The organism is Sorangium sp. So ce185 (assembly GCF_051526825.1).
In the GTDB taxonomy this organism is placed as follows: Bacteria; Myxococcota_A; Polyangia; order Polyangiales; family Polyangiaceae; genus Sorangium; species Sorangium cellulosum_D.
This window is the reverse complement of record NZ_CP150316.1, coordinates 6,337,557-6,422,500: the sequence shown is the minus strand read 5'-3', so window position 1 is coordinate 6,422,500 and position 84,944 is coordinate 6,337,557. Positions and strand designations below refer to the sequence as shown.

The window sequence follows — 84,944 nt, the reverse complement described above, 5'->3', positions numbered from 1 at the left end:
TTGCATCGCCCGCAGCCGCCCGCTCAACACGGGGCCGCATGAAGTCAGGCGCGACGATGCGCCGCGCCCAGCTGCCAGCTGGCTTCACGCGCCGCGCAACGCCGCCGATGGCCAAGAAACGCTCCTCCACGCCCGATCCGCTCGCCCGCTTCCACCCCGCCACCCAGGCGTGGTTCCGCGGAGCGTTCTCCGCGCCCACCCCCGCCCAGGCCCTGGGCTTCCCTCCCATCCTCGACGGCGCCTCCACCCTGCTGCTCGCCCCGACCGGCTCCGGCAAGACGCTCGCCGCCTTCCTCGCCGCCATCGACCGCCTCATGGCCTCGCCCGAGCCGGATGCCGCCGAGCGCTGCCGCGTCGTCTACGTATCGCCCCTCAAGGCGCTCGCCATCGACGTCGAACGCAACCTGCGCGCGCCGCTCGCCGGCATCGCCGCCGCGGCCGAGCGCCTCGGCCTGCCGTACCGGGTCCCCCAGGTCGGCGTGCGCTCCGGCGACACCGCGCCCGAGGACCGCGCCCGGCTCGCCAAGAAGCCGCCGGACATCCTCATCACCACCCCGGAGTCGCTCTACCTCCTCCTCACCGCCAACGCGCGCGACCGGCTGCGCGCCGTCGAGACCGTCATCATCGACGAGATCCACGCGCTCGTCGCGACCAAGCGCGGCGCGCACCTGGCCCTGTCCCTCGAGCGCCTCGAGGCGCTCCGATCGGCGCCCGCGCCCATGCAGCGCATCGGACTGTCCGCCACCCAGCGGCCGCTCGACGAGGTCGCGCGGCTGCTCGGCGGCGGCGAGATCGACGGCGCCGGCGCGGGCGCCCGCTTCGCGCCGCGGCCGGTGACCATCGTCGACGCGAGCGCCCCCAAGGCGCTGGAGCTCCGCATCGAGGTGCCCGTCGAGGACATGACCAAGCTCGCCGAGGCCGCGCGCGCCGGCGAGGGCCCGCTCAAGGGGCCGGCCGAGCCGGCGCAGCGCTCGATCTGGCCGAGCATCCACCCGCGCCTCGTCGAGCTCGTCCGCGCCCACCGCACCACGATGATCTTCGTGAACAGCCGGCGCCTCGCCGAGCGCCTCGCCGCGGCCCTCAACGACACCGCGGGCGCCGAGATCGCGCTCGCCCACCACGGCTCGATCGCCCGCGAGCAGCGCCAGCAGATCGAGGAGCGGCTCAAGGCCGGCCTCCTGCCGTGCATCGTCGCGACCTCGTCGCTCGAGCTCGGCCTCGACCTCGGCGCCGTCGACCTCGTCATCCAGCTCGAGGCGCCGCCCTCGGTCGCCGCCGGGCTCCAGCGCGTCGGCCGCGCCGGGCACGAGGTCGGCGGCACGTCGCGCGGCGTCGTCTTCCCCAAGCACCGCGGCGACCTGCTCGCGTGCGCCGCGGCCGCGTCCCGCATGCGCGAAGGCAAGGTCGAGGCGACCCTCTACCCGCGGAACCCGCTCGACGTCCTCGCCCAGCAGATCGTCGCCATCGCCTCGATGGACACCCTCCACGTCGACGCGCTCTTCGCGCTCGTGCGCAAGGCCGCGCCCTTCGCCGACCTGCCCCGCGCGAGCTTCGAGGGCGTGCTCGACATGCTCTCCGGCCGCTACCCGTCCGACGAGTTCGCCGAGCTCCGCCCCCGCATCGTCTGGGACCGCGTGGGCGGCGCCGTGCGCGCCCGCAAGGGCGCGAAGCGCCTCGCCGTCGTCAACGCCGGCACCATCCCCGACCGCGGCCTCTACGGCGTCTTCCTCGATTCCGGCGGCGACGCGGCGCGGCCCGGCCGGCGCGTCGGCGAGCTCGACGAGGAGATGGTCTTCGAGGCCCGCGAAGGCGAGGTCTTCCTCCTCGGCGCCTCCTCGTGGCGCATCACCGACATCACCCACGACCGCGTCCTCGTCGTCCCCGCGCCGGGCGAGCCGGGCAAGATGCCGTTCTGGCGCGGCGACCAGGCCGGGCGCAACGCGGAGCTCGGCGCCTCCATCGGCGCCCTCGCGCGCCGCCTCGCCTCGCTGCCCGACGGCGACGCCGAGCGCGCGCTCGAAGGCGAGCACGGCCTCGACGAGCGCGCGGCGCGGAACCTCGTCCGGTACGTGCGCGACCAGGCTGCGGCCACGGGCGAGGTCCCGAGCGACCGCGCCGTCGTCCTGGAGCGGTTCGTCGACGAGGTCGGCGACTACCGCATCTGCCTCCTCTCGCCGTTCGGCGGCCGCGTGCACGCCCCGCTGTCGACCTGCATCGCCGAGAAATGCCGCCTCGAGCTCGGCCTCGCCGTCGACACCGTGTGGACCGACGACGGCATCGTCCTCCGGCTGCCCGAGTCCGAGTCGCCCCCCGACGCGAAGCAGCTCCTGCCGCAGGCCGACGAGGTCGAGGATCTGCTCGTCCGCGGCCTCGGCGACACCGCCCTCTTCGCCTCGCGCTTCCGCGAGTGCGCCGGCAGGGCGCTGCTCCTGCCGCGCAAGTTCCCCGGCAAGCGCTCGCCGCTCTGGGCCCAGCGCAAGCGCGCCGCGGACCTGCTCGCCGTCGCGTCGCGCTACGGCTCGTTCCCGATCCTGCTCGAGACCTACCGGGAGTGCCTGCGCGACGTCTTCGACCTCACGGCGCTCGAGGACCTCCTGCGCCAGATCGCCGCGCGCAAGGTCCGCGTCCTCACGGTCGACGTCCGCGCGCCCTCGCCGTTCGCGGCCACGCTGCTCTTCGCGTACGCCGGCAACTTCATCTACGAGGGCGACCTGCCGCTCGCCGAGCGGCGGGCGCAGGTGCTCGCCATCGACCACGCCCGCCTGCGCGAGCTGCTCGGCGAGGCCGAGCTGCGCGAGCTGTTCGACGCGGACGCCGTGCTGGCCCTCGAGGCGTCGCTCCAGCGCCTCGACGGCCGCGCGCCGCTCAAGCACGAGGACCAGGCGCACGATCTCCTGCTCTCGCTCGGCGACCTCACGCGCGACGAGATCGCCCGGCGCGCGGCGGGCCCCGACGAGCCGCCCGAGGCGGCCGGCGAGCGCGCCGCCGCCTGGATCGACGAGCTCCTCCGCGACCGGCGCGCCATCGAGGTCCAGCTCGGCGGCGAGCGCCGCATCGCCGCCGCCGAGGACGCGGGCCGGCTGCGCGACGCGCTCGGCGTGGTGCCGCCGCCGGGCCTCCCGATCGCGTTCCTCGAGCCGGCCGCCGACCCGCTCGGCGAGCTCGTTGCCCGCTACGCGCGCACGCACGGCCCCTTCCGCGCCGACGACGTGGCCCGGCGCTTCGGCCTCGGGCCCGCGCCGGTCCTGGCCGCGCTCGCGCGGCTCGCGGACCGGGGCCGCGTGGTCGAGGGCGAGTTCCTCCCCGGCGGCCGCGGCCGGGAGTTCTGCGACGCCGAGGTGCTGCGCTCGCTGAAGCGCCGCTCGCTCGCGCGGCTGCGCGCCGAGGTCGAGCCGGTCCCGCCCGAGGCCTACGCGCGCTTCCTCGCCGACTGGCACAACCTGCACCGCCGCCGCCGTGGCCTCGACGGCCTGCTCGCGGCGCTCGAGCAGCTCCAGGGCGCGCCGCTCTCGGCCTCCGCCCTCGAGGCCGAGATCCTGCCCGCCCGCGTCGAGGGCTACCGCCCCGGCGATCTCGACGCGCTCTGCGCGGCCGGCGAGGTGCTCTGGCGCGGCGTCGAGCCGGTCGGCGACGGCGACGGCCGCGTCGCGCTCTACCTCGCCGAGGCCTATCCGTACCTCGCCCCGCCGCCCGGCCGCGCCGAGGGCCCGCTGGCCGAGGGCATCCGCGCCGCGCTCGCCCGCCGCGGCGCGCTCTTCTTCTCCGATCTCTCCCGCGAGACGGGCGCCTTCGGCGCCGATCTGCTCGCGGCGCTCTGGGATCTCGTGTGGGCCGGCGAGGTCACGAACGACACGCTCGCCCCGCTGCGCGCCCTCGGCCGCGAGTCGCGCTCGAGCGGCCGGCGCCGCGACCGCGACCGCCCCGCGCCGGGCCGCGGCCTCTCCGGCCTGCGGGCGCGCCGGATCGGCCCGCCGGGCAGCGAAGGTCGCTGGTCGCTGCTGTCGTTCCCCGGCGCGTCCGTCGGCTCCGGCGCGCCTGCCGGCGCCCCCGGCGCGCCGGCAGGCCCGCCCGGCGCGCCCGCTGCCCCCGGCGAGACCGAGCGCCGCGCGGCGCTCGCCCGCGCGCTGCTCGAGCGCCACGGGGTGCTCACGCGCGAGGCGGCGGCGGTCGAGGGGCTCGCGGGCGGCTTCTCGGCCGTGTACGACGTGCTGCGCGCGATGGAGGAGGCCGGTCAGGCGCGGCGCGGCTACTTCGTGGCCGGGCTCGGCGCCGCGCAGTTCGCGGTGCCCGGGGCCGACGATCGGCTCCGGGCCTGCCGCGAGCCGTCCGACGATCCGCGCACGCTCGTCCTCGCGGCCACGGATCCGGCGAGCCCCTGGGGCGCCGCCGTCCGCTGGCCCGAGCTGGCCGCGCGCGAAGGTGGCGCGCCCGAAGTCGCGGTCCGCGGCCCGGTCCGCCCGCAGCGGGCCGCCGGCGCCCTCGTGATCCTCCACGACGGCCGGCTGCTCGCGTGGATGGGCCGCACCGAGCGGAGCCTCACCACGTTCCTGCCCGAGGCCGAGCCGGAGCGCGGCGCGGCGATCCACGCCATCGCGTCGGCGCTCGCGGGGCTCGTCGCCGAGGGGCGGCGGCGCGCGGTGCTCGTGGCCACGATCGACGGCGAGCCGGCGCACAGCTCCCCGCTTTCGCGCGCGCTGGCCGAGGTGGGCTTCACCTCCGGGTCGCACGGGTACCTCAAGCGCGCGCCCACGGCCGAGCGAGGGCCGTGGCGGCCGCGGCAGGCGCCCTCGAACGCGCCCGACTGGGCCCGCCGCGCGGCGGCGGCGGGGCTCGACGCGCCCGAGGACGAGGTCGACGGCTTCAAGCCGCCGCCCGGGCTGCGCTCGTGGCCGGCCGGGCCTCAGGCCGGCGGATGGCGGATGGCGCCCGCCAGCGCGGCCGAGGCCGGCGCGCGCGCGGCCGACGGCGGCGCGCTGGACGACGGCGACCTCGATCTCGACGACTTCGACGACGGTGCGGGGATGGACGACGGCCCCGAGTGACGGTCGCGCGCATCACCGCGCGCGCTGTCCGCCGGGCGTGATTGCCAAAAAGGACCGCCGAGCAACCGGGAAGGGACGGACCCTTCGTGGTTCCTCGGCGGCTCTTCGTGGTCCTTGCGGCGCTGGAGGGATCTCGAGCGGCGCGCTGGGACGGCTCAGCCCTGCTGCGGCTGCTCGTCGGCCTTCATCTGCTGGCTCGCGACGCGGTTCCTTCGGTTCCCGTTCCCCTGGCTGCGCGCCTCGGCGCCCTTGCGCCCGATCTCGGCCATGTGCTCGCGGTTCTGGCTGACGGCCTCGCCGCCCTTGCGGCCCGCTGCGCGCGCCTCCTCGGACGTGAACTCGTGCGCGGTGCCCTTCTCGTGCGCCGCCTTGCCGCCCTGGCTCGCGATCAGGCGCTGTTGCTCCGCGTTCATCGCCGCGAAGCCACGCTTGGTCTCGGTGCTCTGTCCCATGATCACTCCTCGCATTGATTGCAACGTGAACGTCACTCGACGACCGTGACTACCTGCTGCGTAGCCACATCGCACCGGCGTTGCCGGCCACGCTGGACGGTGCTGCAACGCGGGTGCCATGCGCGAGCGCTCGGACGAAACCGACGAAGCGTCGAGGCCGGACAACCGGTGACCACCCGGGCAACACGCGCATCCACCGACGGGGCGATGCGGCAAACTGCCTCACTGTGCGTGCGGACGTGCGTAGGCGCCCCAACTGGCGCGGGCTCAGCCGCCGCGCCCCTCGGAATGACGCATCGCGCATTCTGATTTTCTCATTGCAATTCTCCGATGGTCTGTCTCGGCTCATCGGCACGAGCCGGCGAGAGGACCTATCACCCACATGAGATCTCCAGGGAGCTCCGTGCCCGCTTAGGGCATCTCCCGAGCACGGCGGCGACGAGAGCGAGAAATCCAGCGTGTTCGCGCGCCTCACCGGCGCGCGCGCTTCCGTCGAATGGTTCTTGTGATGCTGTTTATTTTTATCGATATGGTTCTGTCTCGCTCGGCCACGAAGGTCCTTGACACGTGTGTGTCGCGGGAGGGGAGGCGGCGCTGGTGCGTCGCGTCTTGACATCGCGAGGCCGCTGCCGCTTTTGTTGCGCTGCATCATCATTTCGGCGCCTGCGGCCCGCGGAGGGTCGTCGCGGGCAGCCGGGGTGGCGTGCAGGAGATCCTCACGATGGCGCTTTCGATCCCGGGGGCTCGGCTCGACGACGGCCGGCTCATCTCACCGATGACGACATCCTCGCCCCGCGGCGCGCGCGGCCGTGCTCCGGGCGCTGTGCGCGGCGCGGGCCTCCTCGCGCTGCCCCTCTCGCTCCTCGCCGGGTGCGGCGGGTCCACCGGCGCGGCGCCCGCGGAGGCGCCTGCGCCGGGCCCCGAGCCCGCGGCGCAGGCGCCTTTCGATCTCGAGAAGGCGCTCGCCCGCGAGGCCGGCGACCTCCCTGTCCGCGAGGTCCGCGCCGCGGACTGGTCGGCGCGCGCGTTCGGGGCAGGGGAGCCGAAGATCGAGCCGAAGGAGAAGCTCGTCGCCATCACCATCCCCCTCGGCACGGACAGCGCCGTCGAGTGCTTCGTCTACAACACGATGCTCGACTCGGGAGAGGTGATAAGGAACTTCATCGAGCTCCTCGATCCCGCCAAGGTGGAGGTCTCCCGCGTCGTGCCCTGGGAGGTCAGCGTGCACCGGGAGAGCCCCGCGGTGTTCGTGCAGGCCCTCTATCTCGCCCCCACCGCCGCCGGGAAGGCGGCCGGCCTGCTCAAGATCGCGCTGCACGCGGACCGGGCGCACCCCATCGCCTGCCTGCACGACGAGGTCGGGTATGTCCGCACGTTCGAGCGGCTCGCCAAGGGGATCTTCGACTCCTTCGACGCGAAGAGCGCTGCGCCGAAGTCCGAGTACACGGACACGTTGATCCTGCGCATCGACAAGGCCCCTGTCGGCTTCGAGACCAGCGATCTGTTCAAGGACGAGGGCGGCCAGCGCCGATGGCTCTCGCGCTCGGCCACCCTCCTGCCGCGAGACCCGAAGTCCCTGGAGATCGAGGACGACGCCTCGAACGTGCTCATCGACGCCCAGGGCCGGATCAAGGGAGGCGTCTGGATCGAATCGTCGGCGGGCAAGGTGAACCACCGGATCGAGCTGTCGCAGAAGGCGAACCATCAATACGAGTACTCGGGAGAGGTCGAGGGCAAGAAGGTCCAGGGGACGTTCACCCCCTCGGCCAAGGCGTGGCTCGCCTCGCCGGTCGCCACCGCCTCCGAGCTCTCCCGGCTCCTCAAGAAGAAGGGCTCGTTCGACTTCAAGCAGCAGGAGTATGCGCCCTCCGTCGATCCGACCAAGCCCGTCGACGTCCAGTACGCCCGCGACGCGTCGGGCTCGGTCACGGTCTCGCTCGGGCCCATGCGCCTCGTGGGCAGCCTCGCGCCGGACGGCCGTCCGGAGGCGTTCGAGCTCTCGTCCGGTCCCCCCAGGCTGACGCTCCAGCGCGCCTACACGCGGGGCAAGCTGTAACCGTCCTCCGCCGCGCCGCGGCGGCTCGCTGGCCCGCCGCCCGGCGAGCGCGCTCGTCCGCGCGCGTCGAGAGCGTCTTTCCTGCGAGGCCCGCCTGCGGATGGCGGCCGCCTGAACACATCGTGGCCTGGCGTTCCCTGAGGGCACGTACGTGGGTATCGGGCGCAGGATGAGCAGAGTCCGGAGGGCCCGTCCTCCAACGGGCGAGCGGTATTTCAGCATCAAAAATCGTCACCGAAAATTGGGCACTCCATGGGGACGCTTCTTAGGGTGCTCTCATGGACAAGAAAATTTTAGCCGCAACTCTCCTGCAGGCGCTTGCCGTTGCCCAGCGCGAAGGACGCGTCGAGACCCTCGAGACGCTCGTCGAGAAGCTGCGCGTTCGCCGCCGGGACATCCGCGGCACGCTGACGGTCCTCCATCGCCAGGGCATGGTCGACGTGCTCCGCATGCGGCTCACGCTCTCGGGATTCGCCATCGGCTCGGCGCTGATCGGAAAGACGCTGCCGGCGCTCAGGGCCGCTCCGCGGGCCGCCACCGCGGCGGCGTAGCCGCGGCGGCGTAGCCGCGGCGGCGTAGCCGCGGCCCAGGTCGCCGCCGCGGCGCGTCGCGCGGGCCGCGAGCGAGCGTCCGGCGCTCGCCGGGAGCTCGCCCTCGATGGGGGCTACGCCTCGACGAGGCCCGATCGCACCGCGAGGCGGGTCAGGTCGGCCACGCTGTGGGTCGCCACCTTCGCGCAGAGGCGTGCCCGGTGGGTCTCGACCGTCTTCACGCTGATCGAGAGCTGCGCGGCGACCTCCTTGGCCGAGCGGCCCATCGCGAGCAGGCGGAGCACCTGCCGTTCGCGGTCGCTCAGCGCGGCCACCATGTCTCCCTGGGCGGCGGCGTCGCGGCGCTGGAGCGCGCGCACCATCGCCGCGCTCACGTCGGGCGACACGACCGTGCGTCCCCGGGCCACGGTGCGCAGCGCCTCCGTGAGATCGGCGAGCCGGCTCTGCTTGGACAGGTACCCGTCCGCGCCGGCCCGCATGGCCTCGGCCACCCGGAACTCGTCCCGGTGCATCGAGAGCACGATGACGCGGAGCTCCGCGATGTTCTTGAGCTCCCGGATGAGCTCGACGCCGCTGCGGTCGGCGAGGCCGAGCTCGACGATCGCCACCTGACAGCGGCGGCTCTGCTGCGCCCGGAGCGCCTCCTGCCCGCTTCCGGCTTGAACGACCTCGCTCACCCCTGGCTGCGATGCGAGCGCGTGCGCGAGCGCCTCCCGAACGACGTTCTGGTCATCGACGAGCAGGATATTCATATCGAATCCCCCCTTGCCAAAGGGCCTTGTAACAGAATGCTTTGTGCTCCATGAACCTGTTTTCTACGTAAGGGAGCGCCTGGAGAGCGCGATGTCATGTCTGAGAGCCGCGCGCGGCTCCTCGCGCAATCGCCTTGGACGAGCGAGGAGGTCAATCGGGCGCGGCGGTCGATGTCGCCTGGAACGTCGTCGCTCGGGCGTGGGCGCACCGGCCCTCGCAACCTCGTCCGGGAGCGCGGCGTCGCGCGAGCCCCGGGCGGCCTTGTCGGCCGCGGCGCCGGCTGCTCCGGTCGAGTCATGGCGGTGCGGCTCTGGGTCGATGCCTCTCCCTCGCCCGTTATGTTTGCGGTAGATAGGCGGCCCCATGCCTGGTCTGCGCGGCGCGCTCCTCTCCCGTTTACGACCTGATTCGGCCTTCTGGCGTCGCGCCCTCACCGCGGGCGTCACGCGCGGGCCGGAGCCCTGGGTGCGCCACAGCCCTCCGGTCTTCGGGGTGCTCTTCGCGGCCGCGCTCCCCGAGCTGCGCCGCCGCGTCGAGGAGAACCTGCGCCGGGTGCGCGGGCCGAGGTCGCGCGTCGCCGACGTGCTCGACAGCGCCGCGGTGTTCGCCACCTACGGCAGCTGCATCACCGAGGCGCTGCTGCTCGCGAGCGGCCGCGGTTACACGGTCGAGCGGCGATCCCGGGGTGTCGAGCATTACCACGCGTGTGCTGCGGCTGGCCGGGGTGTCCTCATCGTCACGGCGCACACGGGTGGCTGGGACATCGCCGGCCAGATCCTGGGCGTGGTGCACCCTGGGGGTGTCATGCTGGCGATGCAGCGCGAACGGGACGCCGAGGCGCGCGCCATCCAGGACGCGGCGCGGCAGCGCGATGGCGTCCAGGTGGTGCACATCGGCGACGGGCCGCTGGACGCGCTGCCGCTGCTCAAGCACCTGCAGCGCGGCGGCGTCGTCGCGATGCAGCTCGATCGCGTGCCGCCCGGGATGCGCAGCCGGGAGGTCACCTTCCTCGGCGCCCGCTGGCGCGCGCCGGAGGGGCCGATCGCGCTGGCCGCGCTGAGCGGCGCGCCGATCCTGCCGGTGTTCACGCATCGCCTGGGGTTCCTCGAGTACGAGGCGGTCGTGGCGCCGCCGATCTGGCTCCCCCGCCGTCCGACCGAGGAGGAGCGGGACCGCGCGGCGGCCGAGATGATGGCCGCGATGGAGCGCTTCATCCGGGCCCACCCCACGCAGTGGTTCCACTTCACCGGCGAAGGCCCCGTCGCCCCGGCGGAGAGCGGCTAGCCGCGTGATGGGGGGTGAAGCCCCCGAGGCGCGATGTGCGAAGCCCCGTCCCCGCTCATCCGTCTTCAAACCAGCGTCGATGACCCGTTTCAATCATCGTAAAAGCCACGCTGGCAGGCCTCGCGATCTGGAACCTCGTTCAGACGATCATAGGTGAATGGCCAAGAGACACCATTAGAGCGGCCCCTCGGTCAGCCCGTGGACGAACTGCCGCACGCGCGGATCGTCGCTCGCCTTCGCCTCCTCGGTGGTGCCGTCGAAGATGAGCCTCCCGCGGTACAGCATCCCCACCCGGTCCGTGACCGTGAGCAGCCGATCGAGGTCGCTCGAGACCATCACCACGGTCGCGTTCATCGCCCGCTGCTCCGCGCGCAGCAGATCGAAGATCCGCTGCGACGTCACCGGATCCAGCCCCGCCGCCGGCTCGTCGTAGAGGACGATCTCCCCCCGCGCGATCGTCGCCCGGGCCACGCCGACGCGCTTCTTCTGGCCGCCCGACAGCCCCGCCGGCGTCCGCTCCTCGAACCCCGCGAGCGACACCGCCCGGAGCCGCTCCGCGACGCGCTCCTCGATCTCCTCCTCGCTCAGGTCGTAGAGCCGGCGCAGCGGGAACGCGATGTTCTCCCCCACGGTCATGTAGTCGAACAGCGCGTTGTTCTGGAACAGCATCCCGAACTTGAGCCGGAATGTCTGCAGCTCCAGCTCGCTCAGCGCGTGCACGTCCTTGCCGTCGACGATCACGCGCCCCCGATCCGGCCGCAGGAGCCCGGTGATCATCTTGAGCAGCACGCTCTTGCCCGACGCGCCCGGGCCGATGAGGCCGTACAGGCAGCCGGCGGGCACGTCGAGGTCGACGCCCCGGAGGACGGGCATGCCCCCGAAGCTCTTCGTCAGCTGCTCGATCTGGATCATCGGTCGCGTGGACACGGCCGCCGCGGAGGGGGGCGTGCGCCCCCGCATCCTACCCCGGTTACTTCGAGGAGAACGTCGTCCGGGCCACATCGAGCCGCGGATGGGACGGGAACGACATCCCGCGGATCTGCCCGGCGATGCACGACGCGATGCCCGGGTTCGACGGGCTGGTCGTGACGGTGACGCCCACCGCGCGGCCGTTCTGCACGGCGGCGCAGACGTTCACGTCCATGGTCGACGGCACGCCGCACGCGTTCAGGTACGTGCCGCGGTTGAGCACGTTGCCGTAGGCGCCCGCCGTGAGATCGGCCGGACCGTTGTTGCCCAGCTTGTACTCCTCGACGTAGCGCGCCTGCGCCGCCTCACAGCTCATGCCGCCGCCGAGCGTCGGGTAGCTGCCGCCGCCGCTCGGCCGCGCCCCGCCGCCGGCGCGCGCCGCCTTCGTGCTGCCGAGGCCCGCGTCGACCTCGATCGCGACGCGGTCGGTCGCGCCCTGGACGGCGAGCTCGTGCTCCTTGTGGCTGCGCTCGCGGTACCACCAGCCCGCGCCCGCGGCGAGGATCACGCCCATCAGCGCCATCCCGAGCAGCGCCTTGTACTGCGTGCCCTGCTTCTCGGCCGTCACCACGGCGTCGAGCGCGCGCTTCTCCTGCACGATGTCCCGGTTCAGCTTCGCCTGCTCGGCGAACGGCGCGAACTCCTCCCAGTCCTGGATCGCGCGCTCGTCCCCGGAGAACGTGTCGCGCAGGACCTGGTCGCCCGTGAAGGAGCCGGACGCGATCTGCTGGAGCAGCTCCACGGACGAGAACGGCCCGTGGTCCATGCCGTCCTTGATGACGACGTACCGCGGCCGCGGATCGGACTCGAGCGCGGCCTTGAGATCCGCGAGCTTGCGCGTCGGATCGTCGCCGCGCAGGCGCGGCGGCTGGTGGACCGGGATCGCGACCGCGAACGGCCCATCCCCGGTCACCGCCTGGATCTTCGGCAGGGATGGCGCGGACGGGACGCGCGGCTCCTCGGGGTGGCCGTTCGGCGGCATCATGGAGAGGTTGATGTCGACCTCGAAGTCGCCGTCGCCGTCGAGGTGCGACGTATCGGCGCTCGGCGGCTGCTCCGAGGCGGCCGGGGCGATCTGGTAGAGCGCCTGCGCGAGGGCGGCGAGGTCCGCCGGGCGGTGGCTCGGATCGGCCACGAGCGACTTGCCGAGCACGGTTTCCAGCGCGGGCGGCAGGTCGGGGACCACGTCGGCCGGGCGCCGCATCCCTGGGCCCACGCTGCTGTTCGTGAGCAGCTCGTAGAGGATGGCCCCGATCGCGAAGACGCTCGCGCGCGCGTCGCCTTCGCTGCCCTTGCGCTCCTCGGGCGCGAGGCACGCGCGGTCGCGCGGCAGGAGGGGCGCGGTGTGCGCGAGCTCCTCGATGAGCTGGAGCGCGCCGCCCGCGCCGTAGCCGAGGGACGAGGGGTGAACGAACATGGTCCGCCCCTGCGCGTGCAGCTCGTGGAGCTGCGTGCAGAGCGGCACGACGAGGCCGATGGCCTCGCGGACGTCGAAGCGGCGACCGGTCGCGCGGCGCGACTCCATCTCGGCGCGGAGCGTGCCGGGGGGGACGGACATCCCGACCGGCAAGGGGGTGAGGATGGACTGGACCTGAGCAGACATCGGGGAGCAACACTACGACAACACGCCGGCTCCGCTCAACGCCGCACCGCAACGTTGCAGTGTCGACGTGCAGAAGAGCCCGGCGCGCACGTGGGATGAGCAGTGAGAGCGTGCGCTTACGGCGTCAGCGTTCGAGTGTGCGGATTCGGCGCCGATCAGCGTCCTTGAGCGCGCGTTTGCATGCGTTGAGCGCGCGGCGGCGCCAGTCAGCGAGCCTTTGCGTCGAGCGGCGTGCGGGTGCGCTGGCCAGCGCGCGTTGGCGTCCGCCGGTCAGCGTCCGGCGGCGCCCGTCTGTGTCGCGGGGCGCTCGGCGGTCGGGGTGTCCGCGCCGATCGCCAGGACGTGGCCCGCGAAGAAGCGGAGCAGATCGGCCTCGCGCGATTTCGGCCAGCGCGCGTGGTTGATGGCGCCCTTCTTGGCGGAGCAGCGGTTCCTGAGCGCGCAGTGGGGCTCGTCCCTGCTGGCCTCGTCGAGGCGCAGGAACGCGGTCTGCGCGGAGGCCGCGTCGCGCGCGCGCAGCCACCTTTCGACCGACTCGCACGAGAACATGTCGTCGCAGGCGCGGTAGATCGCCATCGCGGGCGGCGGGGGCCCGGGGCACGCCCACTCGGCGGGCGGGGCGTCGCTGCCGAAGGTGGCGAACGCCGCGACGCGGTCCGCGCGCATCATGGCGTACGTCGCCGCCATGTGGCCGCCGTAGGAGGCGCCGAGCGCGTAGATGCGCCGCCGGTCCACGAGCTTCTTCTCGAGCAGCTGGTCGACGAAGGCGTCGACGGTCGCGACGTCGACGTTGTCCTCGCCGGTGAACTCGACGTCGAACGGCGCGATCGGCGTGTACGTCTTCGTGCCGCGCTCGCGCTCGGCCTGGCTCGGCGTCTTGAAGGCGCGGCCCTGGGGGGCGAGCACGATGAAGCCCGTGTGGGCGGGGTCGCCGGTCAGGTTCCACGTGGCGCCGAGCTTGCGGAGGCCGGTCTCCTTGTCGACGCTCGTCGGGTTGTCGCCGTCGGCGTGGAAGAAGACGATGAGCGGCAGCGGCGCGCGCGTCTCCACGCCGCTCGGCGCGATCACGCAGGCGTAGCGGGGCGATCCCTCGGCGTCGCGCGTCTCCAGCACCTGGGCGCCGCGGCAGGGCGGCCTGCCGAGGGTCTTGCGGAGCTCGCGCCCCGGGCGCCCCTGCTCGGCGACGCAGCTCCCTTCGCTGGGCGGCCTCGCCGCGGGCGGCTTCTGCGGCGTCGCGGCCGCGCTCGCCGGACCGGCGCCGCGGGCGCCGGCGTCCTGTCGCGCCGTCGGCTGCGGCTGCCCGCCGTCGGCCGCGGCTGCGCCGGCGTCCCGCTCGAAGACGCCGAGCAGGTCGCCGCCGTCGACGCTGGAGGAGGGCGTGGAGCACGCCGAGCACGCCGCCGCGAGACACGCCGCGGCGCTGGCGAGCGCGGCGGCGAGCGCGGCGCCGAGGCGCCGGGGAGGGGCCGGCGCCGAGGTGCGCCGGGCGCGGGGGCCAGGTCGAGGTCGAGGCACGGGCGCACTGTAGTACTGCTGCCGTGCTGATCTAGCCCGGCGTGGCTCGACAGGTCGATCCGGGGCGCAAGCCGAGCTACGCTGGACATGGCCATGGCTCATCCGACCCAGGACATCCTCGCTGCCGCGCTGTCCCTTCCCGAAGGAGAGCGCCTCAGGCTCGCGTCCGAGCTGCTCGCCAGCGTCGAGGAGCCGTACGACGACGCCTGGAGCGCCGCGTGGCTCGAGGAGCTCGAGCGCAGGGAGCAGGCGGTGCGCGATGGCGAGAGCGGGGGGGAGGCGTGGGACGCGGTTCGGGCGCGGGTGCTCGCGCGACTGGGTGCTCGTTGACCCGACCGATCATCGTTCGCGTCGATGCGCAGGCTGAGCTGGACGAGGCTGCGGGCTGGTATGAGCGGCGCCGTCCTGGGCTCGGGATCGAGTTCGTGATGGGCATCGACGCGGCCGTCGCCGCCATCGCCGAGGCGCCCGAGTCATGGCCTCAATGGCAGGCTGGTTATCCCTATCGAAAGTATGTCCTGCGCCGTTTCCCTTTCGTCGTGTTCTTCACGGCAGAAGGCGCTGGTATCCAGATCGTCGCCTTCGCTCACGCGAAGCGGCGGCCGGGGTACTGGATGCGACGCTCGAACCAGTGAGCGGTCCTCGGTCACCACCCGCCCGCAATCTGATCGGCGGTTGTCCGGCTGGGACGAGGCGGCCATCCGAGAGCTGCGCGAGAGCTCCCCAGAAACCGACAAAAGTCGCGTGCGGACGCCCCGGAGGCGTTCCGGCCTGGCAGCGGGCTCAGCGCGGAAGACCGTGGCGTTGCTGGATCCAGCGGATCTGGTCGGCCTCCGGGATGCGTAGGCCGACTGCGGCGGCGTAGGCACGCCTTAGGAGGTCGGCGGCATCGCCTCGGTCGCCCGGGGCGTTGCGGGCGAGGAGGTTGAGCGCAACGTTGACGCGCGCGATGAGGATGTCCCGAGTGGCGCCGAGCCGCTCAACGACAGGAAGCTGTTCTTCTCGTCGTATGCGGAGCGCCTCGTCGAGCTGGCCTCGCGCCTGGAAGATGTCGGCGATCCTGCCCATGGTCACGGAGCGCTCGCGCATGTCTCCGAGTTGCTCGAAGATGGGAAGCTGTTCTTGTCGTACGCGGAGCGCCTCGTCGAGCTGACCTCGCGCCTGGAAGATGTCGGCGATCTGGCTCATGGTCACGGCGCGCAGGCGCACGTCTCCGAGCCGTTCGTAAACAGGAAGCTGTTCTTGTCGTATGCGGAGCGCCTCGTCGAGCTGGCCTTGCGTCTGGAAGATGTCGGCGATGCTGCCCATGGTTACGGCACGCTCGCGCACGTCTCCGAGCCGTTCGTAAACAGGAAGCTGCTCTTCCTGCCGTATACGCAGCGCCTCGTCGAGCTGACCTCGCGCCTCGAAGAGGTCGGCGAGCTTGCCCAAGGTCACGGCCCATGAGCGCATGTCGCCGAGCTGCTCGAAGATGGGAAGCTGTTCTTGTCGTATGCGGAGCGCATCATCGAGCTGGCCTCGCGCCTCGAAGACGTCGGCGAGCTTGCTCACGGTCATGGCGCGCGAGCGCACGTCGCCGAGCCGTTCGTAGACGGGAAGCTCTTCTTCTTGTCGTATGCGGAGCGCCTCGTCGAGCTGGCCTCGGGCCTGGAAGATGTCGGCGAGCTTGCCCACGGTCACGGCGCGCGCGTGCACGTCGCCGAGTCGTTCATAGACGGGAAGCTCTTCTTCTTGTCGTATGCGGAGCGCCTCGTCGAGCTGGCCTCGCGTCTGGAGGACGTCGGCGATCCTGCCCACGGTCACGGCGCGTAGGCGCACGTCGCCGAGCCGTTCGTAAACAGGAAGCTGTTCTTGTCGTACCGGTTATGAACGTGGTGTGACCGCCGCCCTGCATTCGCTCTCGATACGTCGGTGTGCAGCAGCGGCTGTGCCGGCAACGAGCGTCGCGCGAGTGGAATCGCAGCGGCTCCGGTGGTCGCGAAGACGGAAGAGCGCGAGCGCGCGGCAAGCAGGCTGCGCCGGCTGGAGGCAGCGTCTGCCGCGCGCCGGCGTCCGTCGGCCGAGGCGCGCCGGTGAGCTGAGTGATGAGCAAGCGCTCGGAGCGGCGCGCCTCGGCCGCCGGACGCCCCGATCAAGAGGTGAGGCGAGCAGGGATTGGCAGGAAGCGAGCGCGTTGCGGGACGCACGCCAGTGCCCAGCTCATGCATCAAGGAGGTTGCAAAAATTTCGTCCCATGCTGGCCTTCCTCGCACCGGGCATGGGACGGGGTGAGACGCTGTCTCCCCAGAAAGTGCGGTGCGAGGGGGTCGTTCACCCCGGGGTCGGTCGCTTTCGCATATGGGCCATGAGCCCGCTGTCGTATGTGACCGCCCCACCGGCCCACCCGGTTGAGCCTCGAGCTCGGATAGGTAGGTGCCGTACGACCCGTTTTTCCGTCGGCGTGGTGGCCAGTCGACCGCGAAGGTCAACCACCTCGCCGGGTCCTCATCGAAGGACTCGCTCGCCTGGGCACCCGGGCAGCACGACCCTCCTCGCACCGCTGGAGAGAGCGTATGGACTATGTCGGCCTGGATGTCCACAAGGATGCGGTCGAAGCGGCCGTGATCGACGAGGCAGGCAAGCTGCGCCGTCGCGTCCGCTTCCCTTGCACCCGCGAGGAGCTCGTGCGGTTCGCCAAGCGCTACCTGGGCCCGAACGCCCGTGCGGCGCTGGAGGCGACGAGCCACACCTGGAGCATCGTGGAGGTGCTCCGCCCGCTCGCGGCCGAGATCGTCGTCTCCAATCCGCTGCGCACGCGGGCGATTGCCGACGCGAAGGTCAAGACCGACAAGGTCGACGCGCTGGTGCTGGCGCAGCTGCTGCGCGCCGACTACCTGCCGCGGGTGTGGCAGCCCGATCAGGCGACGCAAGGACGGCGCCGGCTGACCAACCGTCGAGCGTCGCTCGTGGCCGACAGGACGCGGGTGAAGAATCGCATTCACGCCGTCTTGCACCAGCGTCTGATCCGCCCGATGGTCAACGAGCTGTTCGGAACGAAGGGACGCGCCTGGCTGGAGACGCTGGAGCTGGATGGCGCAGGTCGCGCCGCGCTCGACAGCGAGCTGCGGCTGCTCGGGCAGCTGGAGTCGGAGCTTTCGCGGCTCGACGAGGAGCTGGCCGTCGACGGGTACGACGAGCCGCGCGTGCGGCTCTTGATGACGCTGCCGGGCGTGGACGTGGCGGTGGCGCAAACGCTCTTGGCGGCGCTCGGAGACATCCAGCGCTTTCGCTCGCCCGACCACGCCGCGAGCTACCTCGGGCTGGTGCCCTCGACCTATCAGTCGGGCGATCCCGAACACGTCTACCACGGGCGCATCACCAAGCAGGGCAAGGGGCAGGCGCGCTGGATGCTGGTGCAAGCCGCGCAGCACGTCGGCAACCACCCAGGACCGCTCGGCAACTTCTTTCGACGGCTCGCCAAGCGCAAGAACCGCAACGTGGCTGTGGTGGCCACCGCGCGCAAGCTGGTGACCATCGCCTACCACATGCTCAAGAACAACGAGCCGTATCGCTATGCGGTGCCGCGCTCGACCGACACCAAGCTGGCCCGGATGCGCGTGAAGGCGACCGGCGAGCGGCGCCGGACCGGGCTGCCGAAGGGGCAGCCGCGCCCCAAGGCGTACGGCTCGGGCGTGCGCACCCGCACCGTGCCCGCGCTCGATACGATCTACGAGCGCGAGGGGCTGCCGCCGATCGCGCCGCTGGCCGACGGCGAGCTGCGGATGCTGCGCCAGCAGAAGGTGCTCAAGCACGTCGCGCAGACCAGCCGCCCTCAGCGGCTGCCTCGTCGCGCAGCGGCCCCCGCGCGGCCCGAAGCTGCTGGGGCGTCCGCCTCGTCTCTGCGGTCCGCCCGGCCGGCATCCGCCCGGCAAGCGCCAGCGACGACGCGACGGGCCAAGTCCACGCAGGCCCCTTCTCCCGGCCGGAGATCGACGTGAATCGTTGTCCCGAGCTTGACACGTTCATAGGTATGCGGAGCGCCTCGTCGAGCTGGCCTCGCACCTCGAAGATGTCGGCGATCCTGTCCATGGTTACGGCGCGCGAGTGCACGTCGCCGAGCCGTTCGTAGACGGGAAGCTCTTCTTCTTGTCGTATGCGGAGCGCCTCGTCGAGCTGGCCTCGCACCTCGAAGATGTCGGCGATCCTGCCCATGGTTACGGCGCGCGAGTGCACGTCGCCGAGCCGTTCGTAGACGGGAAGCTGTTCTTCCTGACGTATGCGGAGCGCCTCGTCGAGCTGGCCTCGCGCTTGGAAGATGTCGGCGATCTGGCCCATGGTTACGGCGCGCGAGTGCACGTCGCCGAGCCGTTCGTAGACGGGAAGCTGTTCTTCCTGACGTATGCGGAGCGCCTCGTCGAGCTGGCCTCGCGCCTGGAGGATATTGGCGATTTGGCCCATGGTCACGGCGCGAAGGCGCACGTCGCCGAGCCGTTCGTAGACAGGAAGCTCTTCTTCTTGTCGTATGCGGAGCGCCTCGTCGAGTTGGCCTCGCACCTCGAAGATGTCGGCGATCTTGCCCACGGTCAAGGCGCGCTCGCGCACGTCGCCAAGCCGCTTGTAGACGGGAAGCTGTTCTTGTCGTATGCGGAGCGCCTCGTCGAGTTGGCCTCGCGCCTGGAAGATGTCGGCGATCTGGCCCATGGTCACGGCGTGCGAGCGCACGTCGCCAAGCCGCTCGAAGACTGCAAGTTGTTCTACTTGTCGTATGCGGAGCGCCTCGTCGAGCCGGCCTCGCGCCTGGAGGATATTGGCGATTTGGCCCATGGTCACGGCACGCTCGCGCACGTCGCCGAGCCGCTCGAAGACGGGAAGCTGTTCTTCCTGACGTATGCGCAGCGCCTCGTGGAGCTGACCTCGCGCCTGGAAGATGTCGGCGATCCTGCCAATGATCACGGCGCGCGAGCGCACGTCGCCGAGCTGCTCGAAGACGGGAAGCTGTTCTTCCTGACGTATGCGGAGCGCCTCGTCGAGCTGGCCTCGCGCCTCGAAAATGTCGGCACGACAGCCCACGGCGAGCGCGGCTTCCCGCTCGTCCCCCCTGGCTCGGTCCACAGCCAGTTTCTGCTCTGCAGCATCTAAAGCGCTGTCCATGGCGCCCATGTTTCGAGCCACGTTTGCCAGCGTCCAGAGCAGGCCGGACCGTTCCTTCGGGTCAGTCCTCTCTCCGAGCCCCCGCGCGCAGAACTCCATCCACACGTGGAACGGGCCATTCAGCATTGCATACAGCGACCCTGCACGCTCGACCCGCGCCACATCCTCCCCGCTCACCCGTTCGAGCCATGCCGAAAGCGTCCCCGCTTCGCGTGTCACCTCCTTCCATGGCTGTTCCGCCTTCGCCCGCAACCGTTCCACGAACCATTCCGTCATTCGAGCCAGCACCGCGGCCTCATCCGCGCCCCATCGTAGCCACTCCGCGAGCAACGGGTGGATGCGCCAGGCATCGTCCTCCCGCTCCTCCGCTGGCATCACGAGGGACAGCTTTCCCGCGGTGTTCATCAACCGGGCGAAACCCACTGCGGAGAGCCCGGCGAGCGCCTCACCGAGGCTTCGCCCGAACCCGCCGAGCGGCGCGTGCCCGAGCGCGCGCAGCCCCGCGAGGAGCGCGTCCGCGTCAGCCCCGAGCTGTCTGCCGAGCAACACCAGCGAGAGCGAGAACGTCCGGTGGAGGTTCGCCCGCTGTGACTCTTTCTGGAGCAGCCTGTCGTCCGGGTGGTTTGGGTCGAGATCGAACCCGCTACGCCGCAGCTCCTCAAGGAACGTCCCCGCATCATATCCGCCCTCGCGCAGGTACCCGGCGGCGAGGTGCAGCGCCAGCGGCAAGCGTCCAAGCTCCCGCACGAGACGCCGGAGCTCTTCCCTCTTCCCCCGCACCCGCTCGGGCGGAAGCTCGGCCTCGAGCTGCTCCAGCGCCGTCGGCTCGTCGAACTCCGCTACCGGGACGCGCACCCAGCCGGCACCGTTTCCGAGCCCCTTGTAGCGGCCTGTCACGATCATCGGGCAATCCCGCAACCACCTCGCGAGCCACACGACCGCGCCCGCCGCAGCCTCGCTGTCGACGTTCTCCACGCGGAGGAGCGTCAGCGGCACACGCAGCCGGTCGCGCACGCGCGCAGCCATCTCCTCCGGCGGCGCGCGCAGGGACAGCTGATCCGCGATGTCCCCGAGCAACGCGGTCGAGAGTGGCTCTGCCGCACGGCCCTCTTCCGGCTGGAGCGCGACGAGAACCGCCCCGCCCGGGAAACCGCTGGCCCGCTCGAACCGGAACTGCTCCGCGAGGTACGACTTGCCCACGCCCGGCATCCCCTGTACCGCGCAAATGGCTGCGGGCTTGCGCTCGCCCGCGCTGGGCAGGAGCGCCTCGGCGATGCGCTGCAACTCCTCTCTCCGCCCGACGAAGACGCGGCCACGCGTGGAAGGAGGGGGTGGAGGCTCGGACGGTGGGCGCACCATCCAGGTGAGGCGGCCGATAGGCGCCTCTGCGTACAAGCTTCCATCATCGAACCAGAAGCCCGCCTGGCGATCGGAGAACCCACGCAGCCGCACGTCGTAGCGCTTCGGCCTTCCCGCTGCGTCCAGCGTCACGTCGAAGAGGTGGCAGGCGTTCCGCCAGGTATTTCCGAGGCTCCCCTCGTAGAGGCACCCGGCCGCGACCTGCCGCAATATCTGCCCGGGGCCCACCCACGCGGCGAGCTCTTCGCGATGCAGGTGCCCGCGCAGGACCAGATCCACGTGCTCGGCGAGCAGGTCGCGGCAACTGTCGGCGTCGCCGAGATCCGTGAGCGGATGGTGCATGAGCGCTAGGCGGAAGCCCGGCAGGGGCTTGCCGTGCTCGTCCGTGGCGAGGCGCGCCACCTGACCCTCGGTGAGCAGGAGGTTGCCGCTGTCCGCGTTGTCGCCGCAGAGCCACGCCGAGTCGAGACCGATGACCTGCACGTCGAACGGTAAGCCAGGCACGCGCACGCGGTAGCCGAGGCGTCCGTGCGGCGAGCGATCCGGCAAGAGGGCCTCGCGCCCGATGGACGACAACCACGTACGGAAGGCGGCTCCTCGCTCGAGTACCTGCTCGCGCCACTTGTCCCGCAGGCCCCGGGGCGCCTTGCCGCCCTGGAGCCAGCGCGACCTCTCGATCGCAGGTACGTCGAACAGCAGGGAGCGCAGCTTCTTCCACGCAGCCCGGTTCGTCCTGCGATGGATGTCGTGGTTCCCTGGTACCACGAAGAACCGCTCTTTCGGCACGTGGAGCCGCCCGAGCGTCGCCTCCACGAACTCCGTCGCTGGCCCGTACTCCTCCGAGGTTCCGTGGTCGGCGACATCTCCGGTGAAGCAGACGAGATCGATCGGGATCCCATCCTTCACGAGGTCGTCGAGATTTCTCTCCCACGCCTCGCCGAGCACGCGCCGCCTGCGCCATGCCTCCGTTTCGCGCGGTCCGCGCACGTGGAGATCCGAGATGTGCAGGACTCGCAACCTGTGCTCGCGCTCTTTGGCCATGCTCCCTCTGCCGAGGGTATCAGGCCGCGGCGTCGCCTTCAGGGAAATCCCTCAGCGATGCCGCCTCCGCACTGCCCAGTGCGTCGACTATCGGGCTCGGCGCAGGACTGCGAAGCAACGCCAGCTGCAGGCAGCGGTCTTCGCCGACTCGCCCCCATCGAACTTAGATTGAACGTCCTCAGGGAGCAGCTGCTGCCCTTCTCAGGCAAAGGGGGTTGAGGTCCCGGGTCTGCCAGGAAAACGAGCCGTAGCCGCGCTCGGCGCGAGTTGGAATGTGGCAGGCGCCCCCTGGCGGCGTATCGACGTAAGTTGTCTTACTCGAAGGTGCCACCGGGAGGCGTTCGGCGCGAGTTGGAATGCGGCAGGCGCCCCCTGGCGGCGTATCGACGTAAGTTGTCTTACTTGAAAGTGCCACCGGTAGGCGATCGACGCGAGTTGGAATGCGGCGAAGCGCCGCCGGGTGGCAATTCGAGTAAGATGCCTTACCCAAAGGTGCCACCGGTAGGCGCTCGGCGCGAGTTGGAATGCGGCGAAGCGCCGCCGGGTGGCGATTCGAGTAATATGCCTTACATCAAGGTGCTACCGGGCGGCGATCTGAGTAAGATGCCTTACTTCGCGTCGCCGCCGGGCGGCGATCCTGACAGCTCGACGACGAGGCCTGCGCCCGCCCGCAGCCTTCCGGCGCTCGGGCACCACGCGTCCCGCAACCCGGGTGGGCCGGCCTGCCCGGAGATCAGACGAGCGGGCGTCGCCGGTGCGCTCGTCCTCGAGACAACGGCGCCGAGGATCCTCTCTACCTCACCCACGGCACCCACGGCGGCCCACGGCCACCCGTCAGACCCATCCGCGCCCGCGACCCGCGTCGGCATCGTGCCCGCCGGGGACGAAATCGCCCCCGCGGGCGCCGCCGGGTTGCGGGGGGGCGCTTCATGGCTAGGCTGGTCCGCGGTCCACCCATGACGCCCTTCGATATCCTCGTCGGCACCGCGCTCGCGGCGCTCCTCGCTTTCCAGATCTACGTCACCGTGCGCGTCTTCCGAAGCCGCGTCTACGAGACCAAGCAGAAGGTCTGGCAAGCGCAGCTCGTCTGGCTGCTGCCGATCATCGGCGCCGGCCTCGTCTTCTCGATCCTCCAGGAAGAGGACAAGGCCCACCGCGACGCCTCCTCGCACCTCCGGAGCTGACCCAGCGCCTCCGGCCGCGCCGGCGGCGACGCCAGCCGTCACGCGGAACACGCGGAACACGCAGAACAACCGGCCGCGCTCCCTTCTCCGTCCTCCGCGCCCATCTGGCCACCTCGGCGCATCCCGATGACCGGCTGCGGCATCGGCACGCGGGATCGGCACGCGGGATCGGCACGCGGGATCGGCACAATCGAACAGCAAAATTCGGTTTCGCCCTTCGGTCCAGCGGCGCCGTGCGCTATGGCTCAGGGGAGCATGGCGGACGACGTCTTCGGCATCGTCGGGACCACGCAGGCGGGTAATTTCCACGTCGAGCAGGTGGTCGCGGAGGGGGGATTCGGCGTGGTGTACCGCGCGATCCATGGCGGCTTTCGCGCGCCGGTCGCCCTGAAATGCCTGAAGGTCTCCGAGGCGAAGACCCCGCGCGAACGCCAGCTCTTCCTCGAAAAATTCCGCGAGGAAGCCCAGCTGCTCTTCCGGCTCTCCGCCTCCATCCCGGAGGTCGTCCGCCCGCTCCACGTCGACGTGCTGCACCTCAAGCGCGGGGAGTTCGTCCCCTTCCTCGCCCTCGAGTGGCTGGAGGGCGAGTCGCTCGACAAGGTCATCGATCGGCGCAGGCTCAAGGGGGAGCCGCCGATCCCGCTCCACCGGCTGATGAAGATGATGCGCCCCATCGCGCAGGCGATCTCGCGCGCGCATCGCTTCCCGAGCCCGAACGGCACGGTGTCGATCATCCACCGCGACCTCAAGCCCGAGAACATCTTCATCACGACCCAGGAGGGGACCGAGCGCCTCAAGATCCTCGACTACGGCATCGCCCAGGCGAAGACGCTGGCCGAGCAGGCCGTCGGCCGGGTCACGAACGGCGACCCGCTGAACGCCTTCTCGCCGGCGTACGGCGCGCCGGAGCAGTGGGCGCCGAAGCGGTTCGGGCAGACGGGAACCTGGACCGACGTCTGGGGTCTAGCGCTCACCATGGCGGAGGCGCTCGTCGGGCGGCAGGTGATCGATGGCGAGGCGCAAGCCATGATGGGCACGGCGCTCGACGTGAAGCGCCGGCCCACGCCCCGGACCGAGGGCGCGAACATCCCGCCGGAGGTCGACGCGGTGTTCGAGCGCGCGCTCGCCGTGAGCCCGCGCGACCGCACGAGGGACATCGAGACCTTCTGGACCGAGCTGGAGGCGGCCATGGGGCTCGCGCCCACCTTCGGGCGCGCCGCCGCGCTCGAGGACGCGTACTCCACCCCGCCGCCGCCCTCGTCGTCGATGCGCGCGGCCGCCCCGCAGGTCAAGCGCGCCGGGCACGTCTGGCTCGACACGCCCAGGGACACAGGGTCGCTCGAGCTCGATCTCGACGTGGCCCCCGCCTCGATGCGCTCGCCCCGGGGCGGCCGCCGGGACGGGCCCGCGAGCAGCGTGCGCCCGGCGCCGCCCTCGGACTCGGCCGGGCTCGAGATGGATCTGCCCGAGGCGCCGCAGAGCGCGCGGGGCCGGGGGGTGGGCGCGCTCGCCGCCGACGTGGTGCCCGGGAGCGCGCGAGGCCGCGGCCTCTGGGACGAGCGCGCCGGCTTCGCGGAGGCGACGCCCGTGGGCGCGCTCCCGCGCGGCGGCGGGATGGAGAGCGCCCCGCCGGGCCTGCACGCGCGCGGCGGCGGGATGATGGAGAGCTCGCCGCCGCTGGAGGTGGCGCTCGGCGCGACGCCGCGCGCGACGTCGCTGGCGCCGGCCGCGGTGCGCCCGTTGTCGGACCTGCCGTCGATGAGGTACCGGCCGTCGGCGCGCCCGCCGGCGCCGGACGCGCGGCCGCGCCCGCCGGAGCCGAGGCCGATCGCCGCCGGGCCGAGCCTCCTCCAGCAGCTCGCGCTGCCCGTGGCCTGCATCGTGTTCGCCTGCGTGGTCACGGTCGCCGACCTCATCATGAAACGATCGGGCGAGGTGCTGAGCTTCGGCCCGGTGCGCTCGTTCTGGGTCGCCGGCGTGCTGCTCCTCTTCGGCGTCGGCCTGTTCTTCTGGCGCATGCTCGGAGACGCCGGCGATGCCTGACCAGGCCCACGGGAGCGCCGCGGAGCGGCGCGCCGAAGAGAGCGTGTCGGCCCGCTTCACGCGGATCATGAACGCGTCGACCTCGCGGTGGGGCGTGCTCACCGATCCGCCGCTCGTGGCGCTCGCCTCGGGCGCGCTCCTGCTCGCGTTCCTCGCGGCGCTCGGCCGCGACGCGGGCCCCTCGGTGGCGCGCGCGCTCGGCGCCCTCGCGCTCGCGCCGATCGCGGTCGCGCTCGCCGTCAGCGTGGCGCTGCGCGGCGCGCGGCGCGCGGTCGTCGCGTGGCTCGCGCGCCAGCCGTTCCCGGTGGAGAACCTCAACGCCGTGCTGAACGGCCTGGGCGAGGCGCTGGAGGTCACCTTCACGGGCGCCGTCCCGGACGCCGCGGAGCTCAACGTCGAGCTCGACAAGGTGCACCCGGACGCGTTCGTGACCGGGGGCGTCGAGGACGCCCGCACGCTGGACATCCGCATCGGCGTCGTCGACTCGAAGCGCAACCCGGCCGCGACGAACCACCAGCGCTACGCGCGCGTCCGCGAGCTCGTCGAGCGCGTGCTCGTGCCGCTCGCGGAGCGCTACCCGATCCAGAGCGTCCGGGTGAAGTGAGCGCGCGCGCGGGCAGACCGCGCGCGCGTCCGGCGCATGTCCGGGAGATGGCGCGGGGACGTCGCCCGGGGCCGGCGCGCGCGCTTGCCCTGCGGCCCCGTACCCCTGCTATCGTCGCGGCCCATGACCGCCTCGACCTCCGAGAAGCTCCTCTCCGATCTGGAAGCGCGGGGCATCACCCGCGCCAAGATCGGCGGCTTTGACATCGACGGCCTCCTCCGCGGAAAGTACGTCTCCCTCGAGAAGCTGAAGAGCGCCCTCGGGAGCGGCTTCGGCTTCTGCGACGTCATCTTCGGCTGGGACATCGCCGACGTCCTCTACGACAACACCAAGGTCACCGGCTGGCACACCGGCTACCCGGACGCGCACGCGGTCCTCGACCCGAGCACGCTCCGCGACCTGCCGTGGGAGCCGAACACCGTCGCGATGCTCGCCGACTTCCGCGACGAGCGCGGCGCCCCGCACCCCGCGTGCCCGCGCTCGCTCCTCAGGAGCGTCATCGCGAAGGGCGAGCGGATGGGGATCTCGGCGAAGTTCTCGTGCGAGTTCGAGTTCTTCCTCTTCGAGGAGACGCCGCGCTCGCTGCACGACAAGCGCTTCGCCGGCCTCACGCCGCTCAGCCCCGGCATGTTCGGCTACTCGTGGGTCCGCGAGGGCCAGAACAAGAAGCTCATGGCCGCCATCCTCGACCAGATGCGCGCCTTCGACGTCGAGATCGAGGGCCTGCACACCGAGACCGGCCCCGGCGTGTACGAGGCGGCGATCCGCTACGACGACGTGCTCCGCGCCGCGGACAAGGCCGCGCTCTTCAAGGTCGCCATGAAGCAGATCGCCCACGAGCACGGCCTCTCGGTCACGTTCATGGCGAAGTGGAACGCGGACCTGCCCGGCTCGAGCGGCCACCTGCACCAGAGCCTCTGGCGGGACGGCAAGAACATCTTCGACGACGCGTCGTCGCCCGACCGGCTCCCGCCCGCGCTGCGCCACTACGTCGGCGGCCAGATCGCGCTCATGCCCGAGCTCACGGCGCTCTACTCGCCCACGATCAACGCGTACAAGCGGTACGTGCCCGGCGTCTGGGCGCCGCTCACCGCCAGCTGGGGCGTCGAGAACCGCACGGCGGCGATCCGCCTCATCGGCCTCGGCACGCCCGGCGCGCGCGTCGAGTACCGCCAGACCGCCGCGGACATCAACCCCTACGTCGCCATGGCCGCGTGCCTCGGCGCGGGGCTCTACGGCATCGAGCACCGCGTCGAGCCGCCCGCGCAGGCCTCGGGGGACGCGTCGAGCGCCGAGTCGTCGCGCCTCGCGCTGCCGCGCTCGCTCGCGGAGGCGACGCGGCTGCTCGCGGGCAGCCAGAGGGCGCGCGAGATCCTCGGCGAGAGGTTCGTCGACCACTATGTCCTGACGCGCGACTGGGAGGTACGGCAGTACGAGCGCGCGGTCACGGATTGGGAGCTGAAGCGCTACTTCGAGGCGGTGTGATCATGAGCCAGTTCACGGTTTGGAGCTTTCCTACACGCATCCTCTTCGGCGCCGGCGTCGTCGAGCAGACGGGCGCCGAGGCGCGCCGGCTCGGGGCGGCGAGGGCCCTCATCGTCACGGACAAGGGCGTCGTCCGCTCGGGTCTGCTCGAGCCCGTCGCGGCCTCGCTGCGGAAGGAGGGGCTCGAGGTGGCCGTCTTCGACGACGTGCTCGGCAACCCGGTCGAGAAGAACGTGCACGACGGCGTCGCCGCGTTCCGCGACGCCCGCGCCGATCTCGTCGTGGCGCTCGGGGGCGGCTCGCCGCTCGACGTCGGCAAGCTCGTCCGCCTCGGCGTGAACCACGATCGGCCGCTCGTCGACTACGACGACGCCACCGGCGGCGATCGCTTCATCACGCCGAGCGTCCCGCCGATGCTCGCGATCCCCACGACGGCCGGGACCGGCAGCGAGGTCGGCCGCTCGGGCGTGGTGACGCTGGACGTGAACCACCGGAAGACGGTGATCTTCTCGCCGTACCTGCTCGCCAACGCCGCGCTGCTCGACCCGGTGATGACGCGGTCGATGCCGGCGTTCCTGACGGCGGCCACGGGCTTCGACGCGCTCACGCACTGCATCGAGGCGTACGTCGCGAAGGGCGATCACCCGATGGCCGACGGCATCGCGCTCGAGGGCATCCGCCTCGCCGCCGCGAACCTGGAGCGCGCGGTGACGCACGGCGACGACCTCGAGGCGCGCGGCGCCATGATGAAGGCGGCGATGATGGGCGCCGTCGCGTTCCAGAAGGGGCTCGGCGCGTGCCACTCGCTCGCGCACCCGCTCTCGAGCGAGTGCGGGCTGCACCACGGCCTCGCCAACGCGCTCTGCCTCCCGCCGGTGGTCGAGTTCAACGTCGCCGCGGCGGCGCCGCGCCTCGCGCGCGTCGCGGCGCTCCTCGGCGCCGCCGAGGACGCGGCCGCGTGCGCCGACGCCATCCGCGCGCTGCGCGCCCGCATCGGGCTCGCGGCCGGCCTCGAGAAGGCGGGGGTCTCGCGCGACAAGCTCGACGCGCTGGCCGATCTCGCCGCGCAGGACGCTTGCCACACGAGCAACCCGCGCCCGTGCTCGCGGAACGATCTCCGCCACCTCTACGAGGCGTCCTTCGCGGGCTGACGCGCGCGGCGCGCGGCTGTCCTGACGCGCGCCGCGCGTCGCTCGGCCGTCGGGCGCGCGACGCGCGCGCGTCGCCGCCTGGAGGGGACGCCCTGACCCGCATCGAGCGCGGCGGGGAGCACGGCCATTTCCCGGCATCCGCCGATCCGCTGGGCGCCGGCCTACCTCTGGCCGACAATGGATAAATGAGGTAGCAGGGGTGCACGATGACGGGCACCACCACCGAGCGCACCGCGCGTCCTGCGACCTGCCAGATGTTCGAGACGCCGCTCATCGAGCGATTTTCGCGGATCCACCCGATCACGCCGTTCGCCTTCTGGCTCCCGGTCCTCGGCTACCTGGGCGTCCGCGCCGCCGGGTTTGGTGTCGGCCTCTGGTCCGGGCTCGGCCTCGTGCTCGCCGGTCTGTTCCTGTGGACGTTCGCCGAGTACGTCCTGCACCGCTACGTGTTCCACTACGTCGGTCCGCGCCTGTGGCAGCGTCGGATGCACTTCGTTCTCCACGGGGTGCACCACGACTTCCCGCAGGACGCCGACCGGCTCGTGATGCCGCTCGGCGCCAGCATTCCCCTCGGCGCCGTTTTTTACATGCTGTTCCGCGCCGTCTTCGGCCCTGTCCCCGCGGATCCGCTGTTCATCGGCTTCAGCCTCGGGTACCTCGTGTACGACGGCACCCACTACGCCATTCACCACTTCCGCATGAGCTCGCGCTGGGGGAAGTGGATCAAGCGGCATCACATGGTCCATCACCACACGGGAGAACGCGCGCGGTGGGGCGTGTCGTCGCCGCTCTGGGACTGGGTCTTCGGGACGATGGGCACCTCGCAGCCGGGAAAAGGCAGCTGAGCGGGCGGGCGGCGCGCGCGCCGATGCGCGCCGCGGAGGCGCCGATGCGCGCCGCGGAGGATCGTGAGCGGATGGGAATGGCCCCGGCGCGCGGCGGGTTGAGGGGCCATGATTCGGTCGCGTTTGCACGCTTCCGCCTCCGCGAAGGACGCGGCGCAGCAGCCCGGCGCTGAGCTGCGGGCGCGTCGGCGAGGGGAGGGGGACGCGGGGTCGCGTCGACGTCGTTCGCCGGCTGCGCGCGCGGGCGGCGAGCGGCGCCGGCGCGGCGCCGCAGGGGCGCGGCGCATCGGTGGGCGGGATGAACGGATCGAGGGGATCGGGTCGAGGAGAGCGCGGCGCCGCGGGCCGTCAGGGCGCGGGCGTCGTGCCGGAGGGGGCGGGCCCTGCTGCAGGCGGCGCGTCGGGCAGCCGCCTCATCGCGCCTGCATAGAAGGTGCGGAGCGTGTTGCGCCCGCAGTAGGGGCACAACCACGCCACGTCGAACCGGTCGAGGTGGGCATTGATGCTGTGCGCAGGAGCGAGCTCCTTGTCGGCTTCACCGCCGGCCGACCGGCCGCGGGGAGCCCGGGTGGCCCACCCGGCGGTGACGTGCCGGTGCTCGTCCAGGGTGGCTGAGAGGCTTGCCTGGCACTCGCAAGGTGTGGAGATGAGAAACCGACTCATGCATGACCGTCCTTCGTAGATGTTTCCGTAGTCGATGCCAGCATGCCGCGGCGCGGCGAGGCGAGCTAGAGAGAGAGCCGCAGCGCGGCGTGCCGAGAAAGAGCGCGTCCTCATATAAAGGTTGGTCAGTTTGAGCTCAAGGGGTGTTAGCCTGGGGCACGGTTGCCCTGGTGTGACTGAGGAAGGGGAGTCCATGACCGTTCGACGTGCACCTCGTGAGCGCGCGACGCCGGCTTCGGGGAGGTTGCAGGTCGTCGAGGCGTGCAGGCCCGGGCCGCGCTCGGTGCGCAGCTTCCGGATCCTGCTCGCGCACGACGCCCGCGCTGCGACCTGCGACGCGCTGGCGCGCGCGATCGAGGCGACCCTGGCAAACGTCGAGATCGTGGACGCGTCGTCGATCGACGACGCCCTGCTCGCGTCGGCGACCGAGCGGTTCGATGCGTGCCTGATCTGCCTCGATCTGCCGCCGGCGCCGCTCGGCGGCGCGCGGCTCGCGAGCGAGCTCGTGGACAGCGACCACCCGGTCGTGCTCGTGACGAGGAGCCTGCGGTGGCTGCCGCCGGACAGGCCCACGCTGCAGCAGCTGCCCTGGATCCCGCCGGACGCGGGCGCGGACGAGATCACGAACGCGATCGCGGCGGCGACCAGCGACTGCAACAGCGCCGTGCGGCGGCGCTCGCCGCTGCCGGGCGATGTGCTCGGCGTGCCCGCGCTCCGCGCGCGCGCGCGCCGCTAGCGCCCCGCCGACCGAGCGCCGGGCGCGGCGTCGGTCGGAATCCGCCGGAACGCGGGGCCGGGAACCGGGGGAGGAATCCGGGACCGGAACCGGGGGAGGAATCCGGGGACGGAAACGGGGACGGAAATAGGGACGGAAAAGAGATGAAGGGGGTTGCTCTGCGGCTCGGGATTGGGTAGAAGCTTCCTCCACCTCAAGCGGGACTAGCTCAGTTGGTAGAGCATCAGCTTCCCAAGCTGAGGGTCGCGGGTTCGAATCCCGTGTCCCGCTCCGAGGATTGCCGGCCCCCTCCTGCGCTGGCGGTCCTCCTGCTGTTGGTGCCTCGGGCCCGATGAGCGCCTCTTCGATCGGCGCTGCCCGAGACGGCTCCTCGAGCTGAGCTCAGAGCAGCGGCGCGCCGCGGGCGCTCCAGCGCCGAGCGCGCCGCGCGAGACGGATGCGCTCTGGGAGCGCACGATGCTCGAATCGGGCCCACTCCCGCTGCGTGGACGGCGGTGCCCCACCCCAGGGGGACACCTGGAGGTGTTCATGCAGGATGGCCGGCGCATCGCGCTCAACGCGGCGCTGATGCTCCTCAAGCAGGCGATCATGGCCGTCCTCGGCGTCGTGTTCGTCGGCTACCTCGCGCGGAAGGTGGGCGTCGCCGCGTGGGGGGAGTTCCAGGCGTCGCTCGCGATCGCAGGGATCGTCACGATCGCCGCCGGCATCGGGGTGCGGGGGTACCTCGCCCGGGAGATCGCCGTGAAGCCGGAGCTCGGGCCGCGTCACCTCGGCGCGGCGCTCACCATCCGGGGCGTGACCGGGACGCTGGTGCTCGGCGCGACCGTGGCCGTCGCGCTCGCGACGCGCTCGGGCCTCGGCGCGCAGCTCGTCGTGCTCGCCGCGGCGTCCCAGCTCGCGACGCTGCTCTACTCGACGATGTGGCTCTCGTTCGAGGCCCACGAGCGCTTCCAGTACATCCTCTACGCGGAGCTCGGCGCGCGGCTGTTCGTCATCGCGCTCTCCGCGGCCCTGCTCGCGCTCGGCTTCGGCGTCGTCGCCGCGGCCGCGGCGTTCCTGCTCGGCAACGTGCTGGAGCTCGGGATCACCGCGCACTACCTGCGCTCCCGGCTCTACCGGCCCGAGCTCACCACGCCCCCCGCCGAGCTCTGGCAGATCGTGAAGCGCAGCCTGCCCATCGGCGCGCTCGGGGCGCTCGCGAGCGCGCTGCTCCAGACCGATCGCGTGATGCTCCGCGCCCTCTGCGACGAGGAGGCCGTGGGCGTCTACAGCGCGGCCTGGGTGCTGAGCGAGAACTTCAGGATGCTACCCGACGTGCTGCTCGGCGCCGCCTTCGCGGCCGGCATGCGCCTCTACGCCCAAGACAGCGACGCGTTCGGCCGCCTCTACGGCGGCTGCATGCTCGTCGCCGCGCTGTTCGGGCTGCCGGTCGCCGCCGGCGTCTTCCTGCTCGCGCCGGACATCGTCCAGCTCGTCTACGGATCGGCGGGCGACTACGCGCCGGCGGCGGACGTCCTCCGGATCCTCGCCTGCGGCGTCCCCGTGACGTTCGCGTTCCAGGTCGTGACGCTGCCGCTTCTCGCCGCGAAGCGCGAGGTCGCGATGGTGAAGCTGCTCGCGGTGGCGCTCGTCGCCGACGTCGCGCTGAACCTGCTCCTCCTGCCGCGCTACCGCGCCGTGGGCGCCGCGGGCGCGACGCTCGTCGTCAGCGCCGGGTCGCTGATCGCGTCGTGGGGCCTGAGCGCGCGCTGGGCCCAGTGCGTCGAGCTCGGCCGCATCGCCGCGGTCCTCGCCGCGACGGCGGCGATGACCACCGCGGCCTACGCCGCGCGCGCGCTCGCGGGGATGTGGGCGTCGATCGCGGTGGGCGTCGCCGTCTACGTCGCCCTCCTCCTCGCCCTGCGCGCCGTCTCCTTCCGCGAGCTGCGCGCGCTGCTCGCGCGCCGCGTCCGCGCCTCGCCCGCCACCGCGGCCTGATCCGCGTTCCGCCGCGGGCGGGGCCCGGCGCTGCGCGCGCCGTCCTCTGCGCGCGCGGCCCTCCACGCGCCTGTGCGGAACAGGAGGCCATCGAATTTTCGGCTTTTCCGCCGGAAGCGGCGCTCGCCTCGGGTCTCCGCAGCTGCCGACATGCGCTCTCATCCGGCGGGATTCACGCAGCGGCGCGGGGCGCCCGTGGCTCGGAGGTGACGGTGACGCGGCCCTCTCCGTGGCATGCAGCGTGAATAGCGGAGGGGCGATGTGGCGGCGCGGGCAGGTCCGGGGGGTGGCCGGGGTGGGGCGACTCCGGCAGTGGATGGCGCGGCGGCCGTCCTCGCTCCGCGCCTTCGGCATGCCGGGGCGCGACGAGCTGGGCGCGCCCGCGCAGCCGTGGAGGCCTCGCGAGATGGACCTGCCCATGGGCGACGGCGGCTACGCGCTGCTCGCGCGCCTTTCGGCCGGCGGCATGGCCGAGCTGTTCCTCGCGTGCCGGCGCGGGTCGGCAGGGATCGCGCACCCCGTCGTCGTGAAGCGCCTTCGCCCCGAGGCGCGGCGGGATCCGTCGATCGTGCGGATGTTCCTCCGGGAGGCGTGGATCAGCGCCCGGCTCCAGCACCCGAACGTGATCCGGTTCCACGACTTCGTGTTTCACGAGGGGCGCCATCACCTCGTGGTCGAGTACGTCCCGGGCTGCGATCTGGCGGCGGCCGCGCGCGCGCTCTTCGCCGAGGGGCGGCCGTTCCCGATCGAGGCGGCCCTCGAGATCGGCGTGGGCGTGCTGCGGGCGCTCGGGCACGCGCACGGGCTCCGCGACGACGGCGGGCAGCTCGTCGGGCTCGTGCACCGCGACGTGAGCCCGCAGAACGTGCTCCTCTCGCTCGAGGGCGAGATCAAGCTCATCGACTTCGGCGTCGCGGAGATGACGGCGATGCGCGGCATCCTGGACGACGCCTTCCCGCTCGGCTCGCCGGGCCAGGCGGGCGGTCCGGCGCCGTCGAGCGACGCCCCCACGGTGAAGGGCAAGCTCGGCTACGTGGCGCCCGAGCAGCTGCGCGGGCAGCGGATCGACGCGCGGGCCGATCTCTTCGCGGTCGGGGTGATCCTGTTCGAGCTCCTGACGGGGCGCCGCCTGTTCCACCGGAAGGAAGACGGCGCCACGATGCGCGCGGTGCTCTCGGGCGAGGTGCCGGCGATCGCGCCGCTCCGCCCGGCGTGCCCTGCGCTGCTCGAGGAGGCGGTGCGGCGCGCGCTCGCGCGCGATCCCGACGATCGCTTCGAGGCCGCGGCGCAGATGGAAGAGGCGCTCGCCGAGGTGCTCGCCTCGGTGCGCAGGGCGCCGGGCGGGGGCGACGAGCCGAGCTCGAGCGAGCGCGGGCTCCTCGCCGGCCAGGAGATCGCCGCGCTCGTGCGCGAGGTCGCGAGCGGGCGCGATCGCCACCGATCGCTGCTCGTGCGGGGCTGCCGGCGATCCGCCGGGGTCCGCGGGCGCCCGGGCGCGCGGCGCACCCTGACGAGCCGCTCCGGGGACGATCGCGACGAGGCGGCGCCCGCGGCGCGCGGCGTCGACGCGGGCGCGGGCGCGGAGGAGGCGGCGATCGAGATCGAGCGCAGCGAGGGTAGAGACGCGGTGACGCCGCACTGGAGGGAGGCGCGCCCGCCACGGCGCGCCCGGCTCCTGCAGTGGCTCGTGATCGCGGCGGTCACGTTCGCCGCCGGCGCGCTCGCGGGCAGGGCGATCGGCGCGCTCGACGGCGGCGCCGCGCCGGCGAGCCGCGGCGCGCCCCGGTAGCGCCGCGGGTCAGAGGTCCGGCAGGGAGCTGCCTCGCGAGCGACTCGCGAGCGAGGAGAATTTTCAACGCAAAGGCGCCAAGAGCGCAAAGACGCAAAAATGCATAATTTAATCTCTTTTTTGCGCCTTTGCGTTGAACTCTCTCTCCGGCGCCTCGCGATCCTCGAAAGCGCGGAGCTCGCGCGATCTCCGGGAGACCACCCATTCGGCGACGCCGCCGTGATGGGCCGAACGCGAACGGCCCTTTGCGGTGGCGCGCCCAGCGACGGGCTCGCTAGCCTAGCCCGCCCTGATGCCCCTCCGGAATCCCCTGAACCGCGGCGTCGCGTTCGCCGCAGTGGCCGTACCCCTCCTCGCGAGCGCCACGGGCGGGGGCGCGCTGCCGCGCCCGGCCGCCGACGCGCCTTTCGCGCCGGCGGAGCCGAGCGCGATCGACGCGGCGATCGAGCAGCAGCCCATCTGCGTCGGCTCGACGGTCGCGAGCGCGGGGGAGCTCGGCGACGTCCTGTTCTACCGCAGCGCGCCGGGAGAGCGCGGTACGGTCTCCGTCGGCTACTACGCGTTCTTCTCGGAGGAGCGGCCCTGGGGCAACAACTGGCTCACCTGGACCGTGCTGCCAGCGCTCGCCGTGGACCTCGTCTACACGCACGGGCTGCTCTTCGGCCCGGGAGTTCAGCGCGTCGCCTACGGCAAGGGCGACGTCGAGGGGTTCAGGATCGTCTACAGCGTGGGCGACGACGGGCGGCTCACCGCCGAGCACGGCGCCGCCGACCGCGGCGATCACAGCGATGTGCGGCTCGAGCGGGCCGATCTGCTCGCGGTCGATCCCGCGCGGCCGACGGTCTACTCGCGGTGGTGGAGCCATCAGCTCGGCGGGCAGGGCGCGGGGCCGGGCGATCTCGTTTATCGCCGCTGCTACGGCGCGGGCGCGATCCGGCCGCTGCCGCCGGACGTCGCGCTCGAGTTTCGCCTGGACCGGCGCGCCGGGCCGGCCCGCGTGGTGTCCGCCGCGGCGCTGCTCGAACCGCCCGCCTCGCCGCTGCGGCGCGAGCCCGCGAAGGGGGCGAGCCCTCAGGGCCTCGTCGCCCTCCGGCCGAGCGTCGCGTTGTAGATGGCGAGGAGGATGACGGCGCCCAGGATCGACATGAAGAAGCCCCCGCTCGACTGGTACGACGGGTAGAGCCCGAGGGCCCGGCCGATGAAGCCGCCGAGCAGGGCGCCCGCGATGCCGAGCAGCGCGGTCACCACGAAGCCGCCGGGATCGCGCCCGGGGGTGAGCAGCTTGGCGATGACGCCGACGATGAGCCCAAACAGGATCCACAACAGCACGGACATGGTTCGCTCCTCTCGACACCGGGCGACGCCGAGGGGCGTCTTCCCGCGTCAACGCGGAGGCCAGCGTTTGCAGACGACGTGCCGTTCGCGGTGAGCTCCGTTCGCACCGGGCTGAAGCGGAGGCTCGGCAGCCAGCGTGAACGGCGTCGCCATCCGGCCCGCGGCGCTGGGCACCGGCTGTACATCGTCGACCCGCCCGGCGCGCCGATCTCGAGGCCGGTCTCCCGCTCCCGCGGCGCTCACGGCGGCTCCAGGGGACAGGCGCGCTCCGGCTCGTCCGCGCGCGGCGGCGTCGGCCGCGCGTCGTCGGTCGGGGGCGCGTCGCCGTCGCGCCCCGGCGAGGGCGAGGCGAGCGGGGCGAGCGCCGCGCCGGCAGCGCTGAAGAGCAGGCACAGCGATCCGCCGAGCACCGTGGCCGCGACGGTGCCGACCACGACCGGAGCGAGCCGCCGGCGACGCCGTCGGCGCAGCCGCGCCTGGCTCCGCAGCCCGCCGGGCAGGCGCGCCCGCAGCAGGAGGACGGGCGCGAGCGCGGCGTCGAGCTCCGGGCTGGGATGCGCGCAGACAAGAGCGGGCGACGGAGCCGCGGCGCTGGGAGGCGCCGCGTCCGCCGGCGGCGCGCCGGCCGCGGCGGCGTCCGCGGCGGGCTCGACGAGCGCCGCGGGCGGGCAGGGCGCGGCGCCGTGGCCGACCCAGGTGGACGCGGACGAGGGATCGCGCCGCGCGTCCGGCGGGGAGCAGGGCAGATCCAGGAGCGCGCTCCCCGGCAGCGAGGACGGGGAACGGTACCCGACCCACGTCGAGGTGCACGCGGAGCGCGCCGAGGCGTCGTCCGCAGCGCGCGCCGGGGCGTCGTCCGCAGCGCGCGCTGGGGCGCGCTCTTCCGCGGCGGAGCGCCCGCTGCGGAGCGCGATGTGCGCGAGCGCCTCGCGCAGGGCGCGCGCGCTCTGCGGGCGGTCGTCCGGGTTCTTGCGCAGGCATTGCAGGATCAGCGCCTCCAGATCCGGATCGATCTCCGGGTGAAGGGCGCTCGGCAGGGGCGGCGGGGAGTCGACGTGCGCGGCGGCGAGCGCGACGGGCGTCGGGCGCTCGAACGGGAGCCGCCCCGTCGCCATCTCGAAGAGCAGCACGCCGCACGCGTAGATGTCGCTGCGCGCGTCCACGGGCTGCCCTGCCGCCTGCTCCGGGCTCATGTAGGCGGGGGTCCCGATGACGAGCCGGCCGTCGTCGGCGGCCGCGGCGAGCAGCGGCGCGCCCGCGAGCGCGCCGGAGCGCTCGTCGTGGAGCACCTTCGCCGTCCCGAAGTCGAGGAGCTTCACCTGCTCGAACGGCGCGCCGCCGTCGTCGACGCGGGGCACCAGGCGGATGTTCTCGGGCTTGACGTCGCGGTGGATGACGCCCGCGTCGTGCGCGTGCTGCAGCGCGGAGCACAGCTGGCGCATGATCGCGACGATGCGCTCCGCGGGCAGGATCGGCGCGGCGTTGAGCAGGTCGATGAGGTCCTTGCCGTCGAGGTGCTCGGTGACGAGGTACCAGAGGCTCGGCGGCTCCGGCTCGCGCCCGTCGGCGCCCGCGAAGGGCGCGCCGTGGGGGAACGACGGCTCGCAGCCGAAGTCGAGGACCCGCACGATGTTCGGGTGATCGAGCCGGCTCGCCGCCATCGCCTCGACGTGGAACCTCAGCACCGCGTCCCCGGCGCGGACGCCGCCGGAGCGCGGCCTCGAGTCGGTCGAGGGCCGCTCGCTCACGCCGCTCGAGGCGCGGGGGTCCGGGTCCTCCCGGCGCGACGGCGCGCAGACGCGCGTCGTGCAGGCGCGGCGGCCCGCTCCGCCCGCCGCGCCCGGCGAAGCGCCGCGCTCGCGGATGATCTTCACGGCGCACGCGCGCCCGAGCCCGAGGTGCCGCGCGCGGTAGACGCGCCCCATCGCGCCGGCGCCGATCAGCTGCTCGATGAGGTACCGCCCCCCGAGCAGGCGTCCCCTGAGGGATCGCTCCGAGGACGGGAGTCCCGCGTCGAGGGGCGCGGAGGAGCGGAGGCAGTCCATGGCGCGTCCCACGCAGCAGAATGGGTGCCATCGCGCTGTGCGGACGGTTCACAGCCGCCCGCGGACGGCGCCTCCGAGCGGCGGCGCGCGGCGCGCTGCGCGCAGGCTCGCCGCGCCGCTGCGCGAAGCGCGCGGAGGGCGTCGAGCGGCCCGCGCGCCGCGCGCCGCCGCTCGGAGGCGCCGCGAAACGCCGGACAGAGCGCAGGCCGGCGGCGCCGCGGGGCTGATTTGTTCCGTTGCCGACGGCCTGTGATAGCGTGGCGCGCGAGGAGGCCCGAGTGCTCTTGAGACGATGCGTTCCGTTCGCTGCGGCGCTGTTCCTGCTGCTCCCGACAGGCGAGGTGCTCGCACAGTCGGACCAGGACAGAGCAGCGGCCCGGTCGCTGGCCACGCAGGGCGCCGAAGCGTTCACGTCCGGCCGCTTCGACGAGGCGATCGATCTGCTCGGTCGCGCCGAGGCGATCGTGCACGCGCCGACGCACCTCCTGCTGATCGCGCGCGCGCAGACGCGCCTCGGCCGGCTCGTGGCGGCCAAGGAGACGTACCTGCGGATCGTCCGCGAGGAGCTGCCGTCCACGGCGCCGTCTCCCTTCAAGAAGGCCCAGCAGGACGCGCGGGAGGAGCTCGCCGCGGTCGATCCCAGGATCGCGTCGCTGCGCATCGCGCTGGAGGGCGCCGCCGGCCGGAAGATCGTCGTGAAGCTCGACGGACAGCCGGTCGCGGACGCGCTGCTCGGCGTGCACCGCCCGATCGATCCCGGCAATCACGTGGTGACCGTCTATCCGCCGGGCCTCTCGCCGATCGAGCAGGCGGTCACGCTCGGCGACGGCGAGCGGAAGGAGCTGAAGATCCCGGTCCCGGAGAGCCCGGCCATGCCGCCCTCGCCCGACGCCTCGGGGGAGGGGCAGGGGACCTGGAGCAGCGGCCCAGGCGAGGTCCCCCCCGAAGGCCCGCCGGGCAAGCCGGAGCGAAAGACGAACGTGCTCATGCTGGGCGGGGGCATCGCGGCCGCGGCGCTCGGGCTCGGCGGGGTCGTGGTGGGCTCGGTATTCCTGGCGAAGGGCGGCTCGACGCAGCAGAAAGCGAACGATCTGAGCGATACGCACCGGTGCGAGTCGTCGCAGACAGGCCCCGGCGCGGGCTGCGGTCCGCTGATCCAGCAGCAGATCAAGCGGCTCGACGCCGACGCCGCGGATCAGCAGACGACCGGCGCGATCAACCTCATCACGGGCGGCGTGCTCCTCGTCGGCGGCGCGACGCTGATCGTGCTGGAGCTGACGTCCAAGCCGGAGCCGTCGAGCTCGGCGTGGGTCGCCCCCTACGTGACGCCGACCGGGCTCGGGGTGCGCGGCGCGTTCTGACGGGAGCGCCCCGAGCGCGCGCTCAGTAGCCGAAGTCGCCCGGAACGCCCGGCTTCTGCGGCTTCTGGGGTTGCGCGCTCGGCCTCGTCGTCGGCGCCTGCTGCGGCGGCTTCGTCACGGGCGGCGGCTTCGTCTGGGAAGGCGGCGTCCGCGGCGTGAGCGGCTTCACCGGCGCCGAGGACGCCGCCGGGACGGCGCTCGGCTCCGCCGTGGCTGGCGGCGTGGGCGGCGTGGGCTCTGCGGCCGTGGCGCTCGCGGTGACGACCGGCGGCTCCGGCGGGGGCGGCGTCGCCGTCGTCGGAGGCGGCGGCGGCGTCGCGAGGGCCGTCGCGCTGACGGCGCTCGGATCCGGGCTCGCCGCGCCCGTCGCCCCGCTGCCGCCGAAGGCGAACCAGGCGGCGAGGCCGGCGCCGAGCAGGGTGGCCGTCGCGGCGAGCGCGGCGAAGACCGGCATCCTGGACGGGGGGCGCGTCGCGCGGCCCGTGACGCCCGACGAGGCGCCCCACGAGTTGGCGGTCAGCTGCGGCGTGTGCGGCGTGTGGCCCATGCCGGGCACCGGCGGCCCGCTCTGGCCCCACGAGGGGGTGTCGGGGCGGAGGGGGGGCGGAGGGGTCGTCGTCACCTCCGGCTGGGACGGCAGCGACAGCCGCGAGAGGGACGTCCGCCCCGTGCTCAGCAAGGCCAGGTTGGGCCGCGCCGCCGCCCACGCGAGGAGCGCGCTCTTGAACTCCGCGCAGCTCTGGAAGCGGGCCCCCGGCTCGCGCGCCATCGCCTTCTGGATGATCCCGGAGAACTCGACGTCGAGGTCGGGCACGAGCTGCTGGGGCACCGGCGCCGTCTCGAGGACGATCTTGAAGAGCAGCTCGTTGAAGGTCGCCGCGTCGAACGGCACCTGACCGGTCGTCGCCTGGTAGAGCAGCACGCCCATGGCGTAGATGTCGGTCCGCTGGTCGACGGGGCTGGAGCCCCGCGCCTGCTCGGGCGACATGTAGTAGGGCGTCCCGACGACGGCGCCCGTGCGCGTCATGCTCATCTCCCCGCCGGCGAGCTGCGAGAACTTCGAGACGCCGAAATCGAGCACCTTCACGAAGTTGCTGAGCCCGGCCTTCACGGGGATGACGAAGATGTTGTCGGGCTTCAGGTCGCGGTGGATGATCCCCGCGGCGTGCGCGGCGCCGAGCGCCTCGAGCACCTGGACCATGATCGGCACGGTGATCTCGGGCCCGAGCCGCCCCGCCCGCTCGATCTTGGCGCCGAGGGTCTCGCCCTCGAGGTACTCCATGACCATGTACCGCGTGCCGTCGGGCAGCACGCCGAGGTCGAGCACCTCGCAGATGTGATCGGAGCCGATCCGCGCCGCGGCCTGGGCCTCGCGCTCGAAGCGCGCCACCGACTCGGCCTGGCTCGAGATGTTGGCGTGCAGCAGCTTGATGGCGACGCGGCGCCGGATGCGCACGTTCTCGCCTTCGAAGACCGCGCCCATGCCCCCCTGGCCGAGCAGCCGGACGATCCGGTACTTGCCGTCGATGATCTCGCCGACCAGCGCGCTCATGCCGGCGTTCCCGGTGCGGAGAAGCAAATCACCCGGGCAGACTAGCACGGTGGCCCGAGGGCAGCCTACGCCCTAGGGGGCGGGCGCGCCGTCGTGTCTCCGCTTCCGCCGCCTACCCGCACGCGGACCGCCCCGCGCGCGGACCGCCCCGCGCACCGCCGCCCGGCGCGACGCGCGCCGTTCGACGCAGGCTCGACGCAGGCCCGCCGGCCGACGGCGGAATGAAAGCCCCGCCCGCGCATCCGCGGGGCTGGCGCAGGGGTTCTTCGTGATAACGTCGCCCTCGTATGCCGGTTTACGAGCTATCGGTCGACGGAACCCTGGTTCGCGAAGCGGAGAAGGTCGTGTCGCTCGCGGGCCGCGAGTTTCCGACGCTCGTCATGCGCTGGGAATCGCGCCTCTTCGACCAGCCGTGGCTCACCACGCTCGTGCTCGACTACGTGATCGCGTTGCCGCCGCTCATCGTCGGGCAGGCGACGTTCAACGAGGTCAGGATTGCCGCCTTCACGGGCCGCGCTGGCACGAAGTTCATGTACTTCGGCACCGAGATGAGCGCGAGCGTCCCCCGCATCGCGCCCGAGATGGAGAACGCGGTCGGTCCGTCCGAGCTCTACCAGGAGTTCCGTCTCGACGAGCAGACTTGCCCGATCCCCTACCTGAAGCTGATCCAGGTCAGCCCGCGCATCTACGGCGAAGGGCTCCAGAACTACTACTCGCCCCCGATCAAGGTCGAGCGCTACGACGGGGTGGCCTCGCCCGAGCTCATCGCGGACTTCTTCCCCAAGGTCGTCGCGAACCTCGAGCCCGTGAAGGGGACGACGCTCGTCGACCCCGCGCAGGGCCTCTGGACGGGCGCGCGCTTCCTCGGCGCCACGGCGATCGCCATCCTCCGGCAGGGCCGCGTGGTCGGGCTGCACCGCCGCACCGGCAAGACCGACAAGGACCCGATCCCGCCCGAGGTGAAGCGGCGCGATCCGCGGCTCGACGTGCGCACCGACTGGGTCGCCGTGGACGTGGGCGCCGCGTCGACGGCCGTCGCTGTCCGGGGAGAGCGCGGCGGCGCCGAGTTCGTCCGGATCGGCGCCGACGGGCCGGTCCGGGTCTCGGCCGACAACGAGAACCCGAGCGAGGTCGCGTTCGAGGCGCTCGCCCGGACCACGAAGGCGTGGCGCGACCGGGTGATCCTGCCGATGACGCGCTGGGGCGACGTGCTCGTCGGGCACGCGGCGCGCGACATGCGCCTCCGGCCCGGCGAGGGCGCACACGAGCGCGCCGCGGCCTCGCTCCCGGCCCTCGCGCTCCTGCGCGAGCGGACCGAGCGCGGCGAGCCGTTCCGGCTCCGGGGCCGGTGCGATCCCGACACGACCGAGGCGTTGAAGAAGCCGGCGCCGCCCATCATCGACGAGGAAGGGATCGGCGCGCACGACCCGTTCGACCCGCTCGAGCTCTACGCGTACTACGTCGGCCTGCACCTAAACCAGCGCTCGCGGGGCATCTCCACGCGCTACGCGATCACGATGCCGACGGGCTGGTCGCCCGAGCGCCGCGCCAGCGTGCTCATCGCCTTCCGCCGCGGCCTCTTCCGGAGCCTGCCCGCGGGGCTCTGCGAGTACCACGACCTCGAGGGCCTGAAGGTCGTCGACGCGGGCCCGTCGGCGATCGCCTACGCCGTCCAGGCGTTCCGCATGTTCGGGATCCAGCCGCGCGACGGCGGCGTCCCGTTCTGCGTCATCGACGCCGGGGCCAGCGAGGCGGGGATCGCCTTCGGCCTCCTGCGGAGCGCGAAGGCCCACGAGGCGGCGCAGGGGCTGGAGCGGATGGTCGAGTACCTCGATCCCACGGCGATCCCCTGGCTCGGCGGCGAGCGGCTCCTGCACCGGCTCGCCTACCGGGTGTACGCGGCCAGCCAGGCCGAGATGCGCGAGCGCCGCATCCCGTTCGAGCGCCCGCCCGAGGAGAGCCCGCTCGGCGACGCGGAGGCGCTCTTCGCGCCGTCGCCCGACGCGCGCGCCAACACCTGGGCGCTCAAGGAGCTCCTGCGGCCCCTCCTCGAGGGGGGGCCGAGCGCGCCGGTCGCGGAGCAGCTCGCGCTGGTCGGGCTCGACGGCGAGAGCTCCGTGGTGCCGCTCTCGATCGACCGCGGCGCGCTGAGCGGCGCGCTCGACGGGTGGTTCCGGGACGCGATCGACGTGTTCCGGCAGCACCTCGCCGGCGCGGTGGCGAAGATCGGGCGCGAGCCGGACCCGTACCAGGGGCTCCGGATCCTGCTCGCCGGGCGCCTCGGGATGAACCCGCGCTTCGCGGAGCTGCTCGCCGGCGTGCTGCCCGCGGGCGTGCAGCTGCACCGCTTCAAGGAGCCGGACAAGGCGAACCTGGGCGCGCCGACCGTCAAGATGGCCACCGCGCTCGGCGCGCTGTCGCTGCGGTTCGATCGGATCGGGGCCACGCTCCGCGCGGAGAAGCGCGACGCGTTCCGCTACCGCGTCGGGCGCGCCCGCCATGGGCAGCTCGCCGACGTGCTCGATCCGTCGGTCGACTACGACGCGTGGCGCGAGATGGGCGCCTGCCTGAAGCCGGAGATCGAGGTCCTGTTCATGGCGGCCGAGGACGAGGGGGAGGTCGCGGCCGACGATCCTCGGGTGCGCCGCGCGGTCTGCGCGCTCGGGCGCGACGCCGTCGGGCAGCGGCTCTACATCCGGGCCGTCGGGCCGGCGCGCGCCGAGGTCAGCGTGGGGCCGCCCGGCGGCGAGCCCTCGGCGAGCGCCGTGTGCTGGTCGGTCGACCTGCAGAGCGGCGCCGCGGAGAAGACCAGCGGCTGAGCGCATGGGGGCGCCGCGGTTTCACGTGTCCCACGCCGATCTGGAGCTCGAGGGATCGATCCACGCCGGGGCGCCTGACGGGGCCGGCTCGGCGGCCGATGGTGCCAGCGCCGCGCCGGCGGCCGATGGTGCCAGCGCCGCGCCGGCCGACGCCCGGCAGGCCGAGGCCAGGCTGGCCGCGCTGCTCGCGACGGCGACCGCGCTGACCGGCTCGACCTCGCTCGCCGAGGCCGCGTCGCGCGTGGTCGCCGCGCTCGTCGAGCACCTCGGCTGGGACGTCGCGGCGCTCTGGCTCGCCGAGCCGCAGGCCAGCGCCGCGGGGTGCGCGCCGCTCGCCGGGGCGTCGAGCGCGCTCCGCTGCGTCGCGGCCCGGGCGGCGGCGCACCTCGAGCGCGAGGCGATCGAGGAGGCGCTCCGCCAGGAGCCGCACCCCGCCGCCGAGCACGGGCTCGTCGGCGAGGTCTTCCGCAGCGGCGAGCCGGCGTTCCGCGCCGGCGTCGTCGACTCCGCCGACGCCGCGCGCGGGCCGAGCTGGGAGCGCGCGGCGTGCGCCGCCCCGATCCCGTGCGGCGACGGCGTGGCCGGGGTGATCGAGCTGAGGAGCCGCGCGCCGCTGCGCCGCGACGAGCCGCTGCTCCTCGTCCTCGCGTCGATCGGCGGCCAGATCGGGCAGAGCGTCGCTCTGCGGCGCGCCGAGCGGGAGAGCGCGCGCGCCGCGGGCGAGCTCCGCGCGCTCGTCCGCGCCATCCCGGATCTCTGCTTCCGCCTCGACGCCGAGCTCCGGATCGTCGACTGCAACGAGCCGCGGCCCTCCGCGCTCCGCGTCGCGCCCGAGGCGCCGCTCGGCAAGCGCGTGGCCGAGGCGCTCCCCGGCGAGCTCGGGGAGCAGCTGGAGCGCGCGGTCCGGGAGGCCCGCGAGACGGGCGCCGTCGTCGCGCTCGAGCACGCCGTCCCGAGCGCGGGCGGAGAGCGCCACGTGGAGGCGCGCACGATGCCCTTCCTCGAGGGGCACGCCCTCGTCCTGCTCCGCGACATCACCGAGCGGCGGCGCGCCGAGGAGGCGCTCCGGCAGCGCGAGGAGCGCTCGCGCGAGTCGCAGAAGATGGAGGCGCTCGGCCGGCTGGCCGGCGGCATCGCGCACGACTTCAACAACATGCTCATGGTGATGCTCGGCTACGGCGAGCTCATCCTGCGCCGGCTCGGGCCCGAGAGCGCGCTCCGGCGCGACGCCCTCCAGGTCACGAAGGCCGGGGAGCGCGCCGCGGCGCTCACGCGGCAGCTCCTCGCGATGAGCCGGCGCAAGGTGCTGCAGCGCGAGGTGCTCGACCTCAACGCGGTGGTGCTCGACATGCAGACGATGCTCCAGCGCCTCATCGGCGAGAACATCGATCTGCAGACGAACGTCGGGCGGGATCTCGGCTCGATCAAGTTCGACAAGAGCCAGCTGGAGCAGGTCCTCCTGAACCTGGTCGTGAACGCGCGCGACGCGATGCCGGGCGGCGGGAAGCTCGTGGTCGAGACCTCCCTCGGCGAGCCCGGCCAGAGCCCCGCGGCGCGGTCGTTCGTGCCCGCGGAGCAGGACGAAGCCGACGCGCCCGCCGCGGCCGGCCCCCCGTACGTCGTGCTGTCGGTGACCGACAGCGGCGACGGGATGGACCACGACACGCTCGCGCACCTGTTCGAGCCGTTCTTCACGACGAAGGCGCGCGGCAAGGGCACGGGGCTCGGCCTCGCCACGGTCTACGGCATCGTGAGCCAGAGCGGCGGGCTGATCGAGGTCGAGAGCGAGGTCGGGCTCGGCACGACGTTCCGCATCTACCTGCCGCGCGTCGAGGACCGCTCCGAGGCGGCGCCCGCGCGCACCCGGCCGCCGCCGGCCGGCGGCGACGAGACGGTGCTCGTCGTCGAGGACGACGACGCCGTGCGCAAGCTCATCGTCGAGGTGCTCGAGCGGCGCGGCTACGGCGTGCTGTCGGCCGCGACCGGCGAGGAGGCGCTCGCCACGCTCACGAGCGACGGGGAGGAGGCGGTCGACCTCCTGCTCACCGACCTCGTGATGCCCGGCATGAACGGCCGCGAGCTCGCCGAGCGCGCCCTCGCGATCCACCCGCGCGCGCGCGTGCTGTACATGTCCGGCTACGCGGAGGACGTCCTCGCGGGCGCCGAGGCCGACCGCGAGCTGGTGCTGCTGCAGAAGCCGTTCACCCCCGACACCCTGGCGCAGCGCGTGCGCGACCTGCTCGACCGGCGCTGACGGGAGGGGCCGCGGTGGGCGCTCGGCCGGGGCGCCGCGGATCGAGGCTCACCGCCCGCCGCGGCCGAGGACGTCGTCGGCGGGCGCCGGGTCGGCGATGCCGAGCGTCGCCGCCGCCCGCCGCCGCCGCAGGTAGAAGAAGTCGCGCGGCGCGGGCTCGGCCACGTACTCCTCCGGCTTGAACTGCACGTCGGGGATCAGCGCCGACCGCGCGCGCGGCCCCTCGCCGCCCTCGCCGCGCCCGTACAGGAGGAAGCGCGGGTAGGCGTGGTTCACGTCGAGCTCCGCCACGTCGTGCGCGCCCGCGGCCTTCATCCCCCGGGCGAGGGTGCGCGCGGTCACGGCCTCGCCGAGCCCGTAGAACAGCAGCTTGCCGGTCGCGTCGACGCCGAGCGCCGAGCGCCGGATCACCGTCTCGCCGCTCACGGTCGCGCCCCAGTCGCGGTTCGAGTCGTAGAGCGCGTGGTGCAGCTCGCCTTGCTCGACCAGGCAGGGCGGCGTCTGCCGGTAGGCGGCCATCCGGGCCTCGTCGGCGCGCAGCTCGGGCCAGGTGCGGATCCGCACCGCGCCGCCGCGGTAGAGGGCGATCGTGCACGCCCGGTCGCGCGGCGGCAGGAACGTGTCGCCGTCGAGCATCATCCCGTAGTGGCCGTGCATCGCCTTGAAGCCCCCGTTGAAGGCGGCGATGAGCTCTCCCGCGTGGCCCTCGGGGACGAGCCCGGGGCGGCGCTCGGCCGGGACGTCCGGCGAGAACGGCTCCTTCGTGCCCGCGACGAGCCGGAGGTCGACGCGCCCGAGGTCGATCGCCACCACGGCGATCGCCGCGAACACGCGCCTCGGATCCGGGTGCACGGCGCTCCGCCAGAGCACCGGGGCGTCGCCGGGCCGCACGGCGTCCGGGATCGGCGTCCAGACGCCGTCGCCCGTGGCCGCGACCTCGCGGAAGGGCGGCTCGAACGGCGACGGGGACGAGATCGACTCCGCCTCCAGGCCCTCGTCCCGCACGACCTCCGCGGCGGCGGCGGGCGCGGGCTCCCAGAACGTCTTCGGGGGCGCGTGCCGGTAGACGGCCTGGTTCACGCGGTCGGCGACGCCGTAGGCCACGTCCTCGGCCCACGCGACCGGCGCCGGACCGACCACGGCCCGCGCCCCGTCGGCGAGCGCCGGGCCGAAGCCGGGGACCTCGTGGATGCCGTACCAGAGCGCCTCGACGGCGATCGCACAGACCGCGACGCAGCGCAGCGCGCGCTCGGGCAAGCGCGGGCGGGACCGCCGCCTGCGCGGGGGCCCGCTGGCGAGAGGGGGCGAAGGCTTGTCCACGGCGACCGGGAGGCTACCCGATCGCGCGGGCAGCCCCAAGTTCCGGGCTGCGAGCGAGCGCGGCCGGCCAGCTCCGCGCGCCGGAAGCCCGCGCGGAGCTCGCTACACCTGCCCGTGCGCCATCGTCCGGGGCCCGTCCTTGAACAGGATCTCGATCTTGCCCCGATCGATGACCTTCGCGACCACGCCGTCGCCGAACTTGCTGTGGTGGATGAGCTCGCCCTCGCCGAAGGTGAGGGTGGTGCGGTACGGCTTGAACGCCCCGGAGGGCTGCCCCGCGATGGCGCGCTCCCACGCGAGCGTCTGATCGCGCTCGGCGCGCTGGGCGGCCGTGAGGCGCTCCACGCCGCCGCCGCGCGTCGAGGCCGACGACGCGGCCCTCGGCTCGCCGCTGCTCCGCGACGCGGCGCGCGCGGCGGCGCGGCTCTCGCGCTCGCTCTTCGGCTGGCGATAGAGGTGGTGCGACATGCAGGTCTTGCACTCGACCTTCTTCACCACGTCGCCGACCATCGCGATGATCCGATGGGTAAGATCGAGGCGGCACTTCGTGCACCAGGCGTCGACCTCGCCGCCCGTCCTAAGCTTCTTCGTCGTCACTTCTCCTCGCGGCGCCGGTCTCGCCCGGTCTCTTTGCTTCGGTCTTTGACGTTCACTTGTGCGGTCACCTCCGGCTTCGGCAGGCCCGTCCTCGGCTCGTCCTGGCCGTCGTCTCGCTTGGCCGCCTCGTTCGGGACGAAGCGGATCTCGGTCTTGATCTCGAAGGAGAGCTTCGTCAGCACCTTCGTGATCTCGTCCGCGAACTGGGTGTGCTCGAGCACGTCCCGGATCTCCTTGGCGACGACCCGGTAGAGACCGTTCTTGGTCTCGTCGATCTGGGTGTAGAGGTAGTGGAGGACCTCTTTGGGGAGCTTGAGGTCGCCCACGAAGTGCCGGAGGTTCTCGGGCCCCTCGCTCAGCTTGTCGATGCCGCTCTCGACGGCGCGCTCGACCACGCGCTTGAAGATCTCCGGGATAGCGCGCTCGAAGAGGCGCTTCTTCTCGCCTTCGCCTTCCACCTTGTCCCCTTCGTCCTCGCGGAGCGGCTCGGTGTCGTCGGCCATGGCTCGGGCTCCCCTAGCGGGACGGGGCGGCCACGTCAATGCAGGGGTTCGCGCAGGGTGCCGGCGTCGCGCCATGGTCCAAGGATCTGCCGGATTTTGATGACGATGGGGAGCCTTTCGCGCGCCGCTTCGCGGGCAGGTGAGCTCGGCCTTCGCCCCGGCCGCGCGGCGGGAGGTCGTGGTGACCCGGACAGAACATCGCCGCCCCGCGGCGGCCGCCCGCCTGCGATCGCGGGGGGCGCGTCGCCGGCTCAGAGCCCGTCGTAGGCGTCGGTCTCGTTCATCTCGTAGGGCTCGTCGGACTCCGCTCCAGCGTCGCCCTCGCGCGCTCGCTTGTAGGACTTCAGCATCCACACCTCCGCCGCGAACCGGCCGGCGCCGCGGCGGGCGCTGATCTCGACGGTGGCGTCGTCGTCCTCGAGCGGGCAGAAAGGCCGATCCGGCTGGACGATCGGCCATGCGTCCTCGGTGCCGTCGCTGGCGATCATCGCCCCGCGGCTGCTCCGCACGGCGACGTCCAGGTTGAGGAGCCCGGGGCCGCCGACGGCGAACACCCGGTAGCAGGCGCCCCGGAGCGCCTGGAACTTCTCCGTCACGATCGCGCCCCCCTCGGCCACCTGCCCCTCGATCGGCTTGGGCGAGACCCGGCGCATGCCGTTCTCCGGGCCGCAGAGCAGCGACAGGCGCGTCACGTCCTTCAGCGGATTGCCGCTGATCTTGAAGTTCCCGTAGCAGCGCACCCAGGGCCCGCCGACGCGCACGGGGAGGACCGGCAGGTCGGGATCCGCGGGGGCTGCGGCGTCGCCCTCGCCCTGTCCCGCGTCTGCGTCCGACAGCCCGCCGGACCCGACCGTGACGGCCACGTTCGGCGGCGCCGCGGAGAGCACCACCGGCGGGCCGGGCTGGCCCTCCCAGGGGCGCGGCTCGTCGCGGCAGCCCGCCGCGACGAGCCCGAGGAGCAACGCGGCGCCGAGGCGCGCGGCCCTGGGGACGACCGGGGAGGGGCAGGGGCGCCGGGACGACACCGCGGTCGGCTCTTGCGCTAGAGTCCCGCGCGATGGAAGCGTTTTCTGAGCGCGGCGAGCGGCGGCCGCGCAATCCGCACAAAGCGAGGCGCGCGGCGCGCAATCCGCGCCGATGGTGCAGAGGGCGGGCCTCTCGCGCGTGAGCACGAAGCCCCGGTCGCCCTCGCGCTCGCGCGAGGGCGCAGACCAGACGTCATCGCGCTCGCGCGAGGGCGCAGACAAGACGCGCTCGCGTGAGGGCGCAGACCCGACATCCGCGCGCTCGCGCTCGGGCGCACGCCAGAGCCAGGCTCAGGAGCGCGCCCCGCGCCGCCGCGGCTCGTCCGGTGAGCAGGGTGCGCCCCCGTCGGCGACGCCGGATCCGAGCGAGCGCGATCGGGAGATCGCGGCCGCCCTCGGGGCCTGGTTCGATCGCGTCGCGCGCGACCTGCCGTGGCGGAGGACGCGCGACCCCTACGCGATCTGGCTGAGCGAGGTGATGCTCCAGCAGACGCGCGTCGAGACGGTGATCCCGTACTACGAGCGCTTCCTCGCCCGCTACCCGACGGTCTCCGCCCTCGCCTCCGCCGAGATCGACGACGTGCTCTCGCTGTGGAGCGGCCTCGGCTACTACCGCCGCGCCCGCGTGCTCCACCTCGCCGCGCGCGAGATCACCGAGCGCCACGACGGCGCGCTCCCCCGCGACGTCCCGGCGCTCCTCGCCCTGCCCGGCGTCGGCGCGTACACCGCGGGCGCGATCGCGAGCATCGCGTACGATCAGCCGGTGCCGCTCGTCGACGGCAACGTCGCCCGGGTGCTCTCCCGCATCGACGGCATCGACGACGACATCCGCAGCACCTCGGGCACGCGCAAGCTCTGGTCGGCCGCGGAACGCCTCGTGCGGGCCGCCGCGGGCAGCGTTCATCCGGGACGCTTCAACCAGGCCCTCATGGAGCTCGGCGCGACCGTGTGCGCGCCCCGCAACCCCCGCTGCGAGGCCTGTCCCGTCGACGGCGCGTGCGCCGCGCGCGCCGAGGGACGGCAGGCGGAGCTGCCGGTGATCGCCCCGAAGCGCGACGTCCCGGCGGTCGCGATGGTCGCCGCGGTGGTGCGGTCGGGCGACCGCGTGCTCTTCCTCCGCCGCGCCGAGGGAGGCCTCTTCGGCGGGCTCTGGGAGCCGCCCATGGTCGAGGCGCGCGCGCTCGCGGACGCTCGAGCCCTCCTCGAGCAGGTCGGCGTCGCGCCTGACGCGCCGCTCCGCGAGGTCGGCCGCGTGCGCCACATCCTCACGCACCGGCGGCTCGACGTGACGGTCGCGCGCGCCGAGGTGGCGGCCCCGTGGCGTTGCCGGGCAAAGCTTGCCGCCCCCTACGAGAAGGCGGCGTGGCTCGATCCGGGCGCGATGGAGTACGGTGTTTCCAAACTCGCGCGAAAGGTCCTGTCCGCGGCCTCGGCGCCGGACGAAGGGAGCGCGCGCGGGACGCGCTGAACGCGCGCGGCCGGGCGGTCTGGCGCGCGCCGCGGCCTCGGAGAGGCCGGCGGCGGCTCGAAATGTCGTCCTCGCGGTCCTCCGGGGAGCGTCGCTCCGCTGCGGGCGGGGCGCGGCGCTGCTTGCGGGCGAGCTGCTGCGGCAGAGCGCCGCGGGCGGGGGCGAAACCCATATGTCGTCGCGGGACGTCGCCGGCTTTGACGCTGCAGCGCGAGCGCGGTGGCACGGAAGGCGCTTGGTAGGAGGGCGGGCAGGCCCTCTAGCCTCGCGGCGCCGGCGGTGGCCGGAGCTCGATTCAAGCCTGGGAGCTCAAGCAACATGGATGCGCGACGACGGACCACAGAGACGCTGCTCACGGCGAGCGCACCTGCGCGATCCATGACCGTGATGGCGGACGACGGAGCGCTGTACGTGCTGCCGCTGTGCGAGCGGATCGTGCTCGATGTCCTGGCCTACGAGGACGAGGGCCTCTTGGCGTTCATCCGCATCGACGGCGAGGTGGTGGCGGAGCTACCCGTGCTCGGCCAGGCGTGACCGGGCCGGTCCCGCTCGCGCGCTGGGCGGCGCGGCGCGCCGCCTCGGCTCGACGCGCCGCCGCTCAGCCCACGTTCCGTCGCATCCGCTGGGTCACGGGTTGCTCGTCGTCCTCGTCGGCGTCCGGGTCCACGGACTCGACCTCCTCGTCTTCCAGGAGATAGGGCAGGTCGCCGTCGTCGTCGTCATGCGACATCACGACGTCGCTGATGTCCTGCCCCTTCGTCGCTCCCTCGAGGAACTCCGCCCCGAGATCGCTCGCCAGATCGGCGGCGGCGTCGGCGGCGTCGGGGTTCACCTCGAACTCGGTGCAGCCGGCGTCGTTCGGATGGTGGTGGTAGCCGCGGACCTCATCGTCGAGCGTCGGGACCACGTCGCTGAGCTCGCTGCGCGGGCTCACCTTGCCGCGCAGCGGGGGCGCCGCTGCGGCGTCGATCACATCGGCGAACGGCTCGTCCAGCTCGGTCGCGCCGACCCATCGCGCGGCCACGGGGGCCTGCGGCTGCTTGCGCGGCCTTCCCTGGTCGCTGCGATGTTCTCGTTCTCGGCGCTGCGTCGCGCTCGCGCGCGGCGCGCGTAGCGCCGGTGAAGGTGCGGCGGTGCTCTGCCTGCCTCGGGTGCTTGAATTGCTCACGGTGGTCTCGCCATGCAGGGTCCGGTCCGCAGGTGCAGCGGGCGGATACGCAACGGGGGCGAGGACCGTGCCGAGGGCCGCGGCCGGCGCCGTCGCCGACGCGCCGGCCGCGAGCCACGCGCGGCGCTTCGGCGACGGCGCCGGCCGGGACGCAATTGAGCGTGCCAGCGAGCGCCACCTCGGGGTAGAAAGCTCGTGGCGATGCTGGAACTCCGGACCGGGCTTGCGCTCGTGGCCGTGCTGCTCGGGGCGTCCTTCGGGCGCGCCGCCGCGGCCCAGCCTGCTCCCGGCCGCGGCGAGGCGGCCGCGGAGGCGCGGCCCGGCGAGGAGGGCGGCGGCGCCGAGCTCGAGGCGTACCGCGCGCTCGCGCGGCCGCCGGGAACGGCGGCGCGCGTCGTGTCGTCCCTCGCGATGGGGACGGGGCTTCGGTTCAACAACCCGTACCGCCTGCAGACGCAGCTCGGCGACACGGCGGAGTCGCTCTCGCTCACCGCGGGGTACCTCGATCTCGGGGTCGCCCTGGCGTTGGGGCCGGCCGACGGCGTCCAGCACGGCGGCGCGCTGCGCCTCTCGATCGCGCTGAGCGGCGTCCCGCAGGAGTCGCTCACGCCGAGCTACTTCGTCGCCTACCGCGGCCTCCCGCGCGCGCTCGCGTACGGTCGGCTCGGCGCGGCGATCCTGATCGAGCCCGACGTGAACGTCGGCGGCGAGCTCGCGGTGGGGCTCGGGTACTACCTCCTCGCGGGCGTCGCGCTCTCGGGCGAGCTCGTCGGGGATCTCTTCTACGGCGCCGCGACGTACGAGGCGGCGTACACCGTCTACCCCGTCGTCTCGGCGCAGCTCGGGCTCATGATCGATCACGAGCTTTTGCCATGAGGTCGCCGGGGCGCGAGCGGCGCGGCGAGCGCCTCCGGGCGAACGAGGTCGCGGGGGTCGCGGCGCTCTTGCTCCTCGCCGGCATCGGGCCGGTCGTGGGCGACATCGGCAGCTGCGGGCAGGCGCCGGAGGAGCTCGACCCGCGCAAGTTCTTCGCGCTGAAGGCGCAGATCGACTGCGCCAAGTGCGAGGAATGCGGCCTGCGCACGCGCGCCTGCGCCGCCGCGTGCAGCTTCGGGGCCGCGCCGGAGCTCCCGATCGGCTGCTACCCGCTGGTCCACGACGGCGAGGTGTGCCTGCACAAGCTCCAGACGGCGAGCTGCGACGCGTACCGCGAGCACATGGCGGACGAGGGCGCCTCCATCCCGACGGAGTGCAATTTCTGCCCACTGGAGGAGGCCCCGTGAGCGGGCGCGGCGCAGCCGCCCCCGGCCTCCGCTTCGCGCGGGCCGCTCGGGCGCTCTCGTGCGCCGCGGCGCTCGCGGTCCTGTCCGGGTGCGCCTCGAGGCCGGCGCTCCTCGCGAGCCACGACGACTACGCCGCGTACCGGGCGACCCGCGTGTCGAGGACCCTCGAGGGGCGGCTCGCGGCGGCGTCGGTTTACCTGGAGCGCCATCCGGAGGGGGCGTTCGCCGCCGAGGTGCGCGCGTACCTCGCGCGGGCCGAGCCGGTCTATTACGCCGCGAAGCGCGGGACGGCCGCGGGGCTCGCGGCGTACCTGGCCACGCTGCCGAGGGGCGCGTTCCGCGAGGACGCGACCCGCCGGCTGCGCGCGCTCGTCCGGGAGCGCAGCGCCGGCGATCTGCTCTCGCGCGCGGCCCGCGAGACCGACGCGCAGCTCTCGAGGCAGCGGGCGGAGCGCGCGCGGGTCCGCGAGGAGCTCGCCGCGTGGCTGCGCCGCTTCCTCGGCAGGGAGGCCTGGGGGCGCCCGCTCGCGGAGGCGCCCGCCGAGGTGATCGTCCCGTTCAGCCTGACGCTGCCGGCGCCCCGGTGCGCGCCCGCCGGCGAGCGCGCGGCCCCGGGCGCGGCCGTGTGCGCGAAGCGGATCGCGCTCCCGTTCGTCGTGAACGCCGGGGGCGAGAGCGCGCCGCGGCAGGCGGAGATCGAGATCTCCGTCCTCGGGGACGCGGCGGGCCGTCCGATCGAGGTCGCGATCCGGGGGCCTGATCTCTTCACGCGCCTCGAGGAGGCGCGCTCGGCGCGCGAGGTCGCCCCGGACGACCCGGAGGGCCGCATCGGGGGGATCGCCCTGGCGGTCGAGCTCGCGCGCGGCGCCTTCGCGGCGCGCGTCTCCGGCGATCCCTCGTGCGGCCGCCAGGTGGAGGCGCCCGTCGTGCTGCACCTCGAGTGCGAGGGGGCCCGCCTCGTGGCGCGGGCCGCGAGCGAGGCGGGCGAGGACGACGCCGTGACGATCGCCGTCGCCCCCGCCGCGCGCTAGGCCGCCGCTCGCTGGACCGCCAGCGCTAGCACGGCTTGTTCTTCTTCTTGCCCTTGAGCTTCGCCGTGTTCTTCGGGCACACGTCCTTGATGGCCGCGGAGCGCTCCCTGTAGATGGCCTTCATCGCCTCGAAGACGGCCCCCTGCTCGCGCTTGATGTCCTTCGTCTCCCCCGGATCCGCGACGACGTCGTAGAGCTCGAACGCGTCGTCGTCGCCGTAGGCGATGAGCTTGTGCCGCCCGCTGATGAGCGCCCTGCGCCGGTCGTTGTCGCTCGTGCGCGGCAGATCGACGATGACGTCGCGCGTCTCCGCGCTCGCGCCGTAGAGCTCGGGCACGAGGCTCTTGCCCGGGAACGACGGCTCCGGCGGGGCGCCGGTCATGTCCAGGATCGTGGGCGCGAGGTCGATGGAGCTGCGCGGCACGTCGATCCGGCGCGGGGTGATCCCGCCGGGCGCCTGGATCATCAGCGGCACGTGGGTGAGCACGTCCCACACCTCGAAGCCGTGGCGGTACATCTTGTGCTCGCCGAACGCCTCGCCGTGGTCCGCGGTGATGATGATCGCCGTGTCCTTCCCCCACGGCTGCTGCGCGACGAAATCGAGCAGCTTGCCCACGTGCATGTCGGTGAACTTGACCTCCCCGTCGTACTTGTCGCGGGCGCGCTTGCCGAACGGCTCGATCCCCTCGTGCGTCATGTACACGTCGTGCGGATCGAGGAAGTGGAAGTACGCGAAGAAGGTGCCCGAGGTGTTCGCCTTGTCGGAGAGCATCTTGATCGCGAGCTCCAGGTGCCCGGGGCTCGTCACGTTCCGGTCGGTCGTGTTGTCGGCCGAGAGCCCCGGCACGATCTCGTACACGTCGAAGCCCTGCCGGAAGCCCGCCTTCTGGTCGAAGTAGAAGTGCGCGTGCGCGGTCATCGTCCGCACCCCGGCCTTCTGCAGGAGCTCCGGGAACATGAGGACGCTGTCGGGGTAGTTGCCGAAGAAGTAGCCGCTGCGCTCGACCTCGCTCGGGTACCTGCCGGCGAGGAAGCCGCCGACGCTCATCGAGGTGTACGACGAGATCGCGTAGTGGCGCGTGTAGCTGACCGCCTTCTTCTCGAACGCGGTCAGCCGGGGCGCGATGTCGCGCTCGTAGCCGTTCCACGGCATGTCGGCGCGCAGGCTGTCGATCGAGATCACGAGCACGTTCATCTTCGGGCGCTGCGCCGCCGGCGGCCCCGCGGCGCCGCCCTCCTTGACCGCGACGGCGCTCCCGTCGGCCGGCGCGGCGCTCTCCGCCGCGGCGGCCTGCGAGCCGGCCGCGGCGGGATCTTGCCGCGCCGTGGGCTCCGGCCTGCGCGCGGGCGGGGGGTGGCCGTCGCCCTCGCGGGAGCAGCCCGCTCCGGCGCTGACGAGCGCGAGCGCGAGCGCCGCCGCGAGGCGCCGGCGGGCCAGGCGCGAGGGCGCCGACCAGGAGGGCGCCGGGCAGGAGGGCGCCGGTTGTCCTTCCGGTTCCCAGGCTCTCGTACGTGAAGCGACCGTGTGCATGGTGGCCGTCTTACTCCGACTTGCGCCGCTCCGCCAAAGCCGCACACCGCCGGCGAGTTCCGGTATGCTCTCCGCTCATGGCCCCGGCCCCTCGGAACCCTCCGCCGCTGCCGCCTTCGGGCCGATCGCTACCTGGGGCCAGGCCAGGGGAGCGGTCGTCGCCCGACCCGCCGAGGTCGCTCCCGCCCAACGCGCCGCGGCGCGTGGGCGAGCACGTCAGCCAGGCGCTCAAGGATCACATCACCGAGATGGCGCTCGGCCTGCTCGAGGAGCAGATGCAGGCCCGCATCGTCCACTACCGGGCCGATCTCGAGACAAACCCCGAGCTCGACGCGGTCACCGCGCAGGTCGTCGCCCAGCTGAAGGTGATCCAGGCCTCCGCGGGCGCGGGCGAGCGCGGGGCGAAGAACCGCGATTCGATCCGCGACGCGCACGAGCGGACGCTCCGCGCCCTGCTCGAGCGGGTCATCCGCGAGGACGGCATCTCGCTGCTCGTCGAGCGGCGGCTCAAGAAGATCCACAAGAACCTCGCCCGCCTGTTCTTCCAGTCCGAGCTCCACGAGAAGACGCGGGGCCGCGACGGCGCGCCGAAGGTGATCCACCACGGCGAGCAGGCGCTCTTCTACGTGCTGACCCGCTACAAGAACCGGATCGAGGCCGAGCTCGAGGGCTTCGAGTTCGCCTCCGAGGAGGCGCGGGAGCAGTCGTTCGAGCTGCTCGCGAAGCTCACGAAGGACATGCAGGACGCCTTCCTGTCGCGCCGATCGAGCGAGCTTAGGCGCATCGTCTCTGTGGTGCACGTCGTGCTCGTCGACTTCTTCGGCGAGCGGCTCGCCCCGAGCCTCGGCGAGGTCGCCGCGAAGGTCGTCCGGGACGCGCGCACGTACGAGGGCAGGGCGTTCGCGTACAAGGTGACGAGCGAGGCCTTCCCTCGCTTCCGCGCGGCGTTCGAGCGGACCTTGATGGTGATGCTCGTCGGGTTCGCCGAGGACGAGCTGGTCGCGCAGCTCGCGGACACGGCGGGCTCCGAGCGCGACGAGACGATCCTCTTCATCACCGATCCCCACCTCTTCAGCATGATCTGCGGCGAGGTCTGCGAGGGGCTCTACGAGTTCCTCTGCAACGAGGGCTTTCTCGACCTGCCGCCCGACTGGCGCCGCGCCTCGACGGCGCCCTCCGACAGCTGACCCAAGAGAAACCCACGGACATCATGAGACGGTACGACGTCGCGCGAGCGGGCTCCGGCCTGCTCCTCGCTCTCTCTCTGCTCGCCGGCTGCGCGCGGGGCCCCGACGTGGACGCCTCGGGGCTCGCGCTGCGGCGCGTGGTCATCTACAGGAACGGCGTCGCGTACTTCGAGCGCCGGGGGCTCATCGACGCCGATCAGGTGACCTTCCGCGTGCGCAAGGAGAAGGTCGGCGACTTCCTCGCCACGCTCGCGGTCATCGAGGCCGGCGGCAGCAGCGTCCGGAGCGCGTCGTTCCCGGTCGAGGTCGACGACGGCTCGGGCGAGGGCGACGCGCCGGAGGAGCCCGGGCCCGAGGTGACGACGGCGTCGCCGCCGCCCAAGGACAAGGGCGCGGCGGCGGGGGAGAAGAAGCGGGACGAGCTCGAGAAGGTGAAGCTCACGCTCGACGGGCGAGAGCACGACCTCGTGGTCGGCTACGTGGCCGAGACGCCGGTGTGGCGCCCCTCCTACCGGCTCGTGATGGGCGCGGCCGGGGCCCAGGGCGCGGCGTCGAAGCAGGCGCACCTCCAGGCGTGGGGCATCGTGCAGAACCTCTCGGGCGAGGACTGGCAGGGCGTGAAGCTGTCGCTCGTGGCGGGCGCGCCGCTCGCCTTCCAGGCGACGCTCGACCAGGCGGCGATCCCGCCGCGCCCGATCGTCAGCGACCAGGGCGAGGTGATCGCGTCCGTGCCGACGAGCGAGACCACGCTGGCGGCCGAGGCCGCGCCGCCGCCGCCGCCGCCCATGCCCGCGCCGGAGGCGGCGCCGGCCGTGCCGCCGGCGGCGGCAGACGCGGATGAAGGCCATGGGTACGCGTTCGAGGCCGAGGAGGCCGGCAGGCAGCATTTCTTGAAGGAGGCCGAGGCTGCCAAGAAGATGTCGGCGAAGCCGGCGGCGAAGCGGGCCGCCAGCGGCGCGGCCGGCGGCGCGGTCGGCGCGCCTGGCGCCGCGTCCCCGCGGCGGGGCGGGGCGGTGTTCGCCGACGATCCGCTGGCCATGGACAACAGGGCGATGATGAACCCGTCGCCGCCGCGCAACATGAGCGCCCTCGCCGCGGTCGCCATGGAGGCGGGCACGACGCGCTACGACATCCCGTTCCCGGTCGACATCCCCGACCGGAGCGCGACGATGGTCCTGCTCCTCGCGAAGCAGGTGCCCGGCGAGTCGATCTTCCTGTTCGCGCCCGACGGCGGCGTGCCCGCGTCGAGCTCGCACCCGTTCCGCGTGGCGCGCTTCACGAACGACACGAAGGGGCTCCTGGAGCGCGGCCCCATCGCGGTCTTCGAGAACGGCGCGTTCCTCGGCCAGGGCATGGTCGAGCCGCTGCCGCCGGGGGCCACGACGACGGTGCCGTTCGCGCTGGAGCGGGGCCTCGCCGTCGACACGGCGCGCGAGGAGACCGCCGAGGGCGCGCGCCTCGCGAAGATCGAGGGCGGCGCGCTCGAGATCGAGCGCGACTGGGTGACGCACACCAAATACGCCGTCCGCAACGGCGGCGATCTCGCGGCGCGGACGCTCGTGAAGCACCCCCGCCTGCACGGGACGCGCCTGCACGCACCGCCGAAGGGCACCGAGGACAACGTCGGCACGGGCAGCGCGCTCGTGCCGGTCGACGTCCCGCGGCGGGGGACGGCGGTGCTCGACGTGGACGAGCGGCGGACCTTCCGGCAGCAGATCGACTGGCTCAGCCAGCTCGCCGACGACGCGGTGCAGGCTTACCTGAAGGACCCGCGCGCCGACGCGGCCGTGGCGAAGCAGCTCGGCCAGGCCTGGGAGGTCCGGGGCAAGCTGCGCCCGGCGATCGACGAGCGCGACAGGCTGATCGCGGAGCAGCAGCGCCTCGAGCAGCAGAGCCACGAGCTCCGCCAGAACCTCAGGGCGATCGAGAAGAACAAGACCGCCGACGAGCTCCGCCGCGACCTCACCGACCGGCTCGCCAAGGCGTCGGCCCGCCTCGACGAGATCACGAAGCGCGTCATCGTGCTCGAGATGCAGATCAACGAGCAGCAGATCCGCTTCCGCGATCTCACGAACGAGATCAAGCTCCTCGCCCCGCTCGCCCCCGTGCGCGCGACCCCCTGAGCGCAGCGCTCCCGGTCCTCGGCGGGGGCGCCTCGCTTCCCCCGGCTCCGGCGGGGGGGGGCGGCCCGCGTTCTCCGGGGGCTCGGCGGGGGATGCGCGCACCCCGCCGCGTCCGCCGCGCGCTCGCCCGCTACCGCGCTGGTTTGCCCGCGCTGGGCGGCTGCCGCACGGTGCCTGCGTGGGTCCAGCTCCGCTCCATGCCCGTCGCGAGCCAGGCCACCTCGACGCGCTCGCTCCCGAAGACGGCCGCGACGCGGTCGCCCCACTGCGCGGGGGCGGGGAGCTCCACGCTCTTCTGCTCCTTGATGCTGCCGAGCGCCTCGGCGCCGACGAGGAACGTGGCGATCCCCTCGCTCGCGAACGCCGACACCGCGGTGCTCGGCACGAACGGCGCGACCACCGCGCGCACCGTCGACAGGTCGGTCGCGCGCTCCGCGACCGCGCGCACCTCGTCGAGCGTCGACAGGACGAGCGCCACCCCGCCCGCCGCCTTGCCCTCGGCCGGCGCGGCCTGCGCCTTGTCGTCTTCGACGATCGGCGCGACCGGCGCCGCGGGCGCGGCCGGCTCGGCCGGGGCGGCGGCCTTGCGCCCGCGCGCCCCGACCGCCGCGCGCCCGTTGCCCTTCGGCACGCCCGCGAGCACGTCGAGCGTCAGCGGCCCCTTCCAGGGCACGGCCGCGGGCGCCGGCGGCGGCTTCTTCGTGCTCACCTGCTCGCCCTTCTTGTCGCGGAGGATCAGCACGTCGTCGGTCGGCAGCGCCCGCGGCACGGTCACCCGCACCGGCCGCTTGAACGACCGCGGATCGCCGACCGAGCCCGTGGCCACGGCGTAGGCGAGCGTCTCGGCCGAGGCCACGACGAACGACGGCGCCCCGGCGATGCGCGGCTCCGGATCGGCGGTGCGCAGCGACAGGCCGCCGGGCGGCGGCGGGTAGATCTCCGAGGTGACGACGCGCCGGTCCGGCTCGACGATGCGCGCGCCCGTCGCCACGAGGTCGACCAGCGCGCCCGACTGCGCGAGCACCTCGAGCACCTGGCGCGACGGCGGCGCGACCAGCAGGTCGAGCCGCGACGGGACGCGCTTCGACTTGAGCAGCAGCGCCGCCGCGAGCATGTCGCGCAACGTCACGCCGGAGTCGCCCCCGAGGACGACCTGCGCCACCGGCTTGCCGGCGAGATCGCGGACCGGCCGGACCACGCCCTCCTCGTCCATGAGCAGCGGGTCGACGGTGCCGAGGTCGATCGAGACGACCTCCTCGCACGGCGCGCCCGGGTCCGGCACGAGCGCGCGGTGGGCCTTCGACCTGCGCTGATCGCGGAGGAAGACCTCCGTCTTCTCGTCGCTCACGAACAGCGCCGCCGCCGCGCCCACCTGCGGCGCGATCCCGCAGAGCACCGCGCGGTCGCCCACCGAGAGGAGCCGCGCGCTCGGCCCGGCGAACTCGAGGATCACCGGCGCGTGGTGCTCGCCCTCGATGCGCCGGACCACCTCGTCGAGGTTCCTGCGGAGCAGCTCGAGCGCCACGTCCCTCGCGCACACGAAGGGCCGCACCCTGCCCGATAGGTGGATCTGCACGCTCCGCGGCGGCCGGAGCCAGGCCGAGCCCGTGGCGAGCGCCTGCCCGAGCTGGCTCGGCGAGACGACGAGCGACAGCATGCCGATGCCGCCGACCGTCGCGAGGCGCGGGTCGTCGGTGAGGGCGAGCCGCGCCGGCGCGGCGAAGCGCTCGAGGTGCACGGGCGCGGGGAAGCCGATGCCCGGCCGCGCGATCGGGATGTTGTAGGTCGGGAACTCGGGCGACACCGAGTGCGGGCTCCCCTCGTCGATGTCCGCGAGCGAGCTCGCGTCGGCCACGCAGGTGCCGTCGTAGGCGACGGCGACCTCGACCGGCGTCTTCTTCATGCCCGTGGCGATGGCCTCGGCCAGCGCGCGCGACGGCGCCCTGGAGAGGATCACCTGGTCGACCTTGACCTGGACGAGATCACCGCGCAGCTGAGGATCCGTCGCCCGCCCGGCGAGGATCTTCTGGGGCATCGTGCGGGGGGGATCCCCGGCTCGCGCACGCATAGATGTTGGGCCGTCCTTGTTTTTCTTGATGAGCTGGCGGGCGCGACGCAGGGCCGCGCCCGGCCACGTTTGACGTCGTCCCCCCGGCGAGACGCGCCGGCGGGATCCGCCTGCGGCCTTGCCGCGAGGCGAAAGAACGGCCGCACGTTAGCCGCTCGCCGGGACAAGGGTCAAGGCGTGCTTTGGAGCGGGCCCCTTGGGGCGGGAATCGCCCGGCTGGGACCAGGATGCAAGAGGCAAAGCGCGCTCGCCGCTCATCGCGATCGCCGCGCTTCGCCGCGCTGGCGGGCGGACGGCGCGAGCTTTCGCGGTGTTACGCGCCGCCGCGCCGCCGCGAGATCGCCGCTCCGCGCGCTCGTCTGCTGCCGCGGGCGGCCGGGCGAGGCGCCCCCGCGCGGCCAGGCCAGCCGTGCCGGCACGCCCGGCCGCCCGCGGGCGCCCGACCCTGGTGCCGGACGCGCGTCGGACGCGCGTCGGTTCGTTTGTTTTCCCGATCGTGCCGCGCTTGGGTAGTCTCCCCCCATGTTCCAGGCCGTGCTGAAGGAAGTCGTAGAGAACACCGAGGGCGGCATCGCGACCCTTCTCATGGATTTCGAGGGGATCGCGGTCGACAGCTACTCCAAGCCGGGGGCCGCGTTCGACATCGCCACCATCGGCGCGGAGTTCAGCGTCGTGCTGAAGTCGATCCAGCGCGCCGCCGAGATGCTCGACGCGGGCAACGCCGCCGAGATCGCGATCCAGGCGGAGAAGGTCACCACGCTCATCCGCGTCGTGAACAACTCGTACTTCGTGGCCTTCTCGATGACGCCCGACGCGAACATCGGCAAGGCCCGCTACCTCTTGCGCACCAAGGTGCCGGTGCTGCTGAAGGAGCTCGCCTGAGCGGCTTCAGGATCTCGGTCATCTCGGGGCCGAACCTCGATCGTCTGGGCAAGCGCGAGCCAGCGATCTACGGCACGGCCACGCTGGATGACATCCACCGCGCCGTCGAGGAGGCCGCACAGGCCCACGGCGCCTCGGTGTCGTGCATGCAGTCGAACTGCGAGGGGGAGCTCGTGACCGCGATCAGCCACGCCGGCGATCGCGGTTTCGACGGCATCCTCCTCAACGCCGGCGCGTACACGCACACCTCCATCGCGCTCTACGACGCGATCCGCGCGGGCGCGCTCCCGACCGTCGAGGTGCACATCTCCAACCCGGACGCTCGCGAGCCGTTCCGTCGCCGCTCCCGCATCGCGCCCGCGTGCATGGCGCGCGTCGCGGGCTTCGGTCCGAGCTCGTACGTCCTCGGGTTGCTCGGGTTGCTCGGGCACCTGGAGAAGCTGCGACCGGTCGAAAGAGGTTGAACATGCGCCGTCACTCTGGTTGAAAGGCGGCAAACATCGATGGCCGAACGTCCTTCCATGAACATCAACCTCAAACAGTTGCGGGCGCTGGTGCGCCTCCTCGAGAAGCGCAACGTGAGCGACTTCGAGTTCGAGGACGAACACGTTCGCATCCGGCTCACGCGCGGGGGCTTCGCGCCGCAGGGAGGGGCGCCGCAGCTCGCGTCCGTCGCCTACCAGCTCCAGAGCGCGCCGGCCGCGGCGCCCGCGGCGCAGCCTGCTCCGGCGCCGGCTGCCGCGCCCGCCGCGGCGCCTGCGCCGGCGGCCGCGCCCGCCGCGGAGGGCGACGAGGGGATCTCGTACGTCACCTCGCCGTTCGTCGGCACGTTCTACCGCTCGCCGTCTCCTGACGCGCCGCCTTTCGTCGAGGTCGGCAGCCCGATCCGCGAGGGGCAGGCGCTCTGCATCATCGAGGCGATGAAGCTGATGAACGAGATCGAGGCGGACTGCTCCGGCAAGATCGTCGAGATCCTCGCCGAGAACGGCAAGCCGGTCGAGTTCGGGCAGCGTCTCTTCAAGGTGCGGCGCAGCTAGCGCTGCCCGGGCGAGGGTGCCGTGTTCCAGAAGATCCTGATCGCCAATCGCGGCGAGATCGCGATGCGTGTCATCCGCGCCTGCCGCTTGCTCGGCATCCGCTCGGTCGCGATCCACTCCGAGGCGGACGCCGCGGCGCTGCACGTCCGGTTCGCGGACGAGGCCGTGTGCGTCGGCCCGGCCGACGCGTCGAAGAGCTACCTCAACATCCCGCAGATCATCGCGGCCGCCGAGGTCACCGGCGCCGACGCGATCCACCCCGGCTACGGGTTCCTCTCGGAGAACGCGAAGTTCGCCGAGGTCTGCAAGAAGTGCCGGCTCACCTTCATCGGGCCGAGCGCGGAGGCGATGCGGACCTGGGGCGACAAGGTGTCGGCGCGCGCGGTCGCCAAGCGCTTCGGCATCCCAATGCTGAGCGGCACCGGCGTGCTCACGAGCGCGGCGGACGCGGCGGAGCAGGCCGAGCGCGTCGGCTACCCGGTGATCCTGAAGGCCTCCGGGGGCGGCGGCGGCCGCGGCATGCGCATCGTCCGCCACGCCGGCGAGGTGCAGCGCTCGTTCGAGATCGCGACGCAGGAGGCCCTGACCGGCTTCAAGAACCCGGACGTGTACCTCGAGCGCTACGTCGAGGCGCCGCGCCACATCGAGTTCCAGGTGCTCGCGGATCAGCACGGGGGCGTGTGGACGCTCGGCGAGCGCGAGTGCTCGCTCCAGCGCCGGCACCAGAAGGTGATGGAGGAGTCGCCGAGCCCCGCGATGGACAACGAGAAGCGCTCCCGGATGGGCGACATCATTCGGGCCGCGATCCTCGAGACCGGCTACACGGGCCTCGGCACGCTCGAGTTCCTGATGGATGAGCGCGGCGAGCTCTACTTCATGGAGATGAACACCCGCGTGCAGGTCGAGCACCCGGTCACCGAGATGGTGACCGGCGTCGATCTCGTCGCGCAGCAGATCCTCGCCGCCGCCGGCGAGCGCCTCTCGCTGCCGGACACGCGCCCCTGGAGCTTCCGCGGCCACGCCATCGAGTGCCGGGTCAACGCCGAGGATCCGCGCTCGTTCGTGCCGTGGCCGGGGCTCATCACCGAGTACCACTCGCCCGGCGGCGTCGGGATCCGCGTCGACTCCGGCGTGTACGGCGGCTTCCGCGTCCCGAGCTCCTACGACTCGCTGGTCGCCAAGGTGATCGCGCACGGCGCGACCCGGGCCGAGGCGATCGCGAGGCTCCGGTGCGCGCTCGACGAGTTCATCATCGGCGGCATCCGCACGAACATCCCGCTGCACCAGGCGCTGCTGCGCGATCCCGACGTCATCGCGGGCAACATCTCGACCCACACGATCGAGCGCGTCGTCTCCCAGGGCTTCTGATCGCGGCGCTCCGGCGCCCGCGGCGAGGGCGGCGCTCCCGCCGCGCGGCGTCGTCCTGCAGACGGCCGCGACGGACTCCTCCCGCTCCTCGTCGCGCGAGCGGGCGGCGCTCCCGGCCGCGGCGAGCTCGCCGGCGCGCAGCCGTTGCGCGCTCCGCCGCGCCGGCGAGCTCGCGGCTGCGGGCAGCTCGCCGGCGCGCAGCCGTTGCGCGCTCGTCGCGTCGGCGAGCGCGGGATGAGCTCGAGGAATGTTGCCTAAGCGACAGGTCGGAGCTACGGCCCGGTGCTACTTTACGTCGCCCTCGAGATCGGGTGCGCGCGCCCCTCGCCGGGCGGGCAAACCCCTTGAAATAGAAAGCATTTGCTGCGGGTATGGAAGCGAACGCTGGCGTGCAGGCTGACTTCTCTTCGTGGGTGCAGGCCACCTCCGATCCTTCCGAGCTCGAGCTCGGAATCCCTGGTTTCGGTTACGTCGATCTCTTCGACCCTGCGAAGCTCGCCGAGCTGACGGAGCGCTTCGAGGAGTATTTCCACGCGACGGACGAGGGCGCCTACGCGCGCTTCGACGCGTACCGGTCCGCCCTGCGCGCGGAGCAGGCGGGCTCCGGGGGCGGCGGCGCGGACCGGCCCGCGCTCACCGCGGAGCAGGTCTCCGAGGCGCTCCTCGCGGCCGCGCCGTACGTCGGCCGCTTCGTCGCCACGCTCTTCCGCGTCGAGCGGGAGACCCAGGCGCAGATCGACGCGACCCGCGAGCGGGCCGCGCTCTGGGACTTCAAGCGCGAGTTCTCGAAGAAGCGGCTGTTCAAGCCGAGCCCCGGGAAGGCGTGGCAGGGCACGCACGTCGAGGCGGCGCACGCGGCGCGGCGGGCGCTCGCGGCCATGGGCGCGCCGGCGAGCGCGCTCGACAGCGGCTCCGCCGCCGAGGAGCTCGCGATCGCGCGCGCGACGCTCGCGCTGATCGAGGTCGACGAGATCGCGCGCAAGGCCGCCAAGGCCGGCGGCGCGAAGTGGACGGACGAGCTCCGCGGCCGCGCGGCGAAGGCGCGCGCGGCGCTGCGGGAGGACGCGGCGCTCGCCGAGCGCGTGGCGCCGGCCGTCGCGGTCGCGGGCGCGGAGCCGACCGAGGCCGAGGACGCGGCGGTCGTCGCGTTCGCGCTCGACGCCGTCGAGGCGTGGCTCGCGGCGCGCCGCGCCGACGAGCACGACCCGGCGCATCGCTGGCCGACGCTCAAGGCGCCGCGCACGCTCGACTACCAGGCGCTGGTCCAGCTGCACAGGAAGGGCGCGAGCGACGGCCCGGGCTCGGCCGAGCTCCTCGTCGGGCCGGAGCACGAGCGGCGGGCTCGCGACGGCTTCGCGCTGACCGACCGGCGCGCGGGGCCCCGCGAGGTCGAGAGCCAGGTCGACTACTGCCTGCTCTGCCACGATCGCGACAAGGACTCGTGCTCGAAGGGCCTGCGCGACAACAAGACCGGGGCGATCAAGTCGAACCCGCTCGGCGTCGAGCTCCACGGCTGCCCGCTCGACGAGAAGATCAGCGAGATGCACACGATGCGCGGGCGGGGCGAGTCGATCGCCGCGCTCGCGCTCGTCTGCATCGACAACCCGATGTGCCCCGGCACCGGCCATCGCATCTGCAACGACTGCATGAAGGCGTGCGTCTTCCAGAAGCAGGACCCGGTGGACATCCCGCAGGTCGAGACCGCGGCGCTCACGGACGTCCTGTCGCTGCCGTGGGGCCTCGAGATCTACGGGCTGCTCACGCGGTGGAACCCGCTCGACGCGCTCCGGCCGCACGCGCTCCCGTACAACGGCAAGAACGTGCTCGTCGTCGGCCTCGGCCCGGCCGGCTACACCCTGTCGCACCACCTCACGCGGCAGGGCTTCGCGTGCGCGGCGATCGACGGCCTCAAGATCGAGCCGCTGCCGGTCGAGCTCACGGGCGACGAGACGCGCCCGCCGCGGCCGATCAGGGATTTCAAGCGGCTCTACACCGAGCTCGACGAGCGCGTCCTCCTCGGCTTCGGCGGGGTGAGCGAGTACGGGATCACGGTGCGGTGGGACAAGAACTTCCTCACCGTCCTCTACATCACGCTCGCGCGGCAGCGGCTGCTCCGGATCTACGGCGGCGTGCGGTTCGGCGGCACGATCGATCTCGACGATGCCTTCCGGCGCGGGTTCCACCACGTCGCGATCGCGGCGGGCGCGGGGCGTCCGACGATCATCCCGCTCAAGAACAACCTCGCGCGCGGCATCCGCAAGGCGTCGGACTTCCTGATGGCGCTCCAGCTGGCCGGCGCCTACAAGCGCTCGGCGCTCGCGAACCTTCAGGTGCGGCTTCCGGCGGTGGTGATCGGCGGCGGCCTGACGGCGATCGACACCGCGACGGAGCTCGCGGCCTACTACGTCGTGCAGGCCGAGAAGACGGCCGACCGGCTCGACGCGCTCATCGCCGAGCGCGGCGAGGCGTCGGTGCTCGCGATGTTCGACGAGGAGGAGCGGGAGTTCTTGGCCGAGCAGCGGCGCCACGCCGAGGAGATCCGCGACGAGCGCGCGCGCGCCGCGCGCGAGGGGCGGCCGCCGCGGTTCCAGGGCCTCATCGACGCGTGGGGCGGCGTCTCGCTGGTCTACCGCAAGCGGCTCATCGACTCGCCCGCCTACCGGCTGAACCACGAGGAGGTCGCCAAGTCGCTCGAGGAGGGGATCCGTTACGTCGAGAACCTCGCCCCGCTGGAGGCGGTGCTCGACGAGCGCGGGTGCGTCTCGTCGCTCGTCTTCGATCGCCAGGAGGTCGTGGACGGCAAGTGGCGGAGCGCGGGCCAGACGGTCTCCATCCCGGCCCGCACCGTGTGCGTGGCGGCCGGGACGAGCCCCAACGTCACGTACGAGAAGGAGCGCCCGGGCTCGTTCGCGTTCGACAAGTGGAAGCAGTTCTTCCAGCCGCACCGCGCGTACGTCGACGAGGCCGGCGCGCTCAAGGTCGAGCCGGCCAAGGCGCGCGAGGGCTTCTTCACGAGCTACAACGACGGCGAGCACGCGGTGAGCTTCTACGGCGACAACCACCCGCACTACGCGGGGAGCGTCGTGAAGGCGATGGCGAGCGCCAAGGACGCGTACCCGTCGGTCGTCGCGCTGTTCCAGCGCGACCTCGCCCGGCTCGGCGACGAGCCGCAGGCGGCGCGCGACGCGCGGCGGCGCGACCTCTTCGCCCGCCTCGATCACGATTTCACCGCGGTGGTCGAGCGCGTCGAGCGGCTGACGTCGACCATCGTCGAGGTGGTCGTGCGCGCGCCCGCGGCGGCGCGGAAGTTCGAGCCGGGGCAGTTCTACCGGCTGCAGAACTACGAGGTGCGCTCGCCGGTGGTCCGCGGCACGCGGCTCGCGATGGAGGGGCTCGCGCTCACGGGCGCGTGGGTCGACAAGGAGAAGGGGCTGCTGTCGCTCATCGCGCTCGAGATGGGCGCGTCCTCCCGGCTGCTCGCCGCGCTGCGCCCGGGCGAGGAGGTCGTCGTGATGGGGCCGACCGGGACGCCGACGGAGATCCCCGAGGGCGAGACCGTGCTGCTCGCCGGCGGCGGGCTCGGCAACGCCGTGCTGTTCTCGATCGCGAAGGCGCTCAAGGCGCGCGGCGATCGCGTGATCTACTTCGCCGGCTACCGGCGCGGCGAGGATCTCTTCAAGCAGGACGAGATCGAGGTGGCGACCGATCAGGTCATCTGGTGCACCGACGGCGGCGCGGAGATCCCCCCGCGGCGCGCCACGGATCGCCATTTCCGCGGCAACATCGTCCAGGCGATGCGGGCCTACGCGGAGCGGCAGCTCGGCGGCGAGCTGGCGAGCCTCTCGGAGGTCCGGCGCATCATCGCGATCGGCTCGGACAAGATGATGAACGCGGTGCGCGAGGCGCGGCACGGCGTGCTCGCGCCGCACCTCAACCCGAAGCACGTGGGCATCGCGAGCATCAACTCGCCGATGCAGTGCATGATGAAGGAGGTCTGCGCGCAGTGCCTCCAGCGCCACGTGGATCCGGAGACGGGCAAGGAGACGGTGGTCTTCTCGTGCTTCAACCAGGATCAGCTCATCGACCACGTCGACTTCAAGAACCTCGCCGCGAGGCTCCGGGCCAACACGGTGCAGGAGAAGCTGTCGAACGCCTGGCTCGATCACATCCTGGCCGAGCGACCCGCGCTGCGGCACGTGTGACGCGGTCCAGGGCGCTCCGGCGAGCCGGGGCGCCCTGCGCTGCGGTGCGCGGCGAGGTGGCTGGGCGGCTCGCGGTCAGGCGCCTGCGGGCAGCTTGATCTTCGGCTCCTTCGGGTGGCGCCGGTAGAGCAAGATCGTCCGGCCGAGCGTCTGCGCCACCTCGGCGCGGAGCCGCTCGGAGAGGGTGTCGGCGACCTCGCCCAGGTCGTCCGGACACTCGGTGCCCAGGCGTACCTTGACGAGCTCGTGTCGCTCCAGGGCGGCGTCGACGGCCGCGACGACCCCGTCCGTCAGCCCGGCCTTGCCGAGCTGCACGATCGGGTCGAGGTGATGCCCCAGCGCCCGGAGGTGGCGGCGCTGCTTTCCTGTGAGATCCAAAGCGTTCGGCCTTTCTTGCGTCGCTCGCGCGAGGCGGGCCCTTCACCGGGCCGACCTCTCCTCGCGGGCGCGCGCTGGGTCATACCGGCCTCGGGGCCAAGGGAAAAGGGCGCGCCGCGCAGCTCAGCGCGCAGCCCGTCCGGCTGGGCGCGCTGAGCGCGCTAGAGCGGACAATGGGTGCGCCTATCGGGGTAAATGTAAGCAAAAGGGCACTATGGTGTGAATGAGCGGTGGCGCGAGAGCGTGCGCAACGCGCAACGCGCAAGGCGCAAGGCGCAAGGCAACGGATGCCCGCTGGCCGATGCCGAATACCGCTCCGCTGGCCGCGTTGTGCGAGCGGGCGGGATCTCCCGGCGCGCCCTCGTGCCGCACTGGGTTTTGCTTGACGTGGCCGCGCAACAGGCATCCCCTGAATGTAGCGGCCGGCGTGTCGACGGGGTTTCGAGCGCTCGGATCGACAGCGACATGGGCTCATCGAGCGAGCGAGATGCGGCATCGGGTCAAGACGTCGAGCTCCCTCGGCTCGACGAGGTGTCGGACCCGATCGAGCTCACGGTCCACGACGAGGTGAGCCCTTGCCCGTACCTCCCCGAGGTCGACGCGCGGATGCCGCTCCGCGTGCCCATCCGTCCGCTCACGCGCGCGGAGTTCGACCGGCGGCTGGTCGCGGGCAACCGCCGTCACGGCAAGCTGCTCTACCGCACCCAGTGCCCCTCGTGCCGCGCGTGCGAGCCGATCCGGATCATCGTGCGCGACTTCGTCCCCGGCCGCACCCAGCGCCGGGTGCTCCGCCGCGGCGAGCAGGTGGTCGACGTCGAGATCGGTCCGCCCGTCACCACGCGGGAGAAGATCGGGCTCTACAACCTGCACAAGCACGGCCGTGGGCTGATGCGCGACGACGGCCCGCTCGGCGCCGCGGGCTACGAGGCGTTCCTCGTGGACAGCTGCTGCGAGACGTTCGAGATGCGCTACCGCGTCGGCGGTCGCCTCGTCGGGGTCGCCGTCGTCGATCGCGGGCAGGAGTCGCTGTCGGCGGTCTACTCGTTCTACGATCCCGAGCTCGAGCCGCTGAGCCCCGGCGTCTTCTCGATCTTGAAGCAGCTCGAGCTGTGCCGCGCCTGGGGCCTGCGGTACCTGTACCTCGGTCTCTACGTCGAGAAGTGCTCGCGGCTGGTCTACAAGGCCCAGTACCTGCCGCACGAGCGGCTCATCGACGGCCGCTGGCGGCGCTTCGACCGGCCGGCGACCCCGGCGCCCTGACGGGGGGCGCGCGGCTGTCCCGGGCGGCGCCCGGCCGCGCCCGCGTCGCCCTGGCGGGCGTGGGCGGCTGGACTTCGCGGGCCGCCCGCTTCAAGAACGCGCCCATGTGGAATCGCGCGCTCGTGTTCGCCTCCTGCGCTGTGCTCTCGGCCCTGCTCACCGTCGCCTGCGGCGAGACGCGGCCGATCGTCGATCGCGGCGACGCCGCGGGCGGCGCCGGCGGCGCTGGCTCGTCGGCGAGCGGGGAGGGCGGCGCCGGCGGGGGGCCGTCCGGTGACGGCGGTCAGGCCGGCGGCGCCGCGGGCGGCGGCGGGGAAGGGTAGAGACCCCCACGCCGCGCCGCCCCCGGGCCGGTTGTGTCTCCGCATCGCCGGGCCTAGACCGCTCGCGTGCATCCGCTCGCAGAGAAGGTCCTCGCCCGCGACACGCGCGCGACGGCGCGGGCCTGCCGGCTCGTCGACGACCGCGCCGGCGACTACGCCGCGATCCTGAAGGATCTCTTCCCGCACACCGGCCGCGCCTGGGTCCTCGGCGTGACCGGCAACCCGGGAGCGGGCAAGAGCACGCTCACCGACCGCCTGATCGGCGCGTTCCGGAAGCAGGCTCGCCGGGTCGCCGTGGTGGCGGTCGATCCCACGAGCCCGTTCACCGGCGGCGCCATCCTCGGCGATCGCATCCGCATGCAGGCGCATTTCGGCGATCCCGACGTGTTCATCCGGTCGCTGGCGACCCGGGGCGCGCTCGGCGGGCTGTCGCGCTCGGCGGTGGACATCGCGCGGGTGCTCGACGCGTGGGGCGCCGACGTCGTGCTGGTCGAGACCGTCGGGGTCGGGCAGGACGAGCTCGAGATCACGCGCATGGCGCACACGACCCTGGTCGTCGCGGCGCCGGGCATGGGCGACGAGGTGCAGGCGATCAAGGCGGGCATCCTGGAGTGCGCCGACGTCTTCGCCGTGAACAAGGCCGATCGAGACGGGGCCGACGCCGCGGTGCGCGATCTCGAGCTCATGATCGCGCTCGGCGGCGAGGCGGCGAGGGCGTCCGGGCGGTCGCGCGGGCACAGCGCCGCGGCGCTCCACGCCCGCGCGGTCGACGCGGCGTCGGCCCCGGGCGGCGCGCCGGCCGAGGGGCCGTGGGAGCCCGCCATCGCGCGGACCGTGGCCACGCGCAACGAGGGCGTGGCGGCGCTCGTGGACCGGCTGGAGGCGCACCGGGCGTGGCTGTTCGGGACCGCGGCCGGCGCCGCGCGCCGGGAGGAGCGCCTGCGTGAGGCGATGCACGTGCAGCTGCGCGACGCGCTCACCGACGCCGCGGTCGCCGCGCTCGGGCCCGCGCTCGACGCGGCGGTGCGCGCCGTCGCGCGGCGCGAGGTCGACCCCTACACGGCGTCGGAGCGGCTCGTCGACGCGTTCCGCGGCGCCGGAGCCGTCTTCACCGGCGCCGCCGTCGCGCCGGGCGACGGGCCCTGAGCCGGCGTCGAGGTCGCCGGGATGCGGCGCGGCGACAGCGCTCCCGCGCCCTGCGCCGCCGCCCGTCGGACCGCGCCGGGCCGTCCGCCACCCCGCCGGGGACTCCCGACGGGCGGCGCTAGTCCACGCACCGATCCAGCGCCTCTCTCTCGTCCTTGCACGCCGTATCCCACTTATAGTCGCGGCAAATCCCGGTATCGTCCTCGCACGCGAGGAGATCGTCGTACCGGTCGAGGCAGTCGCGCCGGTCCGCGTCTACGAACCTGACATCGTAGCGATCGAGGCAATCGTTGAACTCGCGCTCGTTACACCCCTCGCAGTCGCACTTGTCGTCGCAGAGATCGTCCTCCGGGCGGCCGCACGCGGCGGTGAAGAGGCAGGCGAGGGTGAGGGTCAGGTACAAGGCCTTCATGGGCCAAGCTTACCTCGCGTCTTCAGCGCCGAGGGAATAAACAGCTGACAGCAGACGTGCCGAGCCGCGATGAGCGATGGGCGATGAGCGATGCGCGATGCGCGATGAACGACGGGCGATGAGCCGCGCTGCCCCGCTCCCGTTTCCGTAAGTGCGCTCGACGCCCGGCGTGCGCAGCGTCGATGGCGCTCAGGCCTGCGTGCCGCCGCGCCGCGGCGAGCGCGGCGCCTTGCGCCCCACGTTCTCCGCGTGGAACGCGCTCGGGCACGCGTCGTTGATGCCGCAGCCTCCGCACGCCGGCTTCCTCGCGAAGCAGATCCGGCGGCCGTGGAAGATCAGCGTGTGAGACAGCATGTCCCAGTCGCGCTTCGGGAAGAGCGCCATGAGATCGCGCTCGATCTGCTCCGGCTTGTCGCTCTTCGTCCACCCGAGCCGCTGGGACAGGCGCTGCACGTGGGTATCGACGACGACGCCCTCCGGCGCGCCGAAGGCCACGCCGAGCACCACATTCGCCGTCTTGCGCCCGACGCCGGGCAGCTCCACGAGCTCCGCCAGCGTCCTCGGCACCTCGCCGCCGTGCCGCTCGACGAGGCCCCGCGCGAGCCCCACGACGTTCCTGGCCTTCTGGTTGAACATCCCCATCCCGAGCCGCCGGAGGAGCGCGCCCACCTCGGCGGGCTCGGCGCCGGCGAGCGCGCGGGCGTCGGGATAGGCGGCGAACAGGTGGGGCGTCACCTTGTTGACCAGCACGTCCGTCGTCTGCGCGCTGAGCACCGTCGCGACCAGCAGCTCGAACGACGATCTGTGGTCCAGCTCGCAATGAGCGTCCGGGTGCAGCGCGCGCAGCCGCGCGAAGGTGGCCTGAGGCGGGGTGCCAGGCCGCGGGCGCGCCGGCGCGGGACGAGCGGCGGCAGCGGCCCCGGGCGGGCGGCGCGCGCCCCGTCCGACCGGAGCGGGGCTGCCTCCGGGGCCGCGCTTCGCTGTCTCAGCTGACGAAGGCGCGTTTCCGCGTCTCATGCTCATCGAGGAGCTTCTCGACGCTCGCGAGCGCGTTCTCCACCGACTCCTGCACCATCTGCAGGACCGTCGTCGCCGAGCCCTTCAGCGCCTCGTAATAGCGCTGCCGCTCGGTCGAGTGGATGATCGACGGGGGCAGGCCGGTGCGGAGCAGCAGCATGTTCATGAACAGCCTCGCGACCTTGCCGCTGTCGTTCGGGAACGGATAGACCCGCAGCAGATCGTAGTGCGCGCGCGCCGCGATCCGGATGCCGTTCCGCGTCTTCCGCGTCTCGGGGTCGTTCAGCCAGTCGATGATCTGCCGCACCTTGTAGGCGATCTTGTCCGGCGGGGCATACTCGTGGAAGTAGAGCCGATGCTGGGGGATGTCCTTGCGGTATTTCACCGTCTTGAGGTCCCCCTCCTCCGGGTGGAGGATCAGGTACAGCTTCTTCACGCAGTCGAGCGTGATCGGCGCCCGCTTGTTCTCGCCCTGCTCGCGCACATAGACGATGGCCTCCTTGTGGCGCCGGATGTCATCGTACGTCGGCTGAAGGCTCGAGTCCGTCACGAGCGGCGCCGGGCCGCTGAGGGCCGCGCGCAGCTCGTCGAACGTGTAGACGACGCCCTCGAGCGCGCTGTCGTGGTAAATCCACGACATATCGAGGCTCTCGATATAACGCCGCCGGAAATCGTCCGACTGCGCGTTCAGCCGCTGCTCGATGATCGCGCTGCGCTCCTCGATGGTGGCTCGCCGCGGCGGGGGCAGCATCGGCAACGGCAGCGTGACCACCCGCGGGGGCTCCCGGAGCGGGACGCGGCGGCGCTCGATCGACGACGGGCCCTTCCCCTTGACCACGCCCGGCCGCACGCTCTTCTTCTCGGCGGCGGGCTTGTCGCTCGCGCGCTGCGGCCTGTCGCTCGCGCGCTGCGGCTTGTCGCTCGCGCGCTGCGGCTTGTCGCTCGTCCGGCGCGGGCGCTCGGTCTCGACCGCCGCTTCCTGCTCCCCGCCGTGCTTGAGCTTCAGCCGCTCCTTCAGCCTCGGCTGCTCGTCGCCGAGCCTCAGCTTCTTGCGGAGCTTCTTCGGCTCCGCCGCCGGCGAGAGCGCCCGCTCGGAGCGCGCCGCGATCTTTCGCCTGACGAGCCTCGGCTTCGCGGCCTTGACCCGCGCCAGCCTCGGCCGCGTGGCCTTGACCCGCGAGGTCTTCGTCTTCGCGGCCTTGGCGCGCCGCGCCCGCCCGGCGGCCGCCCTCGGCTTCGCGGCCCTGGCCTTCTTCGCCGCCCTCGGCTTCGCGACCCTGGCCCGCGTCGCCCTGGCCTTCGTGGCCTTGGCCCGCGCCGTCTTGGCCCGCGTCGCCTTGGCCTTAGCGGCCCTGGCCTTGACCTTCGTCGCCCGCGCCTTCGCCCTGGCCTTGGTGGTCCTGAGCTTGGCGGCGGCGCGCGTCGACCTCGCCTTCGTCCGGGCGGCCGACTTCTTCGCCTTGGACGCGCTGGCTCGCTTCGCCGCGGCGCGTGTCGCCTTCTTCGCCTTCGTGGCCGCCGATTTCTTCCTGGCGCCCGTCCGGGTTGCCCGCGCCGGTGCGCGCGTCGCCTTGCGCCGCGCCGGGGCCGCCGACTTGCGGGTGGTCGCCCGTTTTGTCGTCGCCTTCCGGCGCTTTGCCGCCTTCACGGCAGCGGTGCGTCGCGCAGCAGGTCGAGAGGACGCGGCCTTTCGTTTAGGCTTTCGAGCGGCTGAACGGGCGGCGGGCTTCGCCTTCCGCGTCCGCGCCGCAGGCGCGGCTCGCCTCGAGCTCGCCGCGCTGGCCTTGGTCGCTCTCTTCCGGTCTTTTTTTGAAGTTTTTCGGGTCTTCTTTGCCGCCATGGGCGTGCTTTCACACGATCGCTCAGGCTGCCCGCTGCCATGCTGCGGCGAGCTAACGTACATCTAAAAGGGGCCTAATGCCGGCCCGCAGCCTAGCAATTTGCTGATTTATCCGTCAACCAGTCCGGTGCAGAAGTGGGCCGGAACCGACATGCGTGAGCTGGATCGTCCGCGATCCAGCTCGGCCGCTCTGCCAGGCAGCGCCCGCGGTGCGCGGGCCGGCAGCGCCCACGGTGCGCGGGCCGGCAGCGCCCACGGTGCGCGGGCCAGGCAGCGCCCGCGGTGGGCGCGGGCCGGGCAGCGCCCCGCGGCGGGCGCAGGCGGGGTCGCCCCGCGATCGAGCGAGAGCGCTCCGCGGCCCGGCGCTCGGCGCTCAGCTGTCGACGTTGATCCCGAGCCGCTTTCGGATGGCGAAGTACTCCTCGCTGACCGCGTAGAGCATGAGCTCCTTGAGCCGCTCTTTCTGGGGCACAGCGGCGCTCGCGTCGTCGGCCGCCTTGATCATCTCCTGCGCCAGCTCGAGGTCGTTGGCGAGGAGGAACCCGGCTCGGTCGGCCGTCAGGTCGACGCCGGAGACCCAGCGCTTCAGGTCGATCGCGCCGGCCTGGAGGAGCTTGGTCACGATGCTCGCCAGCTGATCGCGCGCCGGCCCCACGATGGTGGGATCCAGGACCGCCAGGTTCTCCTTCACCGGCCCCTCGAGCTCCTTCGTGATCGGGAACGTGGGCGAGATCAGCTTGATCGCCGCGAACAGCCAGGCGCGCAGGCCGGTGCCCGTCGGCACCAGGTGGCGGAGGTACATGCCCGGCCGGTAGTAGGTGAGGTGGCGCGCCGCGATGAAGGCGGCGGCCTGGGTCGGCAGATCCATCTGGAGCGCCGCGGCGCCGAGCACGATCGCCGGCACGTGCGCGTGGAGGAACGAGACGCCGCCGCCGTCGTTCGGGTTCTGGAACGTGACCGGCGGCTCGAGGCCGAGGACGCCCGCGGCGTAGTAGAGCGTCTGCGACATCGGGTAAGGGTGGCGCGAGAGATCGATCTGGTAGGCGAGCTGGTAGCCGAGCTCCTCCAGCGACTGCCCGTTCTTCCGCAGCACGGCCGGCTCGATGGCGCCGAAGATGGCGGTCAGGAGCGGATCCGCGTCCGGGTGGACGAGCGCGGTCGCCCACGCCTCATCGTCGAGCGGCTGCTGGGCCGCCGCGGCCGTGTCCGGGCGCAGCCGCCGGAAGAAGCGCTCCTCGTCGGGCTCGGCCGCGTTCAGGCAGCAGAGCGCCTGGCAGAGGCAGAAGGCGGCGTCGGCCCGCTTCGTCTCCGTGTACATCTTCCGCAGCAGCCGGTAAGCGTCCGGCTTGTACGGGGAGCGCCGCAGGATCGGGAGCTGCGCGGCCACCGCCTTGTCCAGGTACTCCGCCGGGTTGCTCGCGTAGAGGTTCGCCAGGAGCTCGTTGCGCTCCTCGCTGTCCGGATCGAGCGTCTGCGCCGCCTCGTAGGCGTCGATCGCCTCGCTCATCCAGCCGAGCTTGTCCTTGTAGAGGGCGCCCAGCCGGTCGAACGTCTCGAGCATCTTCGCGGTGTCGTTCTCCTCCGTCGCCCGATCGAGCTCGACCTTGAGCAGGCGCTCCACCTCCTCGTGGTCGCCCTTCTCGGCGCGGAGCTCGATCGCCTCGGCGAGCGCCCGGGTGAGCGACGGATCGAGCTCCAGCACCTCGTCGTAGAACTGGGCCGCCCGGTCGAGATCGCCGAGCTGCCGCGCGCTCACGATCGCCGCGGTGTGCAGGTACTTCGCCTTCTGCCGGCTGTCGTCGATCTTCGCGGCGAGCTTGAGGACGATGTCGATGAGCTTCGACCAGTCCTTCTCCTCGCTGTAGAGCTGCATCAGCTTGGTGAGGATCTTCCGGTCGTCCGGCCGCTCGTCGAGCGCGGCCACGTAGCTCTTCGCCGCGCGCGTCCGGTCGTGGAGGTGCGTCGCGAGCAGGTCGCCGATCTCGAGCAGGAGCGCGCTCCGCTCCTCGCCGGTCACCACGTCGAGCCGCCGGTGCTTGAGGCGCGCGACCTCTTCCCAGTCGCCCTTGGCCTCGAATACCCGGGAGAGCAGGGTGAGCGGGGCAGGGGACTCCGGGACGAGATCCGCGGCGTCGTTCAGCGGCGCCACCGCGCCGTCCGGGTCGCCGGCCGCGAGCCGCGCCTCGCCGAGCCGGAGGAGCGCCTCGGCCCGCTCCCGCTCCGGCAGGCCGGCGCCGAAGCGCTCGACGAGGCGCTCGTAGAGCTCCGCGGCCTCCGTGGCCCTGCCCGCGTCGAGGTTGACCTTCGCGGCGCGCGACAGCGCCGCCGGATCGTCCGGCGCGAGCGCGAGCAGCGCCTGCACGGTGCCGATCGCCTTGCCGCTCGAGCCGCTCTTGCTGAGCGCGTCGACGTAGCGGAAGAGCAGCTTGAGCCCCTGCTCCCGCGGCAGGGCGTCGACCCGGCTCGAGAGGAGCTCGTAGTGCCGCGCCGCCTCGAGGAACCGGCCGGCCTCGAACGCGAGATCGCCCGAGATCATGAGCCCCGGTACGCCCGTCGGATCGAGGTCGACCGCCCTCGTGGCCGCCTCGGCGGCGCGCGCGTCGTCCTTGAGGCGCTCCCGCAGCAGGAGGGCCATCTCGCCGTAGAGGCGGGCCTTCGTGAGGTTGCCCTCGGCGACCTCGGCCTCGCGCGCGATGAGCTCGACGGCGCTCGTCGCGTCGCCGCGGGCGAGGTAGGCCGCGCGCAGCGCCGAGGACGCGCCCGCGTTCTGCGGCTGCGCGTCGAGGGCCATCTTGTACCGCTCGATCGCCCCGTCGCGATCGCCCTTCTCCTCGAGCATCTTCGCCGCGCGGATCCAGAGATCGGCCCTGCTCTCCGCGGTCTTGGCGGTCGCCGCGAGCGACTCGATCGCGCTCAGCGCGGCCGCGGCGTCGCCGGTCGCGGCCCGCACGTGCGCCAGCGACTCGAGCGCCCCGGCGTGGTGCGGGTCGATCGCGAGCACCCGCTCGTAGGCCTTGCGGGCGCGCTCGGGCGAGCCGACCTGCTCGAGCAGCACGCGGCCCATCGCGAGCAGGAGCTCCTCCCGCCGCTTGTCGTCGGGCACGATGCCGAGCTGCCGCTCGTAGAGGGCCACCACGTCCTCCCACCGCTCGAGGGCGCGGTAGTGCCGCCCGAGCGCGGCCAGCGAGCCCTCGTGCGCGCCGTCGATCTTGAGGATCGCCTCGAGGGCCTCGGCCGCCTTCGCGTGGTCGAGGAACTCCTCGTCCTGGATGCCGGCGATCCGCTCGTAGAGGTTGATCTTCTGGCGCGGCGTCGCGCTCACCTCGATCTGCCGCTCCAGGTTCTGGAGCAGCTCCTGGTAGCGCCCGGCGCGGCTGTAGATGCGGTCGAGCCCGCGCAGGGCGGTCAGGCTGGTCGGATCGAGCTCGAGCGCCGCCTCGTAGCGGCGCGTCGCCTCGCCGAGGTCGCCGAGCCGGTCCTCGTAGAGCTCGGCGAGCCTGCACATCGTGTCGACGCGCTCCTCGCCCCGCAGCGCCTCCGCGCGCCGCTCGAGGATCTTGGCGTAACCGGCGTGGTCCTCGACGCGCCGGTAGATCCGGAGCAGCGCGTCGCACGCCTTCGTGTGGCCGGGGTCCTCGGCGAAGATCTGCTCGTAGAGATCGCGCGCGCGGCCCGCGTCGTTCAGCTTCGTCTCGAGGAGCTCGGCCGCCGCGGCGCGGAGATCGCGCGCCTCGCCGGGGGTCGCGGCGCGATCGGCCCGCGAGAGCAGCACCTGGACGAGCTCCTGCCACTGCTGGGCGCGGCGGTAGACCTGCGCCAGCCCCTCCAGCGCCTTCTCGTTCGCCGGGTCGAGCCCGAGCACGAACTGGAAGCACGGGATCCCGAGGTCCGCCCGCGCGATCTTCTCCGCGTACCAGGGCCCGAGCCGGTTGAAGAGCGCGATCTTCGGCTCGGCGGCCATCGCCTCGTCGGTGCTCGCCTGGCTCAGGATCTGGAGCGCCTCGGACCAGACCTTCATGTCGTTGCCGGCCGCGCGCTCCAGGTCGACGGCGTACGCGTCCTGCTCCGGATCCTGGGCGAGCGCCTGGGCGAAGGCGAACACCCCCTGGTCCTTGTCGTCGAGCTCCCGCACGTAGAGGTGCCCGATCTCGCTCAGCGCCCGGGCGCGCTCCCCCGCGCTCTCGGCGCGCTCGCTCCGCTGGAGGAGCATCTCCACGAGCTCCTCGTGCTTGCCGAGCGCCTTGCGGAGCTCCTCGAGCGCGCTGAAGGCGACATCGTCGCCCGGGTCGAGCTCGAGGAGGCGCAGGTAGACGGCCTCCGCCTTGTCGTGGAGCCGCCCCTTCTCGTGGATCCGGGCCGCCCGGTAGTAGAGGAGCCGCTTCGCCGCCGCCTGGTCGCCGCCCGCGGCCGCGTCGACCTGCTCGGAGGCCGTCACGAGCGCCTCGGCGACCCGCCCCGGGTCCGCCCCCCGGTCGACGGTCGCCTCGACGGCGAGCGCCAGGTCGGCGTCGGTCGGGGTCGCGACGAGCCGATCGATGAGGTCGTTCAGCTCGGCGTCGCCGATCGCCGCCCCCTTCTGCTGCGGCTTGCCGAGCGGCTCGACCGCGTCGAGCGCCGCGCGCGCGCTCCGCGGCCGGTCGTCCGGCGCCTTCGCGAGCAGGCGCGCCGCGAGCTCGTCGATGTCCTTGCCCACCCACCCGCGCGGCGCGACCGCGCCCGGCGCGGGCGGCGGCTCGGTGAGGTGCGCGACGGCCACGTCGACCGCGGCCGCGCCCGAGAACACGGGCTTGCCCGTGAGGAGCTCGAAGAGCAGCGCGCCGAAGGCGTAGAGATCGCTCGCGGGGCCGACGCCCTCGCCGCGCAGCTGCTCGGGGCTGGCCGTCTTGACGAGCTCCGGGCTGGACCACCCGGCGCCCAGCCGATCGCCGCCCGCGTCGACGAGGATCGGGAGCGGCTGCCCCTCCTCGCCGCGGGCGACGAGCACGTTCTCCAGCTTGAGCGCCCCGTGGACGAGGCGCTGCTCGTGGAGCGCGGCGAGCCCGCTCAGGATCCCGCGGAGCAGCGGCTTGGCCTCGTTGATGTGGAGCGGCCCCGATCGCGCGAGGCGCGCCGACAGCGGGAGCCCGTCGACGTGCGTGTAGGCGACGAACGCCCGGCCGCCCACGAGCCCGGCATCGACGCCGCTCGCCAGGTTCTCGTGGTGCACCTGCGCGGCGAGGCGGACGTGGGTCAAAAACCGGCGCACCGCCCGGCCGTCGCGCGTCACCTCGCGCCGGAGCACCTTGAGCGTCCGCGGCTCGGTCCCCCGCGTCGCCGCGTAGACGAGGCCTCGCGGCCCCTCGCCGATTTTTCTCGTGATGATGTAGTCGCCGAACGCCTCGCCGGGCGCGAGCTCCTCGGGCAGGCTGATCCCCTGGGCGCCGAGGGTGCGGACGCGCGCGTCGACCTCGGCGCGTGAGGCGATGACGGCGTCGAGCAACGCCTCGATGGCGTCGACCTCGACGCAATGGTCCGTGAGCGCGCGTGCGAAGGAGGCCTTGGAGGCGTTGCCGCCGATCTCGGCCGGGCTGAAACCGAGGAGGTCGGACGACAGGGCCATCATTTCATCGAGCGAAAAGAGGCGCTCGAGCTCGCCTCGGACGATATCAATGGACATGGGTCTCCTCGGGCCGAGCCCTCGTGGCGGCGCGCGCAGCGGGCCTGCCGCATGGCGGGACGTGCGTCATGCTAGCGAAGCTTGCGGCGCCATGCGACCTCCGACTCCCTCCGGCGCCGGCATCGCCCCGGGCGGCGCTCGACGCGGGCGCGGCCGGCGCGCGGCCGCGCTTCACCCTGGTTGCCGCGCCGAACCCCGGTGGAAGTTAACGCGGAGTTGCAGGAACCCTGGAGGAAAGTTGACAGGAGCGCGGGTGATGTGCGAGCGGATGTCCGTGCGTCGAATAGCGCAGTTCCTCGAGCGGACCCTCCCCATCGCGGTGCTCGTCGTGGCGGTCGTGGGCGCTCCGGTCATGATCTTCTCGCCTCAGGGCCTGCCTCGCCTCCGGGAGCTCGAGAGAGAGCTCGCCGACGTCGAGGAGGAGAACGCCGAGCTCGGGCGGCAAATCGAGGCGCTCCGCGGCAAGGTGGCGCGCCTGCGCGACGATCCGACCGCCGTGGAGAGGATCGCGCGGGACAACCTGGGTCTCGTGCGGCAGAGCGAGGTGGTCTTTCAGTTCTCCCGCTGACGACTCGGGGTCTTCTGGCGCTCTCCAGGCCTCGTGTCGTATCGGACACCAGCGCTCCTCCGCCGGGCGCCCCGCATGATCGGGTGAGCTCGCCCGCCGCTCGGCGCCGCGCTACCTCCGCGCTTGCGCTCTCCGAGCGCCGCCTCCGCTTCCACCCGCCGCGGCGTTCCGAGCGAGCGACGGCCGCCCCGGCGCCGCGCCCTCCGCGCCTCCGAGCGCCGGCCGCCGGCCTCGCGGCGCCGCTGGCGAGGCGCGGTCGGCCCGCCCGCGCCGCCCGCGTCTCCTTATAGGGAGATCCGGCGCGCCGCTCGCGCGAAGGCCCCGGCGTCCGTCGTGGCCGAGCGCGGGGCGCTGCACGCTGGCAGCGCCCTTTCTGGTATCGTGCAGCGAGTGTCGCTAGACCTGGGCCGCCTCCTCATCTCCGCCGGCGCCGTCTCCAAGGCTGAGGTCGAAGCCGCCCTCTTCGTGGCGGTCCTGCGGGGCATCTCGTTCCCCCGCGCCCTCATCGACCGCGCCGCCATCACGGAGCGCGCCCTGGAGGCGGAGCTCGAGCGTCGCGGCGGCCTCGCGCTCCGGCAGGTCGTCGGCGCCCGCGATGTCGTCGCGCGCCTGCCGCGCGCCATGTGCCGCCGCCTCGGCGCCGTCCCGATCCGCGTCGACCCCGGCGCCGGCACCGTCGACGTCGCCGCCGCCGATCCGCTCGACCGCCACATCGCCGACGAGTTCAGCTTCCACCTCGGCGCGCCGGTGCGCATCTACCGCGCGCCGATCACGGCGATCGAGGAGGCCATCCGCGCCCTGGAGCTCGACGAGCGCGAGCAGGTCCCCGCCCGCTCGCGCCGCGCCACCCCGGCGTTCCCGCACGGCGCGCCCCAGTCGACCATCCCGCCGCCGCCGTCTTACGAGGTGCCCATCCCGCTCATCCGGCGCGCCGCGGTGCCCTCGTTCGACGAGCCGGGTCTCCACGAGCCGCCCAGCGGCAAACCAGGCCGCCGCGCTCCCGCGCACAACGGTCACGCCCTGCTCGCCGAGGCGCCGTCGTCGCAGGAGGAGCCGATCCTGCCGCTCCGCCACGCCAAGGCGGCGCCCGGCGCGCGCGGCTCTCCCGCGAGCGCGCGCGGCCCGCTGGAGGCCGAGCGCGGCGCGGGCGCGCGTCGGGCCACCCTGCGCGCGCCCGCGGACGTGGAGCCGCCGGCCGTCTCGTTCCCGCCGTCTCCGCCCGTGGAGATCTCCCCCCCGTTCAAGCTGCTCGCCTCGATCATGCCCCAGAGCTCGCCTGCACCCGAGCGCGGCCCGGACAGCGGCGGGCGCGAGCCGGCCCCCTCGACGCGTCGGCTCGGCCGGCTGCCGCTCGACGCGCCCTCCGGCGTCGCCCCGGCGTCGCGCCGGAGCGCCGTGGCCGCGGAGGTCCCGCCGCTGCTGCGCCGCGGGGGTCGTCCCGAGGGCGCCGCGCCGCCGTCGAGCCTGCGCGCCGGGCGGCTCCCGGCGCTGCCTCCCGCGCCCGAGGAGCTCATCGATCCCCTCGACGACGACCCGCCGCCGCAGCCGTTCGTCGATCTGAGCGACGTCATCGACGCGCTCTACCTCGCGCGCACGCGGGACGATGTCGTCCGGCTCGCGCTACGGGGCCTGCGCCTGTTCGCGCGGCGCGTCGCGATCTTCGCCGCGCACCGCGGGGTCTTCCGGGGGTTCGCCTGCAACGCGGAGTTCGGCGATCAGGAGGCGCTGCGGAAGCTCACCCTCCCGATGGATCAGCCGAGCATCCTCGCCACCGCCGTGGCGACGCACCTCTACGTCGGGCCGATCCCCGGCACGCCCACGCACGCGCCGCTGCTCGACGTCATGGTCAACCCGAGCCTCGACGTCGCCGCGGTCGCCGTGCAGGTCGTCGGCCGGCCCGCGATGATCCTGGTCGCCGACCGGATCATCGACACCGCGAGCGGGTCGCGCCGCATGGTCGAGCTCGCGCGCGCCGTGGGCGAGGCGTTCAGCCGGATCCTCTCCGCGCGCGGGTGAGCGCGGCGCGGCCGCGGCGCTCGATGCGGGGTCGCGTCGACCGCATGCGCGCGGCGGGCGGCGGCGCGCGCAGCGCTGGTTCCTCATCCCTCCAGCGACCTCCTCACGATCGCGGCGGCATCTCCTCGAGCTGCCGCGGCGGCATCTCCTCGAGCGGCGAGCGCATCGCCTTGAGCGGCGGCGAGCGCATCGCCTTCGACGGCGAGCGCATCGCCTTGAGCGGCGGCGAGCATCGTCCTGAGCGACGGCGAGCGCGCCGTGGAGGCGATCGTGACGCTCGAGCGGCGCCGCGCTGCGCGCGATCCTGAACGAGCACCGGCAAGCGACCGTCATCTGAACGCTGGTCATCTCGGTAGGTGAACGCGGGTCATCTCGGTCGACGCCTCCGGCCGCTGCGCTCCGGCGTGCTGCGTCGCCGCTGCAGAGACGGCGCGATCACGCCGGGCGCCTGCGGCAGGCGCTGGCCTCCTCGCAGGCCGCACACTGCTGCCGCGTGCATCGCTGCCGCGTGCATCGCTGCCGCGTGCATCGCTGCCGCGTGCATCGCTGCGGCGCGCGCTGTTGCCGTGGCGCAGGCCGCGCGCATCGCGCCCGCGCGCATCGCGCCCGCGCGCATCGCGCCGCGCGCGCCGCAGGCGCCGCGTTGCAGGCTTGCGCGCCGTGGCTTTCATCCGCGCAACGAAGGCAGGAAAATCCCGATGCTTGTCGAGGTGCAAGTGCGCGTCGCCTGAACTCAAGAGGTGTGATTTTCCAGTGTGTCGGTCCCGGACGATCTGAGCGGTTTGCGTGTCACAGGAATTTTCCTGTGACGGGGGAACCTCGTGCGCTCCTTTCGAAATTTTTTACAATCCGGAACCCTTTTTCTGAACGGCGGTCAGATTTGGCTATCCGACTGAGGGTCAAATCGGGTTAAGGCATTTGGGTCTCATCGAGTTCGCGTAGACAGCGTGATTCGCCTCCCCGAAAGGAGCTTCAAATGCATCCTGCAAAGCCGCACCAGAGCAATGTGGTCACCCGTAAGCTCGCCGTGGTGATCGCTGGTTTGACCGCTGCTGCGGCCGGTTGCTCGGCAGACGTCGGCGACGGTAGCACCGAGGCAGTCGGCACGAATCAATTGGGATTTGACGACTTCGAGCGGACCGTCTTCCGCGAGGCTGACACTGGCATCTACATTGTTAACGGGGACACGCCTGTCGTAGATATCAAGCATCTGCGCGAGTTCTGGGAGACGCATGTGCGCGATGGTGCGCTGATCGTCAACCAGTCCGGGGGCAGCGACATTGTCTGGACGACGGAGCAGCGGCGCAATCTCACCTACTGCGTGAGCACGAGATTCGGGGGCAACTACGAGTCCGTCGTCGCCGCGATGGCGTCGGCCGTGGAGGCGTGGGAGGAGGTCGCGGACGTCGACTTCATCCACGTGGAGTCCGCCGACTCGAACTGCACGTCGAGCACCAGCAGCGTCCTGTTCGACGTGAACCCCGTGAACGCGGGCGGCCAGTACCTCGCGCGCGCCTTCTTCCCCGGCCAGTCGCGGTCGTCGCGGAACGTCCTGATCGACAGGACCGCTCACAACAGCTCCCAGCCCGATCTCACGGGCATTCTCCGCCACGAGCTGGGTCACACCCTCGGCTTCCGCCACGAGCACACCCGTCCTGAGTCGGGCGCCTGCTTCGAGGACGACAACTGGCGCGCCCTCACCGCGTACGACGGGGCGTCCGTCATGCACTATCCCCAGTGCAACGGCACCGGCGACAGGACGCTCAACCTCACGGAGAAGGACATCGCGGGCATCCAATCGCTCTACGGCGCCCCCGGCGGCGGGGGTGGCGGCGGCGGGGGCGGCGGCGGGGGCGGCGGCGGCGGGGGCGGCGGCGGCGGGGGCGGCGGCGGCGGGGTGCCGACCACCGAGACCTTCAGCGGCCGCGTCGCCCGGG

62 protein-coding genes, 1 tRNA gene and 1 pseudogene (1 of these 64 only partly in view) are annotated in these 84,944 nt (G+C 73.0%); 41 read left to right on the top strand and 23 right to left on the bottom strand.

The genetic code is table 11. From position 1 onward, the window contains the following. Positions 1-107 precede the first annotated feature (107 nt). Positions 108-5,042, top strand: a complete 4,935-nt coding sequence (locus WMF26_RS23580) for an Lhr family helicase (protein ID WP_438002121.1) — start codon at positions 108-110, stop codon at positions 5,040-5,042. A 155-nt stretch (positions 5,043-5,197) separates the two neighbouring features. On the opposite strand, the gene WMF26_RS23575 is transcribed toward WMF26_RS23580, so the two are convergent. Further along, on the bottom strand, positions 5,198-5,494 hold the full coding sequence (locus WMF26_RS23575; RefSeq protein ID WP_061622275.1) for a KGG domain-containing protein: 297 nt from the start codon (positions 5,492-5,494) through the stop codon (positions 5,198-5,200). 721 nt (positions 5,495-6,215) lie between these two features. Here WMF26_RS23575 and WMF26_RS23570 point away from each other — a divergent pair. Both WMF26_RS23570 and WMF26_RS23565 read left to right on the top strand, forming a co-directional pair. Beyond that, a complete protein-coding gene (locus WMF26_RS23570) occupies positions 6,216-7,550 on the top strand; it encodes a hypothetical protein (RefSeq protein WP_438002120.1) in 1,335 nt (444 codons plus the stop codon). A gap of 278 nt (positions 7,551-7,828) precedes the next feature. Next, entirely contained in the window at positions 7,829-8,101 is a 273-nt protein-coding gene (locus WMF26_RS23565) for a hypothetical protein (RefSeq protein WP_061622273.1), read from the top strand. Positions 8,102-8,214: 113 nt separating this feature from the next. Here WMF26_RS23565 and WMF26_RS23560 read toward each other — a convergent pair whose 3' ends face one another. Then, positions 8,215-8,853, bottom strand: a complete 639-nt coding sequence (locus tag WMF26_RS23560) for a response regulator (protein WP_061622272.1) — start codon at positions 8,851-8,853, stop codon at positions 8,215-8,217. Positions 8,854-9,217: 364 nt separating this feature from the next. On the opposite strand from WMF26_RS23560, the gene WMF26_RS23555 reads away from it, so the two are divergent. Continuing rightward, entirely contained in the window at positions 9,218-10,138 is a 921-nt protein-coding gene (locus WMF26_RS23555) for an LpxL/LpxP family acyltransferase (protein WP_438002119.1), read from the top strand. Positions 10,139-10,312: 174 nt separating this feature from the next. Here the strand turns inward: WMF26_RS23555 and WMF26_RS23550 are convergent, their stop codons facing one another. The 3 genes from WMF26_RS23550 to WMF26_RS23540 form a co-directional block, all read right to left on the bottom strand. Further along, positions 10,313-11,065 (bottom strand): ABC transporter ATP-binding protein, encoded by a 753-nt coding sequence (locus tag WMF26_RS23550; protein ID WP_437948364.1) that lies wholly within the window; start codon positions 11,063-11,065, stop codon positions 10,313-10,315. A gap of 43 nt (positions 11,066-11,108) precedes the next feature. Beyond that, positions 11,109-12,710, bottom strand: a complete 1,602-nt coding sequence (locus tag WMF26_RS23545; RefSeq protein WP_437948363.1) for a hypothetical protein — start codon at positions 12,708-12,710, stop codon at positions 11,109-11,111. 270 nt (positions 12,711-12,980) lie between these two features. Further along, entirely contained in the window at positions 12,981-14,225 is a 1,245-nt protein-coding gene (locus WMF26_RS23540; RefSeq protein WP_438002118.1) for an alpha/beta fold hydrolase, read from the bottom strand. 93 nt (positions 14,226-14,318) lie between these two features. On the opposite strand from WMF26_RS23540, the gene WMF26_RS23535 reads away from it, so the two are divergent. After that, a complete protein-coding gene (locus tag WMF26_RS23535; RefSeq protein ID WP_438002117.1) occupies positions 14,319-14,555 on the top strand; it encodes an addiction module protein in 237 nt (78 codons plus the stop codon). Beyond that, positions 14,552-14,860, top strand: a complete 309-nt coding sequence (locus WMF26_RS23530; protein WP_438002116.1) for a type II toxin-antitoxin system RelE/ParE family toxin — start codon at positions 14,552-14,554, stop codon at positions 14,858-14,860. The genes WMF26_RS23535 and WMF26_RS23530 overlap by 4 nt, the downstream gene beginning before the upstream one ends. A gap of 148 nt (positions 14,861-15,008) precedes the next feature. Here the strand turns inward: WMF26_RS23530 and WMF26_RS23525 are convergent, their stop codons facing one another. After that, on the bottom strand, positions 15,009-16,022 hold the full coding sequence (locus WMF26_RS23525) for a tetratricopeptide repeat protein (protein WP_438002115.1): 1,014 nt from the start codon (positions 16,020-16,022) through the stop codon (positions 15,009-15,011). A 755-nt stretch (positions 16,023-16,777) separates the two neighbouring features. On the opposite strand from WMF26_RS23525, the pseudogene WMF26_RS23520 reads away from it, so the two are divergent. Beyond that, positions 16,778-17,758 (top strand): annotated as a pseudogene (locus tag WMF26_RS23520) (IS110 family transposase); the annotation flags it as partial. Between the two features lie 250 nt (positions 17,759-18,008). Here WMF26_RS23520 and WMF26_RS23515 read toward each other — a convergent pair. Further along, a complete protein-coding gene (locus WMF26_RS23515; protein WP_438002114.1) occupies positions 18,009-21,755 on the bottom strand; it encodes a metallophosphoesterase in 3,747 nt (1,248 codons plus the stop codon). 956 nt (positions 21,756-22,711) lie between these two features. Between WMF26_RS23515 and WMF26_RS23510 the strand changes: the two genes are divergently transcribed. The 6 genes from WMF26_RS23510 (at position 22,712) to WMF26_RS23485 (ending at position 29,067) form a co-directional block, all read left to right on the top strand. Continuing rightward, positions 22,712-22,939, top strand: a complete 228-nt coding sequence (locus WMF26_RS23510; RefSeq protein WP_437948358.1) for a hypothetical protein — start codon at positions 22,712-22,714, stop codon at positions 22,937-22,939. Positions 22,940-23,194: 255 nt separating this feature from the next. Continuing rightward, positions 23,195-24,982: a serine/threonine protein kinase gene (locus tag WMF26_RS23505; protein WP_438002113.1), complete on the top strand. Its 1,788-nt coding sequence runs from the start codon at positions 23,195-23,197 to the stop codon at positions 24,980-24,982. Further along, the gene (locus WMF26_RS23500; protein ID WP_061625075.1) at positions 24,975-25,586 is read left to right on the top strand and encodes a hypothetical protein; all 612 of its coding nucleotides are present in this window, start codon (positions 24,975-24,977) and stop codon (positions 25,584-25,586) included. Before WMF26_RS23505 ends, WMF26_RS23500 begins: the two co-directional genes overlap by 8 nt. Before the next feature lie 123 nt (positions 25,587-25,709). Beyond that, the gene (locus WMF26_RS23495) at positions 25,710-27,071 is read left to right on the top strand and encodes a glutamine synthetase family protein (protein ID WP_437948356.1); all 1,362 of its coding nucleotides are present in this window, start codon (positions 25,710-25,712) and stop codon (positions 27,069-27,071) included. Continuing rightward, a complete protein-coding gene (locus tag WMF26_RS23490; protein ID WP_438002112.1) occupies positions 27,068-28,222 on the top strand; it encodes an iron-containing alcohol dehydrogenase in 1,155 nt (384 codons plus the stop codon). The genes WMF26_RS23495 and WMF26_RS23490 overlap by 4 nt, the downstream gene beginning before the upstream one ends. A gap of 206 nt (positions 28,223-28,428) precedes the next feature. Further along, entirely contained in the window at positions 28,429-29,067 is a 639-nt protein-coding gene (locus tag WMF26_RS23485) for a sterol desaturase family protein (protein WP_437339238.1), read from the top strand. Positions 29,068-29,415: 348 nt separating this feature from the next. Here WMF26_RS23485 and WMF26_RS23480 read toward each other — a convergent pair whose 3' ends face one another. Further along, on the bottom strand, positions 29,416-29,730 hold the full coding sequence (locus tag WMF26_RS23480; RefSeq protein WP_438002111.1) for a hypothetical protein: 315 nt from the start codon (positions 29,728-29,730) through the stop codon (positions 29,416-29,418). Between the two features lie 193 nt (positions 29,731-29,923). On the opposite strand from WMF26_RS23480, the gene WMF26_RS23475 reads away from it, so the two are divergent. The 5 genes from WMF26_RS23475 (at position 29,924) to WMF26_RS23455 (ending at position 35,343) form a co-directional block, all read left to right on the top strand. Next, the gene (locus tag WMF26_RS23475) at positions 29,924-30,466 is read left to right on the top strand and encodes a hypothetical protein (RefSeq protein ID WP_438002110.1); all 543 of its coding nucleotides are present in this window, start codon (positions 29,924-29,926) and stop codon (positions 30,464-30,466) included. Positions 30,467-30,663: 197 nt separating this feature from the next. Continuing rightward, positions 30,664-30,736 (top strand) — tRNA-Gly (locus tag WMF26_RS23470). A gap of 258 nt (positions 30,737-30,994) precedes the next feature. Further along, positions 30,995-32,443, top strand: coding sequence for a flippase (locus WMF26_RS23465; RefSeq protein WP_438002109.1), 1,449 nt, complete (start codon positions 30,995-30,997; stop codon positions 32,441-32,443). 241 nt (positions 32,444-32,684) lie between these two features. Continuing rightward, positions 32,685-34,232 (top strand): serine/threonine-protein kinase, encoded by a 1,548-nt coding sequence (locus WMF26_RS23460; RefSeq protein WP_438002108.1) that lies wholly within the window; start codon positions 32,685-32,687, stop codon positions 34,230-34,232. Positions 34,233-34,524: 292 nt separating this feature from the next. After that, the gene (locus WMF26_RS23455) at positions 34,525-35,343 is read left to right on the top strand and encodes a hypothetical protein (protein ID WP_061628249.1); all 819 of its coding nucleotides are present in this window, start codon (positions 34,525-34,527) and stop codon (positions 35,341-35,343) included. Here WMF26_RS23455 and WMF26_RS23450 read toward each other — a convergent pair. Both WMF26_RS23450 and WMF26_RS23445 read right to left on the bottom strand, forming a co-directional pair. Continuing rightward, positions 35,304-35,567 carry a GlsB/YeaQ/YmgE family stress response membrane protein gene (locus WMF26_RS23450; protein ID WP_061628248.1) on the bottom strand — a complete coding sequence of 88 codons (264 nt, stop codon included), beginning with the start codon at positions 35,565-35,567 and terminating at the stop codon, positions 35,304-35,306. The two genes, WMF26_RS23455 and WMF26_RS23450, sit on opposite strands and share 40 nt — an antisense overlap. 239 nt (positions 35,568-35,806) lie before the next feature. Beyond that, positions 35,807-37,612, bottom strand: coding sequence for a serine/threonine-protein kinase (locus tag WMF26_RS23445; RefSeq protein ID WP_438002107.1), 1,806 nt, complete (start codon positions 37,610-37,612; stop codon positions 35,807-35,809). A 278-nt stretch (positions 37,613-37,890) separates the two neighbouring features. Between WMF26_RS23445 and WMF26_RS23440 the strand changes: the two genes are divergently transcribed. Next, positions 37,891-38,973 carry a tetratricopeptide repeat protein gene (locus tag WMF26_RS23440; protein ID WP_438002106.1) on the top strand — a complete coding sequence of 361 codons (1,083 nt, stop codon included), beginning with the start codon at positions 37,891-37,893 and terminating at the stop codon, positions 38,971-38,973. A 22-nt stretch (positions 38,974-38,995) separates the two neighbouring features. Here WMF26_RS23440 and WMF26_RS23435 read toward each other — a convergent pair whose 3' ends face one another. After that, positions 38,996-40,525 (bottom strand): serine/threonine-protein kinase, encoded by a 1,530-nt coding sequence (locus WMF26_RS23435; RefSeq protein ID WP_438002105.1) that lies wholly within the window; start codon positions 40,523-40,525, stop codon positions 38,996-38,998. A 287-nt stretch (positions 40,526-40,812) separates the two neighbouring features. Here WMF26_RS23435 and WMF26_RS23430 point away from each other — a divergent pair, with 287 nt between their 5' ends. Further along, on the top strand, positions 40,813-43,344 hold the full coding sequence (locus WMF26_RS23430; protein ID WP_438002104.1) for a hypothetical protein: 2,532 nt from the start codon (positions 40,813-40,815) through the stop codon (positions 43,342-43,344). Positions 43,345-43,348: 4 nt separating this feature from the next. Further along, positions 43,349-45,598 carry an ATP-binding protein gene (locus WMF26_RS23425; RefSeq protein WP_438002103.1) on the top strand — a complete coding sequence of 750 codons (2,250 nt, stop codon included), beginning with the start codon at positions 43,349-43,351 and terminating at the stop codon, positions 45,596-45,598. Between the two features lie 48 nt (positions 45,599-45,646). On the opposite strand, the gene WMF26_RS23420 is transcribed toward WMF26_RS23425, so the two are convergent. The 4 genes from WMF26_RS23420 to WMF26_RS23405 all read right to left on the bottom strand — a co-directional run bounded on the left by WMF26_RS23420 (position 45,647) and on the right by WMF26_RS23405 (position 49,043). Continuing rightward, complete coding sequence (locus tag WMF26_RS23420) at positions 45,647-46,855, bottom strand: phosphodiester glycosidase family protein (protein WP_438002102.1); 1,209 nt, start codon at positions 46,853-46,855, stop codon at positions 45,647-45,649. Between the two features lie 165 nt (positions 46,856-47,020). Then, entirely contained in the window at positions 47,021-47,515 is a 495-nt protein-coding gene (locus WMF26_RS23415; RefSeq protein ID WP_437339228.1) for a hypothetical protein, read from the bottom strand. Further along, positions 47,512-48,018: a hypothetical protein gene (locus WMF26_RS23410; protein ID WP_020736653.1), complete on the bottom strand. Its 507-nt coding sequence runs from the start codon at positions 48,016-48,018 to the stop codon at positions 47,512-47,514. Before WMF26_RS23410 ends, WMF26_RS23415 begins: the two co-directional genes overlap by 4 nt. Positions 48,019-48,269: 251 nt before the next feature. Next, the gene (locus WMF26_RS23405; RefSeq protein WP_438002101.1) at positions 48,270-49,043 is read right to left on the bottom strand and encodes a hypothetical protein; all 774 of its coding nucleotides are present in this window, start codon (positions 49,041-49,043) and stop codon (positions 48,270-48,272) included. Between the two features lie 139 nt (positions 49,044-49,182). On the opposite strand from WMF26_RS23405, the gene mutY reads away from it, so the two are divergent. Both mutY and WMF26_RS23395 read left to right on the top strand, forming a co-directional pair. Then, positions 49,183-50,511, top strand: coding sequence for an A/G-specific adenine glycosylase (gene mutY / locus WMF26_RS23400; protein ID WP_438002100.1), 1,329 nt, complete (start codon positions 49,183-49,185; stop codon positions 50,509-50,511). A gap of 318 nt (positions 50,512-50,829) precedes the next feature. Beyond that, positions 50,830-51,045 carry a hypothetical protein gene (locus WMF26_RS23395; RefSeq protein ID WP_061627165.1) on the top strand — a complete coding sequence of 72 codons (216 nt, stop codon included), beginning with the start codon at positions 50,830-50,832 and terminating at the stop codon, positions 51,043-51,045. 64 nt (positions 51,046-51,109) lie between these two features. Here the strand turns inward: WMF26_RS23395 and WMF26_RS23390 are convergent, their stop codons facing one another. Beyond that, positions 51,110-51,535, bottom strand: coding sequence for a hypothetical protein (locus WMF26_RS23390; protein ID WP_438002099.1), 426 nt, complete (start codon positions 51,533-51,535; stop codon positions 51,110-51,112). Positions 51,536-51,880: 345 nt separating this feature from the next. On the opposite strand from WMF26_RS23390, the gene WMF26_RS23385 reads away from it, so the two are divergent. Genes WMF26_RS23385 through WMF26_RS23375 form a run of 3 tightly spaced genes read left to right on the top strand, consistent with a single transcriptional unit; the run spans position 51,881 to position 53,993 of the window. Continuing rightward, positions 51,881-52,555, top strand: a complete 675-nt coding sequence (locus tag WMF26_RS23385) for a hypothetical protein (protein ID WP_438002098.1) — start codon at positions 51,881-51,883, stop codon at positions 52,553-52,555. Further along, positions 52,552-52,962, top strand: coding sequence for a hypothetical protein (locus tag WMF26_RS23380; RefSeq protein WP_438002097.1), 411 nt, complete (start codon positions 52,552-52,554; stop codon positions 52,960-52,962). Before WMF26_RS23385 ends, WMF26_RS23380 begins: the two co-directional genes overlap by 4 nt. Continuing rightward, entirely contained in the window at positions 52,959-53,993 is a 1,035-nt protein-coding gene (locus tag WMF26_RS23375; RefSeq protein WP_438002096.1) for a hypothetical protein, read from the top strand. The genes WMF26_RS23380 and WMF26_RS23375 overlap by 4 nt, the downstream gene beginning before the upstream one ends. A 25-nt stretch (positions 53,994-54,018) precedes the next feature. Here WMF26_RS23375 and WMF26_RS23370 read toward each other — a convergent pair whose 3' ends face one another. Next, on the bottom strand, positions 54,019-55,524 hold the full coding sequence (locus WMF26_RS23370; RefSeq protein WP_438002095.1) for a sulfatase: 1,506 nt from the start codon (positions 55,522-55,524) through the stop codon (positions 54,019-54,021). 203 nt (positions 55,525-55,727) lie between these two features. On the opposite strand from WMF26_RS23370, the gene WMF26_RS23365 reads away from it, so the two are divergent. Both WMF26_RS23365 and WMF26_RS23360 read left to right on the top strand, forming a co-directional pair. Continuing rightward, entirely contained in the window at positions 55,728-56,711 is a 984-nt protein-coding gene (locus tag WMF26_RS23365) for a hypothetical protein (RefSeq protein ID WP_061621393.1), read from the top strand. Positions 56,712-56,734: 23 nt separating this feature from the next. After that, entirely contained in the window at positions 56,735-58,834 is a 2,100-nt protein-coding gene (locus tag WMF26_RS23360; RefSeq protein ID WP_438002094.1) for a hypothetical protein, read from the top strand. A gap of 130 nt (positions 58,835-58,964) precedes the next feature. Here WMF26_RS23360 and WMF26_RS23355 read toward each other — a convergent pair whose 3' ends face one another. Continuing rightward, positions 58,965-60,869: an aconitase family protein gene (locus tag WMF26_RS23355; RefSeq protein WP_437339219.1), complete on the bottom strand. Its 1,905-nt coding sequence runs from the start codon at positions 60,867-60,869 to the stop codon at positions 58,965-58,967. Between the two features lie 567 nt (positions 60,870-61,436). Between WMF26_RS23355 and WMF26_RS23350 the strand changes: the two genes are divergently transcribed. From WMF26_RS23350 to WMF26_RS23330, 5 genes are all read left to right on the top strand, one after another. Further along, on the top strand, positions 61,437-61,784 hold the full coding sequence (locus WMF26_RS23350; RefSeq protein ID WP_236644727.1) for a roadblock/LC7 domain-containing protein: 348 nt from the start codon (positions 61,437-61,439) through the stop codon (positions 61,782-61,784). Beyond that, positions 61,781-62,248: a type II 3-dehydroquinate dehydratase gene (gene aroQ / locus WMF26_RS23345; protein WP_437339511.1), complete on the top strand. Its 468-nt coding sequence runs from the start codon at positions 61,781-61,783 to the stop codon at positions 62,246-62,248. Before WMF26_RS23350 ends, aroQ begins: the two co-directional genes overlap by 4 nt. 39 nt (positions 62,249-62,287) lie before the next feature. Beyond that, the gene (gene accB / locus WMF26_RS23340; RefSeq protein ID WP_438002093.1) at positions 62,288-62,821 is read left to right on the top strand and encodes an acetyl-CoA carboxylase biotin carboxyl carrier protein; all 534 of its coding nucleotides are present in this window, start codon (positions 62,288-62,290) and stop codon (positions 62,819-62,821) included. A gap of 21 nt (positions 62,822-62,842) precedes the next feature. After that, complete coding sequence (gene accC / locus WMF26_RS23335) at positions 62,843-64,189, top strand: acetyl-CoA carboxylase biotin carboxylase subunit (RefSeq protein ID WP_061621323.1); 1,347 nt, start codon at positions 62,843-62,845, stop codon at positions 64,187-64,189. 371 nt (positions 64,190-64,560) lie between these two features. Continuing rightward, positions 64,561-68,391: an FAD-dependent oxidoreductase gene (locus WMF26_RS23330; protein WP_438002092.1), complete on the top strand. Its 3,831-nt coding sequence runs from the start codon at positions 64,561-64,563 to the stop codon at positions 68,389-68,391. A gap of 75 nt (positions 68,392-68,466) precedes the next feature. Here WMF26_RS23330 and yhbY read toward each other — a convergent pair whose 3' ends face one another. Beyond that, positions 68,467-68,769, bottom strand: a complete 303-nt coding sequence (gene yhbY / locus WMF26_RS23325; protein WP_020736636.1) for a ribosome assembly RNA-binding protein YhbY — start codon at positions 68,767-68,769, stop codon at positions 68,467-68,469. Between the two features lie 465 nt (positions 68,770-69,234). Here yhbY and WMF26_RS23320 point away from each other — a divergent pair, with 465 nt between their 5' ends. From WMF26_RS23320 to meaB, 3 genes are all read left to right on the top strand, one after another. Next, positions 69,235-70,029 (top strand): arginyltransferase, encoded by a 795-nt coding sequence (locus tag WMF26_RS23320; RefSeq protein WP_061623572.1) that lies wholly within the window; start codon positions 69,235-69,237, stop codon positions 70,027-70,029. A 104-nt stretch (positions 70,030-70,133) separates the two neighbouring features. Next, on the top strand, positions 70,134-70,352 hold the full coding sequence (locus WMF26_RS23315) for a hypothetical protein (protein WP_437948337.1): 219 nt from the start codon (positions 70,134-70,136) through the stop codon (positions 70,350-70,352). A gap of 66 nt (positions 70,353-70,418) precedes the next feature. Then, positions 70,419-71,498, top strand: a complete 1,080-nt coding sequence (gene meaB / locus WMF26_RS23310; RefSeq protein WP_438002091.1) for a methylmalonyl Co-A mutase-associated GTPase MeaB — start codon at positions 70,419-70,421, stop codon at positions 71,496-71,498. Between the two features lie 118 nt (positions 71,499-71,616). Here the strand turns inward: meaB and WMF26_RS23305 are convergent, their stop codons facing one another. The 3 genes from WMF26_RS23305 to WMF26_RS23295 form a co-directional block, all read right to left on the bottom strand. Further along, entirely contained in the window at positions 71,617-71,910 is a 294-nt protein-coding gene (locus tag WMF26_RS23305) for a hypothetical protein (protein WP_437948335.1), read from the bottom strand. Between the two features lie 189 nt (positions 71,911-72,099). Next, positions 72,100-72,927 carry an endonuclease III gene (nth, locus tag WMF26_RS23300; protein ID WP_438002438.1) on the bottom strand — a complete coding sequence of 276 codons (828 nt, stop codon included), beginning with the start codon at positions 72,925-72,927 and terminating at the stop codon, positions 72,100-72,102. Next, on the bottom strand, positions 72,896-73,765 hold the full coding sequence (locus tag WMF26_RS23295; RefSeq protein ID WP_438002090.1) for a Fic family protein: 870 nt from the start codon (positions 73,763-73,765) through the stop codon (positions 72,896-72,898). The genes nth and WMF26_RS23295 overlap by 32 nt, the downstream gene beginning before the upstream one ends. Between WMF26_RS23295 and WMF26_RS23290 the strand changes: the two genes are divergently transcribed. Next, entirely contained in the window at positions 73,758-74,834 is a 1,077-nt protein-coding gene (locus tag WMF26_RS23290) for a hypothetical protein (RefSeq protein WP_438002089.1), read from the top strand. The genes WMF26_RS23295 and WMF26_RS23290 overlap by 8 nt on opposite strands. A 306-nt stretch (positions 74,835-75,140) precedes the next feature. Here the strand turns inward: WMF26_RS23290 and WMF26_RS23285 are convergent, their stop codons facing one another. Then, positions 75,141-80,423, bottom strand: coding sequence for a protein kinase domain-containing protein (locus tag WMF26_RS23285; RefSeq protein WP_438002088.1), 5,283 nt, complete (start codon positions 80,421-80,423; stop codon positions 75,141-75,143). A gap of 268 nt (positions 80,424-80,691) precedes the next feature. Here WMF26_RS23285 and WMF26_RS23280 point away from each other — a divergent pair, with 268 nt between their 5' ends. From WMF26_RS23280 to WMF26_RS23265, 4 genes are all read left to right on the top strand, one after another. Then, on the top strand, positions 80,692-80,991 hold the full coding sequence (locus WMF26_RS23280) for an FtsB family cell division protein (protein ID WP_061625815.1): 300 nt from the start codon (positions 80,692-80,694) through the stop codon (positions 80,989-80,991). Positions 80,992-81,381: 390 nt separating this feature from the next. After that, positions 81,382-83,007 carry a hypothetical protein gene (locus tag WMF26_RS23275; RefSeq protein ID WP_438002087.1) on the top strand — a complete coding sequence of 542 codons (1,626 nt, stop codon included), beginning with the start codon at positions 81,382-81,384 and terminating at the stop codon, positions 83,005-83,007. 356 nt (positions 83,008-83,363) lie between these two features. Continuing rightward, complete coding sequence (locus WMF26_RS23270) at positions 83,364-83,738, top strand: hypothetical protein (protein ID WP_438002086.1); 375 nt, start codon at positions 83,364-83,366, stop codon at positions 83,736-83,738. 245 nt (positions 83,739-83,983) lie between these two features. Further along, on the top strand, positions 83,984-84,944 hold the 5' portion of the coding sequence (locus WMF26_RS23265; RefSeq protein ID WP_438002085.1) for a M57 family metalloprotease. It continues 593 nt past the right edge of the window; the window shows 961 of its 1,554 coding nt (coding positions 1-961); the start codon lies at positions 83,984-83,986; the stop codon falls past the right edge of the window.

Bases quoted from the DNA above. Each gene is read 5' to 3' on its own strand.
- WMF26_RS23435 (WP_438002105.1), bottom strand. From the start codon at position 40,525: ATGAGCGCGCTGGTCGGCGAGATCATCGACGGCAAGTACCGGATCGTC.
- WMF26_RS23545 (WP_437948363.1), bottom strand. From the start codon at position 12,710: ATGTCTGCTCAGGTCCAGTCCATCCTCACCCCCTTGCCGGTCGGGATG.
- WMF26_RS23535 (WP_438002117.1), top strand. From the start codon at position 14,319: ATGGCTCATCCGACCCAGGACATCCTCGCTGCCGCGCTGTCCCTTCCC.
- WMF26_RS23580 (WP_438002121.1), top strand. From the start codon at position 108: ATGGCCAAGAAACGCTCCTCCACGCCCGATCCGCTCGCCCGCTTCCAC.
- WMF26_RS23395 (WP_061627165.1), top strand. From the start codon at position 50,830: ATGGATGCGCGACGACGGACCACAGAGACGCTGCTCACGGCGAGCGCA.
- WMF26_RS23555 (WP_438002119.1), top strand. From the start codon at position 9,218: ATGCCTGGTCTGCGCGGCGCGCTCCTCTCCCGTTTACGACCTGATTCG.
- WMF26_RS23515 (WP_438002114.1), bottom strand. From the start codon at position 21,755: ATGGCCAAAGAGCGCGAGCACAGGTTGCGAGTCCTGCACATCTCGGAT.
- WMF26_RS23465 (WP_438002109.1), top strand. From the start codon at position 30,995: ATGCAGGATGGCCGGCGCATCGCGCTCAACGCGGCGCTGATGCTCCTC.
- WMF26_RS23315 (WP_437948337.1), top strand. From the start codon at position 70,134: ATGTGGAATCGCGCGCTCGTGTTCGCCTCCTGCGCTGTGCTCTCGGCC.
- WMF26_RS23500 (WP_061625075.1), top strand. From the start codon at position 24,975: ATGCCTGACCAGGCCCACGGGAGCGCCGCGGAGCGGCGCGCCGAAGAG.
- WMF26_RS23370 (WP_438002095.1), bottom strand. From the start codon at position 55,524: ATGCACACGGTCGCTTCACGTACGAGAGCCTGGGAACCGGAAGGACAA.
- WMF26_RS23305 (WP_437948335.1), bottom strand. From the start codon at position 71,910: ATGAAGGCCTTGTACCTGACCCTCACCCTCGCCTGCCTCTTCACCGCC.
- WMF26_RS23360 (WP_438002094.1), top strand. From the start codon at position 56,735: ATGAGACGGTACGACGTCGCGCGAGCGGGCTCCGGCCTGCTCCTCGCT.
- WMF26_RS23445 (WP_438002107.1), bottom strand. From the start codon at position 37,612: ATGGACTGCCTCCGCTCCTCCGCGCCCCTCGACGCGGGACTCCCGTCC.
- accB (WP_438002093.1), top strand. From the start codon at position 62,288: ATGGCCGAACGTCCTTCCATGAACATCAACCTCAAACAGTTGCGGGCG.
- WMF26_RS23485 (WP_437339238.1), top strand. From the start codon at position 28,429: ATGACGGGCACCACCACCGAGCGCACCGCGCGTCCTGCGACCTGCCAG.
- WMF26_RS23280 (WP_061625815.1), top strand. From the start codon at position 80,692: ATGTCCGTGCGTCGAATAGCGCAGTTCCTCGAGCGGACCCTCCCCATC.
- WMF26_RS23575 (WP_061622275.1), bottom strand. From the start codon at position 5,494: ATGGGACAGAGCACCGAGACCAAGCGTGGCTTCGCGGCGATGAACGCG.
- WMF26_RS23320 (WP_061623572.1), top strand. From the start codon at position 69,235: ATGGGCTCATCGAGCGAGCGAGATGCGGCATCGGGTCAAGACGTCGAG.
- WMF26_RS23430 (WP_438002104.1), top strand. From the start codon at position 40,813: ATGCCGGTTTACGAGCTATCGGTCGACGGAACCCTGGTTCGCGAAGCG.
- WMF26_RS23410 (WP_020736653.1), bottom strand. From the start codon at position 48,018: ATGGCCGACGACACCGAGCCGCTCCGCGAGGACGAAGGGGACAAGGTG.
- WMF26_RS23510 (WP_437948358.1), top strand. From the start codon at position 22,712: ATGACGCCCTTCGATATCCTCGTCGGCACCGCGCTCGCGGCGCTCCTC.
- WMF26_RS23480 (WP_438002111.1), bottom strand. From the start codon at position 29,730: ATGAGTCGGTTTCTCATCTCCACACCTTGCGAGTGCCAGGCAAGCCTC.
- WMF26_RS23385 (WP_438002098.1), top strand. From the start codon at position 51,881: ATGCTGGAACTCCGGACCGGGCTTGCGCTCGTGGCCGTGCTGCTCGGG.
- WMF26_RS23425 (WP_438002103.1), top strand. From the start codon at position 43,349: ATGGGGGCGCCGCGGTTTCACGTGTCCCACGCCGATCTGGAGCTCGAG.
- WMF26_RS23560 (WP_061622272.1), bottom strand. From the start codon at position 8,853: ATGAATATCCTGCTCGTCGATGACCAGAACGTCGTTCGGGAGGCGCTC.
- WMF26_RS23450 (WP_061628248.1), bottom strand. From the start codon at position 35,567: ATGTCCGTGCTGTTGTGGATCCTGTTTGGGCTCATCGTCGGCGTCATC.
- WMF26_RS23475 (WP_438002110.1), top strand. From the start codon at position 29,924: ATGACCGTTCGACGTGCACCTCGTGAGCGCGCGACGCCGGCTTCGGGG.
- WMF26_RS23355 (WP_437339219.1), bottom strand. From the start codon at position 60,869: ATGCCCCAGAAGATCCTCGCCGGGCGGGCGACGGATCCTCAGCTGCGC.
- WMF26_RS23455 (WP_061628249.1), top strand. From the start codon at position 34,525: ATGCCCCTCCGGAATCCCCTGAACCGCGGCGTCGCGTTCGCCGCAGTG.
- WMF26_RS23330 (WP_438002092.1), top strand. From the start codon at position 64,561: ATGGAAGCGAACGCTGGCGTGCAGGCTGACTTCTCTTCGTGGGTGCAG.
- WMF26_RS23285 (WP_438002088.1), bottom strand. From the start codon at position 80,423: ATGTCCATTGATATCGTCCGAGGCGAGCTCGAGCGCCTCTTTTCGCTC.
- WMF26_RS23570 (WP_438002120.1), top strand. From the start codon at position 6,216: ATGGCGCTTTCGATCCCGGGGGCTCGGCTCGACGACGGCCGGCTCATC.
- nth (WP_438002438.1), bottom strand. From the start codon at position 72,927: ATGAGACGCGGAAACGCGCCTTCGTCAGCTGAGACAGCGAAGCGCGGC.
- WMF26_RS23380 (WP_438002097.1), top strand. From the start codon at position 52,552: ATGAGGTCGCCGGGGCGCGAGCGGCGCGGCGAGCGCCTCCGGGCGAAC.
- WMF26_RS23505 (WP_438002113.1), top strand. From the start codon at position 23,195: ATGGCGGACGACGTCTTCGGCATCGTCGGGACCACGCAGGCGGGTAAT.
- WMF26_RS23495 (WP_437948356.1), top strand. From the start codon at position 25,710: ATGACCGCCTCGACCTCCGAGAAGCTCCTCTCCGATCTGGAAGCGCGG.
- WMF26_RS23565 (WP_061622273.1), top strand. From the start codon at position 7,829: ATGGACAAGAAAATTTTAGCCGCAACTCTCCTGCAGGCGCTTGCCGTT.